This window comes from Streptomyces sp. NPDC029014 (assembly GCF_055564695.1).
Map to the genome: position 1 here is coordinate 1 of NZ_JBVHVT010000007.1, position 113,400 is coordinate 113,400.

Annotated in this window: 95 protein-coding genes and 12 pseudogenes (1 of these 107 only partly in view); 46 read left to right on the top strand and 61 right to left on the bottom strand. The window is 71.6% G+C overall.

Annotated elements, in window-relative coordinates:
- Window positions 1-363: 363 nt before the first annotated feature.
- The 14 genes from ACZ4VL_RS05465 to ACZ4VL_RS05530 form a co-directional block, all read right to left on the bottom strand.
- On the bottom strand, window positions 364-1,650 hold the full coding sequence (locus ACZ4VL_RS05465; protein WP_468196155.1) for an MFS transporter: 1,287 nt from the start codon (window positions 1,648-1,650) through the stop codon (window positions 364-366).
- Window positions 1,651-1,743: 93 nt separating this feature from the next.
- Entirely contained in the window at window positions 1,744-2,469 is a 726-nt protein-coding gene (locus tag ACZ4VL_RS05470) for an SDR family NAD(P)-dependent oxidoreductase (protein ID WP_468196158.1), read from the bottom strand.
- Between the two features lie 8 nt (window positions 2,470-2,477).
- The gene (locus tag ACZ4VL_RS05475) at window positions 2,478-3,101 is read right to left on the bottom strand and encodes a class I SAM-dependent methyltransferase (protein ID WP_468196161.1); all 624 of its coding nucleotides are present in this window, start codon (window positions 3,099-3,101) and stop codon (window positions 2,478-2,480) included.
- A complete protein-coding gene (locus ACZ4VL_RS05480; protein ID WP_468196163.1) occupies window positions 3,098-4,234 on the bottom strand; it encodes an HAD-IIIC family phosphatase in 1,137 nt (378 codons plus the stop codon). Before ACZ4VL_RS05480 ends, ACZ4VL_RS05475 begins: the two co-directional genes overlap by 4 nt.
- Entirely contained in the window at window positions 4,221-5,390 is a 1,170-nt protein-coding gene (locus tag ACZ4VL_RS05485; protein WP_468196165.1) for an acyl-CoA dehydrogenase family protein, read from the bottom strand. Before ACZ4VL_RS05485 ends, ACZ4VL_RS05480 begins: the two co-directional genes overlap by 14 nt.
- A gap of 8 nt (window positions 5,391-5,398) precedes the next feature.
- Window positions 5,399-5,680 carry an acyl carrier protein gene (locus ACZ4VL_RS05490; protein WP_468196167.1) on the bottom strand — a complete coding sequence of 94 codons (282 nt, stop codon included), beginning with the start codon at window positions 5,678-5,680 and terminating at the stop codon, window positions 5,399-5,401.
- 3 nt (window positions 5,681-5,683) lie between these two features.
- A complete protein-coding gene (locus tag ACZ4VL_RS05495) occupies window positions 5,684-6,526 on the bottom strand; it encodes a 3-hydroxyacyl-CoA dehydrogenase family protein (protein ID WP_468196169.1) in 843 nt (280 codons plus the stop codon).
- Window positions 6,523-9,615 (bottom strand): type I polyketide synthase, encoded by a 3,093-nt coding sequence (locus ACZ4VL_RS05500; protein ID WP_468196171.1) that lies wholly within the window; start codon window positions 9,613-9,615, stop codon window positions 6,523-6,525. The genes ACZ4VL_RS05495 and ACZ4VL_RS05500 overlap by 4 nt, the downstream gene beginning before the upstream one ends.
- A complete protein-coding gene (locus tag ACZ4VL_RS05505; protein ID WP_468196173.1) occupies window positions 9,612-12,047 on the bottom strand; it encodes a non-ribosomal peptide synthetase in 2,436 nt (811 codons plus the stop codon). Before ACZ4VL_RS05505 ends, ACZ4VL_RS05500 begins: the two co-directional genes overlap by 4 nt.
- Window positions 12,047-13,534 carry an FAD-dependent oxidoreductase gene (locus ACZ4VL_RS05510; RefSeq protein ID WP_468196175.1) on the bottom strand — a complete coding sequence of 496 codons (1,488 nt, stop codon included), beginning with the start codon at window positions 13,532-13,534 and terminating at the stop codon, window positions 12,047-12,049. Before ACZ4VL_RS05510 ends, ACZ4VL_RS05505 begins: the two co-directional genes overlap by 1 nt.
- The gene (locus ACZ4VL_RS05515; RefSeq protein ID WP_468196178.1) at window positions 13,527-14,600 is read right to left on the bottom strand and encodes an aminoglycoside phosphotransferase family protein; all 1,074 of its coding nucleotides are present in this window, start codon (window positions 14,598-14,600) and stop codon (window positions 13,527-13,529) included. Before ACZ4VL_RS05515 ends, ACZ4VL_RS05510 begins: the two co-directional genes overlap by 8 nt.
- On the bottom strand, window positions 14,597-15,859 hold the full coding sequence (locus ACZ4VL_RS05520) for a hypothetical protein (RefSeq protein WP_468196180.1): 1,263 nt from the start codon (window positions 15,857-15,859) through the stop codon (window positions 14,597-14,599). The genes ACZ4VL_RS05515 and ACZ4VL_RS05520 overlap by 4 nt, the downstream gene beginning before the upstream one ends.
- Window positions 15,856-16,800: a transketolase family protein gene (locus ACZ4VL_RS05525; RefSeq protein WP_468196183.1), complete on the bottom strand. Its 945-nt coding sequence runs from the start codon at window positions 16,798-16,800 to the stop codon at window positions 15,856-15,858. Before ACZ4VL_RS05525 ends, ACZ4VL_RS05520 begins: the two co-directional genes overlap by 4 nt.
- The gene (locus ACZ4VL_RS05530) at window positions 16,797-17,636 is read right to left on the bottom strand and encodes a transketolase (protein WP_468196185.1); all 840 of its coding nucleotides are present in this window, start codon (window positions 17,634-17,636) and stop codon (window positions 16,797-16,799) included. The genes ACZ4VL_RS05525 and ACZ4VL_RS05530 overlap by 4 nt, the downstream gene beginning before the upstream one ends.
- 321 nt (window positions 17,637-17,957) lie before the next feature.
- On the opposite strand from ACZ4VL_RS05530, the gene ACZ4VL_RS05535 reads away from it, so the two are divergent.
- The 3 genes from ACZ4VL_RS05535 to ACZ4VL_RS05545 all read left to right on the top strand — a co-directional run bounded on the left by ACZ4VL_RS05535 (window position 17,958) and on the right by ACZ4VL_RS05545 (window position 20,348).
- Window positions 17,958-19,064 (top strand): Gfo/Idh/MocA family protein, encoded by a 1,107-nt coding sequence (locus ACZ4VL_RS05535; RefSeq protein ID WP_468196187.1) that lies wholly within the window; start codon window positions 17,958-17,960, stop codon window positions 19,062-19,064.
- Window positions 19,065-19,070: 6 nt separating this feature from the next.
- Entirely contained in the window at window positions 19,071-19,895 is an 825-nt protein-coding gene (locus ACZ4VL_RS05540; RefSeq protein ID WP_452937098.1) for a DODA-type extradiol aromatic ring-opening family dioxygenase, read from the top strand.
- Between the two features lie 159 nt (window positions 19,896-20,054).
- Window positions 20,055-20,348: a hypothetical protein gene (locus tag ACZ4VL_RS05545; RefSeq protein ID WP_468196190.1), complete on the top strand. Its 294-nt coding sequence runs from the start codon at window positions 20,055-20,057 to the stop codon at window positions 20,346-20,348.
- On the opposite strand, the gene ACZ4VL_RS05550 is transcribed toward ACZ4VL_RS05545, so the two are convergent.
- The 9 genes from ACZ4VL_RS05550 to ACZ4VL_RS05590 form a co-directional block, all read right to left on the bottom strand.
- Window positions 20,320-21,222, bottom strand: a complete 903-nt coding sequence (locus ACZ4VL_RS05550) for an aminotransferase class IV (RefSeq protein WP_468196192.1) — start codon at window positions 21,220-21,222, stop codon at window positions 20,320-20,322. The two genes, ACZ4VL_RS05545 and ACZ4VL_RS05550, sit on opposite strands and share 29 nt — an antisense overlap.
- An 868-nt stretch (window positions 21,223-22,090) precedes the next feature.
- Window positions 22,091-22,726: a hypothetical protein gene (locus ACZ4VL_RS05555; RefSeq protein ID WP_468196194.1), complete on the bottom strand. Its 636-nt coding sequence runs from the start codon at window positions 22,724-22,726 to the stop codon at window positions 22,091-22,093.
- 323 nt (window positions 22,727-23,049) lie between these two features.
- The gene (locus tag ACZ4VL_RS05560) at window positions 23,050-23,595 is read right to left on the bottom strand and encodes a hypothetical protein (RefSeq protein WP_468196196.1); all 546 of its coding nucleotides are present in this window, start codon (window positions 23,593-23,595) and stop codon (window positions 23,050-23,052) included.
- A gap of 984 nt (window positions 23,596-24,579) precedes the next feature.
- Window positions 24,580-25,392: a phosphatase PAP2 family protein gene (locus tag ACZ4VL_RS05565; RefSeq protein ID WP_468196200.1), complete on the bottom strand. Its 813-nt coding sequence runs from the start codon at window positions 25,390-25,392 to the stop codon at window positions 24,580-24,582.
- Window positions 25,393-25,472: 80 nt separating this feature from the next.
- On the bottom strand, window positions 25,473-26,456 hold the full coding sequence (locus tag ACZ4VL_RS05570; protein WP_468196202.1) for a YihY/virulence factor BrkB family protein: 984 nt from the start codon (window positions 26,454-26,456) through the stop codon (window positions 25,473-25,475).
- Window positions 26,457-26,497: 41 nt separating this feature from the next.
- Window positions 26,498-28,303 (bottom strand): bifunctional phosphatase PAP2/diacylglycerol kinase family protein, encoded by a 1,806-nt coding sequence (locus ACZ4VL_RS05575; protein WP_468196204.1) that lies wholly within the window; start codon window positions 28,301-28,303, stop codon window positions 26,498-26,500.
- A gap of 812 nt (window positions 28,304-29,115) precedes the next feature.
- Window positions 29,116-29,871: a restriction endonuclease gene (locus ACZ4VL_RS05580; RefSeq protein WP_468196207.1), complete on the bottom strand. Its 756-nt coding sequence runs from the start codon at window positions 29,869-29,871 to the stop codon at window positions 29,116-29,118.
- 397 nt (window positions 29,872-30,268) lie between these two features.
- Complete coding sequence (locus tag ACZ4VL_RS05585; RefSeq protein WP_468196209.1) at window positions 30,269-30,727, bottom strand: hypothetical protein; 459 nt, start codon at window positions 30,725-30,727, stop codon at window positions 30,269-30,271.
- 282 nt (window positions 30,728-31,009) lie between these two features.
- Complete coding sequence (locus ACZ4VL_RS05590; protein WP_468196211.1) at window positions 31,010-31,435, bottom strand: subtilase-type protease inhibitor; 426 nt, start codon at window positions 31,433-31,435, stop codon at window positions 31,010-31,012.
- A gap of 472 nt (window positions 31,436-31,907) precedes the next feature.
- Here ACZ4VL_RS05590 and lanKC point away from each other — a divergent pair, with 472 nt between their 5' ends.
- The 4 genes from lanKC to ACZ4VL_RS05610 all read left to right on the top strand — a co-directional run bounded on the left by lanKC (window position 31,908) and on the right by ACZ4VL_RS05610 (window position 38,489).
- The gene (gene lanKC / locus ACZ4VL_RS05595; protein ID WP_468196214.1) at window positions 31,908-34,736 is read left to right on the top strand and encodes a class III lanthionine synthetase LanKC; all 2,829 of its coding nucleotides are present in this window, start codon (window positions 31,908-31,910) and stop codon (window positions 34,734-34,736) included.
- Complete coding sequence (locus ACZ4VL_RS05600; RefSeq protein WP_403672069.1) at window positions 34,733-34,870, top strand: SapB/AmfS family lanthipeptide; 138 nt, start codon at window positions 34,733-34,735, stop codon at window positions 34,868-34,870. The genes lanKC and ACZ4VL_RS05600 overlap by 4 nt, the downstream gene beginning before the upstream one ends.
- Before the next feature lie 68 nt (window positions 34,871-34,938).
- Window positions 34,939-36,714, top strand: a complete 1,776-nt coding sequence (locus ACZ4VL_RS05605; protein ID WP_468196216.1) for an ATP-binding cassette domain-containing protein — start codon at window positions 34,939-34,941, stop codon at window positions 36,712-36,714.
- Window positions 36,711-38,489 (top strand): ATP-binding cassette domain-containing protein, encoded by a 1,779-nt coding sequence (locus ACZ4VL_RS05610; protein WP_468196219.1) that lies wholly within the window; start codon window positions 36,711-36,713, stop codon window positions 38,487-38,489. Before ACZ4VL_RS05605 ends, ACZ4VL_RS05610 begins: the two co-directional genes overlap by 4 nt.
- A gap of 28 nt (window positions 38,490-38,517) precedes the next feature.
- Here the strand turns inward: ACZ4VL_RS05610 and ACZ4VL_RS05615 are convergent, their stop codons facing one another.
- The 3 genes from ACZ4VL_RS05615 to ACZ4VL_RS05625 form a co-directional block, all read right to left on the bottom strand.
- Window positions 38,518-39,135 carry a response regulator transcription factor gene (locus tag ACZ4VL_RS05615; RefSeq protein WP_468196222.1) on the bottom strand — a complete coding sequence of 206 codons (618 nt, stop codon included), beginning with the start codon at window positions 39,133-39,135 and terminating at the stop codon, window positions 38,518-38,520.
- A gap of 908 nt (window positions 39,136-40,043) precedes the next feature.
- On the bottom strand, window positions 40,044-40,880 hold the full coding sequence (locus ACZ4VL_RS05620; RefSeq protein WP_468196224.1) for an alpha/beta fold hydrolase: 837 nt from the start codon (window positions 40,878-40,880) through the stop codon (window positions 40,044-40,046).
- The gene (locus tag ACZ4VL_RS05625) at window positions 40,877-41,470 is read right to left on the bottom strand and encodes a TetR/AcrR family transcriptional regulator (protein WP_468196226.1); all 594 of its coding nucleotides are present in this window, start codon (window positions 41,468-41,470) and stop codon (window positions 40,877-40,879) included. Before ACZ4VL_RS05625 ends, ACZ4VL_RS05620 begins: the two co-directional genes overlap by 4 nt.
- 604 nt (window positions 41,471-42,074) lie before the next feature.
- On the opposite strand from ACZ4VL_RS05625, the gene ACZ4VL_RS05630 reads away from it, so the two are divergent.
- Complete coding sequence (locus tag ACZ4VL_RS05630; RefSeq protein WP_468196228.1) at window positions 42,075-42,548, top strand: hypothetical protein; 474 nt, start codon at window positions 42,075-42,077, stop codon at window positions 42,546-42,548.
- A gap of 50 nt (window positions 42,549-42,598) precedes the next feature.
- Here ACZ4VL_RS05630 and ACZ4VL_RS05635 read toward each other — a convergent pair whose 3' ends face one another.
- Window positions 42,599-43,162 (bottom strand): dihydrofolate reductase family protein, encoded by a 564-nt coding sequence (locus ACZ4VL_RS05635; protein ID WP_468196230.1) that lies wholly within the window; start codon window positions 43,160-43,162, stop codon window positions 42,599-42,601.
- Between the two features lie 337 nt (window positions 43,163-43,499).
- Between ACZ4VL_RS05635 and ACZ4VL_RS05640 the strand changes: the two genes are divergently transcribed.
- Window positions 43,500-43,676: a hypothetical protein gene (locus tag ACZ4VL_RS05640; protein WP_468196233.1), complete on the top strand. Its 177-nt coding sequence runs from the start codon at window positions 43,500-43,502 to the stop codon at window positions 43,674-43,676.
- A gap of 370 nt (window positions 43,677-44,046) precedes the next feature.
- Here the strand turns inward: ACZ4VL_RS05640 and ACZ4VL_RS05645 are convergent, their stop codons facing one another.
- The gene (locus ACZ4VL_RS05645) at window positions 44,047-45,045 is read right to left on the bottom strand and encodes a hypothetical protein (RefSeq protein ID WP_468196235.1); all 999 of its coding nucleotides are present in this window, start codon (window positions 45,043-45,045) and stop codon (window positions 44,047-44,049) included.
- 699 nt (window positions 45,046-45,744) lie between these two features.
- The gene (locus tag ACZ4VL_RS05650; RefSeq protein WP_468196238.1) at window positions 45,745-45,975 is read right to left on the bottom strand and encodes a hypothetical protein; all 231 of its coding nucleotides are present in this window, start codon (window positions 45,973-45,975) and stop codon (window positions 45,745-45,747) included.
- A 29-nt stretch (window positions 45,976-46,004) separates the two neighbouring features.
- On the opposite strand from ACZ4VL_RS05650, the gene ACZ4VL_RS05655 reads away from it, so the two are divergent.
- Window positions 46,005-46,508 (top strand): hypothetical protein, encoded by a 504-nt coding sequence (locus ACZ4VL_RS05655; RefSeq protein ID WP_468196240.1) that lies wholly within the window; start codon window positions 46,005-46,007, stop codon window positions 46,506-46,508.
- Window positions 46,509-46,709: 201 nt separating this feature from the next.
- Window positions 46,710-46,844, top strand: a complete 135-nt coding sequence (locus ACZ4VL_RS05660) for a hypothetical protein (RefSeq protein WP_468196242.1) — start codon at window positions 46,710-46,712, stop codon at window positions 46,842-46,844.
- A gap of 336 nt (window positions 46,845-47,180) precedes the next feature.
- Here the strand turns inward: ACZ4VL_RS05660 and ACZ4VL_RS05665 are convergent, their stop codons facing one another.
- From ACZ4VL_RS05665 to ACZ4VL_RS05675, 3 genes and pseudogenes are all read right to left on the bottom strand, one after another.
- Window positions 47,181-47,474: a DUF1330 domain-containing protein gene (locus ACZ4VL_RS05665; protein WP_468196245.1), complete on the bottom strand. Its 294-nt coding sequence runs from the start codon at window positions 47,472-47,474 to the stop codon at window positions 47,181-47,183.
- 283 nt (window positions 47,475-47,757) lie between these two features.
- Window positions 47,758-48,419: pseudogene (locus ACZ4VL_RS05670) on the bottom strand (beta/alpha barrel domain-containing protein).
- Window positions 48,416-48,616 carry a hypothetical protein gene (locus ACZ4VL_RS05675; protein ID WP_468196247.1) on the bottom strand — a complete coding sequence of 67 codons (201 nt, stop codon included), beginning with the start codon at window positions 48,614-48,616 and terminating at the stop codon, window positions 48,416-48,418. Before ACZ4VL_RS05675 ends, ACZ4VL_RS05670 begins: the two are co-directional and overlap by 4 nt.
- Before the next feature lie 22 nt (window positions 48,617-48,638).
- On the opposite strand from ACZ4VL_RS05675, the gene ACZ4VL_RS05680 reads away from it, so the two are divergent.
- Both ACZ4VL_RS05680 and ACZ4VL_RS05685 read left to right on the top strand, forming a co-directional pair.
- Complete coding sequence (locus ACZ4VL_RS05680) at window positions 48,639-49,097, top strand: MarR family winged helix-turn-helix transcriptional regulator (RefSeq protein WP_468196249.1); 459 nt, start codon at window positions 48,639-48,641, stop codon at window positions 49,095-49,097.
- Window positions 49,094-50,542, top strand: coding sequence for an MFS transporter (locus ACZ4VL_RS05685; protein ID WP_468196251.1), 1,449 nt, complete (start codon window positions 49,094-49,096; stop codon window positions 50,540-50,542). Before ACZ4VL_RS05680 ends, ACZ4VL_RS05685 begins: the two co-directional genes overlap by 4 nt.
- Window positions 50,543-50,701: 159 nt before the next feature.
- Here ACZ4VL_RS05685 and ACZ4VL_RS05690 read toward each other — a convergent pair.
- A pseudogene (locus tag ACZ4VL_RS05690) lies at window positions 50,702-50,989 on the bottom strand (Tn3 family transposase); the annotation flags it as partial.
- 112 nt (window positions 50,990-51,101) lie between these two features.
- On the opposite strand from ACZ4VL_RS05690, the gene ACZ4VL_RS05695 reads away from it, so the two are divergent.
- A complete protein-coding gene (locus ACZ4VL_RS05695) occupies window positions 51,102-51,623 on the top strand; it encodes a hypothetical protein (protein ID WP_468196254.1) in 522 nt (173 codons plus the stop codon).
- A gap of 429 nt (window positions 51,624-52,052) precedes the next feature.
- Here the strand turns inward: ACZ4VL_RS05695 and ACZ4VL_RS05700 are convergent.
- Both ACZ4VL_RS05700 and ACZ4VL_RS05705 read right to left on the bottom strand, forming a co-directional pair.
- Window positions 52,053-52,283: pseudogene (locus ACZ4VL_RS05700) on the bottom strand (site-specific integrase); the annotation flags it as partial.
- A 93-nt stretch (window positions 52,284-52,376) separates the two neighbouring features.
- Complete coding sequence (locus ACZ4VL_RS05705; protein ID WP_468196256.1) at window positions 52,377-53,111, bottom strand: SDR family oxidoreductase; 735 nt, start codon at window positions 53,109-53,111, stop codon at window positions 52,377-52,379.
- Window positions 53,112-53,181: 70 nt separating this feature from the next.
- On the opposite strand from ACZ4VL_RS05705, the gene ACZ4VL_RS05710 reads away from it, so the two are divergent.
- The 3 genes and pseudogenes from ACZ4VL_RS05710 to ACZ4VL_RS05720 form a co-directional block, all read left to right on the top strand.
- On the top strand, window positions 53,182-54,129 hold the full coding sequence (locus tag ACZ4VL_RS05710; protein WP_468196258.1) for a LysR family transcriptional regulator: 948 nt from the start codon (window positions 53,182-53,184) through the stop codon (window positions 54,127-54,129).
- A gap of 125 nt (window positions 54,130-54,254) precedes the next feature.
- The gene (locus ACZ4VL_RS05715; protein WP_468196260.1) at window positions 54,255-55,508 is read left to right on the top strand and encodes an MFS transporter; all 1,254 of its coding nucleotides are present in this window, start codon (window positions 54,255-54,257) and stop codon (window positions 55,506-55,508) included.
- 269 nt (window positions 55,509-55,777) lie between these two features.
- Window positions 55,778-56,058, top strand: a pseudogene (locus tag ACZ4VL_RS05720) (Tn3 family transposase); the annotation flags it as partial.
- A 98-nt stretch (window positions 56,059-56,156) separates the two neighbouring features.
- On the opposite strand, the gene ACZ4VL_RS05725 reads toward ACZ4VL_RS05720, so the two are convergent.
- Window positions 56,157-56,741, bottom strand: coding sequence for a DinB family protein (locus ACZ4VL_RS05725; RefSeq protein WP_468196262.1), 585 nt, complete (start codon window positions 56,739-56,741; stop codon window positions 56,157-56,159).
- Window positions 56,742-56,937: 196 nt separating this feature from the next.
- Window positions 56,938-58,254 (bottom strand): MFS transporter, encoded by a 1,317-nt coding sequence (locus ACZ4VL_RS05730; protein ID WP_468196264.1) that lies wholly within the window; start codon window positions 58,252-58,254, stop codon window positions 56,938-56,940.
- Window positions 58,255-58,343: 89 nt separating this feature from the next.
- Here ACZ4VL_RS05730 and ACZ4VL_RS05735 point away from each other — a divergent pair, with 89 nt between their 5' ends.
- The 4 genes from ACZ4VL_RS05735 (at window position 58,344) to fxlM (ending at window position 66,531) form a co-directional block, all read left to right on the top strand.
- A complete protein-coding gene (locus ACZ4VL_RS05735; RefSeq protein ID WP_468196266.1) occupies window positions 58,344-59,324 on the top strand; it encodes a winged helix-turn-helix domain-containing protein in 981 nt (326 codons plus the stop codon).
- Between the two features lie 1,165 nt (window positions 59,325-60,489).
- Window positions 60,490-62,352 carry an ABC transporter ATP-binding protein gene (locus ACZ4VL_RS05740; RefSeq protein ID WP_468196268.1) on the top strand — a complete coding sequence of 621 codons (1,863 nt, stop codon included), beginning with the start codon at window positions 60,490-60,492 and terminating at the stop codon, window positions 62,350-62,352.
- Between the two features lie 83 nt (window positions 62,353-62,435).
- Complete coding sequence (locus ACZ4VL_RS05745) at window positions 62,436-63,968, top strand: NUDIX domain-containing protein (protein ID WP_468196271.1); 1,533 nt, start codon at window positions 62,436-62,438, stop codon at window positions 63,966-63,968.
- Between the two features lie 202 nt (window positions 63,969-64,170).
- Entirely contained in the window at window positions 64,171-66,531 is a 2,361-nt protein-coding gene (gene fxlM, locus ACZ4VL_RS05750; protein ID WP_468196443.1) for a methyltransferase, FxLD system, read from the top strand.
- Between the two features lie 480 nt (window positions 66,532-67,011).
- Here fxlM and ACZ4VL_RS05755 read toward each other — a convergent pair whose 3' ends face one another.
- The 4 genes from ACZ4VL_RS05755 to ACZ4VL_RS05770 are packed head-to-tail and all read right to left on the bottom strand — an operon-like array spanning window position 67,012 to window position 69,474.
- Entirely contained in the window at window positions 67,012-67,929 is a 918-nt protein-coding gene (locus ACZ4VL_RS05755) for an ABC transporter permease (RefSeq protein WP_468196273.1), read from the bottom strand.
- Window positions 67,926-68,819 (bottom strand): ABC transporter ATP-binding protein, encoded by an 894-nt coding sequence (locus ACZ4VL_RS05760; protein ID WP_468196276.1) that lies wholly within the window; start codon window positions 68,817-68,819, stop codon window positions 67,926-67,928. The genes ACZ4VL_RS05755 and ACZ4VL_RS05760 overlap by 4 nt, the downstream gene beginning before the upstream one ends.
- Window positions 68,816-69,205: a GntR family transcriptional regulator gene (locus tag ACZ4VL_RS05765; RefSeq protein ID WP_468196279.1), complete on the bottom strand. Its 390-nt coding sequence runs from the start codon at window positions 69,203-69,205 to the stop codon at window positions 68,816-68,818. Before ACZ4VL_RS05765 ends, ACZ4VL_RS05760 begins: the two co-directional genes overlap by 4 nt.
- A 59-nt stretch (window positions 69,206-69,264) precedes the next feature.
- A complete protein-coding gene (locus ACZ4VL_RS05770) occupies window positions 69,265-69,474 on the bottom strand; it encodes a hypothetical protein (RefSeq protein ID WP_468196281.1) in 210 nt (69 codons plus the stop codon).
- Window positions 69,475-70,025: 551 nt separating this feature from the next.
- Between ACZ4VL_RS05770 and ACZ4VL_RS05775 the strand changes: the two are divergent.
- From ACZ4VL_RS05775 to ACZ4VL_RS05800, 6 genes and pseudogenes are all read left to right on the top strand, one after another.
- Window positions 70,026-70,243: pseudogene (locus ACZ4VL_RS05775) on the top strand (IS982 family transposase); the annotation flags it as partial.
- Between the two features lie 540 nt (window positions 70,244-70,783).
- A pseudogene (locus tag ACZ4VL_RS05780) lies at window positions 70,784-70,933 on the top strand (IS630 family transposase); the annotation flags it as partial.
- Between the two features lie 661 nt (window positions 70,934-71,594).
- Window positions 71,595-72,719: a hypothetical protein gene (locus tag ACZ4VL_RS05785; RefSeq protein ID WP_468196283.1), complete on the top strand. Its 1,125-nt coding sequence runs from the start codon at window positions 71,595-71,597 to the stop codon at window positions 72,717-72,719.
- Window positions 72,720-72,966: 247 nt separating this feature from the next.
- Entirely contained in the window at window positions 72,967-74,157 is a 1,191-nt protein-coding gene (locus tag ACZ4VL_RS05790; RefSeq protein ID WP_468196446.1) for an IS30 family transposase, read from the top strand.
- 1,324 nt (window positions 74,158-75,481) lie between these two features.
- The gene (locus ACZ4VL_RS05795) at window positions 75,482-76,804 is read left to right on the top strand and encodes a hypothetical protein (protein WP_468196286.1); all 1,323 of its coding nucleotides are present in this window, start codon (window positions 75,482-75,484) and stop codon (window positions 76,802-76,804) included.
- 890 nt (window positions 76,805-77,694) lie between these two features.
- A pseudogene (locus ACZ4VL_RS05800) lies at window positions 77,695-78,312 on the top strand (eCIS core domain-containing protein); the annotation flags it as partial.
- Between the two features lie 1,015 nt (window positions 78,313-79,327).
- Here the strand turns inward: ACZ4VL_RS05800 and ACZ4VL_RS05805 are convergent.
- Window positions 79,328-79,492 (bottom strand): hypothetical protein, encoded by a 165-nt coding sequence (locus tag ACZ4VL_RS05805; RefSeq protein WP_468196288.1) that lies wholly within the window; start codon window positions 79,490-79,492, stop codon window positions 79,328-79,330.
- A 42-nt stretch (window positions 79,493-79,534) separates the two neighbouring features.
- On the opposite strand from ACZ4VL_RS05805, the gene ACZ4VL_RS05810 reads away from it, so the two are divergent.
- Both ACZ4VL_RS05810 and ACZ4VL_RS05815 read left to right on the top strand, forming a co-directional pair.
- On the top strand, window positions 79,535-80,341 hold the full coding sequence (locus ACZ4VL_RS05810; RefSeq protein ID WP_468196290.1) for a hypothetical protein: 807 nt from the start codon (window positions 79,535-79,537) through the stop codon (window positions 80,339-80,341).
- A gap of 466 nt (window positions 80,342-80,807) precedes the next feature.
- On the top strand, window positions 80,808-81,560 hold the full coding sequence (locus ACZ4VL_RS05815; protein WP_468196292.1) for a hypothetical protein: 753 nt from the start codon (window positions 80,808-80,810) through the stop codon (window positions 81,558-81,560).
- A gap of 160 nt (window positions 81,561-81,720) precedes the next feature.
- Here ACZ4VL_RS05815 and ACZ4VL_RS05820 read toward each other — a convergent pair whose 3' ends face one another.
- From ACZ4VL_RS05820 to ACZ4VL_RS05840, 5 genes and pseudogenes are all read right to left on the bottom strand, one after another.
- Entirely contained in the window at window positions 81,721-82,554 is an 834-nt protein-coding gene (locus ACZ4VL_RS05820; RefSeq protein ID WP_468196294.1) for an SDR family oxidoreductase, read from the bottom strand.
- Between the two features lie 374 nt (window positions 82,555-82,928).
- Window positions 82,929-83,243: pseudogene (locus ACZ4VL_RS05825) on the bottom strand (leucine zipper domain-containing protein); the annotation flags it as partial.
- Window positions 83,244-83,428: 185 nt separating this feature from the next.
- Entirely contained in the window at window positions 83,429-84,310 is an 882-nt protein-coding gene (locus ACZ4VL_RS05830) for a GNAT family N-acetyltransferase (protein WP_468196297.1), read from the bottom strand.
- A 252-nt stretch (window positions 84,311-84,562) separates the two neighbouring features.
- Window positions 84,563-84,862, bottom strand: a pseudogene (locus ACZ4VL_RS05835) (glycosyltransferase family 2 protein); the annotation flags it as partial.
- A 5-nt stretch (window positions 84,863-84,867) separates the two neighbouring features.
- Window positions 84,868-85,983 carry a serine hydrolase domain-containing protein gene (locus ACZ4VL_RS05840; protein WP_468196300.1) on the bottom strand — a complete coding sequence of 372 codons (1,116 nt, stop codon included), beginning with the start codon at window positions 85,981-85,983 and terminating at the stop codon, window positions 84,868-84,870.
- Window positions 85,984-86,254: 271 nt separating this feature from the next.
- Between ACZ4VL_RS05840 and ACZ4VL_RS05845 the strand changes: the two genes are divergently transcribed.
- The gene (locus ACZ4VL_RS05845; RefSeq protein WP_468196303.1) at window positions 86,255-87,136 is read left to right on the top strand and encodes an AraC family transcriptional regulator; all 882 of its coding nucleotides are present in this window, start codon (window positions 86,255-86,257) and stop codon (window positions 87,134-87,136) included.
- 163 nt (window positions 87,137-87,299) lie between these two features.
- On the opposite strand, the gene ACZ4VL_RS05850 is transcribed toward ACZ4VL_RS05845, so the two are convergent.
- Window positions 87,300-88,373 (bottom strand): alpha/beta hydrolase family protein, encoded by a 1,074-nt coding sequence (locus ACZ4VL_RS05850; protein ID WP_468196306.1) that lies wholly within the window; start codon window positions 88,371-88,373, stop codon window positions 87,300-87,302.
- Between the two features lie 85 nt (window positions 88,374-88,458).
- Here ACZ4VL_RS05850 and ACZ4VL_RS05855 point away from each other — a divergent pair, with 85 nt between their 5' ends.
- On the top strand, window positions 88,459-89,415 hold the full coding sequence (locus ACZ4VL_RS05855; RefSeq protein ID WP_468196308.1) for an ArsR family transcriptional regulator: 957 nt from the start codon (window positions 88,459-88,461) through the stop codon (window positions 89,413-89,415).
- Window positions 89,416-89,515: 100 nt separating this feature from the next.
- Here ACZ4VL_RS05855 and ACZ4VL_RS05860 read toward each other — a convergent pair whose 3' ends face one another.
- Entirely contained in the window at window positions 89,516-90,616 is a 1,101-nt protein-coding gene (locus tag ACZ4VL_RS05860) for a phosphotransferase (RefSeq protein WP_468196448.1), read from the bottom strand.
- 38 nt (window positions 90,617-90,654) lie between these two features.
- Here ACZ4VL_RS05860 and ACZ4VL_RS05865 point away from each other — a divergent pair, with 38 nt between their 5' ends.
- On the top strand, window positions 90,655-90,879 hold the full coding sequence (locus tag ACZ4VL_RS05865; protein ID WP_468196311.1) for a hypothetical protein: 225 nt from the start codon (window positions 90,655-90,657) through the stop codon (window positions 90,877-90,879).
- Window positions 90,880-90,986: 107 nt separating this feature from the next.
- On the opposite strand, the gene ACZ4VL_RS05870 is transcribed toward ACZ4VL_RS05865, so the two are convergent.
- On the bottom strand, window positions 90,987-92,288 hold the full coding sequence (locus ACZ4VL_RS05870; RefSeq protein ID WP_468196314.1) for a low temperature requirement protein A: 1,302 nt from the start codon (window positions 92,286-92,288) through the stop codon (window positions 90,987-90,989).
- A 373-nt stretch (window positions 92,289-92,661) separates the two neighbouring features.
- Here ACZ4VL_RS05870 and ACZ4VL_RS05875 point away from each other — a divergent pair, with 373 nt between their 5' ends.
- The gene (locus ACZ4VL_RS05875) at window positions 92,662-92,961 is read left to right on the top strand and encodes a hypothetical protein (RefSeq protein ID WP_468196316.1); all 300 of its coding nucleotides are present in this window, start codon (window positions 92,662-92,664) and stop codon (window positions 92,959-92,961) included.
- A 272-nt stretch (window positions 92,962-93,233) separates the two neighbouring features.
- Here the strand turns inward: ACZ4VL_RS05875 and ACZ4VL_RS05880 are convergent, their stop codons facing one another.
- Entirely contained in the window at window positions 93,234-93,620 is a 387-nt protein-coding gene (locus ACZ4VL_RS05880) for a hypothetical protein (protein WP_468196318.1), read from the bottom strand.
- A gap of 295 nt (window positions 93,621-93,915) precedes the next feature.
- On the opposite strand from ACZ4VL_RS05880, the gene ACZ4VL_RS05885 reads away from it, so the two are divergent.
- Window positions 93,916-94,257: a hypothetical protein gene (locus tag ACZ4VL_RS05885; RefSeq protein ID WP_468196320.1), complete on the top strand. Its 342-nt coding sequence runs from the start codon at window positions 93,916-93,918 to the stop codon at window positions 94,255-94,257.
- A 188-nt stretch (window positions 94,258-94,445) separates the two neighbouring features.
- On the opposite strand, the gene ACZ4VL_RS05890 is transcribed toward ACZ4VL_RS05885, so the two are convergent.
- Window positions 94,446-95,180 (bottom strand): NADPH-dependent F420 reductase, encoded by a 735-nt coding sequence (locus ACZ4VL_RS05890; protein WP_468196323.1) that lies wholly within the window; start codon window positions 95,178-95,180, stop codon window positions 94,446-94,448.
- A gap of 32 nt (window positions 95,181-95,212) precedes the next feature.
- On the opposite strand from ACZ4VL_RS05890, the gene ACZ4VL_RS05895 reads away from it, so the two are divergent.
- Window positions 95,213-95,650 (top strand): winged helix-turn-helix transcriptional regulator, encoded by a 438-nt coding sequence (locus tag ACZ4VL_RS05895; RefSeq protein WP_468196325.1) that lies wholly within the window; start codon window positions 95,213-95,215, stop codon window positions 95,648-95,650.
- 420 nt (window positions 95,651-96,070) lie between these two features.
- Here the strand turns inward: ACZ4VL_RS05895 and ACZ4VL_RS05900 are convergent.
- Window positions 96,071-96,224 (bottom strand): annotated as a pseudogene (locus ACZ4VL_RS05900) (IS21-like element helper ATPase IstB); the annotation flags it as partial.
- Window positions 96,225-96,564: 340 nt separating this feature from the next.
- On the opposite strand from ACZ4VL_RS05900, the gene ACZ4VL_RS05905 reads away from it, so the two are divergent.
- A complete protein-coding gene (locus ACZ4VL_RS05905; RefSeq protein WP_468196328.1) occupies window positions 96,565-97,110 on the top strand; it encodes a hypothetical protein in 546 nt (181 codons plus the stop codon).
- 349 nt (window positions 97,111-97,459) lie between these two features.
- Here the strand turns inward: ACZ4VL_RS05905 and ACZ4VL_RS05910 are convergent, their stop codons facing one another.
- The 3 genes from ACZ4VL_RS05910 to ACZ4VL_RS05920 form a co-directional block, all read right to left on the bottom strand.
- Window positions 97,460-97,747: a hypothetical protein gene (locus ACZ4VL_RS05910; RefSeq protein WP_468196330.1), complete on the bottom strand. Its 288-nt coding sequence runs from the start codon at window positions 97,745-97,747 to the stop codon at window positions 97,460-97,462.
- A 271-nt stretch (window positions 97,748-98,018) separates the two neighbouring features.
- Window positions 98,019-98,225: a hypothetical protein gene (locus ACZ4VL_RS05915; protein ID WP_468196333.1), complete on the bottom strand. Its 207-nt coding sequence runs from the start codon at window positions 98,223-98,225 to the stop codon at window positions 98,019-98,021.
- A 522-nt stretch (window positions 98,226-98,747) separates the two neighbouring features.
- Window positions 98,748-99,527 carry an NAD(P)H-dependent oxidoreductase gene (locus ACZ4VL_RS05920; RefSeq protein ID WP_468196335.1) on the bottom strand — a complete coding sequence of 260 codons (780 nt, stop codon included), beginning with the start codon at window positions 99,525-99,527 and terminating at the stop codon, window positions 98,748-98,750.
- 139 nt (window positions 99,528-99,666) lie between these two features.
- Here ACZ4VL_RS05920 and ACZ4VL_RS05925 point away from each other — a divergent pair.
- Both ACZ4VL_RS05925 and ACZ4VL_RS05930 read left to right on the top strand, forming a co-directional pair.
- Window positions 99,667-100,491 (top strand): annotated as a pseudogene (locus ACZ4VL_RS05925) (helix-turn-helix transcriptional regulator); the annotation flags it as partial.
- Between the two features lie 394 nt (window positions 100,492-100,885).
- Window positions 100,886-101,107 carry a hypothetical protein gene (locus ACZ4VL_RS05930; protein ID WP_468196337.1) on the top strand — a complete coding sequence of 74 codons (222 nt, stop codon included), beginning with the start codon at window positions 100,886-100,888 and terminating at the stop codon, window positions 101,105-101,107.
- An 89-nt stretch (window positions 101,108-101,196) separates the two neighbouring features.
- On the opposite strand, the gene ACZ4VL_RS05935 is transcribed toward ACZ4VL_RS05930, so the two are convergent.
- Window positions 101,197-102,459 (bottom strand): Tn3 family transposase, encoded by a 1,263-nt coding sequence (locus tag ACZ4VL_RS05935; protein ID WP_468196339.1) that lies wholly within the window; start codon window positions 102,457-102,459, stop codon window positions 101,197-101,199.
- Window positions 102,420-103,967, bottom strand: coding sequence for an alpha/beta hydrolase family protein (locus tag ACZ4VL_RS05940; protein ID WP_468196342.1), 1,548 nt, complete (start codon window positions 103,965-103,967; stop codon window positions 102,420-102,422). Before ACZ4VL_RS05940 ends, ACZ4VL_RS05935 begins: the two co-directional genes overlap by 40 nt.
- Window positions 103,968-104,225: 258 nt before the next feature.
- Here ACZ4VL_RS05940 and ACZ4VL_RS05945 point away from each other — a divergent pair, with 258 nt between their 5' ends.
- Together ACZ4VL_RS05945 and ACZ4VL_RS05950 are read left to right on the top strand one after the other, a co-directional pair.
- Complete coding sequence (locus ACZ4VL_RS05945; RefSeq protein ID WP_468196344.1) at window positions 104,226-105,380, top strand: sensor histidine kinase; 1,155 nt, start codon at window positions 104,226-104,228, stop codon at window positions 105,378-105,380.
- A complete protein-coding gene (locus ACZ4VL_RS05950) occupies window positions 105,377-106,039 on the top strand; it encodes a response regulator (RefSeq protein WP_468196347.1) in 663 nt (220 codons plus the stop codon). Before ACZ4VL_RS05945 ends, ACZ4VL_RS05950 begins: the two co-directional genes overlap by 4 nt.
- A gap of 23 nt (window positions 106,040-106,062) precedes the next feature.
- Here ACZ4VL_RS05950 and ACZ4VL_RS05955 read toward each other — a convergent pair whose 3' ends face one another.
- Window positions 106,063-106,212, bottom strand: a complete 150-nt coding sequence (locus ACZ4VL_RS05955) for a transposase (protein ID WP_468196349.1) — start codon at window positions 106,210-106,212, stop codon at window positions 106,063-106,065.
- 215 nt (window positions 106,213-106,427) lie between these two features.
- Between ACZ4VL_RS05955 and galE the strand changes: the two genes are divergently transcribed.
- The 3 genes from galE to ACZ4VL_RS05970 all read left to right on the top strand — a co-directional run bounded on the left by galE (window position 106,428) and on the right by ACZ4VL_RS05970 (window position 110,051).
- Window positions 106,428-107,423 carry a UDP-glucose 4-epimerase GalE gene (gene galE / locus ACZ4VL_RS05960; RefSeq protein WP_468196351.1) on the top strand — a complete coding sequence of 332 codons (996 nt, stop codon included), beginning with the start codon at window positions 106,428-106,430 and terminating at the stop codon, window positions 107,421-107,423.
- A gap of 383 nt (window positions 107,424-107,806) precedes the next feature.
- Window positions 107,807-108,514, top strand: coding sequence for an SDR family oxidoreductase (locus ACZ4VL_RS05965; RefSeq protein ID WP_468196354.1), 708 nt, complete (start codon window positions 107,807-107,809; stop codon window positions 108,512-108,514).
- A gap of 262 nt (window positions 108,515-108,776) precedes the next feature.
- Window positions 108,777-110,051: an NlpC/P60 family protein gene (locus tag ACZ4VL_RS05970; protein ID WP_468196356.1), complete on the top strand. Its 1,275-nt coding sequence runs from the start codon at window positions 108,777-108,779 to the stop codon at window positions 110,049-110,051.
- Window positions 110,052-110,459: 408 nt separating this feature from the next.
- On the opposite strand, the gene ACZ4VL_RS05975 is transcribed toward ACZ4VL_RS05970, so the two are convergent.
- Complete coding sequence (locus ACZ4VL_RS05975; protein ID WP_468196358.1) at window positions 110,460-111,179, bottom strand: TetR/AcrR family transcriptional regulator; 720 nt, start codon at window positions 111,177-111,179, stop codon at window positions 110,460-110,462.
- Between the two features lie 94 nt (window positions 111,180-111,273).
- Here ACZ4VL_RS05975 and ACZ4VL_RS05980 point away from each other — a divergent pair, with 94 nt between their 5' ends.
- From ACZ4VL_RS05980 to ACZ4VL_RS05990, 3 genes and pseudogenes are all read left to right on the top strand, one after another.
- A complete protein-coding gene (locus ACZ4VL_RS05980; RefSeq protein WP_468196360.1) occupies window positions 111,274-111,678 on the top strand; it encodes a darcynin family protein in 405 nt (134 codons plus the stop codon).
- Complete coding sequence (locus ACZ4VL_RS05985) at window positions 111,678-111,992, top strand: hypothetical protein (RefSeq protein WP_468196363.1); 315 nt, start codon at window positions 111,678-111,680, stop codon at window positions 111,990-111,992. The genes ACZ4VL_RS05980 and ACZ4VL_RS05985 overlap by 1 nt, the downstream gene beginning before the upstream one ends.
- 20 nt (window positions 111,993-112,012) lie before the next feature.
- Window positions 112,013-113,226: pseudogene (locus tag ACZ4VL_RS05990) on the top strand (multicopper oxidase family protein).
- A gap of 57 nt (window positions 113,227-113,283) precedes the next feature.
- On the opposite strand, the gene ACZ4VL_RS05995 reads toward ACZ4VL_RS05990, so the two are convergent.
- Window positions 113,284-113,400, bottom strand: the end of a protein-coding gene (locus ACZ4VL_RS05995; RefSeq protein ID WP_468196365.1) for a helix-turn-helix domain-containing protein. Its footprint extends 807 nt past the window's final position; the window shows 117 of its 924 coding nt (coding positions 808-924); its start codon lies beyond the right edge, outside the window; it ends in the stop codon at window positions 113,284-113,286.

The following is a 113,400-nucleotide window of genomic DNA, read 5'->3' on the forward strand; positions in this document are numbered from 1 at the left end:
CCCTCCCTTCCCCCACGCTCCCCCTCTTTTTTCCCCCCCCCCCCCCCCCCCACCCCCCCACCCCCCCCCCCCCCCCCCCCCCCCCCCCCCCCCGGGGCGCGATGCCGAGGCACCCGCCGAGTACGGTCCGCAGCGCGAGGTGCGAGGCGACGTAGCGGCGCCGCGCGAGGCCGTCCCGGAACGCAGCCGCCCGGGCCCGCTCCCGCCGGTCGAGCACGCGTTCCGGACGCTGGTCGGGAACGTCGTCCAGGGGGACGATCCAGACTGCGGCCTCGCCGGGTCCCGGCAGGTCGCCGCGTACGGGCCGCCCCGCCGGCGCCGACGGCGCCGACCGATGCGGGTCGGGGCGCACGATGGACTCCTTCACGCGGATGCCTCCTCTGGAGGTGCCTCCTTGACCAGGGCGGACGCCGCCGGGCGGCGGACGCTGCGGGACCGGAACGAGAGCAGGGCGTACAGCGCGAGGCCGTAGCCGCCGAGTTGCAGGGCGAGGTAGCTCCACACCCCGCCGCCGTCCACGACGGGCAGGAGCACCAGTGGCGCGACGAACGCGCCGAGGCCGTGGGCGAGCGAGGTGGCCGCGGCATAGCTCTCCAACCGCGCCGCCGGGGCGGTCTGCGTGACGAGCGGCTGGACGCTCGGCGCGATCAGGCACTCGCCGACGGCGAAGACCAGCCCGAACAACGCACCGAGCAGCAGGCGCACCCCCGCCCCGGGCACCAGCACGGCTGCCGTCAGGGCCGCCATGGCGGCCACCCAGACCAGGATGGCCGCCGTCAGCGCGGCGACGTAACCGATGCGTTCGACGGCCCGCAGGGCGAGGCCCTGGAAGGCGATGACGCCAACGGTGTTGCAGGCGACGACCACGCTGATGGCGGAAACGGACAAGTGCGCGTTGCGCAGGATCGCCGGAACCACGGCGTCCACCTGGGCGATGCCGAAGACGACCAGGGCGGTTTGCAGGAGGAGGAGCCGCAGGAACACCGTGTCGCGCAGCGCCGCGCCCCGCTCCCCCGCCCCCGCACGGGGTCCGGCGGAACCGGCGCCGTCCGGGCCGTCTCCGGCGGGCCGTCGCTCCGCCCGCCGGAGACGGACGAGCGCGGCCCCGTACAGCAGGTAGCTGACCGCATTGGCGACCAGACACAGGGGGTACCCGCCCGCGCCCAGGTGTTCGACGGCCTGGCCTCCGAGCAGCGCGCCGACGGCCACGGTCAGGGCGGAGATGCGGTGCTGGTCCGAGAGGACGCGGCTGAGTTCCGAGGTGCCGAAGACCTTGGTGAGCAGCGGTGTCTGGACCGCGTAGTAGGCACCGGTGCCCGCCCCGGAGAGGCAGGCGGCGGGCACGGTGGCGGCCGTCGAGTCCGCCGCCGCCAGCAGGACCGCGCCCGCGGCCTGGAGGACGGTGGCCCCGATCGCGGACAGGCCGGGTCCGTGGACCGTGCCGATCCTGCCCGCGAGCGGATTGACGACGAGCCCGGCCATCGCGAACAGCGCGAAGTACAGCGAGACGGCGGAGGTGGGCAGACCGAGCGTCTCCCGGAGGTAGGCCACGGTGAGGGGCAGCACGAGGCCGGTGCCGAACGTGGTGGCACCCCAGCCGGTGAGGAACCCCTTGTAGAGGGGCAGCGGCCTGCGTGCCGCTGCTTTCACCGGTCCGCCCCGCCCCGCGCGGACGCGGATCCGCCGTGGCGCGGCGACGCGCCCGGGGACGCCCTGCAGCGGTCTGCCAGGGGGCGGTGGTGTTCAGAGGTATCCATAGCTGAGCCAGCCTCCGTCGACGACCAGGGTCTGGCCGTTGATGTAGTCGGCCTCCGGGGAGGCCAGGAAAAGGACAGGGCCGACGATGTCCTGCGGTCTGCCGCGCCGGCGGGCGGGAATGCGCCCCACGATGGCGTCCTCGGCGAGCGCGGCCGGGTGCGGCGTCTCGATGCGGATCATGCCCGGGGCCACCGCGTTGACGTTGACGCCGCGGGCGGCCCACTCGACGCCGAGGCTGCGGGTCAGCTGCAGGACACCGCCCTTGCTCGCCGCGTACAGCGCCCGCTCGGGGAACGCGGTGTACGACAGCAGTGAGCAGAAGTTGACGACCTTGCCGTGGCCCTGCTCCAGCAGCTGCCTGCCGAAGACCTTGCAGGTGAGGAAGGTGCCGATGACGTTCGTGTCCAGCAGTGCGCGGGCGTCGTGCACGGAGAAGCCGGTGGTGGGGCCCAGATCGAACAGCCCGGCGGCATTGACGAGGACGTCCACGCCGCCGAACGCCGCCGTCACCTGCTCGGCGCACCACTGCACCTGCTCCTCGTCCCCGACGTCGGCCGGCAGCGCGAGGGCATCGGCTCCGAGGGCCGCGATCTCGGCCGCCACCGACTGCACCTGGTCGGTGGTACGGGCCATCAGGGCGACCCGGGCGCCGCGCTCGGCGAAACCGAGCGCGACGGCGCGTCCGATGCCCCGGCCGCCTCCGGTGACCACGACCCGCATCAGCGGGCCCGGAATTCGCCGAACCAGTGCAGCTGGTCGGGCTTGGTGCGGGTGGGAACGTTGCGGTACACGTACAGCCCCACGCACGCGAACCGGTCGGACCGGAAGGTGGCGAGTATCTCCTCGCTGGTGATGCGGCGCGGTCCGGTGCCCTCGACCATGTGGTCGGAGAACGAGTTGAGGAGGAACAGCCCGCCCGGCTTCAGCAGGCGGTGCACCTCGTCGGCGTACCGCTCACGCGCCTCGTCGCGCATGTTGTGGAAGACGAACGAATCGGTCACGACGTCCGCCGTGCTGTCGGGGAGCGGTACGTCGAGCACGTCCCCCTGGATGAACTCCGCCGACGCACCGGCCAGTTCGGCCCACCGGCGGGCGCGGGCGACCGCCTCGGGCGACAGGTCGACACCGGTCACGTCGAGTCCCTGGACCGAGAGGAACACCGCGTCGACGCCCGGGCCGCTGCCCAGGTCGACGAGACGCTGGCCGGGCTTGAGGGTGCCGTCGACGACGCGCTTGATGAGTTCGAGCCCCGGGGAGGCGTTGAACCAGGAGAGCTTGGCGAGCGGCTCCTCGGCGTACACGGAGGAGAAGGTGTCGGTCCAGCTCTGGGTGAAGGCGGTCATGCGGTCAGCTCCTGTGTCGTGCCGCGCGGGGCGGCGGGGGTGTCGTCGGCGACGAGGCGCACGTAGCCGGGTACGGCCGGGCGGCGTTCGCCGGAGAGGGAGAGGACGACCAGGTCGTCCGTGCGGGACTCGACGGTGAATCCCGCGAACCGGTAGGTGACGAGCATCTGCCGGTTGCGCTCGGTGGGGCGGAAGAGGGCGACGGTGCCGGCACCGTGCGCGTCGGCCAGCCGGGTGACGGCCGCGATCAGGGCGCTGCCGACGTTGCGGCCCATGACCCGGCACGACATCAGCAGCAGGCGGATCGTCCACCGGGGGGCGGCGCCGGCGCGCGGGTCCCCTGCCGGGTCCGTGGGGCCGGTGCCGACGACGGCGAGACCGATGGTGCCGTACGTGCCGAAGCGGTCGTCGAGTTCGGCGACGAGCACGCGGTGGCCCGGGTCCCGGATCAGCGACGAGAGCTCGTCCTCGTCGAAGGTGATGCCGGTGGTGTTGAGCTGGTGGGTGCGCTGGGTCAGTTCGGCAGCGCGGGCGAGGTCCGCGGTGCTCGCCTCGCGGACGCGCAGGGTCATGTCGAGGGAACGCAGGAACTCCTCCGCCGGCCCGTCGAACGCCACCTCGTGGCTGCGGCGCCGGCCCTCCGCCAGGTACATCGCCCGGCGGTGCCGCGCGTCGTCGGTGACCTGTGCGGGCAACACCCCGCCAGCAGCCACCAGGGCGTGCAGCTCCTGCCTGGTCATGCACCGCACCCGGGGCAGCGCGCCGGCCACCTCGGCCCGTTCGAACTCCGAGTCGTCCACGAACAGCACGCTGTCGGGGGAGATGTTCAGCTCCCGCGTCACGGCGCGCAGCGAGGCGGACTTGGCCGACCAGCCGACCTGCGGGTACAGGAAGTACTCGTCGAGCCCGAGGGCGCGCAGCCGCTCCGCGACGGGGCCGGGTTCGTTGCGGCTGGCGACGGACTGGAGGATGCCGTGTTCGTCGAGGGTCCGGATCAGTTTCCGGTTGGCGTCGGGGACGCTGACGTCGTCGCCCTCGAGGAGCGTGCCGTCCCACAGGGTGTCGTCCAGGTCCCAGACCACGCACTTGACCTGCGGGGCCGCCGGGGTGTGCAGCAGCTCAGTGTCCTGCACGGTCGTCCTTTCCGTGGTGCGCCGCCGTACGGGCGGTCGCGCGGTCCGTGGTGGTGCCCCGGCCGCGCAGCAGGTCGGCGGCGACGATGTCCTGGAGCACTTCGGTCGGCCCCTCGATGACCTCGTGGACGCGCGCGGCGGCGTGCAGGCGGGCCAGCGCGTGGTCCTCGGTCTGGCCGGCCGCGCCGAGGAGCCGGGAGGCGGTGGCGGTGGCGGTGCTCGCCGCACGGCTGGCCAGCAGCTTGGCCCGCGCGACGGTCACCGCGGCGGACGGCGCCCGGTCCTCGACCTCGTCGGCGGTCTGCCGTACGTAGCGGGCGGCGGCGTCGGTGGCGATCGCGGCATCGGCGAGCAGGCCCCTGACGAGTTGCCGGTCACCGAGGGTGGCACCGCCCTGGGCACGGGTGGCGGCGTGGTCGGCGGCGAGGCGGAGGGCCGCCTCCGCGACGCCCACGGCGCCGGCGGCGACGTACAGCCTGCCCAGTGTCAGGCAGGACGTCACCACGAACGGGATGCCGAAGCCGGGACGGGCGACCGCCCGGGCGGCCGGTGCCGTGGCGCCGTCGAAGGTGACGCGGGCGAGCCGTGCGGCGCGCAGCCCCGCGGTGACGGGTTCCACGCCGACGTGCACGCCGACCCCGGCGTCGACCAGAGCGCAGCTGCCGCGCCCCGCCGTGCTGCCGAAGACGAGGTACGCGTCAGCGATCTGGCCGAACGACAGCCAGCGTTTGGTGCCGTTGATCCGGAGCGTGTCACCGTCACGTTCGATGGTGGTGGTCAGGGCGCCGATGTCGGCGCCGGCCTCCTCCTCGGTGAGCGCGAACGCGGCGAGCATCCGGCCGGTCGCCAGTTCGGGCAGCAGCGCGTCGCGCAGCTCGGGTGAAGCCCAGCGGCGCACCGCGTGGCAGACCATGGCGTGGACGACGAGCAGGCTGTGCAGACTGGGTGAGGTGGCGGCCACCAGGCGGTGCACGTCGGTGACGGCGGCCAGGGGCGTGCCGCTGCCCTGGTGGGCGGTGTCCACGGTCAGGCCGAGCAGTCCGAGGCCGGCCAGTTCGTCGATGGCCTTGCGCGGTACGGCCCCGGCACGTTCCCAGGCCGTGGCGCGGGCGACGAACGCCTCGTCGCGCAGGGCCTCCAGGAGTGCTTCGGGCACGGAACCGGTCACGATGCCGCCAGCTTGCGGTTGACGAGCCCGGCGAGGCCCTGGATCGAGTCGAAGTGGACGAGCTCGAGGTCCTCGTCGGCGATCTCGACGCAGAAGGTGCGCTCGACGAAGTCGACCATCTGGACGGCGGCCACGGAGTCGAGGACGCCGTCGGAGATGAGCGGCCTGTCGTCCTGCATGCCGGGGCGTCCGCTGAGGCGGGTGATGAACTGCCTCACGGTGGTGGTCACCGTCTCGGGCGTGGGGGGCTGGGGGGCGGCGGTCAGCGGGTAAGCCATGGTTCAGTTCCCGTCGTAGGAGTAGAATCCGCGGCCGCTCTTGGTGCCGAGCAGGCCCTGGTCGACCATCCGGCGCAGGGCCGGGTGGGTGGCGAACTCGTCGGTTCCGTAGTGGTCGTGCAGCACCTCCAAGGTGCGGACGACGGTGTCGATGCCGATGAGGTCGGCGGTGCGCAGCGGCCCCGAGGTGTGGCCGAGGCAACCCTTGAAGAGGTCGTCGACCTGGCTCGGGGTGGCGACGCCGTCTGCGACGACGGCGGCGGCGAGGTTGACCACCGGCATGAGGACGCGGTTGATGACGAAGCCGGGAGCGTCCTGGACGACGACGGCCTTCTTGCCCAGGCGCAGCAGCATCAGGTCGACGTCCTGCATGGCCGCGTCGGAGGTGTTCCTGCCGCGCACGACTTCGACCATGTCGATCCGGTCGACCGGGTTCATGAAGTGGACGCCGACGACGCGGCCGGGGTCGGCGAGCTGTTCGGCGAGCCGGCCGATGGGAACCGCGGAGGTGTTGGCGGCGATGGTCGTGCCGGGGGCGAGGACCTTCTCCAGCTCCGGGTAGAGGGCCCGCTTGGCCGCTTCCGACTCGGTGGTGTTCTCCACGACGAGCCCCACGCCGGCCAGGGCCGTCAGGTCGGTGGTGGCACGGATGTCCGGGGCGGGTGCGGGCTCGCCGCCGAGGAGGGTGGCGAGGCGTCGGTGGCTGCGGACGGCGGCCCGCGCGGTGTCGAGTGCGGCGGCGTCGGAGTCGACGAGCGTCACCGTGTACCCGGCCGCTGCGGCGGCGTGGGCGACACTGGATCCGATGACTCCGGCTCCGAGCACTCCGATGGTGGGTGGGGTCACGGCCTGCGGCTTTCGTTCTCGATGGGCTCCGGTTGCGGTTGCTCCGGGGTGGCCAGCCAGTTCTCCACCTCGCGCGTCATGCCGCCGAGGGTCGCGGAGGCGAAGACGATGGAGGGGGGAACGGCCCTGCCGGTGAGTTCCTTGAGGCCCGCGATGAGGTGGACGCCCATCAGCGAGTCGCCGCCGAGGTGGAAGAAGTGGTCGTCGGGGTGGACCTCGCGCAGGCCGAGGAGGAGGCGGAAGCGTTCCGCGAGGTACCCGGCCACGGTCGAGGGCGTCGCCGGCCCGGCCGCCGGCTCCGGCCGGTGCTCCGGTGCGTCCGTCGCACCGGCGATCGCGGACGTGGCGACCGCCGGCGTGGGGGTGGCGGCCGAGAAGGGGTCGGCGGGCGGCACCGTGTCCGGCAGGTACCGGCGCCGCACCAGGTTGCGGGGCGGCAGGGTCGTCCGGCGACCGGGGGCCGGGTGCAGGCGCTCCCAGTCGGCCTCGACGCCGTGGGTCCACAGCTCGCCGAGGGCTTCCAGCAGGACCTGCCGCTCGGGCACGCGCTCGTAGGAGTGCCGGACGGTCCGTACGCACACGGCGTCCGGGTCGCTCTGGGCGAGCCACGGGCGGGCGGTGCCGGGGCCGACCTCGATCAGGACGCGGTGGCGGCTCAGGACGAGCTCCGTGGCGGTGCGGAACCGGACGCGGCCGACCATGTGGTCGCGCCAGTAGGAGGGCCCGGGCGTCTCCCCGTCGAGCCAGCGGCCGAGGACGCTGGAGGCGATCGGGATGCGCGCCGGTCCCAGCCGAACGCCGCGCAGGTCCTCGCCGAGCAGGTCGGCGGCCCGCGTGAGCTGGGGTGTGTGGAAGGGGTGCGCGGTGTCGACGGGCAGGACGGTGAACCCGTCTGCGCGCAGCCGGTCGGCGAGCGCGGAGACCGCGGCCGGGCGCCCGGAGAACACGCAGTGGCCGGGGCCGTTGTCGGCGGCGAGCCAGGTGTCGCCGACGGCGTACTCCTCGACGTCGGCGGCGCAGGCGAGCACGCCGAGCATGGCGCCTTCCCCGGCCGTCACGACGAGGTCGGCCCGGCGGGCGACGGCCGCCATGGCGTCGTCGAGGCCGATGACGCCGGCCAGCACCGCGGCAACCCACTCCCCCAGGCTGTGGCCGAGGAGGGCGGCGGGCCTGATGCCGAGGTCGATGAGGGTGCGCGCCATGGCGTGTTCGAGGCAGAACAGGGACAGATGGACCTGGCGCAGCTCCCGGTGGGGTGGGCGAGTGGCGCCGTCCCGGCGCAGCAGGGCGCGCAGGTCGACGCGGTCGCCTTCACCGGTGCCGCGTGCCCGTGGTGCGGCGAAGGACCGGCCGACGGCTCCGTCGGTGAGTTCGTCGGCGATCGTGACGGCGGCCCGCAGGTGTTCCGCGAAGACGGGGTCGGTGCGGGCCAGGTCGGCGCCCATGCCGGGGTAGTGGCTGCCGATGCCGGGCAGGACGAAGACGACCTCGGGCGGTCGGGCCGGTGCCCGGCCGTGCTGTACGCGCAGCCGGTCGGCCGCGAACGCCGCCCGGGTGCCGCCTTCGGGCGTGACGACGGCGTAGCCGCGGTGCGGGTGGCGGTGGTGCGAGGTCTGGCTGGTCCAGGCGGTGTCGGCCGTGCGGGACGGGGCGCGGTCGAGGTGGTCGCGCAGGGCGGCGAGGTCGGCGGTCAGGGCGTCGGGGTGGTGGCTGGAGAGCAGCACCAGCTGCGCGCCGTCCGCTCCTCCTCGGGCGTCGTGCGGGCGGGTCGGGGCTTCTTCGAGAACGACGTGGCAGTTGGTTCCGCCGAGTCCGAAGGCGCTGACTCCGGCGCGCCGGGGGCGGCCCTCGGCGACCGGCCAGTCGAGGGCGTCGCCCAGCGGCTGCAACGGGCCGCCCCTGCGGGCGAGGTCGGAGGGCAGCCGCTCGAAGTGCGGGGTGGCGGCGAGCCGCCCGTGCCGCAGCGACAGCACGGCCTTGACGAGTCCGGCGAGACCCGCGGCCTCCCGCAGGTGGCCGAGGCCGGCTTTGGCGGCCCCGACGTGGACGGGGTGGGGTACGTCGGCGAAGACTTCGCCGAGCGCGCTCCACTCGGCGGCGTCGCCGATGCGGGTGCCGCTGCCGTGCGCCTCGACGTAGTCGATGTCCGCGGGCCCGAGTCCTGCGACGTGCAGTGCGGCGCGGATGACTTCGACTTGTGCGGCCGGGTCGACGCCGGCGAAGCCGGACTTGCCGGAGCCGTCGTTGTTCATGGCGGTGCCGCGGACGACCGCCCAGATGTCGTCGCCGTCGCGCAGGGCGTCGGCGAGGCGTTTGAGCACCACGGCGCCGGCGCCGTCGCCGGGTACGGAGCCACCGGCCGCACGGTCGAAGGGGCGGCACACGCCGTCCGGGGAGCCGATGCCGCCGAGCGGCGCGTCGTATCCGCCCGGCGCCGGAACGCGCACGGCGGCGACCCCGGCGACGGCGAGGTCGCTGCCGTGGCCGAGGAGGTCCTGCACGGCGAGGTGGACGGCGGTGAGCGCGGTGGAGCAGGCGGACTGGACGGTCACGGCGGCGCCGTGCAGGCCGAGCCGGTAGGCGACGCGGGTGGCGGCGTAGTCCCCCCGGTTGGTGACCTCCAGGGCCTGGGCGTCGACGCCGGGGTGTCCGGCGAGTGCGGTGCCCACCCAGCGTTCGTAGTCGTTGTGGCCGACGCCCGCGTAGACGCTGACGGCCGGGGTGCGGACGCGGTCGACGTTCGCGGCGTCCAGCGCTTCGTCGGCGGCCTCCAGCAGCAGTCGGTGCTGCGGGTCGAGGAGCAGGGCTTCGGAGGGGGCGATGCCGAAGCGGGCCGGATCGAAGTGGGCGGGGCGTGGGATCGAGCCGTACGCCGGGACGAACGGGCCGGACGTGTGGGCGCGCCGGGTGATGCTGTCCTCGCCCGAGGCGAGGATTTCCCAGTAGCGGTCGAGGCTGTCGCAGCCGGGCAGGCGTACGGCCATGCCGACGATGGCGACGGCGTACTCGTCGTCCGGGGCCGGGGCGGGGGCAGGTGCCGGGGCTCCGGCGGGGGCCGCTGCGGGGTGGCCGGGCCGGGGGGCGTTCATCTCGGTTCGCCTCCTTCGGACGAGCGGGTGCGGGCGGTCGGTGCGGTGCTCCTGCGCTGCGGCGTGCGCCGCCGTTCGGCAGGGCGGCGGGCCGGGACGGTGCCGGTCGCGTCGCCGAGGAGACGGGCGTGGCCGCGCGGGGTACGGGCGGCGAGGACGTCGGCGAGGGCGATCTCGTGTCCGCAGGCCGACTCCAGGGCGCCGCGCAGGAGCATCAGGCGCAGGGAGTCGCCGCCCAGGGCGAAGAAGTCGTCGTCGATGCCGACGGTGGCCAGGCCGAGGACGCGGGCCATCAGGGCGGCGGCCCTCTCCTGGTCGGGCGTGGTGGGCGGGGTGTACGGCGCGTCGAGGTCGGGGCGGGTGCGGGGCGGGACGCGCAGCGCCTTGCGGTCGACCTTGCCGCTGTCGAGCAGGGGCAGGGCGGGGACCGAAGCCAGGTGTGCGGGCACCATGAAGTCCGGCAGCCGGGCGGCGAGGTGGTCGCGCAGCCGCTGGGGCGGCACCTCGTCGCGCTCGGGTACGACGTAGGCGACGAGGACGGCTCCCTGGTCGGGGTCGGGAATGCCGACGACGGCCGCGTCGGCGATGCCGGGGTGTGTCCGCAGCGCGGTCTCCACCTCGGCGGGCTCGACCCGTTGCCCGCGGACCTTGACCTGGTCGTCGGCGCGTCCGAGGTACTCGACCTGGCCGTCGGGCAGGTGGCGGGCGAGGTCTCCGGTGCGGAAGAGGACCTCGGGGCCGGCGGGGTCCACCCGGTTGGGGCGGAAGCGGTCGGCGGTCAGATCGGGGCGGCCGAGGTAGCCGTCGGCCAGTCCGGGGCCGCCGGTGTGGATCTCCCCGACGGTACCGGGCGGTACGAGCCGACCCGCCGCGTCGCAGAGGTAGATCCGCATGTCGAGCGGGATGCCGACGACCGTACCGACCGCGTTCTCGGGCCGGGGGGCGGTGAGCGGTCCGGTGCGGTGGCACACGTAATCGGCCTCGCTGAGGGTGTACGTGTTGTGGACCTCGAAGCCGAGGCCGCGCAGTTCGTCCTCCAGGTCCTGCCCGAGTGCCTCACCGCCGACGAAGACGTGGCGCAGCGCGGGCGCCGTCCGGAACGCGGGCTGGGTGAGCAGCAGCCGCAGCATGGAGGGCACGAAGCTGACGGTGGTGATGCGCTGGTCGCGGATGAGTTCCGCGAGGTAGCGGTCGTCCCTGTCCCGGCCGGGCGCGGCCAGCACCGCGGTGCCGCCGGTCGCCAGCGGCCAGGCGAACTCCCGGAAGCTGATCGCCGACTTGAGCAGGTGCCGGTCGTCCGGTCCCATGCCGTACATCGCCTGCTCCAGCCGGATGCGCGAGGTGTGCATGCGGTGCGGGCGGACGACGCCCTTGGGGGTGCCGGTACTGCCGGAGGTGAACAGCACGTAGGCCGTGGTGTCGGGGCGAGCCAGGTCGGCGGGTGCACCGGGCTCACGGGGCGCACCGGCGGGCAGCGCCGGGTCGAGGAAGGCGGCGACGTCGAGGGCCCGGTCGGCGACGGCGCGGTGACCGGTCGTCGTGGTGAGCGTTGCGACGGGAGCGGTGAGGCGGAGGATCTCTTCGGCCCGCGGGTCCGGCAGGTGCGGGTCGAGGTGGACGAAGCCGGCCCCGGCCTTCCACGTGCCGAGGACGGCCGTGAAGAGGGAGAGGTCCCGGTCGCCGGTGAGCACGACGAGGTCACCGGGTTCGCCCACGTGCGGGCGCAGCCGGTGGGCGAACCGGTCGGAGGCGGCGTCGAGCTCGCCGTACGTCAGCTCGGTGGCGCCGTCCCGCAGGGCGATCGCGTCGGGTGTGCGGGCGGCCTGCTCGCCGACCATGCCGTGCAGGGTGGTGTCCGCGTGGGGGGTGTGCGGGGCGTTCCAGGTGTCCAGCAGCAGCTCCCGCTCGTCCGGCAGGAGCAGGTCGACGGTGCCCGCGGTGGTCAGGGGCCGTTCCGCCGTGTGGTGGGCGAGCAGGGCCAGGTGCCGGGCCACGCGTCCTGCGGTGGTGGCGTCCACGACGGCGCCGTCGTAGGTGAGGTGCAGGGCGGTGCCCTCCGCGGCGGCGGTCCAGACGGGTCGCCCGACAGCGGCCGGCGGGGTGATCACCGGCCGGGCGGGCAGTACGGCCACGTACGGCTCGCCGTCGGCCGGCAGGCCTGCGTCGACCGGACGCGCTGCTCCGGTGAGTTCCGCCAGGGTGCCCGTCTCCCGGTCCTCGGCGCAGACGTAGCGCACGGAGGTGCCGCCGGGGGCGCCGACGACGTCCCAGCCGGTTCCGTACCGGTGGAGGAGCAGGTGGCTGAGGGCGGCGAGCGCCAGGTGGCCGCCAGGGCCGTCGAGCAGGGCGGCCGCCGGCGCGGACAGCGGGGTGGTGCGGTGTGCGTAGTGCGGCTGCGCCGTGGCGGGTATGCGGTGCGGCAGGACGATCATCAGTGCCCCCCGCCCGTCGGCGGGCCCACGGTGGCGCCGCGGCGCAGCACGGAGCGGGCCGCGGCCATGCCGGTGGCCGCGCCGTACGTGATGCCGATGATCTTCGAGGAGCTGTCGCCGACGAAGTACAGCCCCGGCACGGACGACTCCAGGTCGTCGGAGAGGTCCAGGTCGGGAAAGAGGCGTTCGACGACGGGTGCCGCGACCGTGGCGGTGCCCGGGACGAGCCCGGGGTGAAGGGTGTTGAGCCGGCCGACCATGGCGAGAACGTCGCGGACGATGGACGCGGGCAGGCAGTCGCGCAGGTCGCCGTGGTGGTAGCTGATGAGGCTGGTGGCGAGCGGTCCTTCCGGGGCGGGCCGTCCCGACAGTTCGTCGACGGTGCTGACGACGGGCCGGCCACCGCCGTACGCGGCGACGCGCCGTGCGAAGGCGCCGGCGTGTTCGGTGCCGTCGGTCCCCTCGGGCAGGTCGACGGTGGTGAGGATGCCGAGGTTGGACTTGGTCGTGGGCTGGTTCAGGCAGTGCTGCCCGTCGAGCGCGACGGCGTCGAGGAAGCCGTACTGCATGACCCGGCCGCCCTCGCACACGCAGAACGTCCGGACCGAGTGGCCCTCCTCGTTGAGGAACGACAGCTTGGGGTTGTGGCAGCCGTCCAGGAGGGGTGCGAGGTCCTCCCGGCCGGCTTCCAGCCGCACGCCCAGGTCGACCCGGCTGCTGGGCCGGTGGCGTACGCCGATGCGGCCGGCGAGGTCGCGCACCCAGGGCAGGCCCAGTTTGCCGACGCCGACGATGACGCCTTCGGCCCGGAACGCGGCGGGCCCGCGGGGGGTGTCGGCGCTGACCCGGAACCCGCCGCCGGCCAGCGGTTCGACGTCGGTGGCCCGGTGGTGCAGCAGGACGCTGCCGCCGCCGCGTTCCAGTTCGGCCTTGAGGCGGGCGATGACGACGAGGGAGTCGTCCACGGTGACGCTCTGCGAGTACGCGGTGTCGACGTGCTGGAAGACGGTGCCGTCGCCGAGGAGGGAGTCGGCCGGCTCGTGCGGCGGTCCGGCGGGCGGGAGCCCCAGCTCGTACAGGATTCGGTACGCCTCGGAGATGAGGTCCTGCGCGCGGTCGAAGGAGCCGAGGGCGCGTTCCAGACCGCTGTAGGAGCGGACCGTCCCGTCGGGCGCCGACTCGATCTTGGAGCGGGTCAGCGAGGAGATGTATCCGAGATTGGTGTCGAAGTGGAACGCGGCGCCGCCGAGGCCCGTGAGGCAGGTGCAGCGCGGGCACTGCAGGCGGAACTTCTCCGCGTCGCGGACCGTACGCCCGTCCATGCGCGCCACGAGTCGGGGGCACAGGCTTTCGCCCATGTCGCCGCCGGCTTCGAGGAGGACGACGCGTCGGCCCGCCCTGACCAGGGTCAGCGCGGCGAACAGTCCGGCGGGGCCGCCCCCGATGACGACGGCGTCCGCAGGGGTGGTGCGGAACTGCTCAGACATGGTTGCTCCCGAAGGCCGCGGGCCGTCGCTCCAGGTAGCGCTCGACGAAGGTGCGGTAGAAGAGACCGCTGGTGTCCCGGCCCTCGGCCTCGATGCGCTCGATGAGCCACTGGCAGGTGAAGGGCAGCAGGTCGAGGACGCGGCCGGGGTGCTGCCCGGTGAGCGTCGCGTAGTGGTCCAGGCCCTGCTCCAGTACGGACCGGAACCAGTGGTTCGAGGCGAAGACCTGGTCGTAGAGCCAGTCGAAGCCGTGTTCCGGGTAGTCGGGGAAGACCGGGAGGGCCGTGGTGACGAGAAGGTTCACGATGTCCATGGCGGCGATGCCGGTGGCGCGGAAGTCCTCGAAGTCCAGGACCCTGGCCGACCCGTCGCGGACGTCGTAGCGCACGTTCCACGGGCCCAGGTCGCCGTGGGTGGGCGCCAGAAGGGCCGTGCGCAGCGCCTCGTCGGCGTACGGGACGCCGAACTCGGGTTCGCGGACGTACGCGGCGGCCGTCGCGAGGGCGCGCTCCGGGGCGGCCGGGGCCCGCTTCCCCGACAGGTGCAGCTCGGCGACCCGTTCGACGGCGGGCCGCAGGACCTGCCACAGCGTGTGGGGTCCGTCGGTGCCCGCGACGGCGGTGGGCAGGTCGGTACCGGGCAGGTGGGTCATCGTGAACCCGCCGCACAGGGCGTCCAGCGGCACCGGGCTTCCGAGCGGCGCGGGTGCGGGGAAGCCGCGCAGGATCTCCAGCTCGCGGGCGAGTTTCGGATCGGTGACGGACAGCGGGACCTTGGCCACGGCGACGGGCACGTCGTCGACGTCGAGCTGGACGAAGGTGCGTCGGCGGATCTTGCGGGCACCGGCCGGAGTCCACGTGGTGGACCGCACGCGGTCGGGGCCGGGCTCGGGGGCGCCGGTGCGCTCCAGGTGCGCGGCGAGCATCAGCCGCGCGACCTCGTCGGTGTCGACGGTCCGTTCGGTCAGGTCGGCGAGGTCGGCCGGGACCGGGGCGGAGGAGGCGGGGGCGGGGGCGGATGCGGAAGCGGAGGAGGTGGGAGGGTGCGGGACGGGGGTGCGGGTCATGCGTTGCTCCCGGCGGGGGCGAGGGCCGCGTCGGCGCGGTCGAGCAGGTCTGCCAGCGCGGGTCCGCCGAGCAGGGCGCCGAGTTCGTCGACGGCGGCTTGGCGTTCCTGGGCGGTCAGTTCCTGGTAGGCGGTCAAACGTGCGTCCAGGTGATCGACGAGGTGGCGGTAGCCGGACTCGTCGTTCAGGAGTTCGCGGGTGAGCCGGTCGAGGGCCTTGGTGCCCTCCAGATCGTCCTCGGGGACGTCGAACCTGCTGCCGAGGTCGGTGAGGCTGGCCGCGATGTCGCCGACGACGGTGCCGCGCAGGGCGCGCAGGTTGGCGATGTGGCCGTAGTGCTGCTCGGGGAGCAGCAGCGGCAGCCGGCGCAGGATGACGGCCTCGTGCAGCGAGGTGAGGCTCGGCGGCACGGCGTAGAGCGGAGCGTGGGCGAGGTGCCGGAGGAATTCCGTCTGGGGCAGGAAGGCGTACTCGACCTCGACCTCGCCGTGGGTCTCGGTGACGGGTTGGCGGAACGCTCCGCCGCAGACCAGGATGCGGCCCAGTTCGGGGCGGGCCGCGGCCAGTTCGGCGACCCAGCGGCGCAGGACGTCGAGGTAGGCGTTGTGGGACTCGTAGTCGAGGAAGAAGTTCTGGAAGCCGCCGAGGTTGATCAGGAGGCCGGCCGGCCGCTCCGGCGACGGCTCGGTGAGGGCGCTCTCCAAGGCGTTGCGGTCGACGATGGGACCGCACAGCTCGATGTGGTCGGCACCCGCCCCGGCAAGGGCGGCGATGCGGGCGGGCACACCGGGGAAGTTCTGCGCATAGGACCGCCGGGCGAGGAGATGGGCGACCAGGATGCGCTCGTGCGGGGCGAGCGAGTCGAAGACGTAGCGGGCCGTGTCGTCGTCGGCCCAGCGGACGAGCTGTGCGCGCGCCGCCAGCTCCTCGAAGGAGCGGTCGGTCAGCCAGAAGCCGAGGAGGCTGTCGAAGAAGAGCACGGGGACCTCGGCGCGTACCGCCCGGAAGACGAGCTCGGCGTCCATGACGCTGACCACGAGATCGGCGTCGGCGAGGGGCTGCGCCACGTCCTCGTGGCGGCGGGTGTCGCCTTCGGTGATGCGGTGGAAGCGGTGGCTGTGCCGCCGCGCGAAGTCGAGTGCGACGTCCTGGCCGACGAAGTCGACCCTGCTGCCGGCGAGCAGCGGGGTGATGGCGACCAGTTTGGAGACGGGCCCGAATCCGCAGGCCTGGGCGCTGGAGAGGATCCTCATCGTCACGCTTTCCTCGTGTTCCTGGTGAGTTGACCGAGCACGGCGGACCGGATGCCGCGGCCGTCCACGCCGTAGAAGTGGAGAAGGTCTTCGTGGGACGCGACCGGTGGGTGGCGGTGGTCGGTCTCCAGACGCACCAACGGGGGGCCCTCACGGCCGAGCGTCAGTGCGGTGCGGTCCCCCAGGCCGCCCGGACCCAAGGACTCCGCGGCGGTGACGACGAGCGCCCGGTCGCGGGCCAGCGCCCGTACGGCCTCCCGGGGGAAGGGATGGAGGGTGGTCACCGAGGCGACGGCGGCATCCACACCGTCGTCGGCGAGGGCGTCGGCCGCGGCGAGCGCCTCGGCCACGCAGCGGCCGGTGGCCAGCAGCAGTACGTCGTCCCCGGCGCGCAGCAGGCGGGGGGTGCGCGGGTCGCCGTCGGAGGCCTCGGCGGGCAGCCTCGGATCGGCGCGCGCGGAGAGCCGTACGTACGCGGGACCGTCGGCCGGGAGCAGGGTGCGCAGCACGGACACCGCGTCGGCGGCGTCGGCGGGGCAGTGGACGCTCATGTGGGGCAGCGCCGACATGAGGGTGATGTCGTCGGTGGCGTGGTGGGTGGGGCCGAGGTGGCCGTAGCCCAGTCCGCCGCCGACGCCGAGGAAGACCACGGGCAGCGCCGGCACGCACACGTCGAGGCGCAGCTGTTCGTACGCCCGCCGGACGAGGAAGGGTGCCATCGCGGCCGCCACGGGGCGCATGCCGCTGCGGGCGAGGCCGGCGGCGACTCCGACGAGGTTCGCCTCGGCGATGCCGACGTCGACGTACCGGCGCGGGTGGCGGGCCATGACTCCCTGGAACAGGGCCTGTCCGTCGGCGCCCAGGGTGACCAGTGCGGGGTCCGCGTCGACGGCCTCGGTCAGGGCCGCGGCCAGCGCGGCACGCATGGTGAGCGGTGCGGTGGTCACGACTGCTCACCTCGCGCGGCGGCAAGGACGGGGGCGGGAGCAAGGGTGGGGGCGGGGGCAGCGGGTCCGTCGAGGGCGGCGAGGGCCGTCCGGTGCTGCGCGGCGTCCAACTGGCCCATGTGCCAGGCGGGATCGCCTTCGGCGAAGGGAACGCCCTTGGCCTTGACCGTGTGTGCGAGGAGCACGGCGGGTCCGTCGCCGGCCCGGAGCACGGCGAGGGCGTCGGTGACGGCGCCGGTGTCGTGCCCGTCGGCCTCGGCGACCTGCCAGCCGAACGCCCGCCACTTGTCGGCGAGCGGTTCGAGGGCGTTGACGGTCTCGGTGTCGCCCTCCTGTTGGAGCCGGTTGCGGTCCACGACGGCGAGGAGGTTGTCGAGGCGGTGGTGGGCGGCGAACTGCGCGGCCTCCCAGTTGCTTCCTTCGTCGAGTTCGCCGTCGCCGGTGACGACGACGACCCGCTGGTCGCGGCCCGCCAGCCGCGCGCCGAGGGCCATGCCGCAGCCGAGGGAGAGGCCGTGGCCGAGGGCGCCGGTCGCGGCCTCGATGCCGGGTACGGCATCGGAGGGGTGGCCGGGCAGAGCGGCCAGGTCCGTCGTGATGACGCCGAGTTCGGCGAGGACCGCGTAGAGGCCGTAGGCGCCGTGGCCCTTGCTGAGGACGAGCAGGTCCCGGTCGGTCCAATCGGGCCGGTCCGGGCGGTATCGCAGGCCTCGCGTGTAGAGGACGGCGAGCAGGTCGGTCATGGACAGCGCGGCGCCGAGGTGAACCGGCTTGCGTGCGGCCAGTTCGACGACTCTCCGCCGGGCACGCCGGGCCAGTTCGTCGGGATGGAGCACGACGTCCTCCGGTCTGCCGCGAAGGGGCGGCTCGTGGTCGGGGTGCGTATCGGCCCGGCGGAGACGCTCTGCGGGAGCTCCGGGGCGGCCTTCGAGGCAGCGTCCCCATGCCGGGCGAGGCAGAGTCAAGCCGCTCCAACGATCACCTGTCAAGTAGAGTCACTAATTGAGTCACTAAACCGTTCAGCCAGGTTCGCGGAGAAGAGCTGGGCACATTGACATTCAGAAGTCGCGTGACATTGACTTAAGGCAAGAAGCCCGCCTGGTGTGCCTTTTTCGTGCTGCCGCCCGGCAGGCAACCGCGAGACCTAGGAGTTCTCCGTGAAACCCCTCGTTCATGGCGTGGTGGGCTGCGGGCGAGTAGCGCCCAACCACGTCGACGGATTTTCCGCGCTACCGGGCGCCGAACTGCGCTGGGCGTGCGATCGCGACCTCTCCCGGGCCCGGGCCCTGGCCCGGGAGTACGGACTGCCGCAGGTGACCTCGCACGTGCGGGACGTCCTGGCCGACCCCGTGGTCGACAGCGTCTCCATCACCGTCGACCACGCCCAGCACTACGAGCTGGCCGCCGCAGCACTGGAGGCGGGCAAACACGTCCTGGTCGAGAAGCCGCTGGCCATGACCGTCGAGGAAGGGGCCGCCCTGACGGCTCTCGCCGAACGCGCCGGCCGCGTCCTGTCGGTCGTCTCACAGCACCGCTACGACCCGGTGGTCCGCGCCGTGCGCGACTGGTTGGCCGACGGCCTCCTCGGGCAGCTCGTGTCCGGCACCGTCAGCCTCCAGTGCGGCCGTGACGACTCCTACTACGCCGACAGCTACTGGCGCGGCACCTTCGCCGGCGAGGGCGGCTCCGCCCTGGTCAACCAGGGCTACCACGCCCTCGACGTGACGCGCTGGCTCACCGGCGGCCTCGCCGTCGTCGGCGCGGCCGTCGGGCACACGGCACCCCGGGGCGGCATGGAGACGGAGGACACGCTGGCGGCCGTCCTGCGGGGCCCGCAGGGGGCGCTGGTGACGTACCAGGTCACGGTCGCCAGCAGCATCACCTGGCGCACCCGGATCGAACTCGTGGGCACCGAGGGCTCGGTCCTCTTCGACCTGGACCACCCCGGGACGCTGCACCTCGCCGAGGGCGGCGACGCCCTGCGGGCGGCGGCGCGCGAAGTGGGCGCGCAGAAGGCACCGGCCCCCGCCGGCATCGGCTACTACGGCATCTCGCACCGTCGACAGATCGCCGACTTCGCCGCCGCGATCCGCGACGGGCGCACCATGGCGGCCGACGGCGCGGCGGGGCTCGGCACCCTGCGGCTGCTCCGGGACATCTACCGCACGGCCCGTTCCGAGGGCACGGCGCCCGGCGCCTCCACGGCTGCGCCCGTGTCGAGGAACGCCGCCACGGTGGCCGCGGCGACGGCACTGGGCGGGTGACGGAGGATGGCTGACATCGTCGCCGTCGCCGGGGTCCCGCACACCCCCGGCTTCCCCGCGCTGGCCCGCGCCGACACGGCCGCCGGGGCGGAGCTCGCGCGGCGCTACGCGGCGGTCGACGAGGTGGTGGCACGGGCGGACGCCGACGTTCTCGTCGTTCTCACCTGCGACCACATCAACACCTTCACCCCCGACATGTGGCCGACGTTCGCCATCGCCACCGGGGACAGCGCCAGCGGCCCCAACGACGACGTCCCGGGCGTCTCCCCCACCTCGTACGCCCTCGACGGGGGCGTCGGGACGCGGCTCCACCGCGGACTGGTCCGGCAGGACTTCGACCCGGTGGCCCTTCGCAGCCACTCGGTCGACCACTCCGTCGTGGTGCCGCTGCACTTCCTCAACGCGCGCCGGCTGCCCGTCGTACCCGTGTATCTGAACGGCATGGTGGCGCCCAGGCCCTCCGCCGAGCGCTGCAGACGGCTCGGCCGGGTGCTGCGCAACGCCCTGGAGGACCTGCCGGGCCGTCGCATCGCCGTCGTCGCCAGCGGCAGCTTCTCGCTGGAGGTGGGCGGCCCCCGCATGCTGCCCGACCGCTTGTACGGCGTGCCGAGGCCGACCTGGGCCCGTACCGTCGCCGACCGGCTGCACCGTGGTGATCTGGACGGGCTCGTGGCCGAGACCACGGAGCGGCGCATCGAAGAGGCCGGAACGGTCGCCGGCGAGATCCTGCCGTGGATAGCGGCCGCCGAAATGGCCGCGGACCTGTCCGTCGCCCACATGGACCACCGGGACGGCGAGGGGCACGCCTTCGCAGCGTGGGGTCCCGCCTGAACGGGCGCACAGCACGTGCAACGCCTGCGGCTCCGGAACGCGGTGGACGCGTTCCGGAGCCGAGGAGCAGATGTGCGGCGGGGGAAGAGGACAGGAGCGGGCGGGCCGTGAACGGCCGCACGAAGGAACACGTCAAGAAGAGGACGAAAGGACCCACTGATGAGCGTCCATGCGATCGACCGACTCTGCTACGACATCGCGCACGAGCCGGGAACCCTGGAACGACTGCGGACGGACCCGCGGCGGGAGCTCGCGCGCCGTCCGCTGACCGCGGAGGAGCGCGACGAGCTGCTCCGGGGCGACGTCGCCGCCCTGTACCGCCGCGGGGCGCATCCGGTGCTGCTCGTACGACTGGCCGGCTTCCGCGTACTGGGCCTCGACCCGGCGCTCTACGCCGCTCGCATCCGTACGGCCGAACCGCGCTTCAGTGTGCCGCCGCCGGAACCGGCGTGAGCCATTCGTCGTGCTTGCCGGTGACGGCTCGGACCGTGTCGTGGTAGCAGGATTCCAGCGCCCGCGTGATCTCTCCCGCGGTCCTGCCGTCACCGAGGGCGAAGCCGTCGACCTCCACGGCGGGCAGCACCTCGGCCGCGGTTCCCATCAGGAAGATCTCGTCGGCGAGGTACAGCTCCGTCCGCTCCACGGGCCGGACCTCGACGGACAGGCCGAGCTCCTCCTCGGCGAGCTGGAACAGGGTCTTGCGGGTGATGCTGTCCAGGACGCCGCTGGCCAGGTCCGGGGTGATGATCCGGCCGCCCTTCACCAGGGCGATGCACGAGCCGGACGACTCGGTGACGTTGCCCGCACCGTTGAGGAAAACGGGCCAGTCGGCGCCGCGGGCGCGGGCGTCGACGTTGCCCAGCCTGCCGTTGTGGTAGTTCGAGAACACCTTCATCGACGCCGGTGAGGCCCCGGGGTTGAAGCGGGGCCAGGAGCTGACGGCGAGCGTGCAGGTGCGTCCCCGGCCGAGCTTGCTCTCGAACTCCCAGGTCTCGATGGCGATCTCTGCCGGGGTGCCGCGCGGCACCATCTGCTCCTTGTGCGTCCCTCCGGCGAAGCCCCACGGGCGCACGTAGAGGTCCTTGCCGCTGGTCCCCCACGAAGCGAGCAGCTCGACGGTGGCCGCGACGAGCGCGTCCGCGTCGAACGCGGGCTCCAGCCAGCCCAGCCGGAGCGAGTCCAGCAGCCGCTGCATGTGATCACGGAGCCGGAATCCGTGCAGCGTCCCGCGCGTGCCGCTCCAGTAGGAATGTACGCCTTCGAAAGCGGCGGAGACCGAGGCGTGCCCGACGGAACTGATGTGGACCGTCGCTTCTTCCCACGGCATGAAAGTGCCGTTGCGCCAAATCAAACGCCCATATTCGGAAGACACACGTACCCCTCTCGGCGAAACTGAACGCGAGCTCACGTAGAGCCTGGACCGGATCCTAAATTTTTCCAGTCATGACTGTCAAGGCGGTCACAATGCGAGTCAAGTTTGAGGGGTTGGTGCGGCGCAGGAAGGAAGCGGGCCAGGATCGGGCGCCGAGCGGGGCTGGCTCGATCCAGGAAGGTGACGGTGCCGTCAGGGGTCGGGGCGGGGCCCTCGATCGGGCTCAGTACCACTCCCCCACACCGCGGGACGGTCCGGGTCCGGCCTCCCTGGTGGAGCCGCGGGAGCAGACCCCACTCGCCGGTCGGCGACGGCCGGAGGGGGAGGGCCGGTCTTCGGCCTCCCCCTTTCTTTCAGGCGCTCGCGTTTCAGCGGAGGCAGCGGGCCTCGCTGATCGTGGTGGGCTGGTGTGGCGGTGTTCGGCGGTGCCTGGACCAGGTGGGGAACGTCCCGGCCCGCAGTCCAGTTCAGCACGAGGAGACCGGGCGCGGCGGCATGGGGGCCCCACGACGTGCGCGGGAGGCCGAGCCCTAAAACGCTGGGTGGTGAATGTGGTCGGCGTCACGACAGTGGCGGATCAGTCCTCGGCGAGCGAGCGGTGGACCAGTGGGTGGCGCTCTCCGGTCCCTCCTCGAGAGTTTTGACGATCACCCGCTCGCCCGCACCACCGTTGAACCCGTGACCAAGCCGGGTGCACCGCGCGATCGCGTCCTGGGCGCACCCTCGCGGAACTCCGTCTGCTCGACCGTTCCACCCTCGCCTGGTGCACCGGTGTGGTGATGCTCACCAGCGACCACCACGCCAGCATCGACCCTGAAGGGCTTCAAGGCCCAGTCGGTCGCTCTTTCGGGTGCCATTCCGCCCCAGCCCAGTCGTGCTCCAGGAACTCGTCGGGAACCTGCCCACAAGGGGCGTAGACGCTGATGAACAAAGTCGTGGTCGAGTTGTTCCACTGCACGTCGACCTGGTCCCCGTCTTCCGGGTTTTCGAACCGGAAGCCCAATTGGCGGAAGGACACGCCTGCACGGTCGCCTTCGTGGGTGAGTTTCCAACCCTTCTGCACCAGCTGTTGGCGCAGGCGCTGCTGCGCGTCTCGGGCGGTGGCTTCAGGGACGTCGGGCACGCTCCAGTCGAGACCGAAGCTGCGGACGTCGCTTCGAGCCTCGTCAATGTGAGCGATGCTCCTCAGCCCGCGGTAGTAGCAGGCGCCGGTACCGCCCCTGCCCGACTCCGCAGCGTGCTTTTCGGGCAGCGCGAAGCCCTCGTACACCTCATCGGACCGTGCCCTGAGCCGTTGTGCGACCGCGTCGGGGTCGACCGAAGGATACGGCGCGCCGTTCCACATGGCGTTCCCCGCCACTACGGCAACGACTGACAGCGCCACCATCACGAGCCCGGTGACGGCATGCAGGACGGACCGCTTGGAGACGCGTGCTTGGGATGCGAGGCTCTTGAACATGCATGTGACGGTAGGCGTCACCCTTGCTCGACGCATGAGTAGCCGTACCCAGCAGATTCTGGAGCACTCACTGAGTCGGCGCCCAGGCCGAGGGCCTGTAGTTGACCGGCGAGGGCGGGTTACTCCAGCAGCTGACGAAGCGGCTGCTGGAGTCCGAGAACCGCGTCAGCACACTCGCGCCGATCGGACCATGATCGTTCTCAGAGGCAACCGCTGTACCAGTCCCGAGGCCGGGGCTCGCCTCCCGGCTCACCTGGCGGCCGGGTCGGGGTGCGGTGACGCCGGCGCCGCGAACGCGACCGCAGTCGGGCCCGTCACTCGGCTCAGCCGCTGACCGGCCACTGCGCTGGTTCCGCGTTGAAGCCCTGGAAGACCTCGACCGCGGCCGGCTTCTGGCCCGCCGGGATCAGGAACGCCGTGCAGATCTTCTCTGACTGACCCGGACCCAGGGTCTTTTCGCTCTGCGTTGCAGGGCAGTTGGCCCACTTCGCACTGCCCATCATGACGATCAGGGCACGCGTCCTCAGACCTGACTCCGTCCTGATCATCAGGTCGCCGTCCATGTCACCGACCTTCATGGGCGTGCCGCTCTTGTGAGTGAGCGTCGACCACACGAAGACGGGGATCTGCGGGCCTTTGTCGTCCTTCTGCAGGCCGGAGTTCTCCATGTCCGCCTCGGTACCGGTGTGCACCTCCAGCGGTGTCACCGTGAACTTTGCGTCCTGCGAGTCCAGCTTCTGACTCTCCTGCTCCGGACTGGCCTCGCCCAGGCGGAACGTCTTCTTGGTGTCCGCGGCGGCACGCGGCGATGGAGAGCTGTTGCCCTTCGCCGCCCCAAGGCCATTGCACCCGGCCAGGAGGGCGGTCACGGTCACAGCACCCACCGCTGCCGCTGCAGCGCGCGTCCACGTACGCAATCTCATCTCGCCTTTCCCCAGGCCAGGCGGCAGACGCCGCCACGACCCGCACTTCATCGCTTCGAGCGATCATCTTCTCAAATGTGGACATGCCAAGATGGCCCCGCCTGGATAGGCATCAGATGGACCAAGACGAGGCTCCGGACTCCTGTCCGCGGACAGGTGGCCAGCACTCCGGGGGGCTCGGCGTCCAACACGTCCAGAACCGGTCGCCAGCGACGGGGTTGGCGGCACGCTGGAGCAGGTAGGCGCGGGCAAGAGGTGGGGTGATGCGGGCGATGTCGACGCGGAGCGGCGTCGAGCAGCCGACTGCCCGTGTCCAGGACTTCATCATGGCGGGTGCGGCACGTCAGAATCACCGGCCCGGCAGCGCCGCCGTCCTGGTAGGCGTTGAGAGCGCGCAGCGCGGCCAGCGCACGCGGGGCGCTGGGGGAGGGCGTACCGTCGGGCGCGGTCGGGTCCATCTCGTCCAGCCCATCGAGTACCGGCAGTACCCGGTGTTGGCGGACCAGCTCCCCAGCCATCTTGGCCGACCAGTCGTAGACCTCCTCAGGTGGCCGACAAGCCGCTCAGCCAGGGGGACGGCAGTGTCCCAGTCGGCCAGAGACGGGCGCACGGGGACCGGGTCCCCCTCCTCCCGTTCCTCGAGGAGGGCCAGCATGGGATCCCAGGTGAGCACGGGCTTGCCCGCTCCCGGCGAGCCGGTGACCGCCAGTCGGCGCGGGCGGGTGAGACGGAAGTACGAGACCACATCCTCGGGCGGTGGAGCGACCACCCCTTGGACGGAGTCGGGCACCGGGGAGATCCGTGCCGGCCCAGCCGACTGCGGCGTCTGCGTCCGGGGCGGGCCAGAGTGCCAGCACGTCCAGGAGTCTTGCGGGGTCGGCGGCATTCGGGTGCCGGCAAGCAGGAGGCGGGCGTCGCCGGCGGGGGGGGTCAGGGGCGCTCCGGGGGACCCAGCGGCGGCTCGGGGTGTGCGGAGCGGATCTCCGGCTCCAGACCCTGGGCGGGCGTGGTGCGGAGCCGTCCGACGTCCGCGCGCCAGGCTTCGAAGGCCAGCGTCGTCGCCGTCACCACGGCCAGCCCGAGCAGCCAGCCCGCCACCACGTCGCTCACCCAGTGCACACCGAGCGCGACGCGGGTGTAGCCGACACCCGCCACCGAGACCGCCGCGAGCGCCCACGGCAGCGGACGCCAGCGGCGGGGCACCAGCGGCAGCAGTGCCAGCAGCAGCACCGCGCAGGAGGTGGTGGCCGTCATGGCGTGTCCGGAGGGGAAGGAGAACCCGGGCGCGTGGGAGACGGGTTCGGGCAGGTGGGGCCGGGCCCGTGCGACGACGTTCTTCACCAGCAGGCCGAGCAAGCCGCCGGCCGTCGCGGTGACGGCCGCCCACAAGGCCAGCCGTCCGGCGCCGCGCACGAGGAGCCACACCACCAGCACCGCCACGAGCAGCCGCATCGTCACCGGATCCCACACGACGTGGGTCAGGAAGTCGAGCACCCGCACCCACCCGGGATGCTCCAGCGCCGCCGTGTGCAGCCGCTCGGCCGCCCCGTGGTCCAGTCGGCTCAGCGGCGCCCACTGCGACTCGACCAGCACCACGGCGAGCGCGAAGGGCACGGATACGAGGGCGGTCGCGGTCGCCGTCGTCAGCAGCCGTGCGCCGAACCGGGTGTCGGGTCCCGAGCGGATGGAGGCGAGTCGGGCGAGCAGGCGCCTCGGGGTGGAGGGCCGTGCCGTGCGTGCCATGGTCGTGGTGCTTCCTTCCAGGTGTTCTCCGCCACGCGCCAGGGGCTGCCGTACCGGGCGTGTCCGGGCACGTCGCGCGTTCAGACGCCGGGATCCTCCGTGACCGGTTCGGTCACCCCGGCCCGTACGGCCTCCAACTGCGCCGCGAAGGCCAGCCCCAGGAACAGCGCCATGGAGGTCAGGTAGGACCACAGCAGCAGGGAGACGAAGGCGCTGAGGGGCCCGTACACCGTGGCGAACGAGCCGTTGGCACCGACGTACAGGCTCAGCCCCCACGTCGCCAGCAGCCACAGCACCAGGTACACCGTCGCGCCGAAGGCCAGCCAGGTGTAGCCGGGCTGGGTGCGGCGGGGTGAGAGGCGGAAGATGGCGCTGGTGGCGAAGACGGCCAGCAGGATGCCCACGGGCCAGCGCAGCAGGTCCCAGGCGTGGAGGGTGACCGGGCTGAGGTGGTACACGTCGGCCACGGCGCGGCTGAGGTGAGCGCCGAGGACGGTGAAGGTGAAGCTGAGCCCGAGCGGCAGGCCGGCGAGCAGGGACATGACCAACCCTCGGGTGTACTTGTGCAGGAACGGCCGGTCGCGTTCCGTTCCGTAGATGCGGTTCGCACCCCGTTCCACCTGGCACAGGGCGGTGGTCACGTTCACGATCGAAAACAATAGACCGAGCCAGAGGGCGGCCTGGCTTCCGTCCCCGGGCTGGTGCCGGCTCTGCTCCAGGGCGTCGTCCACCACGTCCTGGCTCGGCCCGCTCGCCAGCCGTCGTATCGTCAGCTCCGCTATCCGCCCGATGGCCTCGGTGTGCAGCGTGTCAGACAGTCCGATGACCGCGATGGCCAACGGGACGATGGACAGCACGGTCTGCAGGGCCAGCGCTCTGGAGTGGCTGAAGCCGTCGGCGTACCGGAAGCGGATGAAGGAATTCCGCACGAGGCCCCAACCGCCGTGGCGCCGCAGCGCGTCCACGGCTTCCTCGGCGGACAGTTCCTCGCCCTCCACCTCGGGCTCGGCCAGCGCCGCCGCCACCACGTCCTGGCGTTGCGGTACCCGTGTCGCGGTTCCCATGCTCGTCACCCCCTGTCGAAGTCGTTACTCCATGACCCGGCTCAGCAGCCGAGGGCGTGCGGGGCCGGCTCGGAGCGACCGGCGTCCCCGGCGGTGCCCCGGGCCACGGCCGAATGCCCCTGCTCCCCCGGTGTGTACGGCGTGCGCGGCGGGAGCCAGATGCGCAGCGCGCCCGGTTCCACCTCCGCGCTGAGCCGGGTGCCGGCGCCGATGACGTCGCCGTCGAGCTCGCGCGGCTGGGGCCGGGCGAAGCGGATGTCGATGCGTACGGCGCTGAAGTACTCCAACGCGCCGCCCGCCACGGTGCCGTACGTGCCGCCGGGCCCGGGCTCCGCCCGGCCAGGCAGCATGCGCGCCCCCAGGTGCTTCGCCGCCGCGAGCCAGCCACGGACCCCGCCAGGGTCGAGCAGCACCACGTCCAGCCGGCCACTGTCGGGCCGGGCGTCGGGCAGCAGGGGCAGCCCGCCCTGCAGACTGCCGACGTTACCGATGACGACCATGCGGGCGCGGCGCTCCCGTACGGGGCCCCCGTCCAGGCGGATCGACAGGCGCATCCGGGGATCGCCGAGGTGGCGGGCGGCGGACAGGGCGTACGCGGCCCAGCCGAGGCGCTGCTTCACCCGTTCGGAGGCGTCGCCGACCATGGCGGCGTCGAAACCGGCTCCCGCCATGACGGTGAAGCGGCCCGACCCGAACCCGTCGGCCCGGACCCGTCCCACGTCGATCCGCGCGGTCTGCCCGGACAGGGCCGCCTCCAGCGCGGCGGCCGGATCGGCGGGGAGCCGCAGGTTGCGCGCCAGCAGGTTGCCGGTGCCACAGGGCACCACTGCGAGCGGGATCCCCGTGCCGGCCAGCAGGTCGGCGCAGGCGCGTACGGTGCCGTCCCCGCCGCAGACCACGACGAGGGCGGGGTCCTCTTCGGCGATCCGCTCGCCGAGGCCGCCGGCGGCGTGTTCGGCGGACGTCGCCGTCCACGTCTGGTCGGCGTAGCCGTGGTGGCGCAGGATGTCCCGCACGCACTCGACCAGTTCCGCTCCGCAGCCGTGCGGGTGGCGGACCACCACGGCCCGTCGGGCCGCGCCGTCGTGGGAGGCGGCGCGGGCGGCCGGGAGGCTCTCCGTTGGGAGGCAGCCCGCCGGGACTGCACCGAAGACGGCATGGGCTGGCGGGCGCGGCCGGGCGGGCAGCAGCAGCGCGTGCGTCATGACCAGCAGGATGCACGCGCCGTTGAGCAGGCCGCCCACCACGTCGGAGGGGTGGTGCATCCCCCGGTAGACCCGGGAGAACGCCACGAGCAACGGAATCAGAACCAGGGCGGTGACCAGGGCATGCCGCAGCAATCGCCGTTCGCCGCGCATACGGAGCGCGGCGAGGACGGCGAGGCCGCCGAACAGGGCCACCGACGCGCCGACGTGCCCGGACGGGAAGCTGGAGGTCGGCGGGGCGGCGTCCAGTTGGGGCACGTGCGGACGCGACCGTTCCACCACCATGGTGACCAGCAGGAAGACCGCAGACTGGGCGGCGACCGCCCCGGCCAGGAACACCGCCTCCCGCAGCCACCGCCCCCGCGAAAGCGCCAGCATCGCGGCCACGGCGAGGAAGGTGAGGGCGATGACGCTCTGGGTACCGGCCAGCAGGGACAACCAGTCCGAGAAGGGCGTGGCGGGTCCGCCGCGGTGCGCGGCCAGGCCGCGGCTGATGCCGTCTTCCGCCGACACGGGCCACTGGTCCGCCAGCGGACCGGTGACCATCAGCCCCACGGCGACCAGGAGTACGGTCTGCAGGGGCAGCAGCCACAATGCGGAGAGGCGGCCCGGTCCCGGGGGCCAGCTGCGTTCAGATCTCATTGAGGGCGTGTAACCGTGCCGCGGGCCGCTCATGCGTGTCAGTTCACGACCGTGGCCGGCTGCCGCAACCACGTGGCGATGCGGCGGGCAAGGGAGCTCCCGCCCATGCCCCTCCGGATCACCAGCCGGTCCCCTGTCCGGATACCAGACACCGTGCGCACCAGGGGCTGCCTCATCGGGCCCGGGGCCCGCCCGGTTCAGGAGGGGGCCGTTGGCACGATGCTGAACAGGTCGAGGGTTCCGAGCAGTTCCGCAGGGGCAGGACCTGCTTCCCGGGTGCGGCGGAGTGAGGTCTTGAGGGTGTTCGGTGGCGCGGTTGCGGGCGTCCAGGAGGGGCGTTGAGGCCGAGGAGTCCCAGAAGGACACGTGGGGGAGGTCGGCCACCACCTTCTGGGCTCGGGCACGCGGCAGGGTGAGCACACCGCATATGGCCGCGCGGACGACACCCGCCGCGGGGCGGTGGGTCAGGATGCTCGAGTCGTGCATCCCGCCGTCCCACCGTCTGGAGTTCGGCCGTGCTCGAACGCAAGACGCCCACATGCCGCACACACGTCATCTTCCCCCAGCCGACCATCCGACGGGCCGGTCAGCGGGGCAGGCGACTCCAACCAGTGCCCCCCTCAGGACCACCCACTGGCCGCCCGGGGTGACGGCACCCGGCCCATGACCGTCGCTCGCCCCGCAGGCAGCATCCGCACCTTTCGCTCCCCCGCCGCCGGCGGCTACAGGTTCAACGCAGCGCGCCGCAGGTCACCCTCGCACCCCGCTTCCCCTACCGTTGACCCGCTCGCCGTTGACCCGCTCGCAGACCGTCATGCCGCACCTGTCGGCGGAACGGGGCCGGGAGCCGGGGCGCCCGCGCCCGACGCCCAAGGCGGAGGGGTGTGCTGTTCCGTCCAGGCCGCCAGCGCCTCGCCGTCGACACGGACGATCCCGCAGGTGTCGGCGTACTCGACGGCGGGCGCAGTGAAGGAGCTTGTCGTCACGATCACGGCGACGTCCGCCTCGTGGACCACGTAGCAGGTCCCGCCGAAGCGCTGGAGGTCCTGCGAGCCGACCCGGTGGCCCTGCGCGTAGTGCTTGCACTGGATCACCACGCGCCGACCGTCCGCCGCCGTCGCGACGACGTCGGCGCCCAGATCGCCCGCGCCACCGACCACCTCCACCGAGGTGCAACCGTCCCGGGCGCACAGCGCCGCCACGGTGTGCTCGAACCCGTCGGCGTCGGTCCCGGCGTGGTCGAGGGCCTCGCCCCCGATGTCGGGGAGGTCCGCGGGTGCCTGCGCGCTCCCTTCGGCCCGCAGGGTGCGCCTCCGGCGCCGGCGCCGAACCGGTGCAAGGCTCCACTTCGCCAGGAGTACGCCGAGCAGCAGGAGGGTCGAGGCGGCGATCGGGGCCAGTGGGAGCCCGATGCCGTCCGCCGGCACGGCCTTCACGAAGGCGGCCACGCCCGCGACGGCGGTGCCGAACAGACCGAGTGCGAGCACCGCGTCCCGTCCCGGACCGGGGCGCCGCGCGGGTCCGGCGCCCCGTACGGACACGGCCCCGTTCTCCTCGGGTGTGGTCATACGGGTCCCCCTCTCCCCCCGGCAGCGCCGGAGTTCCCGTCCCCCCATCCGGAACGGGGCCGCAGCGGGCGCCGAAGCCTGTTGACCGCTCGTATGGCCGGGAGAACGGATTCCAAACCGGGACTTCGCGAGCGCCAGCCCGGGCCACTGGGGCCAGGCCGCTGCGTCGCCGGGTCCTCGATCAGAGCGACCCCGTGGCTGTTCTGGTCGTGACATGCGGGAAAACCGCACGGTACCGGCTCAGGGCTGCGCACGCGGCGACGGAATCCCAGGCCGGCCAGGGCCGACCAGGGTGCGGTCCGGATCCTGCACGGCCAGGCAGATGAGGTACGAGCCGGCGTGCGCCCATCGGCCGCCCGTCGGCCGCCCGTCGGGCAGTCGCCTCGCGTCTGGTCAGCTACCTGGGGTTCCAGGCGACCTCGACGAGGTCCCCGGCGGGGGCGTACTCGCGCAGGACCTCGGCGACGCGGGGTGCGGTGCCGACCGGGACGGTGGACTTGACCGCGACGACGGCCGGGGTCGTCAGGCCGGGGGCCAGGCGGCGGACGGCGCCGAAGCGGTGGGTGAGGTCGTAGGCGTCGCTGCCGGCCTGGGGCGGGGTTCCGACGCCGATGAAGTGCAGGTCGGCGATCTCGGCGGCCTCGCCGTAGGAGGCCGTGAAGCGGAGCCGTCCGGAGGTGGTGTGCTTGGCGAGGAGACCGTCGAGGTCGCGTTCGAAGAACGGGGCCTTGCCGGAGTTGAGGGTGTGGACCTTGTCGATGTCGGAGTCCATGCCCAGGACCTCGTGGCCGAGCTCGGCCATGCAGGCGGCGTGGGTGGCGCCGAGGTAGCCGCATCCGATGACGGTCACCTTCATGAGCGGGGTGAAAATGCCCAGTCGACGCGGCCCGGCCTCGTGGCGTTTCCTCGTCAGCAGCCGTGCTGCTGACCTGGTGAAAGAGGGGATTCAGTGGCTGATCGGCGTCGTTGCCCGTCCCAGGGGCAGCAGCGGACCTGGTACCGCTGGTAGCTCGTCAGGCTTCGTGCGGTGTGCAGGTGGCCCCGCCCCCACATGGGGGCGGGGCCACTTGCGTGTAGGCAGTCCGCGGGGCGTCCGGTCCGCCGTCCCGTGACGGGGACGTGGCGGACGGGGCCCGCGTCAGAACGCGTAGAGCGCGTTGCCGTTCAGGCCCGCGGACATCGCGCACCCGTTGGAGAACGTGTGCTTCCACGCGAGGCGGCTGCCGCGCCAGACGCCGTCGGCCGTGATGGTGACGGGGTCGTAGTGCAGCGGGCAGGCCCGGCCCGGAGTCTGCGTGGCCACGAGGCGGTTGAGTTCGCCGTCGGTGGCGTTGAGGGCGTCGCACGCCGCCCGCGGGTCGGGGTGTGTGCCCTCGGCGGTGTAGGCGCAGTTGAGGACCGTCGCCCGCAGGACGGTGCCCGTGCCCGCGTCGTCCCCCTGAGTGATGGTGAGGACCACGGCGGACGGGGCGTACAGGCTCGCGGGCGCCGCCTCGGCCGCGCCCGTAGCACCGGCGAGGCAGAGGAGTGCGGCGGCGGAGACTGCGGCTAAGCGGGGGCGCATGACAACACTCGCTTTCGATTCGAAGGCACAAGGGACCGTCACATCTTCTATGTGGCGGTGGACTTACCTCGACCCTGACAGGTGCGAAGGCGGCCCGCACATCGACGGTCGACTTACGGACAGGTAGTGCGTATTCCGGACGATCCCGGCTTCGCACAGCTCCCGCCGGGTGCGGGCGCGGCCGGCCCGCCCGGCTGCGCTTCCCTCCGGAGTCCCCGCGCTGGTGGCGGCCGGGCCCGGTGCACGGGAGAGCCCGCCAGGGTGACCGGATCGATGCGGTGGGCCGGGGTCCGAAGTCGCCGGAAGACCGCGGCGGCCGCTAGCTGTATTGATCACGAGCGTTGTTAACAGGGCCGGTTCCGACCCAGGTGCGAACCGTGCGTAGTGCACGTCGAGCTGGTGACAAACGCGACTGTTGCCGGGGCTCCACGCCGTGACACCTTGGACCGCGTCACCGACCGAGGGAGCAGGTGTGAGCAAGGGGCACGCGGCGTTCTGCGACGCCGACCGCTGGTTCTACGACGCGCCGTACCGGCGGGTCGGCGAGAGCTTCCCGGCCGCCCTGGCCCCCGTACCCGAGGGGTGGACCTCGCACCGCAGCGGCGACTGGCTCGCCCTGCGCCCCCTCGGCCTGCGACTGCCCTCCCAGGGCTGGAAGATCCACGTCTCGGCCGGGCTGGGCAACGCGGAGGCGGTCCTCGGCAAGGTACACGCCTACTGCGTGGAGCGGGGCGTCGCCTTCAAGTTCGTGCCCAGCCGGTACCTGCTTCACCTGCGCAACGCCAAGTACGCCGACCGTGCGGCGAGCGGGAAGTTCCTCACCGTCTACCCCGCGGACACGGACGGCTGCCGGCGCATTGCCGAGGACCTCGACGCCCTGCTGGCAGGCGAGCCCGGCCCGTACATCCTCAGCGACTTGCGCTGGAACGACGGCCCGGTCCACCTGCGCTACGGCAGCTTCACGCTGCGGCACTGCTACGACGACGCCGGCGAGCTGGTCCCGGCGGTCGAGGCGCCCGGCGGTCGCCTGGTGCCGGACGCGCGGGGACCGGTGTTCCAGCCGCCCGCCTGGGTCGAATTCCCCGACTTCCTGCGTCCCCACCTGGAGCGCCGCTCGGCCGTCACGCTGGAGGGCGTCCCGTACACCGTGGAGCGGGCCCTGCACTTCTCCAACGGCGGCGGGGTCTACGCGGGGCGCGACACCCGTACCGGCGAGCCGGTCGTCCTCAAGGAGGGCCGCCCGTTCGCCGGGCTCGCCGCCGACGGGGCGGACGCCGTGACGCGGCTGCACCGGGAGCGCCGGGCCCTGGAACAGCTCGACGGGCTGGACTGCGTCCCCTCCGTCCGCGGCACTTTCACCGTCGGCGACCACCACTTCCTCGCGCTCCAGTACCTCGACGGCAGGCCCCTGAACACCTACTTCGCCCGCCGCCACCCCCTGATCGAGGCCGACCCCGCCCCCGCCGAGCTCGCCGCCTACACCGACTGGGCCCTGAAGATCCACGCGCGGGTGACCGAGGCCGTCGAGGCCGTCCACTCCCGCGGCATCGTCTTCAACGACCTCCACCTCTTCAACATCATGGTTGCGGAGGACCCGGATACGGGCGAACCGTCCGTCGCCCTCCTCGACTTCGAGGCCGCCGCGCACGTCGACGAGGGCCTGCGCCAGACGGTCGCCAACCCGGCGTACGTGGCACCGCCCGACCGGCGCGGCTTCGCCGTCGACCGCTACGCCCTGGCCTGTCTCCGCCTCGCCCTGTTCATGCCGCTGACGAGCCTGCTCGTGATGGACCGGGCCAAGGCGGCACACCTCGCGGACATCGCGGCGGAGCAGTTCCCCGTTCCCCGGTCCTTCCTCGACGAGGCCGTACGGGAGATCCTCGCCGACGCCGGGACCACGGAGGAAGACGGGTCCGACGTCGGCGCCGAAGGGGGGACCCGCACCGGAGCCGGACCCGCCGGAGACCGATCCAGAGCCGTACCCGTGGCCGTACCTGCGCCCGCACCCGCGGCCGGACCTGCCCCAGTACCCGCGGCCGCACCCGCACCCGTACCCGCGGCCGCACCGGTCGCCGGACCCGCGGCCACCCCCGACGGCGCGCCACCCGCCCCCGCGCGTCCCTACCTGCCCGCCGACCCGGGTGACTGGCCGGCCGCCCGCGCATCCATGACCGCGGCCCTCCACGCCGCGGCCACTCCCCACCGCGAGGACCGGCTCCTGCCCGGGGACCCGGCGCAGTTCGCCACCGCCGGCGGCGGAGTCGCCTTCGGCCACGGGGCCGCCGGCGTCCTGTACGCGCTCGCCGAAACGGGCGCCGCGCCCTGGCCCCAAGCCGAGGATTGGCTGCTGGACCGGACGAAAGACCCGGCCTCCGGCACTCCGCTGGGCTTCTACGACGGCCTCGCCGGACTGGCCTGGACCCACGACCGGCTCGGCCACCGCGACCGCGCGACCGCCCTCGCGGAGCGCCTCCTCGACCAGCCGTGGCAGTCCGCGGGCCCCGACCTGCACAGCGGCCTCGCCGGCATCGGGCTCGCCCTGGACGCCCTCGGCACGGCCACCGGGGAGCACGCCCTGCACACCGCCGCCCTGCGCTGCGCCGACCTGGCGTCCGAAGCTGCCGCCGCCGGGCTGAAGCGGGCGGGGCTGCTCTACGGCCACACCGGCATCGCCCTGCTCCACCTGCGCCTCTACGAGCGCACCGGCGATCCCGAACTGCTCCGACGCGCCGCCCGCTTCCTGCACCAGGACCTGGACCGCTGCGTGACGAGCGCCTTCGGCACCCTCCAAGTGGACGAGGGCTGGCGGACCATGCCCTACCTCGGCGCCGGCAGCGTCGGCATCGGGATGGTGCTCGACGACTGGCTGGAGCACGCGGCGGACGACCGCTTCGAACAAGCGCGGACCGGGATCGTCCAGGCCGCCCAGGCGACCTTCTACGCCCAGCCCGGCCTCTTCCGCGGAGCCGCCGGCATGATCCTCTACCTGTCCCGGACCACCACACCCGGCCTCGGCACGGCGGCCGGCGACATCGCCCGGCAGATCGGGGCACTGGCCCGCCACGCGGTCCCCTACCAGGGACGACTCGCCTTCCCGGGCGAGCAGATGATGCGCCTGTCCATGGACCTCTCCACCGGCACCGCCGGCGTGCTGCTCGCCCTGGGCAGCGCCGCGACCGGCGGGCGGGCGCACCTGCCGTTCCTGCCGCCGCCGCGCTCCGCGGCGGCCCCAGAGCCGGTCCCCCACCGGGGGGCCGTAACCCATCGGAACACCCCAGCGAATGAGAGGAATCAGTCATGACCCTTCTCGACCTGCAGTCGATGGAAACCCCCAAGGAAGAGACCACCGAGGCCGCGCACCTCACCGGCGGAGGCAGCCGCGCCAGCCTGCTCCTGTGCGGCGACAGCAGCCTGAGCATCACCACCTGTAACTGATCAGGTCCCTTCGGGCCCGGGCGGCATGCCGCCCGGGCCCGCACCCCGTCCCGGAGGAGCCGCCGCCGATGACCCCGACCGACGACCCCGGGGCGGCGGCCGCGCGCAGTGCCGACCGGGCGCTGCGGGCGGCTGCGCGGCACAGCGCCGGCCGGACCGCCGCCGTGTTCGGCTGCTCGCTGGCCGCCGCCTGCGCCGCCCTCGCCGAACCCGCCGTCCTCGGCCACTGCCTCGACCTGCTCCTGCGCCGCGACCCGGCGGGCACCCGGTGGGCCCTGCTGTGCGCGGTGCTGACTCTGACGGAAGTACTGCTCGACGCTACGACCACGCGGCTCACCGGCAGCGTCGACGCCCGCTCCGCCGCCTGGCTGCGGCGGCGCGGGCTCACGGCCCTGCTGCGCACCGCGCCACACCACGCGCAGCGCCACGCCCCCGGGGAAGTCTCGGCCCGGCTCACGGCCCACGCCGCCGGCGCCGGAACCGTTCCCGCGGCCGTCGCCACGACCGCGACGGCCCTGCTGCCGCCGCTCGGCGGACTGGCGGCCCTGTTCCTCGTCGATGTCTGGACCGGCGTGGCCTTCCTGGTCGGACTACCGTTGCTGGCCCTGCTGCTGGGGACGTTCGCGCGCGCGTCGGGGGCCAGCGTCGGCCGGTACCAGGAGGTGCAGCTCGCCATGGCCGGATGCCTCGCCGAGGCCCTGGCCGGGGCCCGCACCATCGCCGCTGCGGGCACCGCGGAGCGGGAGGCCGCCCGGGTCCTCGCGCACCTGCCGGAACTGGGTCGCGAGGGGCGGAGGATGTGGCGGATCTACGGCGCGGCCACCGCCCGTACCGGCACGCTGATGCCCCTCCTGCTGTACGTGGTCCTCGCGGTGGGCGGCCTCCGGCTCGCGGCCGGGGCGCTCGGCCTCGGCGGCCTGCTCGCCGCCGTCCGCTACGCGGGCCTCGCCGCCGGCATCGGCGCCGTCACGGGCCGGCTGGCCTTGGTGGTGCGCGGCCGGGCCGCGGCCCACCGCACGGCGGCCCTGCTCGACCTGCCGGAGCTCTCCCAGGGCGAGCGGCGGCAGGCCCCCGCCGGCCCCGGGGCCCTGGAACTGCGCGGGGTGCGCGTCGAGCGGGCGGGCAGGGCCGTCCTGCACGACGTCGACCTGCGGATACCGGGCGGCGCCACCACCGCGGTGGTGGGCCGCTCGGGCTCCGGCAAGACCCTGCTGGCCGCCGTCGCCGGACGCCTGACCGCCTGTGACGCGGGCCAGGTGCTGCTGGACGGCACCCCGCTCGAGGAACTCACCGCGGGAGCGCTGCGCCGGGAGGTGGGCCACGCCTTCGAGCGGCCAGCGTTGTTCGGGGACAGCGTCGGCGCGGCCATCGCGTTCGGCGCGCCGCCGGAGCCCGGACCGGACGCCGTGCGGGCCGCCGCCCGGGCAGCCGGCGCCGACGCGTTCGTACGCCGCCTGCCCGACGGCTACCGGACGCCGCTCGACGAGGCCCCGATGTCCGGCGGGGAACTGCAACGGCTCGGTCTGGCTCGGGCGTTCTGCCACGCGGGCCGCCTGCTCGTGCTGGACGACGCCACCTCCAGCCTGGACACCGTCACCGCCCGCCAGGTGGAGCGGGCCCTGGCGCATGGCGTGCGGGCCGGGACGCGCCTCGTCGTCACCCACCGCGCTTCCACGGCCGCCCGCGCCGACCTCGTCGTATGGCTGGAGGAGGGCAGGGTGCGGGCGACCGGGACGCACGCCGGGCTGTGGCGGGACCCCGCCTACCGCGCGGTGTTCGGGGCCGGCGGGGAACCCGCCGGCGAGCGGGCCGACGGGCCGACGGCGTGGGAGGCGGCGCGGTGAACGGGCACGGCGCCTGGGGGCGGGTCGGAGCCGAGGGACGGCGCTTCCTGCGCGGGCGGGCCCGGACGCTGGGCACCCTCGCCCTGTGGTCCCTGCTGGAGTCCGCACACACTTTCCTCGGCGGCTACGCGGTGGCCCGCGCCCTCGACGACGGCTTCCTGGCCGCCCGGCCCGCAACGGGCCTGGGCTGGCTCGCCGTCGCCGGGGCCGGCGCCCTCCTGGGCGGGCTGGCCCTGCGGGGGGTGTTCGCGGGACTTGCGGACCTCGTCGAACCGCTGCGGGACGGTCTGGTCCGCCGGGCCGTACGGCAGGCGCTGGAGGGCGCCGCCGCCGATCCGGCGCGGGCCGCCCGTTCCGGGGCCGTTTCCCGCCTCACCCAGCAGACCGAGATGGCCCGCGACTCCTTCGCGGGGCTGGTCCTCGTCGCCCGTTCCTTCGTCTTCACCGCGGCGGGCGCACTGGCCGGGATGGCCGCGCTCGCGCCGGTGCTGCTGTTGTTCGTCCTGCCGCCGCTGCTGGTGGGGACGGCCGGCTTCCTGGTCACCCTGCGCCCCATGGCGCGGGTGCAGAGGAGGGTACTGGACACCGACGAGGCCCTGGCCGCGCGGGCCGGCGAGCTCGCGGCGGGCCTGCGCGACGTGGTCGCCTGCGGAGCCGGGGCCGAGGCGGGCAGCCGCCTGGAGTCGTTGATCGCCGACCAGGAACGGCTGACCCGGCGGCTCGCCCGCTGGGCCGCCGTGCGCACGACGGCCCTCGGGGTGGCGGGCCGCTTGCCCGTCGTCGTACTGCTGCTGGCGGCGCCCTGGCTGATCGGCCGCGGGCTGAGCGCGGGCGCGCTGGCCGCCGCCCTCACCTACCTGGTCCAGTCGCTGCTGCCCGCACTCGATGCCCTGATGGGCGCCCTCGGCGCCGCGGGGACCCGCCTCCTGGTGGTGCTGGACCGGTTCTGCCCGCCCCGGCAGGCCCGGGGGCCGGTGCCCGCCCCCCGTACGGAACCGCCTCAGCCGTCGCCGGGAGCGCGGCAGCCCGGTCCGGGACCGGCGGCCGGCGTCCCGGTTCCCGCGGCCGAGCTGCGCCGGGTGCGCTTCGCGTACGGCCCCCACGCCCAGCCGGTGATCGACGGCCTGGACCTCGCCTTGCGCGAGGGGGAGCACCTCGCCGTCGTCGGACCGAGCGGCATCGGCAAGTCCACCCTGACCGCGCTCCTGGCCGGGCTCCTGCTACCCGACCGGGGCACCGTACTGCTGGCCGGTGCCCCGGCCGGCCGCCGTCCCGCCCGGGGCCCGGACCCCCGGCGGACCCTGCTGCCGCAGCAGGCCTACGTCTTCACGGGCTCCGTCCGGGAGAACCTCGGCCACCTGTCCCCGGGGCCGGTGCCGGACGAGCGGCTGGAACGCGCCCTGTCCGCCCTCGGCGTGGACGGGCTGGTGGACCGGCTGGGAGGCCCGGACGCGCCGGTCGAGCCGTCCCGGCTGTCCCAGGGCGAGCGCCAGCAGCTGGCCCTCGCGGCCGCGTACCTCTCCCCCGCGCCGCTGCTGCTGCTCGACGAGGCCACCTGCCACCTCGACCCGGAGGCCGAGGAGCGCGCCGAACGGGCGCTCGCCCGACGCCCGGGAACCCTCGTCGTGGTGGCCCACCGCATCTCCTCGGCGGCCCGCGCCGACCGGGTCCTCGTCCTCGACGGCACCCGCGCGGTCCACGGCACGCACGCCGACCTCCCGGCCCGCTCGCCCCTCTACCGCGACCTCGTGGGAGGGTGGGACGCGCAGGGGTGAACGGGCCGGTGCCCTTGGCCCCGACGCCTCAGACCCAGCCGGCCTGCCGGGAGATCCGGATCGCGTCTATCCGGTTGCGGGCGCCGGTCTTGCGCTTCACGGCGGCCATGTAGTTGCGCACCGTGCCGCTGGCGAGGTGCAGGGCGTGCGCGATCTCCGCGACGGAGTCGCCCTCGGCGGCCCGGGCCAGCACGCTCAGTTCGCGCGGGCTCAGCGGCACGTCGTCGGCGTCGAGGAGGGCCGACGCCAGGGAGGCGTCGACGAACCGCTCGCCGGCGGCGACCTTGCGCACCGCCCGGACCAGCCGACCGGGCGACCCGTCCTTGTCCACGTAGCCACGGGCCTCGGCCCGGACGCCCCGCCGCAGCGAGCCGGGCGCCCCCGGCGTGGCCAGCACCAGCAGCGGAGGCGGCAGCTCGGGCAGCGGACCGGCGGAGCCGGTAGCGGTGCCGGCCTCGAGGGCGGCCGACGCGCCCGGACAGTCGAGGTCGACGACCGTCACGTCCGGGCGTAAGGACTCACCCCGCCGTGCGTCGCAGGTCCGCCAGCTGGCACAGCTGACGTCGAAGCCGCCTTCGGATCTCAGCAGAGCGGCGAGGGCCGACCTCACGATGCTGACGCTGTGCAGGACGAGGACCTTGGTCATCCGGGCTCTCCTCAGGAGGTGATCACTGGGCACCAAGCGGGTGCCCAACTCCGCCGCGGAGGAACATCGCATCCCGCCCCGTCCGAGCCCCCGTGGCCGAACGCCGCTCCCTGCCGGTGCGGCCCTCTACGCCGCCACCTGCGCGCCACGCTCCACAGCTACACCCGTGACGGTGCGAGACGCGCGCCGCCACCCCGAACCGGTAGGGCCGATTCTGCTCGGTGCCGCCCACCTGGCCCGGTCCGGCACCGTCCGCGGAATTACGCGGGACGCCCCGCCCACCCGGTTCGAGAGCGGCCTCCGGCAGCTGCGCCGGGGCCGGGCCGCTTCTGCGCCGTTCAGCGGGGGTGGCGTCCTGTCGGTACCGCAGTCGGCCGTCCTGGACGGCCATGCGTCGGCCCGGGAGCGGGAGGCGCACAGGCGGAGCGTCGGCGGGCGGCGTACGCGCGGGTATGGTTCGCGGTCGAGGTCGCACCTGGTAGAGCTGGTCCCGATCGCGTGCGGGAGAGAGGCGGGAGGGCTGCCCGGTGGACGGTCTTCGGCCGCGGACGGTGGTGTGTTCCTTCTGCGAGGCGGCGCCTGCTGAGGTGCGGTGCGGACGCTCGCTCTCTGGGGTGGGTGGCTGACGGTCACCTGGCACGACCGGAGGTGTCCGCACTATCTCGCCGACCGAGTGCTGGCGATCGGGGAGTCACGATCAAGTCCGCGTGGCCGGGCGACTTCGACAACGCAGCCCTCAACGCACTGCACGCTGACGGCTTCGGCCCACCGGTCGCTGAGACTGATGGCGAGAACGACTTGAGCGCCAGAGTCTCGGCTGGGCTGCGCCTGGGAAGACGGCGTGCTGAGCGGGAGAACTCGGCGGCCTTCTTGGGTGGGCGCCGACCAAGGCAAGTCTGATTTCGGGTCTAGGCTCGGAGGACCTTCCGGAGGAGTGCGCCGAACTCGGCGGGGTGTGTGGTGAGGCCGGTGTGCCCGCCGGGGAAGTGCAGGAGCTCCGATCTGAGACGCTCGGCCAGGAACGCGGCCGGACGGTAGGGCAGTTCGCCGCGTGAGTCCTGGCCGCCAGCAAGTACGAGCCGGTCCGATAGTGCCTCTAGCCGGTGGATGTCCGGGGCGTAGGACATGAAGCTCGGCACCACGCGCCCGACGAAGTAGGGCAGGTTGGTCATCATCCGCTCGACCCGCTCCGCTGCCTGTGGTGGAAGCTTGATCTCGGCCTTCGGCTCGGTGGTGTCGGAGTCCTTCTTCAGACCTGCGGCGAAGACGGCCATCGCCGGCATGAGTCCCTCTGCGTGGAGCGTTGCCTGGACGCGCGCGATGAGCGCGCGATGTTTGGTGGCGTCCGGAAGGACCTCCACCACCGGCGGCTCGTGTGCCACGAGGCGTTCGACGCGTTCGGGGTGGGCGGTGAGCAATTGCAGGGCGGCGATCGCGCCCGAGCTGCAGCCGAAGACGCGTGCGGGCTCGCCAGGCGACAGCAGTTCCAGTATCCGGAAGGCGTCGTCGGCGTGCTCGGCCACTCGCTGCCCAGCCTGGGGGTCGTCCAGCGTGCTTCGGGACATCCCGCGCGGGTCGTAGGCCGCGACGGTGTATTCGGCGGCCAGGTCGTCGGCGATGCCGTCGAAGGAGGCCGCGTCGCCCGCCCCGCCGGGGATCAGCAGGAGGAGCGGGCCACTGCCGCGCACCTCGTAGTGGAGGGTCGCGCCGTTCACGCGCAGGCTGCCGATGGTTGGGGCGGTCATGCGGAGTCTCCTTCTCGGGACGGGGGCCAGTGCTCCAGGAGGGTGTGGAGGGCGTCGAGGGCGCGGACCCAGGTCTGCTGAGGGGAACGCTCGTGCGCGAAGCCGCCCGCGGCCTCCAAGGCGACGAACCCGTGGAACGTGCTGCGCAGCAACCGGACCGCGTCGGTCAGGTCGGGTTCCGCGAGTCCGTAGCCGCGCAGCATGCCGTAGGTCAGCTCGACCGCGCGCCGTGGTCCGGGCGCTTTTGCGGCCAGTTCAGGGTCGATCTGGATCGGGGTCTGCGTCGCCATGTAGCGGCCCGGATGCGCGTGGGCGTACTCCCGCCAGGCGTTGGCAAACGCGACCAGCGCATCCTTGCCCGCCCGCCCGGAGGTCGCCTCCGCGATACGAATGGTCTTCTCGTCCGCCGCCAACAGCGCGATCCGTCCGCGCAGATCCTCCAGGCCGCGGACATGCGTGTAGAGGCTCGCGTCCTTCACACCGAGCTTGCGTGCAACCTGCGACATGGTCACCTGGTCGAGCCCTACCTCGTCCGCCAGCTCGGCGCCCGCGATCGTCACCCGCTCCGCCGTCAGCCCTGCCCGCGCCATGCATCCTCCCCATAAACCTAGGATCCCTAGTTTTAACCTAGGGATCCTAGGAACGCAAGGAGGAAGGAAGCGGCTCACGCCGGTGCTGCGGGTTGCGGGTGGCCCCAGTCCTGGTCACTGACAGAAGGCGTCATTGCCATCACTCGCCGTGAACATCCACAGAGCCTGTGATCACTGAACGCCGCCGGAACCCAACCCACAAACAACGCTGTCCGTTAAAGGGATCTGGCTCACGTTCCGTGAAGCGTGCACCCTGAGTGATGGTTGCGCTGGGTACCGCGGCAGGTTCGGTGCGCGCTTACGCGCTCCTGTCTGCATCTTCCTGCCGAAGTGCCCAGCGTCGGCGGGCGATCTGGCTTGTCGCGCGTCCCCGCACGCGTACGATCATGCTTTCGCCGGCAGGCAAGGAGGGGACGGATGGCAGGCGTATGGGTGACGGTGTGTCTGCCAGGCGAGGCCGCAGGCGATATCGAAGGGGCGCTTGGAGAGGCCCTCGCGCCTTTCCACCTGCACACGGATGACAACCCGGTCGACCGCGGCATGTGGGACGCACGCCGCATTCGCGGCGGCGGGGACGGCACGGGTTTCGCTGTCGCACCTGGAGATGGGCGATCCCGGACTCATCCACGACGACCCTGGATATGACGGTTCGCCCCGTCCCAGCGCCCCGGGCGTCTGCGCCGGAGGGCCGCGTGCTCTGCTCGATTTCTCGCAGCCGAACCTGGCCCGCGAGCGCGCGGTCGCCGCGTCCTGGGACCTATGGCACAGGCTGTCCGCCCTCCACCCTCCGGCGATTCCCCTCGCCGTCTTCGTCGACCGCTGGTGGAACGACGCCGACGCATATCCCGGTGACCGGTGGGGAGACGAGATGCTCTCCGCCTACCGGGCCCAGCCGCTGATCAGCGCCAATCTCGACCATCCGTTCAGCCTCAACATGGGGCATCTCGGGTTCTTGGGCCCTGCCGATCCACAGAAGCACCCGGTGATCGGCTACGCCGGAACCCGTTCGGGTGGGGTGTGCCGCGGCCGGCGCCGTGCACGGCCAGCATGTGCGCGCAGCGTCCGGCCCGCGGTGTGAAGGCGGCGCCGGTCGACTTCCTGGCTGACAGCGCGTCGCGTGACGGGCGCTCAGCGCCTCGTCTCGTACCTGGTCAGGATCACGCCGCAAGAAAGCGTCCGCGTCTCCACCAGGTGCAGGTTCACCCAGCTGTCCAGCGCGGTGAAGAACGGGGTGCCGCCGCCCACCAGGACCGGCGCGGTGGCCAGCACGTACTCGTCAACCAGCCCGGCCCGCAGGGCCGCCCCGGCGAGCGTCGCGCCGCCGAGGTCCATCGGCCCGCCGTCCTCGGCCTTGAGCCGGGTGATCTCGGCGACTGCGTCGCCAGTGACCAGGCGGGTGTTCCAGTCGACCTTGTCGATCGTCGAGGAGAACACCACCTTCGACATGTCCCGCCAGCGGCGCGCGAACTCGATCTCCGCTGGGGTGGCGTTGGGCCGCTGGTCGGCGGTCGGCCAGTAGGAGCTCATCGTCTGCCACAGCTTGCGCCCGTACAACGACAGGTCAGTCGCCTGCAACTGGTCGGACCAAAACTGGAACAGCTCGTCGCTCGGCACGCTCCAGCCGATGTCGTCGCCGGGCGCGGCGATGTAGCCGTCCAGGGTCAGGTTCATGCCGTAGATCAGTTTCCGCATGGCGCCAGCCTTCCGTGAATCGGTCTCACGCGTACAGACCGGCGCGGCGCGGGAAACTCATCGGTCGCGATCTGAGCTCGCATGGAGTCCTCGTGGCTCGCCCCTCAGCCGCACGTACGCAGAATCGCGAGCCCGTCCCTGCGGACGGACGTCCAGGGCTTCGGAAGGCCGACCGCGTTGATCCAGGAGCGTTCTGTGGAATTCGTCGTGGACTCTCAGCCGCCCAAGTTCGAGATGACTGACGAGCGTGGCCGGTCCGTCGACCGTATGGGGCTGAACCTGGGCAAGAGCGAAGGCCGATTTCAGGCTCGAGGCCTACGCCAAGCAGACCGGCGGGGTGTACGAGTGGACGGCCGACCTCGACCTACTGGTGGGAGGCGAGCCGAAATCCCTGACCCTCTCCGACCAGGGCCAGCCCTTCCGGATCGCCGGGACCCTGCCGGATTCCGCACCCTCCGTGAACCTCCCCGCCCGGCTCCACTGCCGCGAGCATCCCCAGGACCCCTCCTGCTGAGACGCCATCGTCACCAAGCCCTGCAGCTCCGCGTGAATGTCAGCGGGGACGAACAGCAACCCTCGTCTTCGAGCCGGCGCGGACGCCAACGGCACCGTGCCTTCGCCGGTCGAAGCACCGGCCCGTTCGGGCGCTTCACCGCTCGCGGCAGTGGCCGCCGACCGCCCCGTCCCGTTGCCCGATCGGGGGCGGCGGGCCAGGCCCGGCATCCTGAGCACCAGAAGCTGTCGGACGACGTCCCCGGCTGAGTGCAGGACGAGCCCCGGCGGTGCCGGAGGCGGTGACCGGCGGCCACTGTCTGGCGATCGGGTGGGCGCGCCGAGCCGTGCCCGCCCGGGATCGGTTCCTCCTGCCCGCGCCTGCTTAGGGCCTACCTGGGCCTCCGCACTGCGTACACGTGGCGGCTGTCGACCGTGCCGCCCTTGGCATCACCCTTGGCGTACTCGCCGAGCGTCCACAGGACGTCCTGTCCTCCGTCGTAACTCACGTCCTCGGGGCCCACGTTCAGCCCCGACCTGCGCACGGCCGGCCTGTCGCCACGCGAGGACTTCAGCGAGCCCGGCTTGTTGCCGGCGCTCGTCGTGAGGTAGTAGGTGCCCCGCACACTGACGACGCCCTGCGCCTGCCGCCCGTCCTTCATTTTGTGCTCCTCACTCGCCGTCAGGCCCCTGAGGAAGCCGTCTCCGCCGAGGGACCACCGGACGACCCGGGGCAGCCTCGTGTCGGATTGCTGATCGGGCTTGGGGAGGAACTCGCTGACGAGCAGGGAGGGCCGGGCCGTCGTGCGGTCCAGGGCCACCTGCGAGAACGTCAGCCGGCTCCCCGCGTTGTCGTACGCGAGGCACTGCGGCAGGACGTACTCGTAGTCGTGGGCGTGGAAGACCGAGCCGCTCCCCTGCCGGCCGATGCCGGGGCCCCTCGTGACCTTGAATATGTGGTCGAGGTCGAAGACCCGCAGGCCGGCGCGGGCGGAGTCGGCGACGTACAGCCGGTTCCCGTACCAGGCGATACCGCCGGCGTGGAGGGTCGTGGTCACGAAGTTGGCGGGCCCGCCCTGGTCGTCGGTGTACGGCTCGACCAGCAGCACGTTCCGGTACTTCAAGGTCTCCCGGTCGACGATGCTGACCCGCGCACCGTGGCCGTTGCGTGCGTCGGCGTCGTACCAGGAAACGATGATCGTCCGGCGACCGTTGTGCGTGCTCTTGCCGTGACCGTCGTACGTGGTGGTGATGCCCTGCGGTCGCCACTGCGGGGCCGTGAAATCGAGGCCCTCCCACGTGAATCCCTCGACGAGGTTCTCCGGGGCCCTGTCACCGCCTTCGGTGGGCCAGCCCTTGATCGGCTTCGCCTTGCGGGCACCCGGCGCCACCGAAACCGCCTCCGGGGACGCGGTCCGGAGTTCACGACTCAGGCCGTCGATCGAAAGCCGGTACAACCCCCTTCTCTGCCAGTCGGGACGGGTCCGCGGCTCGAGCCGGAAGCGGGACGCCTCGGCCAGGGGCTCCGCGGCCTGAGCTGTGGAGGGAAGTAAGAGACCGCCGGCTGCGGCAACCAGCGGGGTGGCGGCCATTCCTCGGAGGATAGCCCTTCGTGATGTGTCCATGCCGCGCAACCGTAAGTGCGGTTCCTTCGGCCGACCAGAGGTCGCACAACCCTCCGAACGAATCCGGACACCGCCGCACCACGACGCCCCGGCACAGAGCGACGCACCCGCCCCTCCCGGCACCACGCGGACGCCGAAAAGGCGGCCAGCGGAAGGCGGCAACAGGTCGCGGCCCTCGCCACCGAGCTGGTATCCAAGGACGCGGCCGCCGTGTCCCACCCGAGGTAGGACCCAGGCATGTTCGACGCCCTAGCCACCGCCACCGCCGACCGGATGCTGGCCGCCCAGCGGCACGCCGCCGACCAGTTCCGGCCACCGGCCACCGGGTATGGGGGTATGGGGGTATGGGGGTATCGGGGGGAACCGTGTCGGCGGCCGCCGGCCCACACTGGCTTCGCGTGGTCTGCACCGAGGCCGGCACCGAAGGCGACGAACTCTGGAAAGGCCCCTCCACCTCCCGTGCCCTCAGGCGTCCAGGCTCTCCCGCAAGGTCGTCCACCAGGAGTCCGACAGACCCGGGTGCCGGGAGAGGTCGGGCGTCTCCGGCGAGACAACGGGCTGGGCGATGTAGTCGATCAGCTCTGCCTCGAAGACGTACTCGCCGCCGTCCCACCGGTGCAGGTCGTGAAGGTGTAGGCGGGACACCTTGTCGGACACGCGTTCCTCGGCGAGGGCGCTCGTGCCGTACGCCTGCACGCCCTGATCGACAAACTGGAGAACTGGCCGTGAGCGGCATCGAATTCCTGGCCTCCTTCATCACGACCGGGCGCCTGCACGGCATCGGCATCGGTTCCACCCTCGGTGAGGTCGACCAGGCCCTGCGGCACCGCTGCGTCGACGTCATCGGCGGGGGCGGAGCCTCGCTGCGCCGCGACTACGGGTTCGTCGAGTTCTACTTCAACCCGGGGGAGGAATGGGTGGTGTCCGGCGGCTCGATCGAGCTGCACCGCCTCGCCAACGCCCCCGAGCTGGCGGCGCGGTGGAAGGAGAGCACGGGCGTCGAGTTCGCCCCCTACACGGCCTGGGCGGACGTGCGGGAGGTGCTCGCCGGCGTCGCTCCGGTCCCGGAGTTCACCGTCACCGACCAGGGCGGTTTCATGGAGTACCGGGCGGAGGCGTCCTGCGTCTCCGTCCTCGTCGTGGACGACGAGGAGGAGGAAAGGGGCTACCACGCGGGCCATGGGGACGTGTGGAGCGTCAGCCTCTGGGCGCCCGTACGGGCGAACTGACGCCAGCGCCCAGCGTGAGGTGAGGGTGCCCGCAATGCCCGACCGGTGCGGGCACCACCGGCGTGAGCACAAGGACGTCTGGGCGGAGCATCCCCGGCCGCCGTCCTGGCCACCACACGGCTCGGGCCGCCGCTCCGGCTGACCCAACCGCGGCACGTCCGCAACGCTCACGTCCAGGCGCAGCCGTTTGAACCTGAGCGGGTGCCGGAACACCCCGCCGTGGTCCACCGCTCCGTCCGCGCTGATCTCCGCGACCAGCTCGGGGCGGACGAGCACCGCATCCGGACGTGGCGGCTCCCCCACGCCGCGGCCAACCGCACCTTTGTCCAGGGGTGACCGGGGGCCGGCGGCGGCGAGGTGCTCGCCGACCTGCCGGGACGCGTCCGGGCGCAGGGGCACGGTCCGGCCGACCGCGCGCAGCCGGCCCGAGGTGTCATGGCGGCCGAGGACGAGGAGGTGCGGGCGGGCCGGAGTGCCGGTGATGGCGCCGATGACGGCTTCGGTGGTGTCCCGTCTTCTGATCTTGGTCCTTGACTGCACCAAGGCATCTCGTTCAATCGGGCGGCGTATTCGGGCTGTGGTCCAGCTGGCCCGGACCTCGTCTCGTGAGTCGTCGTTCAGCACCGTGTGCGTATCAGGTGACGGATGCTCAGCGATGGCTGAGCCCGTCGGTCAGTCGATGCCTTCGATGATGCGGAAGTCGCGCTCGAAGCCGTCGGGGAGGGCCACCAGCGCCTTCTGGTATGCCTCGCTCTCGTATGCCGCGACCGCCTGTTCGAAGCTGTCGAACTCGATCAGAACGACGCGTTGCGTGATTCCGGCCTCGCGGGCGACGACTCGACCGCCACGGGACAGCAGGCGCCCGCCCCCAGCCCGGACAGCCGGACCCGCCAGCTCGTTGTAGGCAGTCAGCCTCTCAGGGTCGGATATGGCGGGGTAGACACTGACCCAGTAGCCCTTGGCCATGGAAACCTCCTGTGTTCGGCCGGACACGTCCGACGTCGAATGGACACTCAGATTGCTCGATCCCGGCGACGGAGCACCGGGCATGTGTGAGGACGTGCTGATCCGGCCTGGTTCGGCTCTGCCACCCGCGGCTGCCGGTTCGCGTCCCGGCGAAGTCTTCCTCAGCGCCCCGGGCGCCTTCGGCGACGGGGGAAGGTGCCGGAGACGGAAACGAAGGCCTCCCGGTCGACGGGGTCGGCCATGGCGGGTAGTCCAGCCCGTCCACGCAGGAGGAGACACGGCCTCATCCGAACCTCGCCGGGTGTTCGCCACCGCTGGGTGCCGTCGGCGTCAGCAGCAGACTGAGGTCGAACGCCGGCGCGCTGTGGGTGATGGCACCGACGGACATCGCGTCGACTCCGGTCTCCGCGACGGCCCTGACCGTGTCCAGCGCATGTTGTCCAACATGATCCACTCGACTCCCGCGCGCAGCGCCTCGATGGCCTGGGCTGTCGACTCGACCTCCACCTCGACGGCGACGCCCCGCGTGTCACACGCGTGCACTGCCGCGATCGCGGCGCTCACGCCGCCCGCCGCGGCGATGTGGTTCTCCTTGAGCAGGACCATCACCGCGAGGTCGAGCCGGTGGTTGCTCACTCCGCCGGCGGCGACCGCGGCCTTGTCGAGCGCTCGAAGCCCGGGCGCTGTTCTGCGGGTGTCCAGGATCCGTGCCGGAAGCCCGGTCACCGCCTCCGCGAAGGCCGCGGCGGCGGCGATGCCGGACATGCGTTGCAGGAGGTTCAAAGCTGTCCGCTCGCCGGTGATGATCTCTCGTGCGGGTCCTGCCGGCGTGAGCAGGTCCTGCCCGGTGTGGACGCGGTCGCCGTCCTGAACGTGCTCGGTGACGACGACGTCGCTGCCGGGCTGCCGATGTACCTCGGCTGGGATCGTCGTGCCGGCGATCACGCCGTCTTGGCGGGCGACGACGCGCGCATGGGGCCGTCCGGCACCGCCCGGCGGGTGGTGATGTCGTCCTCGGCGCGGTCTTCGACCAGGGCGCGGCGCACGGCGTCCGCCATGGCGCCGACGGCGACCGCCGTCTGGTGCGCCGGGGGCGGGGCTGGGGCACGGCGTTCGGGGCGAGAGATGCATAAAGCATTCATATAAATATTGTATGCTTCACGCATGAGCCGTCAAGACCCCACTCGTGGCGCTTCCACTGCGATCGGGTCGGCCCTCTACGGGCTGGCCACCAGGGCTGTGCGCCGCCTTCCGCGCGACATGAGCATCACGTCCGCCGCCACCCTGGCCACCCTGCACAGGACCGGCCCGCGACGCATCACCGATCTGGCCGTGATCGAGGGTGTCACCCAGCCCGCGATGACCGTGCTGGTCCGGGTGTTGGAGGAGTCCGGACTGGTCGAGCGGAGGGGCGACGCGTCCGACAAGCGGGTCACGCTGGTGTGTCTGACCGAGGCCGGCGCGTCGTACGTTCGGACGCGGTGCCAGGCGGGCGTCGATGCGTTCGCGCGGCTGATCGACGAACTCGCCGACGACGAGGTCGAGGCCCTGGTGGCGGCGCTTCCGGCGCTGGCGCACCTGGCAGAGCTCGAAAACCAGGACCGCGAAGAGCCGAAGCGGTGACGGGGCGCACCCCGGAGCGCTCCGAGGCGCGGCTGCTGGTCCCCGCCCTGCTGTTCATCGCCCTGGTCGTGGCGGCGGTCGCCAGCCTCGGGACGCCGCTGATCACCAGTGTGGCGACCGCGTTCCACGTCTCGCTCGACAGCGCGCAGTGGACGCTGACCGTCGCACTGCTGAGCGGCGCCGTCGCCACGCCCGTCCTCGGCCGGCTCGGAGCCGGCCCGCACCGACGGGCCGCGATCCTCGCCACGCTGGCGATCGTCGTCGTCGGCAGTGCGCTGACCGTGCTGCCGCTGCCGTTCGCGGGGCTGCTCGTCGGCAGGGCGGCCCAAGGCGTCGGGCTCGGTCTGACGGCGCTGATGATGGGCGTGGCCCGGGACCATCTTCCCGAGGAGCGCAGCACGGCGACGATCGCCCTGATCTCGGTGCTCTCGATCATCGGCGCCGGCATCGGCTACCCGCTCACCGCACTGCTCGCCGAGATCGGCGGTGTACGGGCCGCCTACGGCTTCGGTCTGTTCGTCACCGCTGTCGCCTTCCTGACCGCGTGGCGTTCCATACCCGCGGCTCCCGAAGGCCGCTCCGCTCACGTGACCGTGGCGGGTGCGCTCGTCCTCGCGGGTGGACTGTTCCTCCTCCTGTTCCTGGCCGGCCAGCGGAACCTGTGGAGCCGTCACCTCGCCGTGGCGGTGATCCTCGCCGTCGTCGCCGTGCTCCTGCTGTGCGTCTGGACCGCCTCCGAGCTGCGCAGCAAGACGCCCCTGGTCGATGTCCGGGCGGTGCGGCACCCGGCGGTCGCCGGAGCGAACATCGCCATGCTCGTCGGCGGGAGCGGCATGTACCTCCTGCTCACGCTCATCACGCGGTACGTGCAGACGCCGCACAGCGCCGGCTACGGCTTCGGGCTGACCACCTTCGTCGCCGGGCTGGTCCTCGTCCCGTTCTCGGTGCTGGGGTTCGTCGCCGGCAAACTCACGCCCCGGGTTCGTACGCTGATCGACGCACCCGTGCTCCTGGTCGGCAGCGCCGTCATCGTCGGCGGCGGGTTCGTCCTCTTCGCCGCGGCACGGTCGAACCTGGCCGAAGTGCTCGTCGCGATGGGTGTGCTGGGCTTCGGTGTCGGCAGCTTCTCAGCCGCCATGCCCGGCGTCATCCTGGCCGTCACGCCCAAGAGCGAGACGTCGAGCGCAATGAGCTTCAACTACGTCGTTCGCAGCGTCGGGTACTCCCTGGGCAGCGCGACAGGCGGCCTGGTCCTGGCCACCGGCACCGACACTGGTCATCTCTTCCCGACCGACCAGGCCTACACCACCGCAGCGCTGGTCGGCATCGCTGCGATGGCGGTCACCGCCCTGACCGCCACCGCTCTCGCGCGCCACCGCCCGCCCGAGATCAACCCCACCGCGGCCACGGCCAGCGCGCCGATTCAGGGCCGGTCGAGCCGATGACCGGCTCGCCGGAAGGGCGGCGGCCCCGTCGCCCTGATCGGCGCCGAGGAGACATATCGACGATCGCCAGCGCCGACGGCCTGCTGAGACGAGAGGAACAGGTGGACCACGACTCGGCCGGCAGCCTGCGCGGCCTTGCCTCGACCATGCCGGAACGCACCACAGAGGCATGGCACTGCGGACCATCATCGGCGCGATTGACGGATCCGGGTACGCCTGGTGGATGGTGCCGCGCTTGCCGTCGCACACGTCCCGGGCCAGCTTGTGGCGGGACCCCTGCACGGTGAGCTGCCGGTTCGTCTGCCGCCCGTAGGTCTCGTCCGCCGGGTCGACCACCGGCAGCAGGTGCTCGGTCTTGGCGATCCGCCCGTACTCCGCGAACGCCGCACCCAGCGGAGTCGGGCGCCCCTCGCGTCCGAACATGCGCAGCAGGCCGTAAGCGCGGACCTCGGAGTTGGAGCCAGTGCGTTCTGTGCAATCCGATCCGTCAAGTAGCTTGGGGGATTCCGCTGTTCGACATGTGTTGGCCGACTGGGCAGAAGGCCGAGAGACTCAGGCCGTGGACAAGGGGATACCTGGTTTCGAGCCGTCCTTCCTGGTCGGGCTCAAGGCGGTTCGGCAGGCGCACGGATCACGTCTGGCGGCGCTCGCCGGTAGGAGGTTGACGGGCTTCGCCGTGGTGCGTTTCGCCGAGGACGGGGACTGGTTCGCCGACTGCCCGGTGGTGCTGGACTTCGACGGCATCCAGGTGGAGGTCTGTCACTGGAAGTTCGACGAGCTATCGATCGGCTGGGACACGATCGACACCGCGGCGGACATCGCCGGGTGGGAGTGGTTCGAGCTGACGCCCCAGTGGTCTCGGCGCGACGAGCGCCTCGAACCGTTCGTCGGCCGGGAACTGCGCGAGGTCGCGCTCCTTGAATGTCGGCCAGCAGCAGGCCGTGACCTGGCGGCTGGAACGGTGGCGGTGGAGTTCGCCTTTGCCGGGGGCTGTCTGCGGATCGTCAACGGACTCGACGAGAACCGTATCGAGGTCGGTGGAGCCCAGCCGGACTACGTTCGGCACCGGCTGGACCGATGAGTCCGGCAGCAGGGCGGCGGCCTGAGCATCACGATCTGCTGGGGAGTCGGCCCGGCCGGAGTGGGACCGCGGACCGTCTGGAGCGCCTGCCGGCCGATGTGCTCCGAGACCACGACGTCGCCCTCGGATTCACCGAGCAGTACGTGCGGTTGGTCCTCCGTCGAAGGGTGACGTCGCCGTGCTGGCCCGCACCGTCAAAGGCCTGTCATTGGCAGCGCGAACCGAGGCCATCTCACGCATCCAGCCGTCGACGTGCCCGCCGCCTGCCATCCCCAACACGAGGACTCCCGAAAGCGCCGTCACGACTCCCAGGTCAATGTCGCTCTCAGCCATGCGGCGATTGAACCCACCTTCTGCTCTACGGATCAAGGTCCGGCCGGACAGGTCAGCGGCTGCGGTCATCCCGCACGTATGGGCTCCAGGTTCCTCTAGCTCGGACGCGCCCTGCTCGCCGAGGTGGGTCAGGGGGCGTGGCGGCTCGTGCAGGTCCTGGCCGGTGCCCGGCCCGGCGTGCAAGGTGTGCCGGTCGAGCAGCGCGCGGGCCTGGCCGTAGGAGAGCCGGGCCAGACCGATGTCCGGGCAGACGTCCCGGGCGGCGAGCACCCTGCCCGGACGCGGGCGGCGGTGGGTGATGAACTCCCGCCCGCGGGTGCGGCCCTCGGGACCAACTACGAGTAATGCCCTCCACGATCGTCACTGCGAAGGTGGAAAGCACCCCCGTCAGGCTTCGGGCGGAGACGGCACGGCATGGTCTCACCAGGGAATCGGCCCGTCCTCGGCCAGAAGGGCGCCCGTCGGGCCGTCCTCGCCCGCAGTCGCCAGGTCAACCGCCACGGCCGCGCCCTCCTCCGCGGTGCGTATCCCGGTGCGGCGGTTGAGGTCGGTCGCGCAGTAGCCGGGACTCACCGCGTTGACCAGGATCCCTTCGGCGCGGAGTTCATCGGCGTAGAGCACGGTGAGCGCGTTCAGCGCGCTCTTGGAGGTGCAGTACGGGAGGAGAATCGAGGAGTAGGCGGACCACGGGCTGCCCGGGTCGGCCAGGTGGGTGAGGGAGCCGAGTTCGCTGGACATGTTGACGATGCGTGCGGCGGCGGAGCGGCGGAGCAGGGGGAGCATGGCGTGGGTCACCGCGATGACGCCGAACACGTTGGTCTCGTAGACCTGCCGGACGGTGGCGGCTGGGGTTTCACTCGGTTTTTGCGGTCCGGCGGCGATCGCGGCGTTGTTGACGAGGATGTCGAGGCGGCCGAACGTGGCGTCGATGTGCCGGGCGGCGGCCTGGACCGAGATCTCGTCGGTGACGTCCAGCGGTACGAACCGTACGTCGGCGCCGTCGGCGCGAAGCTCCTGGGCCGCCGCCTCGCCACGCTCGGCGTTGCGGGCGCCGATCAGCACGGTGATGCCGAGGGCTGCGAGCCTGCGCGCCGTTTCCTTGCCGATGCCCTTGTTCGCTCCGGTGATCAGAGCAGTCTTCTGCGAAGTCGTCATGGCACCAGCCTCCCCTCACGCACGGGCGGCAGGGAAAGACCAGAAGACTCTGGATCTATAGTCCGCAGATATGAGTGAGCTAGAGGTGCGGGAGCTGAGGTACTTCATCGCGGTCGCCGAGGAACTGAACTTCAGCCGGGCCGCGCAACGCCTGGGGATGGCGCAGCCCCCGCTGTCGAAGGCGATCGCTCAGATGGAGTCCCGGCTCGGGGTACGCCTGCTGGAGCGCACCACCCGGCAGGTGAGGCTGACCACTGCCGGTCAGGTGCTGCTCGACCAGGCCCGGATCGCGGTCGACGCGGTGCACGCGGCGGCCCGGCGAGTACGCCGGGCCGGTCAGCCGACACCCCAGCTCGTCGTGGCGGTCAAACCGGGAGGCGATGCCGGGCTGCTGCGGGAGATCCTCGCCGCCTACCGGGGAACGGGTTCGCACCTGCCGCCGCCTGAAGTCGTCGTCGGCGGCAGCGGAGAGCCGATCGCCATGCTGCGGGACGGCCGCGCCGACGTAGCACTGCTGCGCAGCCCGTTCGACGGTCAAGGGCTGGATTCCCAGACGCTCGTGGTCGAACCGCGAATGGCCGTTCTCCCCGCCGCGCACCGACTGGCCGGACGCCGGCGACTGCGGCTGACCGACCTCAAGGGCGAACCGATCCCACGCTGGAAAGGCGCCGCCCCCTCCACCACCGCCTACTACACAGGATGCGACGGAACGGAAGCAGGCGACGGACACACAGGCTCGGCGCCGGCCGACACTCCTGAGGGGCCGCTCGTGGCCAGCGTCGAGCAACTCCTGGAGGTCGTCGCGCTGGGCCAGGCGGTGGCGTTCCTGTCACTCTCCACCACCAAACGGCACCAGCGCCCGGACATCGCATACCGGCCGGTCACCGGCCTCAGCCCCAGCGCGGTCATGGTCGCCTGGCCGGAGACCTCACGATCCGCGGCCGTCGCCGCCTTCGTCCAAGCCGCCCACGACGTCGCCGCCCACCACCCCGACCACATGACCGCACTGGCCTACTGACCGGGGGCACCCACCCCTCGCCATCGCGATCACGGCAGACCAATTTCAGACAACCACCAGCGCGAAGAAAGGCCAGCACCCCCGCGACTGCTGCTGGATCAGCGGCCGCTGTTAGCCTGCCGTCCATGATCAAAGACGGCCTGGCAGGCCGAATAGGCCGGATGGCGGGGGACAGCAGGCCGGAGCGCGTGCTGATCGCCGCCAGTTTCGTCAACCGGGTCGGCAATGGTCTGTTCAACGCGGCGTCGGCGCTCTATTTCACCTTGGTCGTGGGCCTGCCCGCCGTGCAGGTCGGCGCCTCGCTCACCATCGCCGGAGTGATCGGCCTGTGCGCGGGGATACCGGGCGGGCATCTCGCCGACCGGCGAGGGGCGCGCACGATCATGATGATGGCCCTCGCGGTCCAGGCGGTGTCGATGGCGGCCCTCGTCCTCGTCGAGAGCTGGGCCGCGCTCACGGTCATCGCGACGGTCGACCAGATCGCCGCGGCGGCTGGTGGGGCGGCGTGGGGCGCGCTGGTGGTCCGGGTCGGGGGTGAGCGCCCGGCCCTGTTCCGTGCCAAGCTGCGCACGTTCGTCAACCTGGGCGTCGTCCTGGGAACGGTGGGTGCGGGGCTGGCGTTGGCCGCGGACACTCGCGACGCCTATGTCACGCTGGTCCTCGGCAACGCGGCGAGCTTCGCCCTGTGCGCGGTGCTGCTGCTTCTGCTGCCCCGCTATCCGGTACTGGCACCGCCGCCGCAGCAGCAGCGGCGCTGGCTGGTCTTCGCGGATCGTCCCTTCCTGGCGTTCACCGCCCTCTACGGGGCCATGGGACTGCAGTATCCGGTGGTCTCGCTGCTCCTGCCGATCTGGATGTCCGAGCACACCGAAGCGCCGCGCTGGACGGTGGCCGCGCTGTTCGCCGTCAACTCCCTCTTTTGTGTGCTGATGCAGACCAGGATCGGCTCGCGCATCGAGACCCTGCACGACGGCGGCCGGGCGTTTCGCACGGCGGGGGTGCTCTTCCTCATCAGCTGCCCGATGATGGCGCTGGCGGCGTACGCCCCGGTCTGGGCCGCGGCAGGACTGGTCCTGGCCGCGATCTTCGTCCATAGCCTGGGAGAGGTCTGGGAGTCATCGGCGGGCTTCGCCCTGGGCTTCGGTCTGGCCCCCGACCACGCCCAGGGCCAGTACCAAGGTGTCCTCGGTCTCGGCTTCAGCGCGGGCCAGGCTCTCGCCCCCGCGATCCTCACCACGGTGGTGCTCGGACTCGGCACGACAGGCTGGCTGCTGCTGGCGTTGTTCTTCGCGGCACTTGGCGCTGTCGGCCCCTCTCTTGCCCGCTGGGGCATGCGTACCCGGCCGCAGCCAGGCATTGCCGCAGAAGTGACGGGATGACCAGCGAGTAGAATTTCATTGCTGTCAAGGACGAGCACTCGTAGAAGCCCGCGCAGGGGCCACTGTCCTGTAGGCCGGGGGCACGGTAGAAAGCCGAAGCCACAAGCCCGTGGTGTATTCGAACGCACTATCTTCGGGTTCAGGGCGTTCCGCCATGATGGCGACAGCGCGCTCGGTCTCCCCCACCAACATGGCGCTACCCGCCCTACCGACCGGCACGCCTGTGCCCACATAGGCGACCATGTTCGGATTTTCCACCTCCTACCCGCCAAGCGTACCGCGAGGGCCAGGAGGACCAGCTGGCCGCGCTGGAGCCTGGTCCTCGACGCCGTCGTGCTGTGGAACACCGGCTACCTGGATGCCGCCGTCGCCCAACTCCGCGCCGAGGGCCACGACATCAAGGACGAGGACGTCGCCCGTCTCCCCGCGCAAGGACCGGCACGTCAACCTCCTGGGCCGCTACCTGTTCAACATCAAGGCCAGGGGCCTGCGCCCGCTCCGAGCCCCGGACGCGACCGAGCCGGACGAGGACGACGAAGGCGCGGACTGAACGCCCACATCGGGTGAAGCGGGCATATCGGATGTCCGGAGCTCGGAAATCGCACGCGCCGGCAGGGGAACTGACGTCAGTCTGCCCGATATGTCCGACTAAGGCTTAATTGGTGCGGACGGCCTCGCGGCCCGCTCGATCTTTGCGCAGTAGGCTGCGCGGGCTTCCTCGTCGATCTGCTGCTCGTGTTCGGCGCGCAACCCGGTCCGGCCGTCGAGGCCCTCGCGCAGGATGTCGGCGTGCCCGGCATGTCGGACGGTCTCGCCGAGGACATGGACCATGATGGCGAACAGGTTCGTGTTGGGAGAAGGCTCCGACCACCACGGCACGTGACCGGGGGCGTCGAGGGAAAGCTCGTTGATCGTCGCGTCCGAGTGTTCCCACGTGCGCCGGTAGAACTCGATGATCTGATCGCGGGTCTCGTCCTCGGCCGCCCACTGATCGCTGCCGTCGTAGTCCTGCCACCGGGGCAGCGGTTCCGGGGAAGGGCGGTCGAAGACCTCGCCGAAGTACCTGGCCTCGACGGTGGCCACGTGTTTGACCAGGCCGAGGAGGTTGGTCCCGGTCGCCGTCAAAGGTCTGCGGGCGTCGTATTCGGACAAGCCGTCGAGTTTCCAGAGCAGCGCCTCGCGGTCCCGCCGCAGTCTCCCGTGCAGGTTGTCCTTCGCGAATTCATCGATCATGCGGCATGAACCTTCCATGAGCTGTTCGTGGTCTCAAGATCCCGTACGTGGTCCGCAACGGCTGGCAGAGCCGAGGCTTGACTCCTAGCACAATGAGCTACCGGGAATGACTGTCTGTCAGAGAGACGTGGGGGTGGAGGTGGGGTGGGGTGGGGTGGGGTGCGTGACGGCTCGCAGCCGACCCGACCCGCCACGGTTACTGCGCAGGAGAACTACCCGCATGCCGTTCGGTGCCGTTCTCCGATCCCGTTGAGTAGTTCGGGACGGGGACCCGGGAGGTAGGCGGGTGCCAGGTGAGAATCCAGCCGGCGGTAACCACCGCCGCGCCGCCTGCCAGGGCGATTGCGCCGCCTGTTCCGATGCCTGCGGCCACCGAGCCGGAGCAGGCCGGCCCGACGCCCTGCAGCGTCATGCTGCCGGAGCCGAGCAAACCGAAGGCCTGGCCCTGGCCATCCTGCGGCAGGGCATCCAGGAACGGCCGTTGCAGGCCGAGACCGTAGGCCAATCCGAAGCCACAGAGCAGCAGCAGACAGGACGAGACGCCCACTCCGGGCGCGGCGGCGAAGCCGACCAGCGGCAGTCCCATCAGCACAATCAACGGGACTACCAGTCGCTCCCGGGTGGTTGGCCGTAGCAGTCGACCCACCAGCAGGTCACCGACCAGCGTGCCGACCGGCAGACAGCCCATCAGCACCGCGTACCAGCCGGGCGCGAAGTGGCGTCCTCCCGCGTAGGCGACGATCAGACCTTCCGCGCCTGCTACGAACGCGCACGGTAGCCACTGGGCCAGCATCAGTCGTCGCACCGTGGGTCTACGCAGCAGCAGGCCGACACCGTGCAGGCTCGCCCGGACGGCCCGGCCATCGCCCCGAGCGCTGCCGGGTGTGCCGCCGAACTCTCCCAGCTCCAGCCGGGGTAGCCGGAGGCGGATAGCGAGCGCGCAGCCGAGGTAGAGGGCGGCGCTTACCGCGAGCGCCCGGTGCGGGCCGAGTACCGCGACGACCGCACCTCCCAGCGCCAGACCGAACAGTTGCGCGCCAGAAGAGGCGATGTTGTTCAGTGAACGGCCCAGGACATAGGCGTCGCCCTTCAGCCACTGCGCGACCAGCCGACTCGACGCGCCGCCGAACACCGGTGTGGCGAGGGCGACCAGCGCCACGACACCGAGGCTTGCCGCGATCGGCATCCGCACCAGGGCGAGCAGCAGGGCGGCGGCGCACTCCAAGGCGTAGCCGCCGGCGATGAGCGGGCGGGGCGGCAGTCGGTCGGCCAGCGAGCCCAGCAGCAGCGAGCCGAACAACTGCGGGAGAAAGCCGACGCCGAAGGCCAGTGCGCTCAACAGCGCGGAGCCGGTGGCCGCGAAGACCAGCACCGAGAACGTGGTGATCCGCAGCGAGCCCGCAGTGATCGCGACGGCGCGGGTCGAGAAGAGCAGCCGGAATCGCGGCTCGGCCAGCACCTCCCGGTAGGTGCCACGGTGGTTGCCCTGCACGGGTTCGGCGGTGGGGATCATGACGCGCAGCCTCGCCGTGTGCCCACGCCACTCACCAATGATTCGTCGCTGGACGAATCGGAGCAGACGTCCGGCGGTAGCATCGCAGGGTGCTCCGCTTCGAAGTCTCCGTCGAGGACCTGCTGCGCAGCCGCTTCGCACTGTCGCCCGCGATGGACCTCTGCTTGCTGCTGCGCTCGCTCGCCGGCCGCAACCGGCCGCTGCCGCGTGCCTGGGCCGCCCGGCTCCTGCCGGCCTTTGACCGGCTTCGCCGCGAGACCGAACTGGACGCCGTCCTCGCCCTGCACACCCCGCAATCCGGACCGAACTTCGTCGCCCCGCCCCCGCGCGGCCTCAACCAGACCTGGGCGGACGACCTGGCCACGATCCGGGCCACACCGCTGGAAACGGCCCGCCGCGAATTCGCCACCACCGCGACCGGCCCGTCCGCCCGTGATCCCCGCATACGCGCGGTGCTGGACTCCACGGACGCCGTCTCGAGGATCGCCGAGGCGATGGACCAGGCGTGGCACGAACTGCTCGCCGCGGACTGGCCGCAACTGCGCGCGATCTGTGACCGCGATGTGGTGCACCGGGTGGGTCTGATCGGCGAACACGGATGGGCCGCGACCATCGAGAGCCTGCACCCGAGCATCGCCTGGCGCGCCGGCGGTGTCGAGATCGGCTTCTTCCCCCCGGTCGGAAACGTCCGCCTCGCCGGCGACGGGCTCCTGCTGATCCCTTCGGTCTTCGTCGGAAACATCGCCGCCCACCTGGAAGACCCCTGGCCCCAGACCTTGGTCTATCGTGCCCGCGGCACCGCCGCTCTGTGGGGCGAACAGGTGACCGTCCCCCAACCGGACGCGCTGACCGCTCTGGTCGGCCGGGCCCGAGCCCGGCTGCTGTTGGCGCTGGACGCCCCAGCCAGTACCAGCCACCTCGCCCGAAGCCTCGCCATGGCACCCGGCGCGGTGGGAGACCACCTCGCCATCCTGCGAGGCGCGGGGCTGCTCGTCCGAGCCCGGTCCGGGCGGTCGGTGCTCTACCGGCGCACCCCGCTGGGCGAGGCCCTGGTCGCCGGTTCGGGCTGAGGGCTCAGATCAGCACCGTTCTTGAGGCGCCGCCAGCAGAAGACTGCGCAGCCGAGAGTGAGGAAGGCCCGGTGGATGTCGGCGTGGATCTCCCAGCGAATACGCAGTCGGCGGAACCAGCACAGAAGTGCGAAGGCCGCCCGGATCATGATCAATTTCATCAACAGCCGCTGCACGCACCAGGTCGTGCAGGCCCCTCCGGCCCCAGACCTGCGCGGGTTCGACCAGGTGCGCGTCGGCGAGGTCGTGGAGCGTCGAGCCGGCCCGGCGGGCATCCATCCCGGTCAGGTGGGCCGCCGTGTCCGTGGACAGGTCGGGGCCTGCGTTGAGTGGCAGCAGCCGGAACAGCCGGGCGTGGTCCTAAGAGGCGGTAGGACAGATCGAAGGCGGCCCGTACGGCCCGGTCCGGCGCCCGGTAGGGGGTGTCCAGCCGGGTGTGTTCGGCTTCCAGCCCCTTGGCGAGGTCGGCGGCGGGGCGTCGGGGCGCGCTCGCCAGCAGGGGCGCGGCGATGCGCAGGGCCAGCGGGAGACCGGCACAGAGCCGGGCGATTGTCGCGGCGGCCTCGGGGTCGTCGGTCATGCGCGTGGCGTGGTCGCCGCGGCCAAGCTCTCTGAGGACCCGCCGCTCTCAAGCACCACACCGATCAACCTCCTTCCCGGTCCCAGCAAGGGTCACGCACGGGTCGCGCAAGTCCCTGATCGGGTGCCGGAGATCCTCTATCCACTCGAACGTGTGGGTTCAAAAGCGCCCAGCGCCGGGGGGACTGGCCAGTTGACTCGCGTCGCACCTGCGTTCGAAGAGATCCCCTTTCTGTGCCCGTTACGGCCCCGCAGCCGCGCCGTTCATAGAGCACCAGTACCACTTCGCCGCCCAGATGGAGGACGTCATGCAGCCTGCCCTTACGTTCATTCCTCGGCCTCCCGGAATCGAACAGCGGCTTTCCCCAGCTCGGTTCAGCTCCAGCGTCCGGGCAGGGCGACCGGATACGAGGTGGACGGCATGAGGGAGTCCGCCGATGCATCAGCCGGCAGTGTGCCGGGGCCGCGGACCGCCCAGGGGGCGGCACACGCTGCGACTGCACCCTCCGTAGACGAGAGCGGGCCGGCCACCGGCTCTGCTGGGGCCGAACCCGGCGATGTCTCGGCGGGCGCCGCTCAGCCACAGATGCGGTACGTCGACCTGACCGGGAGCCGGGAAGCGGCCGGCCGCTCCATCCGGATGAGCGACATGGCCCGGCGCCTGCCGCGGCTGGTGCGCCGTTCGCTGGCCCTCGCCTGGCAGGTCGACCGGCGGGCGACCATGGGCCTCCTGTTCTGCCAGGCCGTCGCCGGTCTCATGCAGGCCCTGGGCCTGGTCGCCATCGCCGGCACCCTGACAGCATTGCTGAGCAGCGGAGACGTCTACCAGCGGCTCCTTCAGGCGTGGCCGTCGGTGGCCCTGCTGGCCGGCGCTGCAGGTATGCGCACCCTCTTGGGGATCACCGTCAGCTGGCTGTCCTCGCGGCTGGGTCCGCTGATGTCACGCGAGGCCGAGCAGATGCTGCTCACCGGCTGCGCCGAGGCGGAGCTGTGCGCCTACGACGAACCCGACTTCAACCGGGACCGCGAGGCCGCCGACCGCGGCGCGCAGGTCACCGGTGACCTGATCGACGAGGGCCAGGACCTGATCGCCTCGTCCGCTTCCTTCCTCGCCGGTGCGATCGTGCTGGCCGGGGTGCACTGGGTGCTTCTTCCGCTTCTGGTGGCGGCCAGCCTGCCCCAGGCCCTGGCCCAGGTCAGCGCCGCTCGGGTCCGGTACCTGGCCAACCTGCGCAGCAACGGCGACCAGCGGATGCTGTCGGTGCTGCGCTGGCACATCTACACCAAAGACGCAGCCGACCAGATCCGCGCCGGCACCATGAGCGCCTTCCTCTCGGGCCGGTACCGGCAGACGGTCGCCCGGATCAACCTCGAGGACCGCGCAGCGGCCGACAAGGGCGCCCGCATGTCCCTGGTCGGCGCGCTGTGCGGCGGCCTCGGGTCAGCGGTGGTCTGGGCGGCGGTCGTGTGGCTGCTGGCCACGGGTCGCATCAGCGTCGGACACGCCGGGACTGCGGTTTTCGCACTGCAGACGGTCGGCCAGTCGGTGCACGGGCTGGTGGCTGTGGGGGCCCGCGCCGTGCGCACGGGTCTGTACATGGACGACTGGAGCGGGTTCCTGGACAAGGCGGGCGGGTTCCGCATGCGGCGCGGCCCGCGCGGCGCGGCGCCACCGAGGACGATCGAAGTCGAGTCGGTCACCCACCGCTACGCGGGGAAGGACTGCGATGCGCTGTCCGGGGTGTCGCTCACCTTGCGCCGGGGTGAGGTCACCGCCCTGGTGGGCTTCAACGGGTCCGGCAAGTCGACGTTGTCGAAGTTGGTCAGCGGCCTGTACCTGCCCACGGACGGGCGGGTGTTGTGGGACGGTGTCCCCACCGGCGGTATCGATCCGCAGGCGTTGTGGCAGCAGGTCGCTCTGGTGCCCCAGGACTACGCGCGCTGGCCGCTGACCGTGCGCGAGAACGTGAATCTGGGGCAGCCCACGGCCCGCGGCGACGCTGCGGTGCGCGAGGCGTGCGCGGCGGCCGGCGCCGACGAGGTCGTCGAGAAACTCGGAGCCGGCCTGGACACACTGCTGGCCCGCGAGTGGCTCAACGGGGAGGAACTGAGCGGCGGGCAGTGGCAGCGCATTGCCTTGGCCAGGGCGTTCTTCAGGGACGCCGGGCTGCTGGTGCTCGACGAGCCGACCGCGAACCTCGATCCCCGCGCCGAGTTCCGCATCTTCCAGCGGCTTCGAGACCTTGCCCGGGACCGAGTAGTGCTGCTGGTGACCCACCGCATCACGAACATCGCCATCGCCGACCGGATCGTCGTCCTCGACGAGGGTCAGATCGTCCAGGAGGGCACCTACGCCGAACTCGCTCAGCAGCCGGGCCTGTTCCAGCAGCTGCTGTCCTACCAGGTGACGTCCGAACCGGACGGCGAGCAGCGCGGGACTCGGACATGACCCGCCGCGATGCCCGGGCCGGCTGCGGTTCGCCCGCGGCACCGTACCCCTCCGCCCGCCCCGTGCTGTCCCGAGGTGATGACGTGCCGCCCACCCGTTCCCACATCCGCGCGACGGTCGCTGCGTATCTGCACCGGTACCCGCGGGAGCGGACCGCGCTGGCCGGGCTGCTGTCCCTCTTGGACGGCGCCGACGCCCCGACGAGCCGTGCCACGCTGCCTGGCCACATCACCTGCAGCGCGGCCGTCATCGACCGTGACCGGCGCGTGCTGCACATCGGGCACCGGGCCACGGGACTGCTCCTGACTCCCGGCGGTCACATCGAGGACGACCGGACCCTCCTGGCAGCGGCCGTGCGGGAACTGTGCGAGGAGACCGGCCTGCGCCCCGGGGACCTGTGTCCGACCCCCCAGTTCCTGGAGGCGCCGATCAGCATCGACGTCCACGGCGTCGATGCCAGCCCGGGCAAGGGCGAACCCGCGCACCAGCACTTCGACATCCGTTTCGCCTTCTACCTCGCGGCCTCGGCGCCGCCCCCTCTGGATCTGCAGGACGAGGAGGTCGCCGGGGCGCAGTGGCTGCCGTTCGCCGACGTCACGTCTCCGATGCTGCGGGCCAAGCTCCTGGCTGCCGAGGCCGCGGGGCTTGACGGGCGGCCCGAGCCCGTCAATGCCTCCACCCTGGTTCACGACGGTCGTGGCCGCTACCTCCTTCACCTGCGAGACGGCCGTGAAGGGATCTGGGAGCCGTGGACGCTGGCCCTGCTCGGCGGCGGCCGTGAACCGGGCGACCGCGACCTGGACGCGGCCCTGCGCCGGGAGCTCGCCGAGGAAGCCCCCGGCCTGGAGCCGGCCGACCTGACCCCGTACGCCGTGGAGGAGGCGACGAGCGTCGACGGCCTGGCCGTGCCCATCCAGGTCTACGCGGGCCTGTGGACCGGTGACCCGGACACGGTAGAACTGCGCGAGGGTGTCCTGCTGCGGTGGTTCACCGTGGACGTGCTCGACCGGCTCCGCCTGACTCCCGGCCTCGGGGACCTGATCCGCCGCCATGCGGTCGAGCACCCGGCCGAGGGCGGACCGCCCGATGCTGCTCGTCCGCTGCCGGGCGAGGCCCCGGCGGGGACCGAACTCCACATCGTCGGTGTCCACCTCCACCTCGAAGACGAGGAAGGCCGGGTCCTCCTCGGCCTGCGCCACCCCGACTCGTCCTTCGCGCCGAACACGTGGCACTTCCTCGCCGGCCACTGCGAGCGAGAAGCAGCCATCGACTGCTTGATCCGGGAAGCGAAGGAAGAGGCCGGCCTCACCATCGCACCCGGCGACGTCGAGCTCGTCCACACGATCCACCTCGTCGATGCCCCCGGTGCACGGCCCAGGATCGGGCTCGTCTTCCGGGCCCGGTCCTGGGCCGGCACCCCGGACGTCCTGGAACCCGACCGGTGCACGCAGTGGCGCTGGTGGGACCCGCAGGACCTTCCGACCGAGGTCGTCCCGTACACCCGCGCGGCGATCGAGGGGATCCGGGCCGGCCGCCCGTACACGGAGTTGGGCTGGGACCGTTTGCCCGCCCCGCGCCAGGCCCGGCAGGAGGTGCTCCGTGACCGCCTCGCCTGATGCCACCGCGCCCCCACCGGTAGGCCGACACCGCGACTTCCGCCACTACCTGACCGGCCAGACCGCCAGCGTCGCCGGGAGCTCCATCACCGCCATGGCGCTCCCGGTGCTGGCGCCACCGCACCCTGGCCCGGTACCGGACCACCCGCCGCCCGTGACCAGCACACCAATCACCGAACCCGACCTGTGGAGGAGCAGCACCGTGGGATACACCGCCCGCGAGGAGTGGCAGCAGCACTACACCGACGGCAAGGGCTTCCAGAAGCTGGGGGACGCCGAGCGGGCCGTGCTCGCCGAGCACACCCCTGCCCCCGACGACGGGGGACGGGCCCTCGACGTGGGCTGCGGCACCGGAGAACTCGCCGCCCACCTCGCCTCACTCGGCTACGCGGTGGACGCCATCGACTACGCCGACAGCGCGATCGCCCGGGCCCGCGCAGAGCACCAGGACGCCGGGGGCGTGCGCTGGCTACAGCTGGACATCGAACGCGACGACCCCGCCGAGCTGCACGCCGCCGGCTACGACCTCATCACCCTGCGCCTGGTCTACCCGTTCTTGGGCGACCGCAGCCGCGTCCTGCACTCCCTCGGCGAGCGACTGCGCAACGGCGGCGCGCTCGTGGTCATCACGCCCACCGCCGCCCACACCCCTGCCCAGCGACGCGACATCGCTCTCGACGAAGACGAAATCGCCCGGCTCACAGGCGGCTGGAAGCAAGCCACCCGACTGGAAGCGGACGAGCTCACCGTCCTCGTCCTTCGCGGCCCCTGCCACCGCGACACCACCGCCGCCGACAAACCTCCGACCACCGGCCACGCCCTGACCGGCGCCCTCGCAGTCGTCACCGACGCAGCCGGCCGGGTCCTGCTCGGCCGATCCACCCAGGGCATGTGGGAACTACCGGGCGGCAAGACGACCGGCCCGGAGGACTTCGCCTCCGCGGCGGTACGGGAGCTGGCCGAAGAGACCGGCCTGACCGCCTCGGCCGCCGACGCCCACGTGGTGACGATGCTCGCCGACGACAGCCACGGCACGCCCCGCCTCACCGCGGTCGTCCGCATCACCGCCTGGTCAGGCACCCTCACCAACCGCGAACCGACGCTCTTCGAGCGGTGGGAGTTCCACGACCTGCACGGCCTGGCCTGCCTCGGCGACGTCTTCACACCGGCCGCGCACGCTCTGGGCGCGATCTGGCCCGGCGTCCTTCCCGGTCTGCCACCGGTCCACGCCTACCCGGTCGCCGTCGACCAGCCCTCCGTGCCCGGCGAACCCGCCGAAGCCGAACGCCTGCGCCGCACGATGGCCGACACCGTCATCTCCGGCGGCTGGGCACCCTCCCCGGCGGTCCAAGAAGCGCTGCGGACGGTGCCCCGGCACCGGTACGCGCCGGAGACGAACCTGAGCACGGCGTACGACGCAAGAGACCGGGCCGTCGTCACCCGCCAGGACGAGGACGGGCAGGCGACCAGCTCGGTATCTGCCGCCTGGCTACAAGCCGACATGATCGAAAGCCTTCTGCTGCGGCCGGGCGCCATCGTGTTCGAGGCCGGCTCCGGCGCCTACAACGCCGAGCTGATCGCGACGGTCGCCGGCCCGGACGGCCGGGTCGTCACCGGCGACATCGACCCGTACGTCGTGCACCGCACCCAACGGTTCACCACGGAAGCCGGCAGCGGACGCGTCACGGCGTTCCAGGGCGACGCAGCCCTGGGCGCTCCCACCCACCTGGTCCCCCGAGGCGGGTTCGACGCCAGCATCATCACCTACAACACCTGGGACATCGCCCCGGCCTGGCGGGAACAGGTCGCCGAGGGCGGGCGCCTTGTCCTGCCGCTGGAGATCGGCGGCTACACCAGGGCCATCGCATTCGAACGGCGCGGTGATGTGCTGCACGCACGGAAGTTCACCCCCTGCGGATTTGTCCCGGCCCAAGGCATCCGCGCCCGTACGGCACCGTCCGTCGAACTCCTCGACGGCGAGTTGCAGATCCGTTTCGAGGACGGTGACCCTCGCGGCGTCGAAGGGCTGGAGGACGCGCTGCGCGGACCCCGCCACGAGTCCGCCACCGGGGTGACCATGGGGGTCGCCTTCTACTTCGGCTCGCTCCAGCTGTACACGGCCACCACCCTGCAGGGCTTCTGCCGCCTGGCCGCACGCGCGGAGAAGGGTACCGGCGCCACCCGGATCGCACAGGGCAGCGACGCGCCGGCGATCCTCCGTGACGCTTCCCTGGCCTACCTCATCCCCGTGCAGACCCGCCATGCAGACGACCCGGCGGGCCGGGAGTGGGAGTGGTTCGTGCACGCCTTCGGCGACCGGGCACCGCAGCTGGCCGAGGAGCTGGTGGCCACCGTCCGCGCCTGGGACCGCACCGTGCGCGGCGGCGCCGACCCTGAACTCGCGGTCCATCCGGCCGGAAGCCCCGACCGTCTGCTGCCTGCGGGCGACGTCCTGGACAAGCCGTACTCGCGCCTGGTGTTCCGGTGGCCGGGCCGTGACACCCGCCTCCCGGCCCCCACCGAACGGGAACAGGCCGTCACCGCGACCAGAGAGAGCCCCTGACCGTCTGCCTCAACGGCCACCGTTCGGCGGCAACAAGAGCACCCCCGCCGCCGAGCTGCGCCGCGCACTGGACGGCGCTGTGGTCGCCGACACCCGAGACAGTCAGCGACCAGCTCCGCCGCTCGCTCGCCGGCCACGCACGTCTGATCTGCCAAGGGTGTTGAGCAATTTCATGACCTGGATCCAACCGGCCTGTGATGGGCGGTGGGTTCGCTGACAGCCTTGGTAGCCGTTGATGGCCCGTCCCCAAGAGAGAGCAGGGTGCGGGCCATCTTCGCTTTCCCCTGTCGTTGCCCGCCTGCTTCCGTCGTCAGGAGTACGGGCCCGTTCCGTGGGTGTTCGGGGACCATACGGCCGGTCCGCCGCCGCACCACTCGATCAGCTGCGTGTCGTCCAGGTGGGCTTCGTCGGGGTCCATGGCCGTCACCGTGGTCAGGGCATGGTCCTCGGTCAACGCGCAGCGGAGGGGCGCAGCCGTGGTCAGGCCCGGCCGGTGCGGACGAGCCGGAAGGCGGCGTAGAGGGCGAGGGCGGCCAGGGCGAGGGCGATCGAGGTTTCGATGAGCTGGGTGGGCCAGTAGTGCGAGGCCGGGTGGAACTCCGTGTACCACCCGGTGACGTCCATGTCCGCGGGGCAGTTACTCAGGCTCATGGTCCGTTCCCAGCAGACGTACCCCGGGAGGCGTTCGCCCGAGCCGGTGAGCAGGCCCGAGTCGGTGATGAACGCGGAGGCGGGCGCCTTCTGTGCGAGGTTGCCGGAGAGCGGCATGGTGGTGATCTCGACGGGCAGCACGGACCAGCGCAGGGAGCGCACGACCAGCATCACCCCTCCGGTCAGCAGGCCGGTCACGGCCATCGCGGCGAGGGTGCGCCGCACCAGCTGTCCGACGAGTGCGCCGAGGGCCACGGCGAGCAGGCAGTATCCGACCAGGACGGGGCCGGAGGCCTCGTACGCGCCGGGGTCGGCCCAGGTGAGCCGGTGGGTGTGGGCCACGCGGGTCCAGCCGATCCGGTAGATCCCGATCAGCGCGGCCGAGCCGAGGCCGGCGGTGGCCACCGCCAGGAGGACCTTCACCCCGAGCCATGCCTCGGGATCGGCGGACTGGGTGAGGGCCAGCCGCCAGGTGCCGCTCTCCCATTCGCGGGCGATCAGCGGTCCGGCCACGAAGGCTCCCACGAGGGCCGGCAGGAACAGCAGGCCGCGGCCCGCGTACTCCATGGCGATCCGCAGGAACCCGTAGCCGGAGTAGGGAGCGGCGTCGGGTCCCGGGGCCGCCCATACGCGCAGGCCGATCACCACGGCGAGGCTGACCACCGCCAGGACGGGCAGGGCCCACAGTGCGCGCCGGTGCAGGCGGGCCACGGCCCGGTACGGACCCTTCAGTGCCAGTGCGTTCATGCCTGTGCTCCCGCGGTGGTGAAGGTGTCGTCGAGGGTGAGGGGCGGGGCGTCCGGGACACGCAGGTGGGCGAGGACCAGCTCCTCCAGGGTGGGGTCGTCCGTCTGCCAGGTGTGGCCGTCGACGGGGCCCTGCGGGCGCACGAGTGCGGTCACCGTACGGCCCGTCGTCCGGGTCTCGACGACGGTGTGCCCGGCGAGGTCGGTGACGGCCGTGGCGGGGCCGGTGAGCAGCCGGTGCGCGGCCTGGATCTCGTCCATGGGGCCGGCGAGGCGGATGCGGCCGCCGTTGACGAGGAGGAGGTGGTCGCAGGCTTCGCGCAGCTCGCCGATGATGTGCGAGGACATCACCACCGAGGTGCCGTTCTCGGCTGCGTCGGCCATGAGTTCGCCCATGAGCTGGTGACGGGCGAGCGGGTCGAGGTCCGCCATCGGCTCGTCGAGGAGGAGCAGGCGGGGGCGCTTGCCGAGGGCGAGGGCGAGGGCGACGCGGGTCCGCTGGCCGCCGGACAGGGTACGGATCCGGGCGTGCGGGGCGAGGCCGCCGGCCTCGATGATGCGCTGCGCCGTGCCCGCGTCCCAGTGCCGCGGGTTCAGTTCGCTGCCCGTGCGGAGGGTCTCGGCGATGGTGAGCTGCGGGTAGAGCGGCTTGTCCTGGCCGACGTACGCGAGGGTCTCGCGCGGTTGCGTGCGCAGGGTGCCCTCGGTGGGGCGGACGAGCCCGGCGGCGAGCAGCAGCAGGGTTGACTTCCCTGCCCCGTTGGGGCCGACCAGCGCGCATATGCTGCCTTCCGGAACGCGGAAGGAGCAGTCGCGCAAGGCCCAGACCCCCTGCCGCCGTCGTCCGTAGCGCAGGCCGACGCCCGTCGCTTCGATCACACTGTCCGTCATGTTTCGGCGTCCCCCTTGAACTGCTGTTCCAGTACGGAAGTGAAGAGTGCGGCGACGTCGTCCCGGTCCATCCCGGATTCCCGCGCCCGGCGCGCCCAGTCGGCGAGTTCCGCGCGGAGCGGGGAGGCTGCCGGGTCGTTGCCCAGGGCTGCGCGGATGAAGGTGCCCAGGCCCCGTTTCGCCTCGACGAGGCCTTCGCGTTCCAGCTCGCGGTAGGCCTTCAGGACGGTGTTGGGGTTGATGGCGGTGGCTTCCACGACCTCGCGGGCGGTGGGGAGTTTGTCACCGGGCTTGAGCAGGCCGAGGCGCAGGGCCTGTTTGGTCTGCTGGACGATCTGCAGGTACGTGGCCATGCCGCTGTGCCGGTCGATGCGGTACTCGAGCACGTCCACACCACCCTTTCACTAATCAATTAGTGAAAGGGTGGTGTGGTGGAACGCACTTGTCAACCCCGCGGTCGGGCCAGTCCTGCGTACATGGAGTCGACGACGGGGTCATAGGCGAGCTCTCCCTTGGAATCCACCTTGCCCGGCTTGGTCAGGGTTCCTCCAGGCGTTCCGGCCAGGGCGCGCAGGGGCATGATCCAGCGGCGGGCTTCGCCGTGGTAGACGGCGTTCGCCAGGATCGCGAGGTAGCGGCCGGAGGCCGGCGCCACGTCGCCTCCCGCCGTGGGGCGACGATCAGTCGCCAGGGCGCACCCGGGTACTGGCAGCTGTCCCCACCACGGTCCAGAGCCACGGTCAGCGAGGGCACTGTCGTGTGCTCGGCTTGGGCGTGGGGCCACCGTACGGGCACATGGACGCCGGGCATCCGTTCGCGCCGCAGTACGCCGATGAAGTCACCGTCACCCGAGTTCTTCCCAACGGGGTGGGACCTGGGGTGTTGTGCAGGTCCGGCCCGAGGAGAGCGGGACTGGTGGTGGCTGTGCCTGGAGGACATCCCCGGATGGTGAGCAGTTGGCCGGTCTTGAGCAGGGCTGGCAGGACGCGGCCGAGGGAACCGCGCTGCTGCACCGGGACCTGCAGCCGGACAACATACCGGCCCGTCCCGGCGGCCCGATCGCCCTGGTCGACTGGTCGTGCCGCCGCCGGGTGCTCACCCAGGGCGCCGGCCTGCTGGGCACCCGTCCCGGGCCAACTGTCATCGGCGACAAGGGCTACGTCTCCAGACCCTCGGCGCCTTCATGGCCGCTACCGCAACCGCGAACCCCGGCCGGGCAAGCATCTGCTCAAGCCGATCCGGCAGCTGATCGAGTCGGTCAATGACTCCCTCAAAGGCCAGCTCGACCTCGAACGCCACGGAGCCAAGACCCCAGCCGGAGTCCTGACCCGCGTCGGACAACGCATCCTCACCCCGCCCGCAGCCATCTGGCACAACCGGCCAACGGAACACCGATCACCCGATCGCTGATCGCCTACAACCACCGACCAGGCCCTCGGAATCACTCGTCTTTGAGCCCTCGGTGCATTCACCGGGCCCGGGTGCGTGCCATGGAATGCCGCACACCCGCTGGCCGTGTCCGCCGTCCTACGAAGCGGGTCCCTCGCCGCCGGCCACGCGGAAGCCGAGGGAGTCCGACGCGGCGATCGAGAGTTCTACCAGCACCGCCCGCTCAACGGCGGGTACGGCGAACGCGTGCGCGCCCGCGAACTCGATGAACTCCGACGCCAGGTCGAGGTAGTAGCGCTCGACGTACGCAGAGGTCCGCCCGCCACACGAAGCGCCCGTCGGTCAGCAGGGACGAGCCGCCAGGCACTCGGAACGCGCCCCCGATCACGTCGGACGTCATCTCCATGATGTCGAAGATGGGATGTCCGGCGTCGAGGTACCGCTTGATAGCAGGCAGGGGGTAGGGCGCCCGGTCCCGCACCCTGTCCCCGATGGGCTCGCGGAAGACGTCCTCGTTCTCCGGGCCCATCTCCCGGTAGAAGCCGATCATGTCCATCTGCTTCAAACACGGCGTCCACCGCTCCGTCCAGGCCCTCGAACGCGACATCCGGGCCTGGCTCGCCGACTGGAACGAACAGCCCAAACCCTTCGTCTGGACAAAGACCGCCGACGAGATCCTCGACAAAGTCGCCGCGTACTGCCACCGAATCTCTGACTCGCGTCACCGGGCCGTCTCTTTCGGATCTTGCCGGGCCCGCTTCGTCCGGTGCCGTGCATCTCCCCAGCTACCGCTGGGAGGTGCCCCCTGGGCGGAGGAGTGCCGTTGCACTGGACGTACCGCGGCGCTCCGACAACGCGGCGAGGCGCGGCGCCGGGCGGCGCGGGCCCGGCAAGATCCGAAAGAGACGGCCCAGTGCTCGCACGCCTCAACCCCCGCCCGGTCGGATACCGGGGCGAAAGCCCCGGGATATTTTCGGCATAGCTGCCGGATAGGTTGCGCAATCAGAATTCGTACCGGTATGTCGAGGGTTCAGCGCGACCAAGGTGCGGGGGTGACACTACGCCGCCGGCTCCGCCCCGGTGGGCGTGCCGGCCGATGACACGGTTGCGCGGGCGCCCGCGCCTCGGCCACCGAGCTGCGCAGTCGGGCGGCACACAGCCGTGCCCGGCACGGCGCTGCACGTCTCGCTGCGCGACCTGATTTCCGATGAGTCGAACTCCCGTTGCCGAGGGCGTGTTCACGCCCACCTCCGACACCGTGCCGTGGGCTGAGCCCCGTCGGGCCGGAGGCTGCGCGAGGGACCCCGGCGTGCGATTCGAGGGCTTCCTGCCGTGACCCGGCACCGGAACCGGCCCATTCGTACCACTGTGAACCTGGAGAAGAAGATGATCAGGAACGTCGGCCGCACCTTGCGTGCGGCTGCGGTGACCGCCCTCGTCGGCATCGCGCTGGCAGCAGCGCCGGCGAACGCTGCGGCACCGGTCTGGGAGACGCTGCCCCAGCCCGTCGACGGCGACAGGGGGGCCGCGTACATACTCCCGTTCGATGCGGAGAACGCCTTCGTCAAGATGCGCCGGGGCACCTGTGGCAGCTGCAGGATGTCGGAAAAGCTGTGGCAGAAGGCCGGGAGCACCTGGAAGGCGCTGACACCGCCGGCCGACGCGAGCATCACCACGCTGACCGGCACCGCCCCCAACGATCTCTGGGCCATCGGCCGCGTGGACACGAGCACCGGTGTCTTCCGGGTCAACCACTATGACGGGACCAAGTGGTCGGGGAACCTCAGCCCGGACACCCAGCGCCTCGAACTCACGGCGGCCGAGGCCGTCAGCCGCAACAGCCTGTGGGCGGTCGGCAACTCCCGCAAGGACCCCGGCTCGACCCCGACGGTGACGCACTGGAACGGGACGTCCTGGAACACCACCAAGTTCGACCAGATCCACGGCGGTCTCGACAGCATCGACGTACGGGCGGAGAACGACATCTGGGCCGTCGGCTACCGCAGCGCGGGCGGTACCGCCAACGACCGTCTCCAGGCGCTCGCCCTCCACTACGACGGTAACCGGTGGACGGAGGTCCCGGTTCCGGCGACGGCCAAGGTCAGCACCCTGCTGAAGGACGTCAAGAGCAACGGCCCCAACGACGTCTGGGTGGCGGGGTACATCCTGGACGAGAGGGGCCTGGGCGAGCCGCGCACCGGGGCGTACGTCATCCACTGGGACGGCACCGCCTGGACCCGCCGCGACGTCCCGGGTGGCGGCTTCGCCAACTCCTTGGCCGTGTACGGCGGCCAGGTCCACCTGGGGGTCTCGGGCCGTGCGAACCTGGTCCGCTGGACCGGCAGCGCATGGGAGGCCGTCAGCGGCATCCAGGAGGGTATGAACGGAGTGGACATGCTGGCCACCACGCCCGACGGCTCGCTCTACCTGGCCGGTACCAGCGGCTGGGACAGCGTATTCGGAGGCCTGACCTACCACCTCCAGCGCCTGGCCGCGCCCGCCGCGCGCTGACCGCACGTCGCACCCGCCCACGAGGGGAACGGCGGCGAACCGGCCCGGTGAAAGGGAGCCGGTCCGTCGCCATGGAGCAGGTGCGCGACGCCTGACGGACCGGGCCGGTCGGCTCGGGCGGAGGGCCTGGACGGCCTAGAAGACTGATGAAGATGTTGGGTTCTGGCCCCGCCGCATCCTTAGGTTCTAGGGATCGTTGCAACACCCCAGCTCAAGGGGTGCGATGTTCGAGATCCGGGAGAACCGGATGGCGCCGCAGGGCCGCAGGATCCTGGTCCGTGAGCGGGAGGAATACTTCCGGCTCATGGACCAGGGTCTGAGCAGCCAGGAAGCGTGCAGACGCGTCGGGATCAACTCTCGAACCGGTAAGCGGTGGCGCAACGGCCGTAACGCGTCGGGCGGTCTGAAGGCGTATCCGCCGATCCACGCCCCTCTGCCGGAGGACGGGCCGTCCCGGTACCTGTGCGGGGCCGATCGGATCCACATCGCCGACCGGCTGCGCGAGAAGGCCACCGTCCGGGCAATCGCCGCCGAGCTGGGCCGCAGCCCTTCGACGGTCAGCCGGGAGATCCAGCGCAACCGGCACCCCGGTAACGGCCAATACCGCCCCCACGCGGCGCAGGCCCGCGCGGATGCCCGCCGGCCCCGACCCAAGCCCGGGAAGATCGGCCAAAGCTCTGAGCTGCGGGACTTCATCCAGAACCACCTGGACAAGAAGTGGAGCCCGGAGCAGATCTGCCAGGCTCTGCGGGACAGGTTCCCCGAGCGGCCGGAGATGCACGTGGCCCACGAGACGGTCTACCAGGCCCTCTATGTCCAAGGACGCGGCGAGCTCCGCCGCGAGCTGGCCGCCGCCTTGCGCACCGGGCGCGCTCGCCGCAAGCCCCACCGCCAAGCGGCCTGCCGCCAGCCACGGTTCGCCACCCCGATGGTCATGATCAGCGAACGCCCGGCCGAGGCCGAGGACCGTGCGGTTCCCGGCCACTGGGAGGGTGACCTGATCATCGGCAAGGACGGCGCCTCCGCGATCGGCACCCTGGTCGAACGCGCCACCCGCTACGTGATGCTCCTCCAACTGCCCCATGGCCGCACCGCCGAACACGTCCGTGACGCCCTGGTGGAGACCGTCCAGACGCTGCCCGGCCACCTGGTGCGCTCGCTGACCTGGGACCAGGGCAGCGAGATGGCCGCCCACGGCTCGTTCACCGTCGCCACCGGCATCCCGGTCTACTTCTGCGATCCGGCCAGTCCCTGGCAGCGCGGCTCGAACGAGAACACCAACGGTCTGCTGCGACAGTACTTCCCCAAGGGGACCGACCTGGCCGTTCACGCCCCCGAGCACCTGGCCGCCGTCGCAGCCGAACTCAACGGCCGCCCACGCAAAACGCTCGGCTGGGAAACCCCAGCCGAGCGCCTGCATAAACTGCTCGCGGCCTAGACAACCGACCACGTGTTGCAACGACCGCTAGAAACCGCCATCGGTGGCGGGGCCAGACTCGTTGTTGTGGTGCAAGGGGAGTGGGTCGGGGAGGCAGTCGGGCCGGATGTCTGGGAGGTCTGCCGGGAGTTGATCCCGCTAGGGAATGTGTTCGCGTTCCTGGCCGAACATCGGGGCCGGTTGTTCCCTGCGGCAATGTTCGCGGACATGTATCCGTCGGCGAACGGGCGGCCGTCCATGCCCCCACAGATCCTGGCCGCCGCGATCACAATGCTCCTCCAAGCCATCGCCCGTGGCTTCTGCCTCGAACCGACTCCCCACCTCCTCGACCGAGTCGAGGAACTGACCGGATTCCGCCCTCCGATCTCGGCTCCCGCGGAGGTCAACGCCTCAATCCGTCCTCCGCCCCTGACCGCGGCGCACCGCGTGCGCGCCAGGACCGCGCGCATGAACAACCGCCCCGCGACAATCACTGGCGAGATCGCCCAGAGGCGTCTCAGCGGAGAGAAGGGACCTGCTCCCGGCGTGCGTACCGGCCGCGGCGCCGCGGGCGTTCGGGGCAGCCCACATCGGGCAACCCGGGAGCCATCCCCGGGGGTGTGGGGAGCAGCAGAGCGGACTCGACCGGGGAGGACACGGAGGGGGAGCAACGTGGTGGCGAGCGCTACCGGCAAGGCCGCCGCCTCCGCCTCATCGGCGGCGTAGCCGTGGTGGCCGGCCTCCCGCAGCGCCGTACGCGCCCACTCTCCTGCTCGGGCAGCGTCGGTTGCCCGCTCGTGTCCCATGGGCAATACGCGGGACACGCCGGCCAGGTTCAGGGCCCTGTCAGCGGAGTGCCCTGAGGCGCCGGCCGGGGCCCTGGCCCGACGGGCGTCGCCGAGCCGGGCGAGATGACGCTGCGGGTTCTTTATCAGGGCCGTGAGCCGCTCGCCGTTGCCGCTCTCGCGTACGAGGGGGGTGCATCCGGTGAGGAGGTAGTTCGGGGTGTCCTGGGGCCGGCTCTCGTCCTGGTACTCGCGGGCCCAGGCATACAGGTCTTCGATGCACGCCGCGAGGGTGCGCCTGCCCCGGGCGGCTTGTGCGGTGTCATGGAGCTCGCGATGGCCAGGACGTACGTCTGTCGGCCAGCTTCGGCATCCGCCTCAGCCCCCGCTCCAAAGGGAAGAAGGTCGGTGCGGGTGGATGCCGTGGAACGGCCGACCCCGCTGCGGAGCCGCCGCCGGAGCGGATCCCGCAAACCCCGTGGCCCCGAGCCGGTCGGGCATGGCAGCATCAGCCGCATGAGCGACATCTCCGCGCGGAAGGGCGGCCACCGCCGCCTCCGGTGAACTGGCTGGACCGGGTCGTGGCCGCCGGCCAGGCCACAGCGCCCGCCCATCCGTCCCGGATCGCAGTCCTCGACGCGATCCGTGCCGACCGCACCGGCCCGATACCCCTCCGGCTGCTCCACCTCGCCCGTACGGGCAATGTGTTCGTGCGCCGCGAGTCGCTGGACCTCCTCGCGTCCGACTGCGCAGCGCATCCCTGGCCCGAGGCCGCAGAAACGGCAATCACCCGTCTCACCGACGAGGACGAAGAGGTGCGGCGCCGGGCCGCACGGCTCGTCATACGCGCGGGAGACCGGAACATCGGGCTCCAGGCTCTGGCTGAACGCACCGACCCGATCGTTCGCACCACCCTGGCCGACCTGCTCGGGGACTCCGTCACGCACCTGCGCAACGACCCCCAGCCGTCCGTCCGTTTCCTCGCCCATCTGAGAACCCTGGCGGCCGCCCCTGCCGGTCAGTGGCCCGCACTCGATACGGCGCTCCTCACCGACGCCCCAGGAGCTTCGCGCTATCTGGAGCGTGTGGGGCAGCGCTGGGGATGGACTCTGTACCGGTTGGGACGCGAACAGCACGTCTATGCCCTCGTGGCACGGCTCCTCGACGATCCCGCAACCCGGGACATCGGCGCCGACCTGGCCCGCGAGGCATGCCACGACTGGCGGGCGGCCCCGGTCGAACTCCTGCCGCTCCTCGTCCGCCACGCATCACGGGAACTCCGCCCTGCCATGGCCGAAGCCCTCACCACGGCCTCGCTCTCGGAAGCAGCCATGCGCGTCCACAGCGACCTGACGGCCACGGCACCCTTCACTGTGTCTCCCCGGGTCCGCCGGTCTTCCGGCAACCCGCCGCCCTTCTTCGAGGCCACCACTGCTGCCGCGGTCCTTCAGGCGAAGCCTGTGGGTATCAGGCGTCTGCGTCACGCCCCTGAACTCTTCGGAGCCCTCTTGGACGCAGGCCCACTGACGTTCCGAGAAGCAGCCCAGCTGCACAATCTCACCTTTGCCCGGCCCGGACCCATGCAGGCGTTGTGTGCTCCGCTGTGGCTGAGGCACGCCGGCCCTCGTTCCGCCGCACGCCTGATTCCCCTCATGACACCCCACCTCGACGACTACAGCGTGGGCGAGTACTACGCGAAGGGCCTTGCCCGGATGGGCCGCCACGCGCTGCCCGCGCTTCCGGAACTTGCAGCCCTGATCGACCGGCGCACCCGTATCCCGGTCAACGACTCCACACGGGATGGCGAGATGATGCTCGACGAGGCCTTGCTCGCAGCGGCGACACATGCCCACCGTGTGATCCTTGCCGACGCCACTGGTTAAGACGCGCACCGCCCGGGCGCCCCGCGTTTCGGCTTCTTCGGGCTGTGCCCGAGCGCTCTGGTCGGCGGGACTCGCCAAGAAGGTGGCGCCGCCATGAGCCGTACGTTCAGGCGGATCGGCGGAGGCCGTGTGGCGCTGTGTCTTCGCCGCAACGTGGTTCGGGAGGAGAGGCGGAACCGATCTTGTGCGGGCCAAGTCTGCCCAGGAATGGAGAAGCGTCGGGCACCTGTCGGGTGTCGCTACCTGCGTTCTGGTTGCCGTCATGGCTGCGGCGGTTTCGTTCGGCGCCTACTCGTGGGGGGTGACGTCGGGGTTCTACATCCTGGACCCGGACGAGGTGTGCGCAGCGCAGGGCGTGGAGGGCGATCGCATCGTGACGCGGTGGACGCTGCCGGTCGGTGCGCAGCGTGTGACGTCGGGCGGCGTGGGAACGGAGCTGGCGGCCGTGTGCGCCTTTCTGACTGCCTTTTGGACAGGACCACACCGGATCCGCGCGGAGGACTTCGCGATGCCCGCACCGGTGAGGTACCGCTCGACTGCCGCGGTGTACGACGACGGCGGGGCGGACAGCGGCACGACTGGGGCGCGCGGCGGGCGGAGCGGCCCCCGCTCCCGAGTTCGGTCACCGGTTCGGTCATCACGCCGCCCCGCCCGTTCGGCACTGCCGCAGTAAATCCGGCATGCACTGCGGCAGACCTTCGTGCAGGGTCGAGATCAGGCCGAGGAGAGCCGTTCCACCGCGGTGGAACTGCGAAATGCCCTAACGTCCCATCATGGGACGTATCGTCGGCCCCCACTCCCTTGTGCCGGTGCCGTGTCCGTTGCGGAGGTCGGTGATACGCGGCAAGGGCGGGCATCAGCGCCGGTGGAGACGACACGGGAGGAAGACCATGCACGCGAACGACAGTGCAAGGAGCAACGAGGCGGAGAACAGCCGGTCAGGGGCCCGCACGCCTACCGGCCGCGCCGCGACACCGCTCCCCCCGCTCTTGGCCCTCCAGGGCAGTGCCGGCAACGCGGCGGTCGTCCAGTTGCTCCGCCAGGCCGGACACCCCTGGGCCCAGGATCGACACCGGCACAGTGCCGGCTGCGGCCACCGGCAAACCGGGCAACCTGTACAGCGCTCCACCGTTCCCGGCGTCCTACGCTCCCCGGGTCGTCCCCTCGACGACAGCACGCGCACCGAGATGGAAGCCCGGCTCGGCGCGGACTTCTCAGACGTTCGCCTCCACACGGACACGGTTGCACGAGCCTCGGCGGCGGAAGTGGGCGCCCGCGCCTACACCTCGGGCAGCCACGTCGTCATTGGCGACGGCGGCGCCGACAGGCACACCCTCGCGCACGAACTCACGCACGTCATCCAGCAGCGGAACGGCCCGGTCGCCGGCACGGACCACGGCAATGGCCTCAAGGTCAGCGACCCGTCCGACCGTTTCGAGCGCGAAGCCGAAGCCACCGCGCGGCGGGTGATGTCCGAGCCGATGAGCGAGCACCGGCACACCCACGGCCCCGCCCCGGACTCCGTTTCGCACCACCACGGGCACGCCGTGCAGCGGCGGAGCTCCTTCGAATCCGACCGCGTCGGCAGCACCCCGGAGTTCCAGGGCAGCGCGGGCAACGCCGCCGTCCTGCGCACCCTGCAGCGGAAACCCGCCGACGAGACGCGGCTGGGCCCGCAGCCCGTCACCTACCTGACCACCGACGAGCCCCTCGTCCACTCCGACGAGGAACTCGCCCGGAGCAACCCCATGCTGTTCCTGGAACAGGTCTTCGACGGGCTACGGGTGGACGAGTTCCGCTTCCGCCGGGGCGAGCAGGGAAACCTCGGCCTGAACATGATCTCGGAGTGGGTCACCGTGTCCCTGGACGGCGGGGCCAGCCTGGCAGTCCACCTCAACTGCATGGTCCGGCCCTCCCAGTTGAGCAACGGCACCATGTCCCTGGAAGTCTCCCAGTTCCACCTCACCGCACGCTCGACCACCTCCCAGAAGACCATCGACAAACACGGTCCCTCGGCGGCGACCGCGGGCGCCAGCATCCACATCAACACCTCCACGCCGCAGTGGGGCCGCCCCGACAACCTCAAGGCCCTCGCCGCCGAGGTCGCGGCCCACGGCGGCCAGGAACTGGTCATCAAGGGCCTGACCATGAAAGAGGGCTACTCGTACCCCTACGTGCTCTGGCTGATCAGCCACTTCAAGGAAACACTCCACCACGCCCTCCAACTCCGCCTGAGGACGGTGAACGTCACCTGGAAGGGCGACAAGACGTTCACAGCCTGAGGCAGCGCCCCACCGGATGGATGCCGCGGCTCCGTAGACCGGCCCAGCCGTAGTCCCCCATCCGGCTGACGGCGGGCTGGCCCCGCCCAGGCGGTGGGTGTCATGGCTTCGCGGGGAAGCTACCACCAGGCGGGCGAGACCAGGACCGTTGCCCAGGATCGGGCCTGGGGCAGCCACCTGTCGGTATCGCGTCAGGCGCGAGGCCGGCGTGGCCTGGTCCCGGGCCTGTGACGGAGCAGGTTCATGCGTTCTCCACGTCGGATCGGGCGGCGTCGCTGTCCGCGGCCCGAGGCCCCGGAACAGCCGCCGCGGCGAGGTGGAGGCGTGGCTGGGCGATGAGTTCCCCGCGTTCGGCCGCGCAGGCTTCGAACTCCTCCGCGAGCGGGTCCTGCTTTACACGTGGCACCCGGGCACAGCATTTGGCTGGTCGATGCCATAGCCTCGCCCTGTGATCCACAGCCGCAGCCAGACCGAGCAGCCCCACCCCGCCGCGCTCCCTCCCTTCCAGACACTGCTGGACAGGACGAACTGGGCCTCGCTGGCCACGGCCTGCGGCACGGGTGAATCCCTGCCCGCGGCGCTGAGACTTCTGACCAGCCCAGACCCGCTCGTCAGGGAGTCCGCTCTACAGGACGCGCTGGGACCCGTGACCCACCAGAACAGCATCTACGAGGCCACCGTGCCCGTGGCCCTCTACGTCGCGGCAATCCTCAACCATCCGGCCGTAACGGCAGGCGACTTCGGTCAGGACGCCAAGACGCCCGCGAACCGTCCCACTCTCGTGCGGTTGCTCGACTGGCTCGGCGACACCGCCTACGACGCCGACGACGAGTGCGTTGCCATTGACGAACGTCTCTACGGTGAGGGATTTCTCGATGAGCACGAGGAGACGCGTGCGTTCCGGGAGGCGCGCCCCGCCATTTTCTCCGCCGTTCATGCCTTCCTCGGTCATGACGACGCCGACGTGCGCCACACCGCCCTTGTCGCTGCCATCCCCCTCATAGAGCACCCTTTCCTCAACCAGCACCAGGCCGCGCTGGCCAGCCACGCCCGACGTCTACTGGCCACCAGCACTGACCGGTACCACCGGGACCGTGTCCTGGACGCGCTGAAGGCTTGGGGTCATGACACCAGCGGTCTGGAGAACACGTCCGACATCGCAGCCCGCGAGCACTACGCCCGCCTCAGCGCTGCACGCGCTTCTTGGAAAGGCAACTGCACGGACGGCGGCTACAGCGAAGACCCGCCCTTCTGACTCACGGTTCAAAGCGCTCCGAAACATCCACCGAAGTGGACCAGATCCGGTTCTGACCTAGACATGCAGAGGGCGGGCATGCCGACGGGGCCCCTTCCTGTCCCGGACACGAGTATCCCGGTCTGGTCGCCGACCATCTGAGTCGACGGCCATGGACGGCTGCGCCCGGCTCGAACATCGGACTGGGTGCACAAGTCCGTACGCCATGGTGCACGAGGATGAACTCGCGGACGGCCGGTTCGCGGCGCCACGGGGCGAGGGCGGGGTTGAACTCGCGGACGTAGTCCCTTGGCCCGGGAGGACTTGACGCGGGCGAGGACGTCCACGGACTGCAAGGCCCCCAGCGCACGCACGCTACGGTGGGCAGAGCGGAGCGATGGCGACCTCCAGCGCCGTGACGGCGGCTGTCCGTTCGCTCCCAGCTCCGTGGCCCTATCGGGCCTGCCCGTCCGAGGAAGAGTTCTGAATGGCCCACGAGGTGATCACGGTCTGTCTCCGGCCCACGGACGTGGAAGCGATGCACGGCGAGGTCGCGCGAGCAATGGCCCCGTTCGACATGAACGGCGACCACGATCCCTGGCAGGGGCAATGGGACGCGTGGGGTCTCGGCCGCGGCAAGCCGTTCGCGGTCCGGCCCGGGGCGGAGACCGACCCCCGCCTGATCCGGGTCGAGGACACCGCCCCCGCTCACTCCCGCCGCCCGCCGCTTTCTGCGTCGCTCTGCGACGGAGGGCCGCGGCGGCTGCTCGACCTCGACACACGTCGCGACCTGGTGGCGGCGAAGGCACGGGACGAGTGGAGGACATGGCATGAGTTCGCCCGGGCCTTTCCTCCTGCGCGCACCATGGAGGAACTCCGTCGGGAGTTCAACGCCGCACACGGTCCGGGCCCGGACGCCCGTTTCCGTGGACAGTTCGAGCAACAGGAAGTCATCCGGGCCATCGAGCACCAGCCTCACGTCCTCGCCCTCGCTGCTGGAGTGTGGGATCCGGTCGCGCAGTTCGCGGATCCGGAGGATGCCCATGTCCGCCGGGCGCGCTCCCTGGTGAACACGACGGACCACCTGCTCACCCTGGACGGGCAGTGGCTCGAGGCCAGCTCGGACGTCTTCACCGAACGGCCGGACACCTACGGAGACTCGTACTTCGAGTTCGCCGACGAGTACCTGCTCGGTCTTCCCGACGACTGCTACCTGATCAGGGTGCGTTTTCACGGCTGACCTGGCACGGAACGCACTGCACGGCCGGGTCCGGCTCAGGTCGTCCGCGGGGGCCGGATGAGGATGGCCGCGGGGTGGAGTGCGGCCGCGCTCGGCGTCGACGTACTCGGCGAGAGAGCGGGCAGCTGAGTACGGGTGAACGGGCTCGGTTCCGGGCGGTTCAGCGGAAGGCGTTGGCGTTCTCCTCGGCCCACTGCCGGAACGGGCGGGCGGGCGTCCCAGTGATCCGTGCAACCGTGTCGCGCACCATCAGCAGCTCGTCGTTCACGTCGCCGCCCGTCACGTCGAGCACCGCTTCTGCGGCCTCGGCGCCGAAGACGGCGACCATCTGCGCGTGGGCCTGCTGGCGGCTGATTTCGGCGAAGGGAATCTGCCGGCCCAGTGCTGCCGCGATGGCCTCGACCTGTTGTGGGGCGGTCACCGGCTCTGGACCGGTCAGGGCATACGTCCGCCCGTGGTGGCCGGGCTCGGTCAGTGCCACCCGTGCCACTGCCGCGATGTCCGCGGGGTGGATGGTCGGCAGCGCGGTCTCGGGATACGGCGCGCGGACGGTCTCGTGGCCACGGATGGAAGCCGCCCACATCAGGGCGTTCGAGGCGAACTGTGTCGGCCGCAGGATCGTCCAGGCCATGCCGCTCGCCTTGAGCAGTTGCTCCACCGCCAGCTTCTCGCCGGCGGGGCCGAGGTGCGGGTGGGTCTGGACGGTGATGGACGACCCCAGCACGACATGCTCCACACCCGCCCGGCAGGCGGCTTCGAGTACGTCGGCGTCCGGGCCCAGACCTGGCACGAGGAACAGCGAGCGCACCCCTTGGAGCGCGGCCTCTACCGACGCCGGCTCTACGAAGTCGCCCTCCACGGCCTCGACCCCGTCGGGGAAGACGGCCCGTGCGGCATCACGGGTGAACCCCCTCAACGGCCCGACACCGCGCGCGTGCAGCTCCTTCAGCAGGGCACTGCCTACGTTTCCGGTGGCTCCGGTCACGAGGATCATGGGCGTGTCTTCCCGTCATCAGATGATCAACTGAGCGACACACTAGAACCTCAATCATGCTTCAGGTCAAGGAGTGCCTGGCCACTCCCGCAGCTGGGCACGTTCATGTGTGCGCCGGCACTCGGTGGGCGATGGCGAGCTTGTCGGTTCGCATGGCCAGGACGCGCCACTGCTTCATGCGGCTGATCCACCGTTCGGCCGTGTTCCGCTCCTTGTAGGGCACGGCGTCGAAGCCGGGTGGGCGTCCGCCGCGTGAGCCGCGCCGCCGTCAGTTGCGGATCTGGTCCACGGGCTGCGGGATGACCGCGCTGATGTGCCGCTCGCGTAGGTGGGAGCGGATCGCCCGGGAGGAGTACCGATGGGTGCCGCGGCTGGCGGACGAGGATGCGGTGGGCGGTCGAGGCCGCGATGCGGCACCGTACTGCCGGCCGCAGCGGGCCGATGCGGTGCTCGCGTCGCAGTCGCAGCACCTCGGCCTCGACCTCGGTCGCGGTCCTGCGGGGCTGCTGGTGCGGGCAGCTGGAGCGGTCACTCATCCCGGCGACCCCGAGCTGTCGGTATCGGGCGGCGGTGGCGTGGCTGACCTGGAAACGCTCTGCTGCCCGACGTAGTGGCCAGCCGTCGTCCACGGCACAACGGGCCAGGCGAAGACGTCCGGTCTCGGTCAGCGGAGCATTACGGTGGACCACGAAGGCATCCTGCACGGTGGAGATGTCGCAATCCGCACCGAACTAGGAGGCCCTCACCCGTTTCAAGCACCCAGCACGCGTGTCACCAACGTCCCCGGACAACACACCTGGGCCGTGTGTCGAAAGCATGGACGGGCCGGACGATGTGATGTCCAGGTCCAGCCCGTCCGTCCGTCCGTCCGCTGCTAAAGGTCGAGTTGGTACTGGTGTGTCGTGTGCGTGGGTACGTAGCCGAGACCGTCGTTGATCTGTCTCATGTGCGTGTTGCTGTCGGCGGTGTCGGTCAGGAGGCCACCGAGGTCCGGATAGTGCCCATGGGCGTGTCGGATCGACGCGGCCTTCATCCATCGGCCAAGGCCGTGTCCACGGTGCTCGGGCAGCACGCCGGTGCCGTAGTGCTGGCCATCACCTGTGCCGTTGCCGGGAATGACGAGTTCTGTGAATCCGGCGATCGAGCCGTTGGAGGTGTCGATGGCGACGACGGTGTGCAGGTGGTCGCCGCGCCGTTCGACGGCCTTCGCCGCGGCCAGGACCCGGTCCACGTCCCACGTCACGGTGTCGTAGTCGGTGTCTTCCATGGGCATGTCGTCCATGGCGCGACGTGAGGCGGCAAACGTCTGGGCGAGGTCGTCGGGGACGGCTCCCTGCCATGCCGCCAACCGGTAGCCGGGATGCGAATGCTCGACGATCTCGGCGAGGGCGGTGGTGTCCACATCGGCCAGCGGCAAGCGGGAGAACCTCAGGGTGAGGACCTTACGAAAACCGCGCGCCACCAGGAACTGGTCGCCGGGCGCTCCGGCCTCGGCCTGCGCGATGATGCAGCGGCGGGTGTTGTCCCGGGCGGCGGCTACGGCGGCGCTGAGGAGCTGCGAGCCGACGTGCTGGCGTCGCTCCGCCGGATGGACCTGGAGGGTCAGCTCGGCCAGGTGCTCCTGTCCGGGACTGTTGAACAGGCGCAGAAAGGCGGTTCCGGTGGGGATGGAATCGGCGTCGGACGCCAGCCATGCAAGACGCCGGCTGTTCGCGCCGTGAGCGGGGTCGGTCAGTGGGGTGATGCGAGACGACAAGGTGTCTCCGTCGTGAGGAAGTGGCAAAGGTCAGTACGCGGACTCGACTGCTGGGCACTCCTGCGCATGTGCTCCACACCTCCTCGTCGACAGCGCCGGTCTCGAACAACATCGGACGGCTGGGAGAACTTAGCCGGCCCATCGGTTCCTCGGCAAAGGGTTAACGAGAGACCGGTGCGAGCGTGCTGTCACAGCCACTCGTTGGTGGCCGCGACCAGCACGGTTGCCTCATAGCGGACCGCCAGCTTGTCGCAGGCCGTCGTCGTCCAGGTCCAGCAGGACATCGACGTCGCCGAAGTCCCGCAGGCGGCGCCAGGCGACGTTCCGACCGGCTGACACCCCCAGGTTCTCTGCCAGCTCCACCCCGGTCACGTACTCGGGCAGACCCGGCAGGGCCGTCCCGTTCCCGACCACCACGACCCGGGCCGCCGGCTCGTCCTGCTCGCCCACCGAGGCCAGCAGGGCCTGCAGGGCCTGCAGGGCCTGCAGCTCAGGCATCCGGTCGCCCGTCGTCAGCACGGCGACACCCGCACGGGGCCGGGTCGCGACCACCTCTGTCAGTGCAGTCCGCTGTAGGCGGCCATGATGATCTCCATGCCGCGGTTGTCCTCCTGTTGGTCCCGGTCGACCATCTGGTTCATGACGTAGGCCACCGTCATGCGGGAGTCGGGATCGCTCGCTACCAGCGAGCCGCCCCAGCCGCCCCAGCCGAAGGTGTTGCCGAACTTGCCGAAGCCCGCCGTCCAGCACATCGGTGCCCCCAGCACGCGGTCCTCGCCGCGGAACACCTCCTGCCGCGCGGGCTCGCAACCCCGGGGGGACAGCAGCCGCACCCCGCCCGCCGAACCCTGGTTCGCCAGTACCGACTGAGCCAGCGCAACGGAGCGAGCGTTGCCGAAGCCATTGACCGCAGGGATCTGCGCACGGCGCCAGGCCACGGAGTTGGCGTCCTTGACCCGGATCGCCACACCGGTGTTTGCCCGGCGGGTGCCATCCGGTCCGAGCGGTGCGCTGGCGGCGTACTCGTCGGTCAGCGACGGCGGGGGGATGAGCGGTGCGACGCGGTGGTCATGTTCGGTGGAGAGCCCGATGTGGAAGTCCGCGCCCAGCGGCTCGGCCACCTCTTCGGCGAAGAATGCGCCAAGGCTGCGGCCGGTGATGCGGCGGACGATCTCACCCACGAGGAACCCGAAGGTGAGCGCGTGATAGCCGGCGGCCGTTCCCGGCTCCCATTCGGGCGTTTGCGCGGCCAGCGCCGCCGTCACGCTCTCCCAGTCGTACAGCTCCTCGACCGCGGTTGGCCCGGACAGGTCCGGCAGCCCCGCGGTGTGCGACAGCACGTGCCGCACCAGCACGTTCTCCTTGCCGGCCGCGGCGAACTCGGGCCAGTAGGCGGCGACCGGCGCAGACAGGTCGAGCTCGCCCCGGTCGGCCAGAATCAGCGCGCACAGGGCGGTCATGTTCTTGCTCGTCGAGTTCACGCCGACGATGGTGTCGTGCTCCCAGCTGACGGAACGGTCTGCATCGGCGTACCCGCCCCACATATCGACCACTGGCTCGCCGCCGATGTAGACGGCCGCTGAGGCACCCACGTCGTCCTTGCGGAGCAGAGCTGCAAGGGCCGTCCGGACTGCGTCGAACCGCGGATCGCAAAACCCCTTAACATCGTTCATGGGCGTAAGCCTCGGATGACGCCGGGGCTTCCTGCCCGACAATTCCCGCACTGGTTTTGTCAGGCGGGGCCGCGATCAAGTCTTCTCTACTCCAGCAAGGCGGCCTGATGGCGACCGCTCCTGTCGCCGCCCTGCGGTCGGTCGATGCCCGGTCGGCGCCCCAGCCCGCAGCACCGATGACCGCCGCCAAGGCACCTCGCGCGGCGAGCGGCTCCGGCTTTGGGCTCGGGCGTTCCTACGGTGGAGACGCGAGAAGGAAGGACGGACACGCGTGCTGGAGCGGCTGAATCGGGCGCTGGACCACCTGGAGGCCTGCCTCGACCGGGAGGTCGACATGGCCGAGGTGGCCCGGATCGCCGCGGTGTCGGAGTACCACTTCCGGCGGTTGTTCTCCGCGCTCGCCGGGATGCCGCTCCCGGTCTACGTGCGGCGGCGACGAATGACGCTCGCCGGGGCCGAGGTGCTGGCCCGGGACCTGACGCTGCTCGATATCGCCGTGCGGTACGGGTACAGCTCGGGCGAGGCGTTCGCCCGGGCATTCCGATCGGTGCACGGTATCGGGCCGGGCGAGGCCCGGCGCACGGGTGCGGTGCTCACGGCACAGCCGCGCATGTCCTTCCGTGTCGTCGTCGAAGGGAGTACGACCATGCGCTACCGGATCGTGGAGAAGGAGCCGTTTCGCATCGTCGGCAAGAAGGCCCGGCTCCCGCTCGTACACGAGGGGGTCAACGCGGCCGCCGCGGCGCACCTGGGGAGCCTCGACGAGCAGGCGATCGTACGGATGAAGGAGCTGGCCGGCCAGGAGCCTGACGGGATCCTGTCGGCGGTGGAGTACGTGACCGACAGCCGGGAAGAGGGCGCCGAGGCGGACTACTGGATCGGCGTGGTGACCGGTCCCGAGGTGGCGGCCGAGGGGCTCGACGCCCTCGACGTGCGGGCCGGGACGTGGGCGGTCTTCGACAACCACGGGCCCTTTCCGAGCGGCCTCCAGGAGCTGTGGCGAGACGTGTTCACGCAGTGGTTCCCCTCGAACCCGTACACGAGCCGGGCAGGTCCGGAGCTCCTGCGGACGCGGCCGGTGGAGATCGGTGCAGAGACCGACTCCCAGCTGTGGATCCCGGTCGAGCGGGTCAGCGGGGGCGCCGGGGCGTGAACACGGGCTCCTGGAGGGTGCCCCTCGCGCGGAATCCCGCCGACCGTCTACGAACGAAGATCGCACGCAACTGACAGCAGCTTTCACCATCCTTTGTCGACGGACGACCGACACCCCACTGTGCGGGGCGCAGAGGTCCAATGGCCGCCACCTCACGGTCCCGCTACGACAGATGGTGGGCGAAGAAGGTCCCCACCCGGCGTCGTACCTCAGCCAGGGTCACGACCGGGTCCCCGGTGCCGACGAGCGCGGCCCGCGTCGTCGCTGGCACAAGGCCAGCGGTCTGGAGCCGTGCGACGAGCGAGCCGTAGTCGGTGAACGCCCAGTGGTTCGCATCGGTGAGCAGCGCGCGGCGGCCGGGCAGGTCGGCCCAGGAGGACTCGATGCGGGCGGCGCCCTCGAATCCGTCGGTGCGGAACAGCAGCAGCGGCCGGTCGAAGCCGACCGGCGTCGGGTGCAGGTCGAGATAGCCTTCCAGGTTCGCCACGGCACCGATCCGGCGGTCGTGGCGGGCTGCGTACACCGCCGCCGTGCCGCCTGCGGAGTGCCCGTACAACCCGATCCGGCAGGCGTCCAAGACCGGTGCGAGCGGCAGGTCGCCGAGCCGGTCCAGGACCAGCCGGAGGTCCGCGATCCGGGTGTCCACCATCGTGCGGAAGGTCGCGGGGTCCGGCGGTCCGGTCAGGACGGTCGTCCGCATCCCGGTGGGCAGCTCCACCTGAGAAGCGTCACCGGGGTGGTCGACGAGGACGACCACCCGGCCGTGGCTCGCCAGGTCCTCGGCGAGGGTCGTGCCGAGCGCGCGGGAGTCACCGCCGCCCGGTGAGTACACCAGCACCGGCCGCCGCCCGGGCAGCGGCGGCGCGCCCGCGTACCCGTGGGTGAGGACCGCGCCCCAGTCCACCGCTCCCGGCTCCGGCAGCCCCGGGTGGCGGCCCGGCGCGTACTGGGCGAACACCCCGGCCTCGGCCGGAGTGAGCTGCGGGGCCCGGGAGAAGCCGCGTACCGACCGGGCCGGGTACAGGACGGTCAGCATCAACTCCCGCACGCCGCCCACCCACGGGTCGGTACGGGCCGGGTCCGTCAGATGGACCGTCTGCATGCCCACGGGGTACGGGCCGGTGGGCGCGGGCAGCCGGAGGACCGAGCCGGCACCGGAGGCGGACGCGGCCGTGGGCAGCAGGGCGGCGGCGCTCCCGAACAGGGTGCCTTTCAGAAGAGTGCGTCGAGACGTCATGCAAACATCCTTGGGGCGGGGGCCGTCACGATGCGAAGGTTCAGGCCCTGGCCGAAAGGCTGGCCCAGGACGAGGAGTTGTGAGGGTGCTGCGAATCCACTTCACCGCAGAGGACTTCGCCCGGATCCGCTTCGCACCCCGCCCGGCTCCGCTCCAGGAACTGCACGCCGCCCTGACGACAGCCGTGACCCGGCGGGGTGGGCCGCTGTTCGCCCCGTGGCGCGGCCGCGTCCTGCGCTCCCTCCCGGCCGCAGCGACCCCGCTCGCCGACCTGGTTCCGGCGGGTCGCCCGCCCTCCTTCCTCGACGTCCTCGGCGACACCACGGCCGACGGCTTCGAACAGATCCGCGCCACCAGCCCCGGTGTCGTCCGATCCGAGCTGGAGCGGGTCTACGGGGCGGTGCCCGCGCCTGGCTGGATCCGTGACCTGCACGCGGGTGACGAGACGGCCTGGCGCACCCTGCACCGCGCTCAGCAGGCTGCGTACGGGAGGGTTCTCGCCCCGGTCTGGTCCGTCGTGCAGGACCTGCACCGTGAGGAGTTCACCCACTACGCCCTGACGGTCGCCGAGCACGGCGTGGCCGCCACGCTGACCGGGTTGGCCCCGGGTAGCCGACTCCACGAGGGTGTGTGGGAATGGCCCGGCGCGGTGCCGGACCGCGACGTCCGCCTCGACGGGCGCGGCCTGGTTGTGCTGCCCACCTTCCACCACCCGGCGGGCCCACTCCTTCAGGACCCCCCGGGCCGTCCCGCAGTCCTCACGTACCCAGCCGGTCCCGGGCTCCCGCCCACGGCGGGACGCCCGGGCGTCCCTGCCGAGACCCTGGCCGCCGTCCTGGGCCGCACCCGGCTCGAAGCCCTGCGCCTCCTCGCCGAGCCTCACACCACGACGTCCCTGGCCCGCGCCCTCGGCGTCAGCAACGCGTCGGCGTCTTCCCACGCGGCGGCGCTCAGATCGGCGGGCATGGTGACGACGACCCGCACAGGCCGCTCGGTCACCCACCAGCGCACGGCCCTCGGCACGCTGATTGCGGGCGGCTGACCGCCGTGGTTCACCCCAGGACGGAGCCGGCCACGCTGCCCAGGTGAAGTATCTGACCACGCTCATGGGAAGGTCGGTAAGGAGCGGTTCGACGCCGAGTTCACCATGGCTGGGTGCAGGCGATCGAGTCGGCTGACCGGACCGGCCTCGGCGCGAAGGCCCGCGCCGGGGCAGCGCCGCTGGTCCGGCCGTGCCTGCCCGAGCTGGCTGCCGCCGGACTCGTACCGGCGGCAGCAGCCGCCGGCCAACGGGCCGCGTAGGCGGCCTGCACCTGGTCGGCGTGGTCGGTCCACCAGTTCAGCAGTGCCTCGTCCGTCAGGAACATCTCGCCGAAGGCGGGGTCCTGGCGGTCGAGGTAGAACTCCAGCTGCCAGAAGTCGGTCAGCCGCTTCCACCACAGCCGCTTCACCGCGTCGGCGAGGTCGCCCTCGGACAGATCGATCACAGACCGGTATCCGGAACAGAACGCGGCGACACGGTCGAGGTCGAAGACACCCCCGACCCCGAACTGCACCTGCGCGGTCCGAGCAACCTCCTCCCCGTACGGACGAACCCCGAGCCGGTCCCAGTCCAGGACCGCCACCACCCGGCTGTCCCGGCGCAGCAGGTTGCGGTACTGGAAATCGCCGTGCGTCCACCCGTAGGGCCCGGCCGGCACCTCGCCGTCCGGCCGGGCATCGGCGTACCGCGCGAGAGAGCCGCGACGGTCGTGCAGGGCCTCGTTGGCAGCCTTGTCGCACTTGGTGACCGGATCAGCCGGGAGACGGCTCAGGAGAGCAGCGGCGGCCTGGTCGGCCTCGGCCACATCGCGGACCTTTGCAGCCGGTACCTGCTCAGGGACCTGGCCGGGACCATGCCGGCGCAAGCCCTCGTGCAGACGGGCCAGGAAGGCACCGAGATCGCGCACCTGATCGAGCGGGAGGTCTGTCCCTTGAACGTGCTCGCCGTCCACCCAGGGCAGGACGCAGTAGCCGTGACCACCGACTTCCACCACAAGGTCGCCACCGGCAGCGAACAGCGGCGCCGGTACTGGAATGCCCTCGCGAGCCAGGTCGACGAGGACCGCGAGGTTCCTGCGAACCTTCGGCAGAGGTACGTCGGTGATCTCCTTGAGCGCGTACACCCCGGCAGCCGTCACGAGCCGCCAGTTCCGGTTCATCAGGCCATGGGCAAGGAACCGCTGATCACTTACCGCGCCCAGCCCGAACGAGCCGGAACCGTCCCGGGGGCCTCACTACCGTGACCGACGGACCACCCGCTGGCCTGCTCGACAGCAGCCGCCTGCGCACCGGCCACGCGCTGTATGCCGAGGGAGCCGCCCTGTGGACGGAAGTGGCAGTACTGATCGAGAAGGCCGGTGAATCGGGCGAGGCGCAGTTCCTCACTCGGGCCGGCACGTTCCGCGGCGGTCTTTCGCGGGTGGAGCGTGAGGCCGTGCAGGCGCTGAGCCGTCTGGGGGCGTGAGGAACCAACGACGTGGACGCTCCGCAGGCCTCGCGTCGGAGCGGGTTCGCACGGCTGTTCGTGCTCGAAAGCGGTGTCGTGCGACGTGAGCGACGTGTGCGGCTCACCTACGCGGGACGCGCAGCAGGCCCGCGTCCGCCGGGTTCGCGGCCGGGTTCGCCGCCTGTTCGCCCGGACGGAGCCGCCGGGCCGCCGTCCGCGCTGCCGTCGCCGTCCGGAGCCCGGCGGCCGCTCTCGGGGTGGGCAGCCGTGGGGAGGCTGCGGTGCTCGACCGCCAGCATCGCGACGACCAGGACCACCAGGGCGATCAGCTGGGCCAGTCCGGAGTGCCGCAGTCCGACCGGTACGGTCGCCACCGCGAGCAGCACCGTCACAGCCCGGAAGCGCAGCGGAGCCAACGTGAGGGTGGCGCGGAAGGCCGTCTCGCCCGCGAGGAAGAGGGCGACGCCTCCCGCGAGGGCGACGGTGGGGGCTGTGGCCAGGGGTTCGCCGAGGTGTCCGAGGACCTTCTTGATGCCGGCGGCCAGGGCGGCGATGCCGAGCAGCATGGGCAGGAAGCAGTAGTAGAAGGCGTTCATCGCCAGCCGGAAGCGGTCCGGGGGCGCGGTCCGGCGGAAGACGGCCTCGGCGGCGTGCTCGTCGCGCACGAAGTACGTCCACCAGAGCGCGGCCGCGAGGGCGAGCGCGAGGAAGGTCCCCCCGAAGATGCCGGGGGTCAGGGGCAGGTCCCCGATACCGATGCCGATGGCGATGACGGACTCGCCGAAGGCGACGATGAGCAGCAGGCCGTGGCGTTCGACGAAGTGCGCCGGGTCGATGCCGCCGAGCTGGACGCGCAGGTCGTCGGGGGTGCGGCCGTCGCGGCGGCCGGGGCGGTACTGGGAGATGTAGGGGGTGACGAACTGGAGCGCGAGAGCCAGCACCCACAGGCCGTCGGCGGCGATCCCCTCGGCCGGTCCGGCGGCTGTGATGGCCAGGGCCGCGGCGGAGTTGGGTATCGCGTACCAGATGACGTCGCGGCCGTGGCTGCGCGTGTACAGGGCGCTGTGCACCAGGACCACGAGCAGGTAGCCGAGCCCGAAGACCGTGCCGGCGGCCGCGTCCCCGAAAGCCCGCGGGACGGCGAGGGCGCACACCAGGAAGCCGCCCATGCCGAGCAGCAGGAGCAGGCGGCGCGCGGGCCGGTCGGGTGGGACCTGGTTGGTGAGGTAGGCGTAGGCGCCGTACATCCAGAACAGCACGACGAAGATCAGGGCGACCCGGCCGGCGGTCGCGAACGTCAGGTCGTGCGCGAGGAGCACGGTCAACTGGGTGAGGGTGAAGACGAAGACGAGGTCGAAGAAGAGCTCGAGGGTGGTGACCCGGCGGTCCGCTTCTTCCTCGGCTCCGGTGAACTGCTGCAGAGACATGACGGCCACCCCAGCAGCGCCGCCGGCGCCCTGTCCAGTTCTCGTTACCGGTAGCACGGGGCTTTGCGGTGAAGTCGTCCTCATGGTCCGGCATGTCGTTCCACCATCCGGGCATCGGGGGAGGCGAATCGTTCGCCTCGGTGACCGTCTCGGCGGCGTGCCGGCCGGTGGGGGCGAGCGTCGAGCGGCCGGGGCGCACGCTCTCCGCGCCGTCTTCGAGGAGTTCGGCGAGCCCGCGCACCGGGCGGTTCGCCCGCGGTTGTCGCCGGCCGGCGCGCCGGGCCGTACCGTTCGCGTCGTTCGCGTCGTGTGGCCGTGCCACGACCGGGCAGGAGAAAAGGCATTGACCGTACAGAGAGAGGGGAGCAGCACCATGACCGGGCAGCCCGACGACGCCGCCGTCGAGGCGGCACACGAGCCGCATGACCCCGCCCCGGGCGAGCGGGCGGTCCGCGACCGGGTGCGGGCCCAGGCCACCGGCATGCGTCACCACCAGGCCGAGGACGCGTTGCGGGCGGCCCGTGAGGAGGGCGCGGCTCCGGCCGTCCTGGCCGAGTGGGAGCGCATCGAGGAACACCTCACCACACACGGCGGCCCGTACGCCCCGGAGGCCGACCCGTACGTCCAGGGTCAACTGGCCGCCCGCTCCACGCACGACACCCTCGGGACATGAGACGGAGCGGGGACCGTGGCCGGCCGCGGAAGGCACCTCTTACGGTGCGACGAGCGTCGCGCGCCGTCCGACGAGGGCGCGCAGCCGTGGCCATGGCCGTCGACGTTCCACCCCCGCGATCGTCTGCAAGGAGATCCGACCCACATGCCCGACGATGACTTCGCTTCGACTTCGACTTCGGCTTCGACGCCGGCTTCGACACCCCCCGGTCCGGCTCCGGTCGCCACCGGTCCCGTCGTGCAGCCAGCCGGCCGGGGCACCCCGCCCGGTGATCACCTGCTGCGGCTGTCCCGCGTGAGAGCGCCGATCAGGGCGGAGACGGCGCTGGTCACCACCAGACTTCCGACCAGGACCATGCCCACGCCGATGACGAAGAGGCCGCTGGCGTCGTCCGACCAGTCATAGCCCGCGGCGGTGGTCAGGCCGGCCGTGGTGGCGAGGACGGCGGCCGCGACGTGGCGCCGGGACGCCGCCCAGCACACCGGTACGAGCAGCGTCAGCACCAGCCCGATCACCTGCCAGGCCTGGTACGGGCCGCTGACCGAGCCGTCGGCGTGCACGTCCCGGTGCTGGTCCCAGCCCAGCCAGGCGGCCCAGGCCGCGACCGACAGGACGAACAGCAGGACGAACGGAACGGGTTTCACCTGGATGAGACGCATGGGTGAAGACTCCGCCACCGCCCCGCCCGGAGGTAGAGCGCACCTACTCAACCACACCGTGAGTAGCCCGACGGCCCCTCCTTCGATCGGTCAGGCCAGGGGGTGTGGAGCACGGGCCGAAGAGGAACGAACGAACGGACGAGCACGGCGGCAAGGTGCAACCCGGTCCGCGCCGCTCGGAGCGTCCCGGACACGTCCTCGCCCCAGCCGATCGACGCACCGTCGGCATTCGTAGTGACCCGTACAGGTTGGGCGCGCACACGCGGAGCACAGGGAGTACGGGGAGTACGGGGTCATGAGCTGGTACGTGCTGGTGGAGGCCGACGAGTCGCACGGCGGCGACAACACATGGGACCTGGTGGCCAAGGTCCCCGTCGAAGGCGGCAAGGAAGCGGCCATCGCCCGGGCCGAGGAGATGAGCCGCTCCACGTTGAGCGGCAGCTTGCCCGAGGAAGAGGGGCGTCTCGTGTTCCGCACGTCCCCGACGAGCCGGCTCGTGGCGAAGTCCCGTCTGGTGCGGCATGAACGCTCCGCCGACCCGACCAAGCACACCCAGCACCTGCGCATCTGCGTAGCCGAACTGGTGCTCGCACGAGAACCTGCCGATCCCCCCGAGAAGCGTTGGCTGCGCGGGTGACCGGCGTCTTCGGGGGCGTCCGCGTCGCGCGGCGCGCGTGTCGGCCGCGCCGATCTGACACGGCGAATTCCGAGAGCACCTCGGTGCTGGCTTCGGAACTGTGGTCGTGCTCGCGTGCACAACGCAACGGGCCCGACAGGATCCACCCGATCCGCAGCTCCACGCGGGGTCAGCCGGACAAGTCCTGGCTAGTCGTCAACGGCCCCCGGGGCCAGGGCCGGGGCCGGGAACACGAAGCGGGCCTCGGCGCCCGACCACCACACGCCGACGGCGAAGACGGCGGTCGCCTCCAGCAGGGCGGCGCGATCGAGCCCGCCGCAGGGCAGAGGCGAGCAGTCCATGGAGGTGATGATCTCCGCCACCCGCGTGGCGGCGCCCGGCTGGTCGGTGCAGAACGGCACGGCCAATGGGGCCCTTTCGAAGGCGGGCCGGTCCAGGGTCCAGATGCTCTCGTGGCACACCCCGAACGCCTTCACCACATGGGCGCCGGGGGCGGCGTCCGCGATGAGCCGGGCGATGGAGGTGGCGCCGCCCGTGGTGAGGGCCGGGCCGTCCGTGCCCGGCGACATGGGAACGGTGCAGTCGATCACCGTCCGCCCGGCGAGCAGGTGGGCCAGTTCCCCGGCCAACTGCGGTGCGACGTCCGCCGGCACGGCCGTCAGTACGACCTCCCCGTGGGCCGCGGCCTCCGCGAGGCTGCCGTGCTCGCGTGCGCCGGTGAGCCGGGCGGTGCGGGAGGCCGCCTCGGTGTCCCGACCGCCCACGCGAACGTCATGGCCGGCGCGTACCCAGGCCGCGCCGAGGGCCGTGGCCATCGCCCCCGTACCAAGAATGCCGATGCGCATGTGCTTGCTCCTGTCGTCCGTATCGCTGGATGTGCGAGGTGTGACGGAGAGGACGCTAGGTGCGCCGATGCACACCACATGGTGTGCATCGGGCCGGGCAGGATGATCGCATGAGCGACGCGGCGGTAGCGGCAGACGAACAAAGCCTGGGCGAGGACCTGGGTGACGACCTGGGCGGCGGCGAGTACGCCGCGGACTGCCAGGCGAGGGTGGCTTTCGACGTGCTGTCGAACCGCTGGGACAGCGTGATCGTGTACGTCCTCGGCGAGATCGGACCCATGAGGCCCCGCGCGTTGATCACCCGCATCGGCGGGATCAGCCCCAAGGTCCTCAACGAAGCCCTGCGCCGCCTTGAGTACAACGGCCTGGTCGTACGCCAGGCGTATGCCGAGGCCCCACCACGCGTCGACTACGCCCTCACCGAGGCGGGCCTCGCGCTGCTGGGACCGATCCGTGCGATGGGCGCGTGGGCGGGACGCTACACCGAAGCCGTCCTGGCGGCCCAGGCCCGCTTCGCACCCGGAGAAGATCGCCCGGACAGGAGCTAGCCGGAACGTTTCACGACCCGGGAACTCCAACTCGCCCCGGGCACTGCTCGAGCGTTCCTGACCACCGGCCCCAAGCCCGCGAGCGACGGTTGACCGTGCTGCAACGGTGCGTGGCCCACCGCGGGACCTGGCGGACCGACAACCCGCACGAGCCGGTTTCGCGTGCCGCCCCCAGGCGGTGTCCTCGTCGACCGTCCACTCGACGTGGTACCTGCCGGGCTCCGCGGCCTGGTCACCGCACCAGCGGACCGAGGTCCCTCCGAACGGGGTCCGGATCCGGGCCAGCCAGGGGCTCCAGGGAAACGTTGCGACCTTCACCAGTTCGACCAGCATCGTTCGATCATGCAGCGTCCGAGCTGCAGCCGGAACCGTGAACTTTCGGCACCGCCTGGCGCAGGTCCGCCGGAACGAGTGCGCTTCACCGAGCGGCCCGTTGCAGGCGATGGTGACGCTGTTTCTCCTCCTCACGGCCGGTGGAGACCTGGGAGAGCAGTTCGGCGCCGTGGCGGTCGAGTTCCACGTGGCCGAGCTCGTTGCTGCAGAGCAGATTGACACGGCCGCAGCGGGCGAACGTTACGATGCTCCGCGCCCACGACAGGAGTCAGCCGACGCCCTGCAAGCAAAGCTCATAGCCGTTCGCGTAACCGAGACGCGCCCGGACGGGGTCCGAGTAGACGCCGACCGGTCATAGGTCCTACGGGCCCGCGGCACCTGTCGTGACCACCTTTGGGGAAGGCGGCGGGCCCAACCGTGCGGTGGCATGTCCGGTTCCGGGATTGGACACCTCCGAAACCGCACCGATCGGCTGGCTGATATGCCCGAAACGGCCTCACGCTGGAGCTGCTGCTCGACTGGCTGGAGCACCGCCGGAAACCCGTTCGATCGTGACCCCAGAGTGAAGGGATCATAGGCGAATGCCGTCGACCGAAGCAGCAGCCACCGAGCTGCAGGACCGCGCTGCCCTCTGGAGCGTGGGCGAGATCCCCGCAAACGAAGTCGTCACCGCGGCCTGTGACGCGCTCGTCGCCGGACTCGACAGCCCCGGACTTCGGGTGCTGGCAGCCTGCACACGCGCTGAGGCGGACTACGACGTGCACGACTTGCTCCCGGTGGCGCTCGATGAACTCGGCCTCGTCGTCCATCCGGTCGCCAGCGAGGCCGGCCGAGAAGCCGTCGCGCGAGCGCTCGCACGACGCATGCTGGCCGCCGAGCTGACACCTTGGGAGCTCACGTACCGGATTCACCAGCGCTACGGACGTGACCTGCCCTTGGCCGTACGGCTCGCCGAGCTCGGTGATGAGTACGCCATCCTCGAAGACGACGACAGAGCAGTGGCCCGGGTCAATGCCGAGGTCACGGATGAGGCCCGCCGCCTCGCTGCCGGCCCCCGCCTTTCAACCGAACCCACCCACGGACACACCGAGCTGATGCAAACGGAGCTACCCGCGAGCTGCCGCTGAACCCACGGGGCGCCACGGCCTTGGGGACCAATGGAAAAGCCATCAGCGGTACCGACTGTTCTGCTCGTGGTCGTTCTCGGCTGCCCGTCGGTGTAGGGGGACGAGGGTGTAGGGTCGGGCGGCTCGGTCACAGAGTTCCCTTCAGGTGCCGCATGAACCGGGCGATCCGGAAAATGCTGCCCACGACCCTCCAGGTGAAGGAGTCGCGCGCGGGCGAGGGCGTGTCGTGTTGCCGTAGAGATGCATCCCGACCTTGAATTCCTCGGCGAGCGCGTACATGGCGGTGATCTGCTCGTTCATGAGCGACGGGGCGCGTCGCGAAAGTGATCAGGCCAATCCGCCTGGTTCGTCACAACCCCTGGATAGCTTTGCCCAAGTCGGTGCCGTAGGAGGCCCAACAGACGATCGAGCCGTCGGATTCGAGCTCCCCCATGTACCAGTCGTCGTCAACGCGCACGAGACACAGGTCGAAGGACAGGAAGGCCACGATGGCGTCGGGTCGGAGCGATGTGTAGTCCGCGTGGCCGTGATCCTCGACCACGACCAGGCGGTCGAGGGTCAGCAGGGCGGCTTCAGGATCCGCTGCTGCGAAGCGCACTCGCTCAATCGTCCAACCGTCGGGCAGGCTATCGTTCACCCGCCGCATGATCGCACCGAGGGGTGCGTCACAGCCACTCGTATACCGCGCAGACCAGCGCGGTGCCCCATAGCGAAAAGCCGACTTGCCATACCTCGTGGCTGTTGCCCAGTGTCGCTTCAGCCCGTGATTCCACACTCCACCGCAGGGCGCGCGCGGTAGTCGTCCTTGTCGAACTTGGGCGGACGTCCGCCGAGGGCACGGAGCTCCCGCCAGCGCCGAGGCCGTTGGACGTCTTTGGCGGCTGCGTCGCTCTGCTCCCTGGCGCCTGTCAGTTGAACAAGTGGCTGATGCCACCTTGGCCGTCCGCTCCGTTCCACATCACGGCTCCCCACCAGATCGGGAACCAGAACACCTCGTCAGGCAGGACGAGAGCGGCGATGAGCCAGATGAGGGGCAGGGAAGCGACCAGCAGACAGCAGCACCCGCCACCGCTCCGGCCAGAGGCGGGCGGCTGCTGCGTCGAGTTCGTAGGCATCCTGGGAAGGTAGGTGGCGCTCACGATTCGCGCATGAGTACCTGTACCTACGACGACGAGTAGCTGCAGCTCAGAGGGTTGTTGGCTCGGCCTTTCGGCTTGTCTGAGCCCGTTCGTGGAGCGTGATGTTCCGACGCCGGAGAGCCCGATAGCCAGGATGCTGGCCGAGGTCAGGTCGTACACCTCGACCAGGAGCCAGGCGGTGAGGGCGGGATGGTCCATCGCATCACCATCGTTCCCGCCTCGTCGGCCTCGAGCGTGACCGGATAGACCTGGCCGGCGTCCCGCTCGCCGCGGTGCCTGATCGAGTGGTCGCCCTGGTCCCATTCAATGCCGAGTCCCCCTCGAGGCCTTCGTCGGCGGCTGGCTGGCCACCACGTACGACATTCCCAGGCCCCGCGGGCGCGGCGAGTGGCCGGGGCGGTCGGGGGTGCTGCCTTGGTGAGTTCACCCGCACCGCCGCCGCGGTGTTCGCCGCTGCTCCTCGGTTCGCGTCCCGGCTCGTCCTTCCGCCGTCGGCGGTCAGCCGCGTACGTGGAGTCCGAAACCCGTGCGGCCCGAGGGCTCCAGTCCCTCCTTCAAGTGCAGCGAGGGGATCTCGTAGTCACCGAAGTTCTGCCGCCGGAACGCGATCGGTTCGGTCGATTCCAGGGTGAGCAGGCGCTGCTCCCAGGCCTCGGCGACGTCCGGGTACTCCTCAGCGGTCATGCGGTCGGTGCCGTACAGCACGAACGGCGGCAACACCTCGATGCCCGGGTAGTAGAGGATGCCGTGCTGGATCGGGAACAGGAGGTCGTCGATGGGGCCGTTGATCCCGCGGGCGGCGTAGTGTGAGGCAGGGCCCCCTGCGGTCACCGACAGCAAAGCCCGCTTGCCCGCCAGGGTGCCTTCGCCGAAGCGCTCGCCGTACTTGGTTTCGCTGTGCTCGCCGACGCCGTACGCGAAGTTGTAGGTGAACACCCGGTCCACCCAGCCCTTGAGGATCGCGGGCATCGTGTACCACCACAGCGGGAACTGGAAGATGATCGTGTCGGCCCACAGCAGTTTGGCCTGCTCTGCGCGGACGTCCGGGGTGAGCGTCCCGGCGTCGAAGGCCCGGCCCGAGTCCGAGGCGACCTTCAGCGGACTGGAGGCCTGGGGGCCGTAGTCCGCGGCGTCCACGACCGCCTTCCAGTTCATCGCGTACAGATCGCTCACCCGTATCTCGTGCCCAGCACCCTCCAACGTGGACACCGCGAGGTCCTTCAGCGAGCTGTTGAGCGACTTCGGCTCCGGGTGGGCATGAACGACCAGCGTTTTCATGGGAACTCCTTCGGATCGGATGCCTTCGATCCTGGACGCCGCGGCGCCCGCCGTTCAGGGGCGCCTCTTCCCTCGGACGGGACTTCCTGGTAACGGCAGGACCACCTTTCGCGAGTACCGCCGAGGCCATACTGGGAGCATGGACGATCTTGCTGGCTTCCTGCGGACTCGGCGTGCCCGGGTCGACCCGGCGGCCGTCGGCATCCCCACCGACAGCCGCCGCCGGGTCGAAGGGCTGCGCCGCGAAGAGGTCGCACACCTGTCCGGGGTGAGCGTGGACTACTACGTGCGCCTGGAGCAGGGCCGCGCCACCCAGCCCTCCGAGCAGGTGCTCGACGCGCTCGCCCGCGTCCTCGGCCTCGACGAGACCGAACGCGGGCACCTCTACCGGCTCGCCCGGCAGCGCCGCCCCCGCGCGAAGTCGCCGGGCGGCCGGCTCCGGCCGGAGCTGCTGCGCGTCCTCGACCTGGTCACCGACGCACCCGCGCTGATCATGAACCACCGCCTGGACGTCCTCGCCGGGAACCGACTCGCCCGCCTCCTCTTCGGCCAGCCGATACCGGCCCTGAACACCGCCCGGCACATCTTCCTCGAGGAGACCGAGCGCGGCCTTTACGCGGACTGGGACAACTGCACCCTCGACGTGGTCGGCCACCTGCGCCTGGCCGCCGGCAAATACCCCGAGGACCCCCGCCTGGCCTCGCTCATCGGCGAGCTGGCGATGGGCAGCGAACGCTTCCGCCACCTCTGGGCCCGCGCGGACGTGCGCGCCCGCACACATGGTCACAAGGCGTACCGGCACCCGCTGGTCGGACTGCTGGAACTGCACCAGGAGAACTTCGCACTGCCGAACGAATCAGGCATGGAGCTGCTGGTGCTGTCCGCGGCTACCGGCAGCGGCGCCGAGGACGCGCTGCGCCTTCTCGCGAGCTTGGGCGCGGACAGCGCAGCAGGTGCACATCCCACCATGCACGCTCGCTCAGGTCAGCGAGTGACCCACCTTCGACAGTACGGATCTGCGGTTGTCCGTCACCGCCGTCGGCCCGGCCGTCCGCGTATCGGGGGAGGTGCGGGCGAAGTCCTCAACTGCGATCACGGCAACCTCCAGTGGTGCGGCTCTGCGCGCCCGGCGTAGAGGCGTCTCGATACCCCTGTCCGGCTCTGTCCGGTAGTCCGGACGGGGCCGCAACTGTGCCGAAGTCCTGTCCGGACACCCGCCGGACACGGTTTCGCGGGCCTTGCCGACCCGCCGCCCCGAAGGCCGCAGAGCGAGGAAGAAGGCCGCCTGATGAGCACTTCGACGCAGCAGCCAGAGGCGTCCCCGCACCGCCCGCGCCCGTACGGGCGTCACCAGCAGGATGGGCGTCACCATACTCGGCGGAGCTGCCGCGATCAACGCGCTCACCTTCGGGGGTGCCCCCTGGTGGGTGGTTGCCGTTGCCGTGGTGCTCGCGCTCGTGACACCCGGCGCCATCCTCCTCGTCCAGGCCGTCGTCCCGCAGGACTCCGAACACGAGCGGGACCTCCGGCTGGCCGGGATACGGCTCATGGACCGGCGGACCGGTCCGAACCGCGAGTGAGCGCCGGCTGCGCCTACCTGGCCCATCTGGGCCTGTTGTGAGTGCTCGCCGTCACCTCGCGGCCCAGCCGTCGCTGGCGCATCCGCGGCTCAAGCGGCGCCCTTCTCGTCGTCGGTCTGGAAGGTGATGACGTCGACTTCGTCCGTTCCCGCCAGATCTGGGTAGTGGCCCTTGAGGGCTTCCCGGAGTTCGGCTGCGGTCGTCAGCCCCTCGGCTTGGGCGTCCCGGTCGGTGAGGTCACGGACCAGGCAGTGCCTGACGCCGGTCACCTCTGCCGACAGGACGACTTCCGGGTCGCTCTCGAACACCAGCCGTGCCGGGCCAAGCTGCGCCGGGTCCCGGAAGCGGGTGGTCTTGGTCTTGGCGCCGGAGCGGACGACTTCGAGGTAGCGGGGGTTGAACCGGATGATCGGGGGACCGGCCGTCTCGGGGTCCTGGTAGAGCAATGGGTCGAGACCGTTCATGCCCGCCTCCGGGGTCCATCGCTGAGCCAGCGGCATCAGGTCGGCGGCGAGCACGGACCTGAGCCCCGCGGGGGTGGGCACGATGACGCGCATGGTGGAGTAGTAGTCCACGAAGACCTGCCGATCGCGCCCGCACGGGGCGATGACCCCGCGCCCGTGGTTTCCCACGGCGACGATGCAGCGCATCTGGCGGGCGCCCTGGGCCCGTGCAGCTCCCAGAGCCACGAGTTCGGCGCAGGGCCCGCCGGTGAAGTGGTAGAGGTTCACGCCAGCGAACATCCGGTAGTCGGCGGCCATGACCGCGGCGCCCACCGTGTGGATCCCGTCTTCGTCGGGCCCGGCGTCGGTATGCGCGTCTATGGTGCGGCGTGCCAGCTCCACGAGCTCACGCTCATCATCGTCGAGAGCTCGTGCAGATGACGGGACGTACACCTTTTTGACCTTCCCTTCCTTCAACAGTCGCCCCAGAGCATTCCATGCCACGCAGGCGGGCTCCACAGGATTTCGGCTTGCCTCAGCTGGACCCTTGGAGGAGAGCATCGCCAGAGGCCGTCCGCTGGAAGGCGAAGCGCGCTGTCGTCGGGGTTCAGCTCCCGGCCCTGGGCGGCCATCTGGCGTGCGCACTGCGTCGGTCATGTCGACGGTGGTGGAGAAGATGGTGTCGGCCATCAGGTCGAGGAACTTGACGGCCTTCTCCTGGAGTTCGGGATCGCGGGAACGCAGGTAGCCGTCCCCGCCGAAGTGCAGCCACTTCGTGTACCCGTCGTATGCCTCCGCCTTGTTCGTCGCCCTGGTGACCTGCTCCCGAAGCTGCAGGTCCGAGAAGTAGCGGAGCAGCCCGGCCGTCCTTACCGCGCGGCCCCGTCGAGAGCGTGTTCGGCCAGCCACGGGGTCAGCCTCGTAGTTACCCGAGCCGCTGATGGTGAGACCGTGTAGACCTTCCCGTAGGCCCGGAGGGTTTCGGCCGGGTCGCCGGGACGGCCCCGCAGGACGGCGTCCAGGAAGGCGAGGGTGGCTCCGGCGACGACGCGCGGGCTCTCGGTGCGGCCCACGGCGCCGACGATCGAGGGCACCGGCGGCAGGTAGAGCGGTCCGTCCATGAAGGTGAGGTGCCCGGCGCCGGGGACGGCAAGCCGGTAGCTCGTCGCGGTGCTGTGCTCGAGGGCGTCGGTGAGGCGGGGCAGGTAGCGCGGGTCCGTGCCGGCGGTGATCTCCTGGGTGAGCGCGAGCGCCGGCTGCGCGAGGGCGGGCGCGGTGGGGCCGTGGGGGTAGCCGTCCAGGTCGACGACGGCGTCGAAGCGGCGGTCCTGCCGGGCCGCCTGCAGGGCGGCGGCACCGCCCAGGGAGTGGCCGGCCACCGCGGCGCGGCCGGTGTCCAGGCGTCCGGTGAGCGGGTCGGCGGTCTCGCCCCGGTCCAGGCGCTCCAGCCGGGTGAGGACGAAGCCGAGGTCGGCGGCCCGGACGGCGGTCCAGCCCGCCGCCAGCTCCTCGTCCCGGTCCCGGTCCCCGCTGGAGGCGGTCGTGCCGCGGATCGTGCGGCCGTCGGCGAGGACGACGACGGCGGAGTCGTACGGGTGGTCGAGGGCGGCGACCAGGTAGCCGTGGCTGGCCAGCTCCTCCGCCCAGGCGGTGTTCTGGGTCCGCACCCCGCTCGACCCCGGGGAGAACAGGACGACCGGGAACCGCTCTCCCCCACCGGCCACCGGGGCGTCGACGACCGCACGACTGCGAGCCCGCGGGACGCCGTCGACCAGGAAGCCGGGCAGGCCGACCCCGCCGGCCAGGGCCTCGGCGACGGTGCGCGCCTCCTGCTGCGTGCGTCCCAGGTACTGGGCCCGCCGGGCGCCGGCGGGGCTCTTCTGCGCGGGGTACCAGAGCTGGGCGACGACCGTGCGCCGGTCGTCCGGATCGGCGGTGAAGCTCTCGGGGCGGAGCGGGTCGGTCCACTGCACCACCCGGGTGCCGACCGCGAAGCCGCCCGACGGCTCGGGGAACTCGGGCACGGGGAAGGCCCAGGCGGCCACCGGGCCAATGGCGATCAGGCCGGCGCAGGCCAGCGATCCCGGCAGGGCCAGCCACCAGCGGGCCCGCCACGCCGGTCGGCCGGTACGGCGTCGCAGCAGGGGCGGGAGGGCGAACGCCGACGCCAGGGCGGCGCCGACCAGGACCGGCAGCAGCTGCCAGCGGATCCCCACCACGCCCAGCACGGCCGCGGACGCCACGAGCACCGCCCCCGCCCCGATCGTGACGGGCCGACGGGCGGCCGGGGGGAGCCAGCGCGCCGCCACCAGCGCGAGGGCACCCAGCAGGACGAGGACTTCCGGAAGGGACATCGACAGCCCCGTGATGGTTTCGGTCACCCGGCCATGCTCGGCGCCGGGTCCGCGCCGCCGCATCGATCCCGGGTCGCCGCCGGTTGCCACTCCGGTCGCAACCCGGGCGGGCCGCGATGCGACCGGGGTGGCAACCGGTACGCCCGTCCGGCGGCCGCTCTGCGACCGCGGGAGGTGGTGGGCCTCCTCCTGCGGTCGTACCCCGGCAGGGTGCGGTCGGCCGGTGGGCTCATGCGCGCCGCCGCCCCCGCGGCCTAGGCTCCGGCTGTACGCGTTGACGGTCCCGGTCGGGCCGCCACGACGACCGATCGACGGGGAGGTATGACGGTGCGCCACCGGGACCGGGTACCGCCCCTGGTGTGGGACGCGGCGCTGCCGATCCTTCTCCTCATCAACGTCGTGACCGCCTACCCGGCGCGGGAGCTGCCGGTGGCCGCGGCGCTCACCGCCGCGCTGGCGCTCCCCCTGCTGTGGCGGCGCCGGGCCCCGCTCGCGGTGTTCGGCGCCGTGGCGGCCGCGGCCTTCGTCCAGTGGCTGATGGACGTCCAACTGCCCGCGGACATCGCCCTGCTGGTGGCCCTGTACACGGCGGCCGCGCACACAGGCCGGCGCGGCACGCTCCTCGCCGGTGCCGTCGTGGAGGGCGGAGCCGTGCTGGCCTGCCTGCGCTGGGCACCGGACGGCGCGTTCCTGACCCCCTTCGTCGCGCTCTCCGCGACGGTCGTCGCCGCCGCCGTCCTCGGGGTGAACGTGCGGACCAGCCGGGCCTACCTCGCCGCCGTGCAGGAACGGGCCGAACGGCTGGCGCTGCACCAGGAGCAGCAGGCACGGCTGGCCGTCGCCGAGGAACGGGCCCGGATCACCCGCGAGATGCACGACATCGTCACCCACAACCTGTCCGTCATGGTCGCGCTCACCGACGCCGCCGTCTACGCCCAGCACAGGTCCCCGGACCGGGCCACCGCCGCGATGCTGCAGATCTCCGAGACGGGGCGGCAGGCGCTGACCGACATGCGGCGCTCGCTGGGCGTCCTGCGGACCGGCGAGCGGGACGCGGAGCGCCACCCGCCGCCCGGCATCGCCCAGCTGGAGGCCCTCGCCGACCAGATCGGCGCCGCCGGGCTGCCGACCCGCCTGGAGGTCCGCGGCGGCCACACCCACGTCCCCGCCACCGCACAACTCACCGTCTACCGTCTGGTGCAGGAAGCCTTGACCAACACCCTCAAGCACACACCCGCCGGCACCCGCGCGACGGTCCTGGTCGAGTGCTCGGCCCAGGCCGTCGGCGTGGACGTCACCGACAGCGGCCCCCGCCCGGCGCGGCCCGCCGCCGCGCCGCCCGGCCACGGCATCCCCGGCATGCGCGAGCGCGCGGCCGCCTACGGGGGGACGCTGCAGGCCGGACCGCTTCCGGGCGGCGGCTGGGGCGTCCGTACCCGACTCCTCCTGGGCGGCGGCGGGGCGGCCTCCGCATGACGATCCGCATCCTGATCGCCGACGACGAGGCGCTGCTCCGGTTGGCTTTCTGCACGGTCCTGGAGGCCCAGCCCGACATGACACCGGTCGGCGAGGCCGCGGACGGCGCCCAGGCCGTCCGCCTCGCCCGGGAGCTGCGGCCCGACGTCGTCCTCATGGACGTCCGGATGCCCGGGACGGACGGGATCGAGGCGACCCGACAGGTCGTCGAGATCTCCCCGCGGAGCAGAGTGCTCATCCTGACCACCTTCGACCTGGACGCGTACGCCTTCGCCGGTCTCGCCGCCGGAGCCTCGGGCTTCCTACTGAAGAACACCAGGCCGGAGGAGCTGCTCACCGCGATCCGCAACGTCGCGGCGGGCGACGCGGTGCTCTCCCCGCGGATCACCCGGCGCCTGCTGGAGGACTTCCGTCCGCACCTGTCCGACGGCGGCGGCGCCGCCAGCGACGAGAGGCTGGACCGGCTGAGCGCCCGTGAGCGCGAGGTGCTCGTCGAGGTCGGCCGCGGCCAGTCCAACGCCGAGATCGCGGCCGCACTGCACCTCGCGGAGGCGACCGTGAAGTCCCATCTGGGGCGGATCCTGCACAAGCTCGAACTCCGCGATCGGATCCAGGCCGTGGTCTTCGCCCACGACAACCGCCTGGTCCACCCGGCCTGAGAAGGTGTCGGGCAATCGGGTGATCACTCGTTTCCGACCTGCGGAAACAGGTCCCGGATGCCGGTGAGCACCAACTTCGCGCCCGCCCGATCCTGCGCCGAGGCCGAGTGCACGACCGCCCGCAGCACGAGCCCGCAGGTGTCCACCAGCAGGTGCCGCTTTCGGCCCCGCACTGCTTGCCCGCGTCGTGTCCGATCGCCTGGCTGCCCCGGTTACTGTGGGTCGACTGCGAGTCCAGCACTGCCGCCGAAGGCTGCGGTGCCCGGCCGCCCGCCTCCCGGACCCGCTCGCGCAACGTGTCGTGAACGCCCTCCCCCGCCTTTGGTTTCTCGCTAGCCTTGCTGCCGGTCGCCTGCTGAGGACGGAACGAGGCCGGGAGAGAAACATCGTGGTGAAGGTCCTGATCGCCGGGGGAGCCGGCTACATCGGCAGCACCGTCGCCTCGGCCTGCCTGGACGCAGGTATCACCCCCGTGATCCTCGACAACCTCGTGCGGGGCCGCCGCGAGTTCACCGAGGGCCGCACCTTCTACGAGGGCGACATCGCGGACGGCGCACTGGTCGACCGGATCTTCTCGGAGCACCCGGACATCTCCGCTGTGGTGCACTGTGCGGCGCTGATCGTGGTGCCGGAGTCCGTCGCGGACCCGATCGGCTACTACGAAGCGAACGTGGCCAAGAGCCTGGCCTTCGTCAGCCACCTGCACCGCAACAGCTGCGACCGCATCATCTTCAGCAGCTCGGCCTCGATCTACCGGGCCGAGGACGGCTCGCCCGTCAACGAGGACTCGCCGCTGGCGCCGCAGAGCCCCTATGCACGAACGAAGGCCGTGTGCGAGGAGATGTTCACCGACATCGCCGTGGCCGGGCCGCGCGTACTGTCGCTGCGGTACTTCAACCCGGTCGGGGCCGACCCCGAGCTGCGTACCGGGCTCCAGCTCAAGCGGCCCAGTCATGCCCTGGGTGTGCTCATCCAGGCGCACCAGGAAGGCCGTCCGTTCCCGATCACGGGAACGAACTACCCGACGCGCGACGGCAGTGGTATCCGGGACTACGTCCACGTGTGGGATCTCGCCGCGGCCCACGTCGCGGCGATCGAGCGCTTCGACTCCATCCTCACGCACTCGAAGCGCTCGATCGCGATCAACCTGGGTACCGGCTCCGGGACCACGGTCCGGGAGCTGTGCGAGGCGTTCAACAACGTCGTCAGCACCCCCTTGGCCACCATCGACGCCGACCCGCGGGCCGGTGACGTGGCCGGCGGCTACACCAAGAGCGACCGGGCGGCCGAGTTGCTGGGGTGGACACCGACGCTGTCCCTGGAGGAAGGCATCCGCTCCGCCTTGGAATGGATTCAGGTGCGCGACGAGCTGTTGAAGGACTGATCCGTCCTTCGCATCTCCGCGCCTCCCGGACGCTCGGAGCCGGCCGTACGGGCGGACATGGGCGGGCATGTGCGCCGCTGCATCCCTGCGTCCAGCCGCTGCCGGCGACCTCCCCGCAGCGACAAGCAGTTCTGTTGCCTGTCATGTCGTCCGATGGGGGGGCCACCGCAGGGACACGGTTGACGGCAGGCCGCCTGCCGAGCTGGCCGAGTTGACGCCGAGCGGGCATGCGGAGGTCACATCGATGGTCGCTGGGCGCGACGGTCCGTGAGGACTACGGCCAAGGCCGCAACCCGCGTACGACTCGCGCCTGATCTGTGCACGCAGGGCGACTGCATAACGTGCTGCTCGGGTCCCGATCGTTCGTGCCGAGGAGAGAACACATGAGTACCGCCGCGCCGGTTTCGCTGGTCACGGGCGCCAACCGGGGAATCGGCCGGGAGACCGCGCGTCAGCTCGCCGCGCTCGGCCACACCGTCCTGCTGTGCGCCCGGCGCTCGAAGGATGCCGAACAGGCCGCCGTCAGCCTGGCCACGGACCTGCCCGGCGAGCTGCTGCCCCACCGGCTGGACGTGACCGAACCCGACAGCGTCCGTGCCCTCGTCGCCAGCGTGGAGGCGGAGTTCGGGCATCTCGATGTCCTCGTCAACAACGCCGCCATCAACTACGACACCGCCCAGTACGCCGCCTCAGTCGACCTCGACGAGGTCCGCCGCACCCTGGAGACCAATCTCTTCGGAGCCTGGCGGACCGCGCAGGCGTTCCTGCCGCTGCTACGCCGCTCAACCCACCCCCGTCTGGTGAACGTCTCCAGCGAATCCGGATCCCTGGAACACATGTCCGGCGGAACCCCCGCCTACGGGGTCTCGAAGGCAGCCCTCAACGCCCTCACCCGCAAGCTCGCTGACGAGCTGCGCGCCGAGCGGATCCTGGTCAACGCCGTCTGTCCGGGCTGGATCGCCACCGATATGGGCGGCCCGGGAGGGGGACCCGTCGAGCGAGGCGCCGCCGGTGTCGTATGGGCTGCCACCCTGTCCGACTCCGGCCCCACCGGCGGCTTCTTCCGTGACGGCGAACCACTGGCCTGGTAGCGGAACGCTGTCGCCCTACCCGGGAAAGCCCAGGTGAGGGGCCTGGTGGACGGAACGGGCCGGGGCCGGTTCCGGCCCGCCGGCGGTGCTTCCGCACGCCTGCGGAGGGCGCGAAGCTTGTTCACGTCGCAGGGAGCACGGGGGACCGAGACCGACTGACGAGACCTCACGTCAGGCGTGTCATGGGCAGATCGATTCACTCCGGGCCCGCTCCCACCCCACGTTCGGTACGGCTGTTCGCCGTGCCTTCCAAGGAGTAGCCATGTCCGGCAAGGCCCGCACCAAGACCGGTAAGATCGCCCGCTTCACCGTAGTCGCCGCCCTCACCGCGTCGACCGTGCTCGGCAGCGCGGCACTCGCCGGGTCGGCCCAGGCCCTGGGCGTCTCCTCGGTCGGCGGCGACATCACCCGCTCGGAGATCCTCGCCCGCGCCCGGTCCTGGGTCGACGCGAAGGTCCCGTACAGCCAGAGCGCGTACTGGACGGACAGCAACGGCACCTACCGGCAGGACTGCTCGGGGCTGATATCAATGGCCTGGCACATCAGCGTGTCGGGGACCAACTACGGCGCCACCACCTGGACCCTGCCCGACTACGCGGTCAAGCTGGGCAGCCTGGACGACCTGCAGCCCGGTGACGCGATCGACAACATCAGCCAGCACGTGGTGCTGTTCACCGGCTGGGCCGACAGCGCCCACACCAGGGCGAACATCATCGAGGAGCCGAAGCCGGGCCTCACCGCACGGGCCACCACCTACACCCGCTCCTACCTGGTCTCCAACGGCTACCAGCCCTACCGCTACAAGCACGCCGTGGAGAACGCCCCCACCCCGCCGGCCCCGCCCGCCCCGAAGGCCATGAACTGGTACCTGTCGGACTCCGCCGGCTCCTCCACCGCCACCCGCCCGTCCTTCGGCTTCGGCAGCACCCCGATGGTCCCGCTGGCCGGTGACTTCGACGGCAACGGCACGGACACCCAGGCCGCGTACGACCCGACGACCTCCACCTTCTACCTGGCCAACTCCGGCAGCACGGCCCAGGCCACCATGGTGTACGGCAACCCCGGCTTCCTCCCGGTCCTCGGCCGCTGGGACGGCGGCACCGACCAGATCGGCGTGTACCAGCCCGACAACGGCAAGTTCCACCTGCGGAAGTCCGACGGCCAGACCGTCTCCTTCACGTTCGGCAACGGCGGCAACTGGAAGCCGATCGCAGGCGACTGGGACGGCAACGGCACCGAGACGGTCGGCCTGTACGACCCGGACACCAGCACCTTCTACCTGCGCAACAGCCTCACCCAGGGCGGCGCCGACGAGACGATCGCCTTCGGCAACGCCAACAGCATCCCGATCACCGGCGACTGGGACCACACCGGCCGCACCAACATCGGTGTCTACATGCCGGACAACCGCACCTTCTACTTCCGGCACGACGACGGCAGCGTCACCAGCACCACCTACGGCAGCGCCGGCGACACCCCGATCGTCGGCGACTGGGACGGCAACGGCTACGCCACCCAGGGCGTCGTCCACTCCTGAGCCACCCGAGCGCGACGCTCTCCGCCCTTGGCCTTGGTGCGTTTCCCCCGACGGAACGCGCCAAGGCCCACAGCCGGGCCGCGGCGAGGCTGGGGCATGTACTGGCCAGTTACGCCGTGGATGTCCGGCCGGCGCCGTTTGTCGTACGCCGCGAGGGGGTCGGCAGGGTCGGTCCGGGGGACGGCGGGGGACGGCTGGTTCGGGGGCCGGGTCGGCGGTGCTTGCCCATGTGCTCGATGCTCTCAGGTCACGCTGCGATGGTGGTCGGCGTGCGGCGGGTCACCGCCGAACCTCGGGTACGGCATGTTCCTGTGCGCCCGGGGTGGCGGCAGCGGCGCGGACGTGACGGCCGGGGCGGGCTGGGCGTCAGCGCAGGCCCCGACGGCGGCCCGCCGCGGACGGGTGTGGTTACGCGGTCGGGTCGCCGAGTGCGGTGAGGATCTCCCCGACGGTGCGCTCGAAGAGCGGCTCCGCATCGGTGAGCGCGAAGTCGAGGTGTCCGAAGGCCTCCACCGCGACCGCGCCGTACAGCCGGGCCCAGCCGCTGACGAAGACGTAGATCACCTCCAGGGGGACGGGCTCGCCGACCAGGTGCTCGCGCACCTCCTCCAGCTGGACCGTCCAGGCCGGGTCGAGGTCGCCGGGGGCCTGTACGCCGCCCTGCCTCCACAGCTGGACCATGAGGTCGAGGATGACGGCGCCGAAGCGCCAGCTGGGGTCGTGGGCGGCGGCTCCCGGTGCGGTGTCGGCGTCCGCGACCGGTTTGGCGAACAGCAGCGCGAACTCCTGCGGGTGGCCCAGCGCCCACCGGCGCAGCTCACGGCAGACCTCGCGCAGCCGCTGCCCCGGCTCGCCGGCCGGCCGGCGCTCGCGTGCCGCGGCCAGGGCGGCGGCCAGCTCGTCGTACAGGTGCGAGACCAGGGCCTGGATCAGCTCCCGGTGCCCGGCGTAGTAGCGGTACAGGCCCGGCGCCGTCAGGCCCATCTCGCGCGCGACGGCCCGTACGCTCACCGCCCCCGGCCCCTCCTCGACCAGCAGCCGCCGCGCGATGCGCATCGAGTCGGCCAGCGCTTCCTCGCGGACGCGGTGCCGGCGCCTGCCCGCAGCGGTTCCCGGAGTGTCCGTCATGGCCGTCGGCCTGCCTCCCACTTGACAAAGTTAACAGTTATCACTTTAGCTCCCCATCAGAGTTAACACTGTAAACAATTGCTCTGGGGGACTCATGAACCACGGGATCGTGCTGACCTACACGCTCACCCCGCGATGGCTGGCCCTGACACGGGCCGAGCGCAACACGATGCGCGCCACGCACATCGAGCCGCTCTTCGCGGCGTACGCGGACCGGATCACGGCCCGGTTCTTCGACGCCGAGGCCTTCAACGGGCGGGTCTCCGACTTCGCCGTCCTGGAGACCGAGGACCTGGGGGCCTACTACTTCCTCATCGAGGCGTTGCGCGACACCCCGCTCATCAGCGATGGCTACCTGGAACTCGGCGAGATCCTCTTGGGCGTCCGTGACGGCTTCCAAGCCTACGAGCGTGCGCTCGGCCCCACCGTGGTGCCGGCCGGGACCGAGGCACGAGCCGGTGCACCAGCCGCGGACCGCGGCGGTGGCCGGTGCGCCTGATGCGGGCCACCGCCGTGCTGGTGCTGTTGGACACCCTCGTGCAGGCGGCGCTGGCCGTCCTGTTCGTCACCGGCGATCTCGACCTGCTGGTCTGGCACTCGGCCAACGCCGACGTCCTGGCCGCCCTCACCCTGCTCCAGGCAGTGGCTGCGCTGCTGATGTGGCGGCGGCTGTCCGCGCCCGCCTGGCCGCTGGCCGCGAGCATCGCCCTGGTCGCGCTCGTCGGCGCTCAGCAGGCGCTGGGAGAGGCACGCGCGCTGGCCGCGCACCTGCGGCCGGGCACCGCACCAAGGTCCGCGTCCACAACGATCTGACCGTCCCCACCGTCACCCACCTGCACGGGGGCATCACCCCGCCGGAATCCGACGGTCACCCCACCGACCTCCGCCTGTCCACCCGCTGCGCCCCAGGTCAGGAGCGCCGGCACGCCGGGAACGAGCACGGCGGGCGGACCACGACCGCCTACCGCACCTACGACTACCCGCTGCCGCAGCAGGCCGCGACGCTCTGGTACCACGACCACCGCATGGACCACACCGCAGAGCAGGTCTGGCGCGGCCTGGCCGGCTTCTTCCTCATCGCCGACGAGGAAGAGGACGAGCTCCCGCTCCCGCGCGGCGACCGCGACCTGCCGCTGATGCTGTGCGACCGGTCCTTCGACGAGGACGGATCCTTCCGCTACCCCGACCACGTCCACGAGGCCTTCCCCGACGGCGCCCTCGGCGACGTCCAGCTCGTCAACGGCGCACCCTGGGCCGTCCTGGAGGTCTCAGGCTGCCGCTACCGGCTCCGCCTCCTGAACGCATCCGACGCCCGCCGCTACCAGCTGCGCCTGGACGTCGAAGGCGGCGGGCGCGGCGGCTTCGTCCAGATCGGCAGCGACGGCGGTCTGCTCCCCGCACCCCAGCAGCTGAACGTCATCGGCACATCGCGCCGGGAGAACGCTTCGACGTCATCGTCGACTTCGACTGCCACCCGGGCGGCAGTCGCATCACCCTGCGCAACACCGCCTCGCATCACCCTGCGCAACACCGCCGCCCATGGGCCGATGCGCGACGTGATGCGCTTCCATGTCGTACGCGCCGCCGCCCGCGACTCCACCCGTGTGCCGGCCCGGCTCACCACCCGCTTCGAGTCCCTCACGCCGACTGCGGACATCCCGGGCATCCCAGGCACCCCGGTCCGGAACTTTGACTTCCGCCGCACCGCCGCCAGCGAGGACCGGCAGATGTGGACCGTCAACGGCAAGCCGTTCCACCCCGACACCGTGCTGGCCCGACCGCGCCTGGGAAGCGTGGAACGCTGGCGCTTCAGCAGCGACTTCCACCACCCCGTCCACGTCCACCTCGCCCAGTTCCAGGTGACCGCCCGCGGCGGCCGCCCGCCCTCGCCGAAGGACGCGGGCTGGAAGGACACCGTGGAGTACGCCCCTACGAGACCGTCGAAGTCCTGGTGCGCTTCACCGGCTACAAGGGCCGCTACATGGTCCACTGCCACAACCTCGCACACGAGGACATGGCCATGATGGCCACCTTCCAGGTCACCTGACCCTCACGGCCGCCGTCCGTGACCGGTGCGGGCGAGGGCGTCGGCGAAGGGAGCAGATCAGGCTTCGAAAGGGACGTTGCCGTTGCCCGTGGTAGCGGCTTGTGTGCGGTCCGTACGCAGGGCGCTGGGGGTCAGGCCGAGGTGGCGGCGCATGGTACGGGTGAGGTGGCTCTG

What these genes read in the sequence shown, in the direction of transcription:
- ACZ4VL_RS05475 (WP_468196161.1), bottom strand. Translation starts at nt 3,101, where the DNA reads ATGACCGCCTTCACCCAGAGCTGGACCGACACCTTCTCCTCCGTGTAC.
- ACZ4VL_RS05490 (WP_468196167.1), bottom strand. Translation starts at nt 5,680, where the DNA reads ATGGCTTACCCGCTGACCGCCGCCCCCCAGCCCCCCACGCCCGAGACG.
- ACZ4VL_RS05500 (WP_468196171.1), bottom strand. Translation starts at nt 9,615, where the DNA reads ATGAACGCCCCCCGGCCCGGCCACCCCGCAGCGGCCCCCGCCGGAGCC.
- ACZ4VL_RS05505 (WP_468196173.1), bottom strand. Translation starts at nt 12,047, where the DNA reads ATGATCGTCCTGCCGCACCGCATACCCGCCACGGCGCAGCCGCACTAC.
- ACZ4VL_RS05510 (WP_468196175.1), bottom strand. Translation starts at nt 13,534, where the DNA reads ATGTCTGAGCAGTTCCGCACCACCCCTGCGGACGCCGTCGTCATCGGG.
- ACZ4VL_RS05515 (WP_468196178.1), bottom strand. Translation starts at nt 14,600, where the DNA reads ATGACCCGCACCCCCGTCCCGCACCCTCCCACCTCCTCCGCTTCCGCA.
- ACZ4VL_RS05540 (WP_452937098.1), top strand. Translation starts at nt 19,071, where the DNA reads ATGGCTGACATCGTCGCCGTCGCCGGGGTCCCGCACACCCCCGGCTTC.
- ACZ4VL_RS05545 (WP_468196190.1), top strand. Translation starts at nt 20,055, where the DNA reads ATGAGCGTCCATGCGATCGACCGACTCTGCTACGACATCGCGCACGAG.
- ACZ4VL_RS05550 (WP_468196192.1), bottom strand. Translation starts at nt 21,222, where the DNA reads ATGCCGTGGGAAGAAGCGACGGTCCACATCAGTTCCGTCGGGCACGCC.
- ACZ4VL_RS05555 (WP_468196194.1), bottom strand. Translation starts at nt 22,726, where the DNA reads ATGTTCAAGAGCCTCGCATCCCAAGCACGCGTCTCCAAGCGGTCCGTC.
- ACZ4VL_RS05565 (WP_468196200.1), bottom strand. Translation starts at nt 25,392, where the DNA reads ATGGCACGCACGGCACGGCCCTCCACCCCGAGGCGCCTGCTCGCCCGA.
- ACZ4VL_RS05570 (WP_468196202.1), bottom strand. Translation starts at nt 26,456, where the DNA reads ATGGGAACCGCGACACGGGTACCGCAACGCCAGGACGTGGTGGCGGCG.
- ACZ4VL_RS05575 (WP_468196204.1), bottom strand. Translation starts at nt 28,303, where the DNA reads ATGAGATCTGAACGCAGCTGGCCCCCGGGACCGGGCCGCCTCTCCGCA.
- ACZ4VL_RS05580 (WP_468196207.1), bottom strand. Translation starts at nt 29,871, where the DNA reads ATGACCACACCCGAGGAGAACGGGGCCGTGTCCGTACGGGGCGCCGGA.
- ACZ4VL_RS05585 (WP_468196209.1), bottom strand. Translation starts at nt 30,727, where the DNA reads ATGAAGGTGACCGTCATCGGATGCGGCTACCTCGGCGCCACCCACGCC.
- ACZ4VL_RS05590 (WP_468196211.1), bottom strand. Translation starts at nt 31,435, where the DNA reads ATGCGCCCCCGCTTAGCCGCAGTCTCCGCCGCCGCACTCCTCTGCCTC.
- ACZ4VL_RS05600 (WP_403672069.1), top strand. Translation starts at nt 34,733, where the DNA reads ATGACCCTTCTCGACCTGCAGTCGATGGAAACCCCCAAGGAAGAGACC.
- ACZ4VL_RS05605 (WP_468196216.1), top strand. Translation starts at nt 34,939, where the DNA reads ATGACCCCGACCGACGACCCCGGGGCGGCGGCCGCGCGCAGTGCCGAC.
- ACZ4VL_RS05615 (WP_468196222.1), bottom strand. Translation starts at nt 39,135, where the DNA reads ATGACCAAGGTCCTCGTCCTGCACAGCGTCAGCATCGTGAGGTCGGCC.
- ACZ4VL_RS05620 (WP_468196224.1), bottom strand. Translation starts at nt 40,880, where the DNA reads ATGACCGCCCCAACCATCGGCAGCCTGCGCGTGAACGGCGCGACCCTC.
- ACZ4VL_RS05625 (WP_468196226.1), bottom strand. Translation starts at nt 41,470, where the DNA reads ATGGCGCGGGCAGGGCTGACGGCGGAGCGGGTGACGATCGCGGGCGCC.
- ACZ4VL_RS05630 (WP_468196228.1), top strand. Translation starts at nt 42,075, where the DNA reads ATGGGCGATCCCGGACTCATCCACGACGACCCTGGATATGACGGTTCG.
- ACZ4VL_RS05635 (WP_468196230.1), bottom strand. Translation starts at nt 43,162, where the DNA reads ATGCGGAAACTGATCTACGGCATGAACCTGACCCTGGACGGCTACATC.
- ACZ4VL_RS05665 (WP_468196245.1), bottom strand. Translation starts at nt 47,474, where the DNA reads ATGGCCAAGGGCTACTGGGTCAGTGTCTACCCCGCCATATCCGACCCT.
- ACZ4VL_RS05675 (WP_468196247.1), bottom strand. Translation starts at nt 48,616, where the DNA reads ATGAATGCTTTATGCATCTCTCGCCCCGAACGCCGTGCCCCAGCCCCG.
- ACZ4VL_RS05680 (WP_468196249.1), top strand. Translation starts at nt 48,639, where the DNA reads ATGAGCCGTCAAGACCCCACTCGTGGCGCTTCCACTGCGATCGGGTCG.
- ACZ4VL_RS05705 (WP_468196256.1), bottom strand. Translation starts at nt 53,111, where the DNA reads ATGACGACTTCGCAGAAGACTGCTCTGATCACCGGAGCGAACAAGGGC.
- ACZ4VL_RS05710 (WP_468196258.1), top strand. Translation starts at nt 53,182, where the DNA reads ATGAGTGAGCTAGAGGTGCGGGAGCTGAGGTACTTCATCGCGGTCGCC.
- ACZ4VL_RS05715 (WP_468196260.1), top strand. Translation starts at nt 54,255, where the DNA reads ATGATCAAAGACGGCCTGGCAGGCCGAATAGGCCGGATGGCGGGGGAC.
- ACZ4VL_RS05725 (WP_468196262.1), bottom strand. Translation starts at nt 56,741, where the DNA reads ATGATCGATGAATTCGCGAAGGACAACCTGCACGGGAGACTGCGGCGG.
- ACZ4VL_RS05730 (WP_468196264.1), bottom strand. Translation starts at nt 58,254, where the DNA reads ATGATCCCCACCGCCGAACCCGTGCAGGGCAACCACCGTGGCACCTAC.
- ACZ4VL_RS05740 (WP_468196268.1), top strand. Translation starts at nt 60,490, where the DNA reads ATGCGGTACGTCGACCTGACCGGGAGCCGGGAAGCGGCCGGCCGCTCC.
- ACZ4VL_RS05755 (WP_468196273.1), bottom strand. Translation starts at nt 67,929, where the DNA reads ATGAACGCACTGGCACTGAAGGGTCCGTACCGGGCCGTGGCCCGCCTG.
- ACZ4VL_RS05760 (WP_468196276.1), bottom strand. Translation starts at nt 68,819, where the DNA reads ATGACGGACAGTGTGATCGAAGCGACGGGCGTCGGCCTGCGCTACGGA.
- ACZ4VL_RS05785 (WP_468196283.1), top strand. Translation starts at nt 71,595, where the DNA reads ATGATCAGGAACGTCGGCCGCACCTTGCGTGCGGCTGCGGTGACCGCC.
- ACZ4VL_RS05790 (WP_468196446.1), top strand. Translation starts at nt 72,967, where the DNA reads ATGGCGCCGCAGGGCCGCAGGATCCTGGTCCGTGAGCGGGAGGAATAC.
- ACZ4VL_RS05815 (WP_468196292.1), top strand. Translation starts at nt 80,808, where the DNA reads ATGGCCCACGAGGTGATCACGGTCTGTCTCCGGCCCACGGACGTGGAA.
- ACZ4VL_RS05820 (WP_468196294.1), bottom strand. Translation starts at nt 82,554, where the DNA reads ATGATCCTCGTGACCGGAGCCACCGGAAACGTAGGCAGTGCCCTGCTG.
- ACZ4VL_RS05840 (WP_468196300.1), bottom strand. Translation starts at nt 85,983, where the DNA reads ATGAACGATGTTAAGGGGTTTTGCGATCCGCGGTTCGACGCAGTCCGG.
- ACZ4VL_RS05850 (WP_468196306.1), bottom strand. Translation starts at nt 88,373, where the DNA reads ATGACGTCTCGACGCACTCTTCTGAAAGGCACCCTGTTCGGGAGCGCC.
- ACZ4VL_RS05870 (WP_468196314.1), bottom strand. Translation starts at nt 92,288, where the DNA reads ATGTCTCTGCAGCAGTTCACCGGAGCCGAGGAAGAAGCGGACCGCCGG.
- ACZ4VL_RS05875 (WP_468196316.1), top strand. Translation starts at nt 92,662, where the DNA reads ATGACCGGGCAGCCCGACGACGCCGCCGTCGAGGCGGCACACGAGCCG.
- ACZ4VL_RS05880 (WP_468196318.1), bottom strand. Translation starts at nt 93,620, where the DNA reads ATGCGTCTCATCCAGGTGAAACCCGTTCCGTTCGTCCTGCTGTTCGTC.
- ACZ4VL_RS05885 (WP_468196320.1), top strand. Translation starts at nt 93,916, where the DNA reads ATGAGCTGGTACGTGCTGGTGGAGGCCGACGAGTCGCACGGCGGCGAC.
- ACZ4VL_RS05895 (WP_468196325.1), top strand. Translation starts at nt 95,213, where the DNA reads ATGAGCGACGCGGCGGTAGCGGCAGACGAACAAAGCCTGGGCGAGGAC.
- ACZ4VL_RS05905 (WP_468196328.1), top strand. Translation starts at nt 96,565, where the DNA reads ATGCCGTCGACCGAAGCAGCAGCCACCGAGCTGCAGGACCGCGCTGCC.
- ACZ4VL_RS05915 (WP_468196333.1), bottom strand. Translation starts at nt 98,225, where the DNA reads ATGCCTACGAACTCGACGCAGCAGCCGCCCGCCTCTGGCCGGAGCGGT.
- ACZ4VL_RS05920 (WP_468196335.1), bottom strand. Translation starts at nt 99,527, where the DNA reads ATGAAAACGCTGGTCGTTCATGCCCACCCGGAGCCGAAGTCGCTCAAC.
- ACZ4VL_RS05930 (WP_468196337.1), top strand. Translation starts at nt 100,886, where the DNA reads ATGGGCGTCACCATACTCGGCGGAGCTGCCGCGATCAACGCGCTCACC.
- ACZ4VL_RS05940 (WP_468196342.1), bottom strand. Translation starts at nt 103,967, where the DNA reads ATGCGGCGGCGCGGACCCGGCGCCGAGCATGGCCGGGTGACCGAAACC.
- ACZ4VL_RS05945 (WP_468196344.1), top strand. Translation starts at nt 104,226, where the DNA reads ATGACGGTGCGCCACCGGGACCGGGTACCGCCCCTGGTGTGGGACGCG.
- ACZ4VL_RS05950 (WP_468196347.1), top strand. Translation starts at nt 105,377, where the DNA reads ATGACGATCCGCATCCTGATCGCCGACGACGAGGCGCTGCTCCGGTTG.
- ACZ4VL_RS05965 (WP_468196354.1), top strand. Translation starts at nt 107,807, where the DNA reads ATGAGTACCGCCGCGCCGGTTTCGCTGGTCACGGGCGCCAACCGGGGA.
- ACZ4VL_RS05970 (WP_468196356.1), top strand. Translation starts at nt 108,777, where the DNA reads ATGTCCGGCAAGGCCCGCACCAAGACCGGTAAGATCGCCCGCTTCACC.
- ACZ4VL_RS05975 (WP_468196358.1), bottom strand. Translation starts at nt 111,179, where the DNA reads ATGACGGACACTCCGGGAACCGCTGCGGGCAGGCGCCGGCACCGCGTC.
- ACZ4VL_RS05980 (WP_468196360.1), top strand. Translation starts at nt 111,274, where the DNA reads ATGAACCACGGGATCGTGCTGACCTACACGCTCACCCCGCGATGGCTG.
- ACZ4VL_RS05985 (WP_468196363.1), top strand. Translation starts at nt 111,678, where the DNA reads ATGCGGGCCACCGCCGTGCTGGTGCTGTTGGACACCCTCGTGCAGGCG.